Origin of the sequence: Pseudomonas sp. EA_65y_Pfl1_P113 (assembly GCF_963970525.1) — a bacterium.
In the GTDB taxonomy this organism is placed as follows: domain Bacteria; phylum Pseudomonadota; class Gammaproteobacteria; order Pseudomonadales; family Pseudomonadaceae; genus Aquipseudomonas; species Aquipseudomonas tritici.
Window position 1 is genome coordinate 1 of sequence record NZ_CAXAQM010000008.1, and the last position, 115,343, is coordinate 115,343.

Annotated in this window: 105 protein-coding genes, 1 tRNA gene and 5 pseudogenes (1 of these 111 running past the window's edge); 52 read left to right on the plus strand and 59 right to left on the minus strand. The window is 57.8% G+C overall.

What is annotated here, in order from left to right:
- Together AACY52_RS09745 and istB are read left to right on the plus strand one after the other, a co-directional pair.
- Positions 1-365, plus strand: a pseudogene (locus tag AACY52_RS09745) (IS21 family transposase); the annotation flags it as partial.
- 20 nt (positions 366-385) lie between these two features.
- Positions 386-1,141, plus strand: a complete 756-nt coding sequence (istB, locus tag AACY52_RS09750; RefSeq protein ID WP_339416325.1) for an IS21-like element ISPre4 family helper ATPase IstB — start codon at positions 386-388, stop codon at positions 1,139-1,141.
- Here the strand turns inward: istB and AACY52_RS09755 are convergent.
- Positions 1,133-1,426, minus strand: a complete 294-nt coding sequence (locus tag AACY52_RS09755; protein ID WP_339437746.1) for a cupin domain-containing protein — start codon at positions 1,424-1,426, stop codon at positions 1,133-1,135. The two genes, istB and AACY52_RS09755, sit on opposite strands and share 9 nt — an antisense overlap.
- Positions 1,427-1,500: 74 nt before the next feature.
- Entirely contained in the window at positions 1,501-2,274 is a 774-nt protein-coding gene (locus AACY52_RS09760) for an SDR family oxidoreductase (protein WP_339437747.1), read from the minus strand.
- 185 nt (positions 2,275-2,459) lie between these two features.
- Here AACY52_RS09760 and gcvA point away from each other — a divergent pair, with 185 nt between their 5' ends.
- Positions 2,460-3,377, plus strand: a complete 918-nt coding sequence (gene gcvA, locus AACY52_RS09765) for a transcriptional regulator GcvA (RefSeq protein WP_339437748.1) — start codon at positions 2,460-2,462, stop codon at positions 3,375-3,377.
- Positions 3,378-3,707: 330 nt separating this feature from the next.
- On the opposite strand, the pseudogene AACY52_RS09770 reads toward gcvA, so the two are convergent.
- From AACY52_RS09770 to AACY52_RS09825, 13 genes and pseudogenes are all read right to left on the minus strand, one after another.
- Positions 3,708-4,469: pseudogene (locus AACY52_RS09770) on the minus strand (OmpP1/FadL family transporter); the annotation flags it as partial.
- Positions 4,468-4,776, minus strand: a complete 309-nt coding sequence (locus AACY52_RS32205; protein WP_370467936.1) for an outer membrane protein transport protein — start codon at positions 4,774-4,776, stop codon at positions 4,468-4,470. The pseudogene AACY52_RS09770 and the gene AACY52_RS32205, both read right to left, overlap by 2 nt.
- A gap of 93 nt (positions 4,777-4,869) precedes the next feature.
- On the minus strand, positions 4,870-6,402 hold the full coding sequence (locus tag AACY52_RS09775; RefSeq protein WP_339560448.1) for an IS66 family transposase: 1,533 nt from the start codon (positions 6,400-6,402) through the stop codon (positions 4,870-4,872).
- A gap of 18 nt (positions 6,403-6,420) precedes the next feature.
- Positions 6,421-6,780, minus strand: a complete 360-nt coding sequence (gene tnpB, locus AACY52_RS09780) for an IS66 family insertion sequence element accessory protein TnpB (RefSeq protein WP_339560449.1) — start codon at positions 6,778-6,780, stop codon at positions 6,421-6,423.
- Positions 6,781-6,863: 83 nt separating this feature from the next.
- Positions 6,864-7,414: pseudogene (locus AACY52_RS09785) on the minus strand (IS66 family transposase zinc-finger binding domain-containing protein); the annotation flags it as partial.
- A gap of 18 nt (positions 7,415-7,432) precedes the next feature.
- Positions 7,433-7,792 carry an IS66 family insertion sequence element accessory protein TnpB gene (gene tnpB, locus AACY52_RS09790; protein WP_339437676.1) on the minus strand — a complete coding sequence of 120 codons (360 nt, stop codon included), beginning with the start codon at positions 7,790-7,792 and terminating at the stop codon, positions 7,433-7,435.
- Positions 7,793-7,877: 85 nt separating this feature from the next.
- Positions 7,878-8,123: pseudogene (locus AACY52_RS09795) on the minus strand (transposase); the annotation flags it as partial.
- A 1,113-nt stretch (positions 8,124-9,236) separates the two neighbouring features.
- Positions 9,237-9,698, minus strand: coding sequence for a toxin-activating lysine-acyltransferase (locus AACY52_RS09800; RefSeq protein WP_339437675.1), 462 nt, complete (start codon positions 9,696-9,698; stop codon positions 9,237-9,239).
- A complete protein-coding gene (locus AACY52_RS09805) occupies positions 9,695-11,416 on the minus strand; it encodes a hypothetical protein (RefSeq protein ID WP_339437674.1) in 1,722 nt (573 codons plus the stop codon). The genes AACY52_RS09800 and AACY52_RS09805 overlap by 4 nt, the downstream gene beginning before the upstream one ends.
- 23 nt (positions 11,417-11,439) lie before the next feature.
- Complete coding sequence (locus AACY52_RS09810; RefSeq protein WP_339437673.1) at positions 11,440-12,537, minus strand: SbmA/BacA-like family transporter; 1,098 nt, start codon at positions 12,535-12,537, stop codon at positions 11,440-11,442.
- A gap of 72 nt (positions 12,538-12,609) precedes the next feature.
- Positions 12,610-13,887 carry a TolC family protein gene (locus tag AACY52_RS09815; RefSeq protein WP_339437672.1) on the minus strand — a complete coding sequence of 426 codons (1,278 nt, stop codon included), beginning with the start codon at positions 13,885-13,887 and terminating at the stop codon, positions 12,610-12,612.
- Between the two features lie 143 nt (positions 13,888-14,030).
- Positions 14,031-16,181, minus strand: a complete 2,151-nt coding sequence (locus AACY52_RS09820) for a peptidase domain-containing ABC transporter (RefSeq protein ID WP_339437671.1) — start codon at positions 16,179-16,181, stop codon at positions 14,031-14,033.
- A 10-nt stretch (positions 16,182-16,191) separates the two neighbouring features.
- Complete coding sequence (locus AACY52_RS09825) at positions 16,192-17,448, minus strand: HlyD family efflux transporter periplasmic adaptor subunit (protein WP_339437677.1); 1,257 nt, start codon at positions 17,446-17,448, stop codon at positions 16,192-16,194.
- Between the two features lie 225 nt (positions 17,449-17,673).
- On the opposite strand from AACY52_RS09825, the gene AACY52_RS09830 reads away from it, so the two are divergent.
- Positions 17,674-17,868, plus strand: coding sequence for a LuxR C-terminal-related transcriptional regulator (locus AACY52_RS09830; protein WP_339437670.1), 195 nt, complete (start codon positions 17,674-17,676; stop codon positions 17,866-17,868).
- 216 nt (positions 17,869-18,084) lie between these two features.
- On the opposite strand, the pseudogene AACY52_RS09835 reads toward AACY52_RS09830, so the two are convergent.
- Positions 18,085-18,312, minus strand: a pseudogene (locus tag AACY52_RS09835) (DNA helicase); the annotation flags it as partial.
- Between the two features lie 64 nt (positions 18,313-18,376).
- On the opposite strand from AACY52_RS09835, the gene AACY52_RS09840 reads away from it, so the two are divergent.
- A protein-coding gene (locus AACY52_RS09840) for an IS3 family transposase (RefSeq protein WP_339560450.1) occupies positions 18,377-19,539 on the plus strand; the annotation gives its coding sequence in 2 pieces (ribosomal slippage) (positions 18,377-18,629 and positions 18,629-19,539; 1,164 coding nt in all).
- Positions 19,540-19,614: 75 nt separating this feature from the next.
- On the opposite strand, the gene AACY52_RS09845 is transcribed toward AACY52_RS09840, so the two are convergent.
- From AACY52_RS09845 to AACY52_RS09855, 3 genes are read right to left on the minus strand one after another with little or no spacing between them, the layout of a single operon-like run.
- A complete protein-coding gene (locus tag AACY52_RS09845; RefSeq protein ID WP_339417394.1) occupies positions 19,615-20,913 on the minus strand; it encodes an NAD(P)/FAD-dependent oxidoreductase in 1,299 nt (432 codons plus the stop codon).
- Positions 20,914-20,973: 60 nt separating this feature from the next.
- On the minus strand, positions 20,974-21,147 hold the full coding sequence (locus tag AACY52_RS09850; protein WP_339417395.1) for a DUF3094 family protein: 174 nt from the start codon (positions 21,145-21,147) through the stop codon (positions 20,974-20,976).
- Between the two features lie 54 nt (positions 21,148-21,201).
- Entirely contained in the window at positions 21,202-21,831 is a 630-nt protein-coding gene (locus tag AACY52_RS09855) for a DUF1780 domain-containing protein (RefSeq protein WP_339417397.1), read from the minus strand.
- A 103-nt stretch (positions 21,832-21,934) separates the two neighbouring features.
- Between AACY52_RS09855 and AACY52_RS09860 the strand changes: the two genes are divergently transcribed.
- The 3 genes from AACY52_RS09860 to AACY52_RS09870 all read left to right on the plus strand — a co-directional run bounded on the left by AACY52_RS09860 (position 21,935) and on the right by AACY52_RS09870 (position 23,378).
- Positions 21,935-22,402, plus strand: coding sequence for an FAD/FMN-containing dehydrogenase (locus AACY52_RS09860; protein WP_339417398.1), 468 nt, complete (start codon positions 21,935-21,937; stop codon positions 22,400-22,402).
- A complete protein-coding gene (locus AACY52_RS09865) occupies positions 22,399-23,088 on the plus strand; it encodes an energy-coupling factor ABC transporter permease (RefSeq protein ID WP_339417399.1) in 690 nt (229 codons plus the stop codon). Before AACY52_RS09860 ends, AACY52_RS09865 begins: the two co-directional genes overlap by 4 nt.
- Positions 23,089-23,162: 74 nt before the next feature.
- Positions 23,163-23,378: a hypothetical protein gene (locus AACY52_RS09870; protein ID WP_003171680.1), complete on the plus strand. Its 216-nt coding sequence runs from the start codon at positions 23,163-23,165 to the stop codon at positions 23,376-23,378.
- Here the strand turns inward: AACY52_RS09870 and yacG are convergent.
- The 4 genes from yacG to AACY52_RS09890 are packed head-to-tail and all read right to left on the minus strand — an operon-like array spanning position 23,375 to position 26,263.
- Positions 23,375-23,575 carry a DNA gyrase inhibitor YacG gene (gene yacG, locus AACY52_RS09875; RefSeq protein ID WP_003188437.1) on the minus strand — a complete coding sequence of 67 codons (201 nt, stop codon included), beginning with the start codon at positions 23,573-23,575 and terminating at the stop codon, positions 23,375-23,377. The two genes, AACY52_RS09870 and yacG, sit on opposite strands and share 4 nt — an antisense overlap.
- On the minus strand, positions 23,572-24,195 hold the full coding sequence (coaE, locus tag AACY52_RS09880) for a dephospho-CoA kinase (protein WP_339560451.1): 624 nt from the start codon (positions 24,193-24,195) through the stop codon (positions 23,572-23,574). Before coaE ends, yacG begins: the two co-directional genes overlap by 4 nt.
- On the minus strand, positions 24,192-25,058 hold the full coding sequence (locus AACY52_RS09885) for an A24 family peptidase (RefSeq protein WP_339560452.1): 867 nt from the start codon (positions 25,056-25,058) through the stop codon (positions 24,192-24,194). The genes coaE and AACY52_RS09885 overlap by 4 nt, the downstream gene beginning before the upstream one ends.
- Positions 25,055-26,263: a type II secretion system F family protein gene (locus AACY52_RS09890; protein WP_339560453.1), complete on the minus strand. Its 1,209-nt coding sequence runs from the start codon at positions 26,261-26,263 to the stop codon at positions 25,055-25,057. Before AACY52_RS09890 ends, AACY52_RS09885 begins: the two co-directional genes overlap by 4 nt.
- Positions 26,264-26,465: 202 nt before the next feature.
- Between AACY52_RS09890 and AACY52_RS09895 the strand changes: the two genes are divergently transcribed.
- The 4 genes from AACY52_RS09895 (at position 26,466) to AACY52_RS09910 (ending at position 28,888) form a co-directional block, all read left to right on the plus strand.
- On the plus strand, positions 26,466-26,879 hold the full coding sequence (locus tag AACY52_RS09895; protein ID WP_339417595.1) for a pilin: 414 nt from the start codon (positions 26,466-26,468) through the stop codon (positions 26,877-26,879).
- 35 nt (positions 26,880-26,914) lie between these two features.
- Positions 26,915-28,315 (plus strand): O-antigen ligase family protein, encoded by a 1,401-nt coding sequence (locus AACY52_RS09900; protein WP_339417405.1) that lies wholly within the window; start codon positions 26,915-26,917, stop codon positions 28,313-28,315.
- Between the two features lie 48 nt (positions 28,316-28,363).
- A tRNA-Thr gene (locus tag AACY52_RS09905) sits at positions 28,364-28,436 on the plus strand.
- Positions 28,437-28,582: 146 nt separating this feature from the next.
- The gene (locus AACY52_RS09910; RefSeq protein ID WP_339560454.1) at positions 28,583-28,888 is read left to right on the plus strand and encodes a DUF6388 family protein; all 306 of its coding nucleotides are present in this window, start codon (positions 28,583-28,585) and stop codon (positions 28,886-28,888) included.
- A gap of 67 nt (positions 28,889-28,955) precedes the next feature.
- On the opposite strand, the gene nadC is transcribed toward AACY52_RS09910, so the two are convergent.
- Positions 28,956-29,804 carry a carboxylating nicotinate-nucleotide diphosphorylase gene (gene nadC / locus AACY52_RS09915; RefSeq protein ID WP_339427177.1) on the minus strand — a complete coding sequence of 283 codons (849 nt, stop codon included), beginning with the start codon at positions 29,802-29,804 and terminating at the stop codon, positions 28,956-28,958.
- 191 nt (positions 29,805-29,995) lie between these two features.
- Here nadC and AACY52_RS09920 point away from each other — a divergent pair, with 191 nt between their 5' ends.
- The 5 genes from AACY52_RS09920 to AACY52_RS09940 all read left to right on the plus strand — a co-directional run bounded on the left by AACY52_RS09920 (position 29,996) and on the right by AACY52_RS09940 (position 36,338).
- Positions 29,996-32,146 carry a DUF1631 domain-containing protein gene (locus AACY52_RS09920; protein ID WP_339560455.1) on the plus strand — a complete coding sequence of 717 codons (2,151 nt, stop codon included), beginning with the start codon at positions 29,996-29,998 and terminating at the stop codon, positions 32,144-32,146.
- A gap of 61 nt (positions 32,147-32,207) precedes the next feature.
- Positions 32,208-32,771: a 1,6-anhydro-N-acetylmuramyl-L-alanine amidase AmpD gene (gene ampD / locus AACY52_RS09925; RefSeq protein WP_339417412.1), complete on the plus strand. Its 564-nt coding sequence runs from the start codon at positions 32,208-32,210 to the stop codon at positions 32,769-32,771.
- The gene (gene ampE, locus AACY52_RS09930; RefSeq protein ID WP_339427175.1) at positions 32,768-33,604 is read left to right on the plus strand and encodes a regulatory signaling modulator protein AmpE; all 837 of its coding nucleotides are present in this window, start codon (positions 32,768-32,770) and stop codon (positions 33,602-33,604) included. Before ampD ends, ampE begins: the two co-directional genes overlap by 4 nt.
- Before the next feature lie 1,471 nt (positions 33,605-35,075).
- Positions 35,076-35,780, plus strand: coding sequence for a methyl-accepting chemotaxis protein (locus tag AACY52_RS32210; RefSeq protein ID WP_370468016.1), 705 nt, complete (start codon positions 35,076-35,078; stop codon positions 35,778-35,780).
- Between the two features lie 126 nt (positions 35,781-35,906).
- Positions 35,907-36,338: a hypothetical protein gene (locus AACY52_RS09940; protein WP_339417415.1), complete on the plus strand. Its 432-nt coding sequence runs from the start codon at positions 35,907-35,909 to the stop codon at positions 36,336-36,338.
- On the opposite strand, the gene AACY52_RS09945 is transcribed toward AACY52_RS09940, so the two are convergent.
- Positions 36,285-37,061 carry a TatD family hydrolase gene (locus AACY52_RS09945; protein ID WP_339417417.1) on the minus strand — a complete coding sequence of 259 codons (777 nt, stop codon included), beginning with the start codon at positions 37,059-37,061 and terminating at the stop codon, positions 36,285-36,287. The genes AACY52_RS09940 and AACY52_RS09945 overlap by 54 nt on opposite strands.
- A 2-nt stretch (positions 37,062-37,063) precedes the next feature.
- Positions 37,064-38,059 (minus strand): catabolite repressor/activator, encoded by a 996-nt coding sequence (cra, locus tag AACY52_RS09950; RefSeq protein WP_339417419.1) that lies wholly within the window; start codon positions 38,057-38,059, stop codon positions 37,064-37,066.
- 292 nt (positions 38,060-38,351) lie between these two features.
- Between cra and ptsP the strand changes: the two genes are divergently transcribed.
- The 4 genes from ptsP (at position 38,352) to AACY52_RS09970 (ending at position 45,573) form a co-directional block, all read left to right on the plus strand.
- Positions 38,352-41,210 carry a phosphoenolpyruvate--protein phosphotransferase gene (ptsP, locus tag AACY52_RS09955; RefSeq protein WP_339560457.1) on the plus strand — a complete coding sequence of 953 codons (2,859 nt, stop codon included), beginning with the start codon at positions 38,352-38,354 and terminating at the stop codon, positions 41,208-41,210.
- Positions 41,211-42,131, plus strand: a complete 921-nt coding sequence (gene pfkB, locus AACY52_RS09960) for a 1-phosphofructokinase (protein ID WP_339417424.1) — start codon at positions 41,211-41,213, stop codon at positions 42,129-42,131.
- An 11-nt stretch (positions 42,132-42,142) separates the two neighbouring features.
- Complete coding sequence (locus tag AACY52_RS09965) at positions 42,143-43,846, plus strand: PTS fructose-like transporter subunit IIB (protein WP_339436122.1); 1,704 nt, start codon at positions 42,143-42,145, stop codon at positions 43,844-43,846.
- Between the two features lie 185 nt (positions 43,847-44,031).
- The gene (locus tag AACY52_RS09970; RefSeq protein WP_339437873.1) at positions 44,032-45,573 is read left to right on the plus strand and encodes an alkaline phosphatase D family protein; all 1,542 of its coding nucleotides are present in this window, start codon (positions 44,032-44,034) and stop codon (positions 45,571-45,573) included.
- A gap of 70 nt (positions 45,574-45,643) precedes the next feature.
- On the opposite strand, the gene AACY52_RS09975 is transcribed toward AACY52_RS09970, so the two are convergent.
- Positions 45,644-48,169 (minus strand): sulfite reductase flavoprotein subunit alpha, encoded by a 2,526-nt coding sequence (locus AACY52_RS09975; protein WP_339560458.1) that lies wholly within the window; start codon positions 48,167-48,169, stop codon positions 45,644-45,646.
- A gap of 136 nt (positions 48,170-48,305) precedes the next feature.
- Positions 48,306-50,591 carry a TonB-dependent siderophore receptor gene (locus AACY52_RS09980; RefSeq protein ID WP_339560459.1) on the minus strand — a complete coding sequence of 762 codons (2,286 nt, stop codon included), beginning with the start codon at positions 50,589-50,591 and terminating at the stop codon, positions 48,306-48,308.
- 204 nt (positions 50,592-50,795) lie between these two features.
- Between AACY52_RS09980 and AACY52_RS09985 the strand changes: the two genes are divergently transcribed.
- Entirely contained in the window at positions 50,796-51,476 is a 681-nt protein-coding gene (locus AACY52_RS09985; protein WP_339417430.1) for a Fe2+-dependent dioxygenase, read from the plus strand.
- A gap of 1 nt (position 51,477) precedes the next feature.
- On the plus strand, positions 51,478-52,227 hold the full coding sequence (locus tag AACY52_RS09990; protein WP_339560460.1) for a tetratricopeptide repeat protein: 750 nt from the start codon (positions 51,478-51,480) through the stop codon (positions 52,225-52,227).
- Positions 52,228-52,276: 49 nt separating this feature from the next.
- Here the strand turns inward: AACY52_RS09990 and AACY52_RS09995 are convergent, their stop codons facing one another.
- From AACY52_RS09995 to AACY52_RS10015, 5 genes are all read right to left on the minus strand, one after another.
- Positions 52,277-53,440, minus strand: coding sequence for a type III PLP-dependent enzyme (locus AACY52_RS09995; RefSeq protein ID WP_032861941.1), 1,164 nt, complete (start codon positions 53,438-53,440; stop codon positions 52,277-52,279).
- Between the two features lie 413 nt (positions 53,441-53,853).
- On the minus strand, positions 53,854-55,011 hold the full coding sequence (locus tag AACY52_RS10000) for an ABC transporter ATP-binding protein (RefSeq protein ID WP_339417432.1): 1,158 nt from the start codon (positions 55,009-55,011) through the stop codon (positions 53,854-53,856).
- Entirely contained in the window at positions 55,008-55,661 is a 654-nt protein-coding gene (locus tag AACY52_RS10005; RefSeq protein WP_339417433.1) for an ABC transporter permease, read from the minus strand. Before AACY52_RS10005 ends, AACY52_RS10000 begins: the two co-directional genes overlap by 4 nt.
- 15 nt (positions 55,662-55,676) lie before the next feature.
- The gene (locus tag AACY52_RS10010) at positions 55,677-56,570 is read right to left on the minus strand and encodes a glycine betaine ABC transporter substrate-binding protein (RefSeq protein WP_339417434.1); all 894 of its coding nucleotides are present in this window, start codon (positions 56,568-56,570) and stop codon (positions 55,677-55,679) included.
- Between the two features lie 19 nt (positions 56,571-56,589).
- Positions 56,590-57,279, minus strand: a complete 690-nt coding sequence (locus AACY52_RS10015; protein WP_339438014.1) for an ABC transporter permease — start codon at positions 57,277-57,279, stop codon at positions 56,590-56,592.
- A gap of 359 nt (positions 57,280-57,638) precedes the next feature.
- Here AACY52_RS10015 and AACY52_RS10020 point away from each other — a divergent pair, with 359 nt between their 5' ends.
- Together AACY52_RS10020 and AACY52_RS10025 are read left to right on the plus strand one after the other, a co-directional pair.
- The gene (locus tag AACY52_RS10020) at positions 57,639-59,222 is read left to right on the plus strand and encodes a peptide chain release factor 3 (protein WP_339417435.1); all 1,584 of its coding nucleotides are present in this window, start codon (positions 57,639-57,641) and stop codon (positions 59,220-59,222) included.
- A gap of 156 nt (positions 59,223-59,378) precedes the next feature.
- Positions 59,379-59,624: a hypothetical protein gene (locus AACY52_RS10025; RefSeq protein ID WP_339468430.1), complete on the plus strand. Its 246-nt coding sequence runs from the start codon at positions 59,379-59,381 to the stop codon at positions 59,622-59,624.
- 131 nt (positions 59,625-59,755) lie between these two features.
- On the opposite strand, the gene AACY52_RS10030 is transcribed toward AACY52_RS10025, so the two are convergent.
- The 5 genes from AACY52_RS10030 to AACY52_RS10050 form a co-directional block, all read right to left on the minus strand.
- Entirely contained in the window at positions 59,756-60,310 is a 555-nt protein-coding gene (locus tag AACY52_RS10030; protein ID WP_339540000.1) for a protein tyrosine phosphatase, read from the minus strand.
- A gap of 90 nt (positions 60,311-60,400) precedes the next feature.
- Positions 60,401-61,456 (minus strand): hypothetical protein, encoded by a 1,056-nt coding sequence (locus tag AACY52_RS10035; RefSeq protein ID WP_339560461.1) that lies wholly within the window; start codon positions 61,454-61,456, stop codon positions 60,401-60,403.
- A gap of 11 nt (positions 61,457-61,467) precedes the next feature.
- Positions 61,468-62,451: a hypothetical protein gene (locus tag AACY52_RS10040; RefSeq protein ID WP_339560462.1), complete on the minus strand. Its 984-nt coding sequence runs from the start codon at positions 62,449-62,451 to the stop codon at positions 61,468-61,470.
- Positions 62,452-62,527: 76 nt separating this feature from the next.
- Positions 62,528-63,532 carry an alpha-xenorhabdolysin family binary toxin subunit B gene (locus AACY52_RS10045; protein ID WP_339560463.1) on the minus strand — a complete coding sequence of 335 codons (1,005 nt, stop codon included), beginning with the start codon at positions 63,530-63,532 and terminating at the stop codon, positions 62,528-62,530.
- 17 nt (positions 63,533-63,549) lie between these two features.
- Positions 63,550-64,650 (minus strand): alpha-xenorhabdolysin family binary toxin subunit A, encoded by a 1,101-nt coding sequence (locus tag AACY52_RS10050; protein WP_339560464.1) that lies wholly within the window; start codon positions 64,648-64,650, stop codon positions 63,550-63,552.
- A 535-nt stretch (positions 64,651-65,185) separates the two neighbouring features.
- Here AACY52_RS10050 and AACY52_RS10055 point away from each other — a divergent pair.
- Positions 65,186-65,443, plus strand: coding sequence for a hypothetical protein (locus AACY52_RS10055; protein WP_339468436.1), 258 nt, complete (start codon positions 65,186-65,188; stop codon positions 65,441-65,443).
- A gap of 147 nt (positions 65,444-65,590) precedes the next feature.
- On the opposite strand, the gene AACY52_RS10060 is transcribed toward AACY52_RS10055, so the two are convergent.
- The 10 genes from AACY52_RS10060 to AACY52_RS10105 all read right to left on the minus strand — a co-directional run bounded on the left by AACY52_RS10060 (position 65,591) and on the right by AACY52_RS10105 (position 78,991).
- Complete coding sequence (locus AACY52_RS10060; protein WP_016976250.1) at positions 65,591-66,562, minus strand: peptide ABC transporter ATP-binding protein; 972 nt, start codon at positions 66,560-66,562, stop codon at positions 65,591-65,593.
- A complete protein-coding gene (locus tag AACY52_RS10065) occupies positions 66,562-67,530 on the minus strand; it encodes an ABC transporter ATP-binding protein (RefSeq protein WP_339417438.1) in 969 nt (322 codons plus the stop codon). The genes AACY52_RS10060 and AACY52_RS10065 overlap by 1 nt, the downstream gene beginning before the upstream one ends.
- A gap of 10 nt (positions 67,531-67,540) precedes the next feature.
- The gene (locus tag AACY52_RS10070; RefSeq protein ID WP_339417440.1) at positions 67,541-68,452 is read right to left on the minus strand and encodes an ABC transporter permease subunit; all 912 of its coding nucleotides are present in this window, start codon (positions 68,450-68,452) and stop codon (positions 67,541-67,543) included.
- Between the two features lie 10 nt (positions 68,453-68,462).
- Positions 68,463-69,473, minus strand: coding sequence for an ABC transporter permease subunit (locus AACY52_RS10075; RefSeq protein WP_003171721.1), 1,011 nt, complete (start codon positions 69,471-69,473; stop codon positions 68,463-68,465).
- 76 nt (positions 69,474-69,549) lie between these two features.
- Entirely contained in the window at positions 69,550-71,145 is a 1,596-nt protein-coding gene (locus AACY52_RS10080; RefSeq protein WP_339427165.1) for an ABC transporter substrate-binding protein, read from the minus strand.
- A gap of 79 nt (positions 71,146-71,224) precedes the next feature.
- On the minus strand, positions 71,225-72,619 hold the full coding sequence (locus AACY52_RS10085) for an OprD family outer membrane porin (protein WP_339427164.1): 1,395 nt from the start codon (positions 72,617-72,619) through the stop codon (positions 71,225-71,227).
- 170 nt (positions 72,620-72,789) lie between these two features.
- The gene (locus AACY52_RS10090; RefSeq protein ID WP_370467846.1) at positions 72,790-74,334 is read right to left on the minus strand and encodes an ABC transporter substrate-binding protein; all 1,545 of its coding nucleotides are present in this window, start codon (positions 74,332-74,334) and stop codon (positions 72,790-72,792) included.
- 364 nt (positions 74,335-74,698) lie between these two features.
- Positions 74,699-76,327, minus strand: a complete 1,629-nt coding sequence (locus AACY52_RS10095) for an ABC transporter substrate-binding protein (RefSeq protein ID WP_339427163.1) — start codon at positions 76,325-76,327, stop codon at positions 74,699-74,701.
- A gap of 258 nt (positions 76,328-76,585) precedes the next feature.
- Positions 76,586-78,187 carry an ABC transporter substrate-binding protein gene (locus AACY52_RS10100; protein ID WP_339560465.1) on the minus strand — a complete coding sequence of 534 codons (1,602 nt, stop codon included), beginning with the start codon at positions 78,185-78,187 and terminating at the stop codon, positions 76,586-76,588.
- A 90-nt stretch (positions 78,188-78,277) separates the two neighbouring features.
- The gene (locus AACY52_RS10105) at positions 78,278-78,991 is read right to left on the minus strand and encodes an SIMPL domain-containing protein (protein WP_339417447.1); all 714 of its coding nucleotides are present in this window, start codon (positions 78,989-78,991) and stop codon (positions 78,278-78,280) included.
- 200 nt (positions 78,992-79,191) lie between these two features.
- Between AACY52_RS10105 and AACY52_RS10110 the strand changes: the two genes are divergently transcribed.
- From AACY52_RS10110 to AACY52_RS10120, 3 genes are all read left to right on the plus strand, one after another.
- On the plus strand, positions 79,192-80,454 hold the full coding sequence (locus tag AACY52_RS10110; RefSeq protein ID WP_314569373.1) for an ATP-binding protein: 1,263 nt from the start codon (positions 79,192-79,194) through the stop codon (positions 80,452-80,454).
- Positions 80,447-81,007 (plus strand): response regulator transcription factor, encoded by a 561-nt coding sequence (locus AACY52_RS10115; protein WP_339417449.1) that lies wholly within the window; start codon positions 80,447-80,449, stop codon positions 81,005-81,007. Before AACY52_RS10110 ends, AACY52_RS10115 begins: the two co-directional genes overlap by 8 nt.
- Positions 81,008-81,107: 100 nt before the next feature.
- Entirely contained in the window at positions 81,108-82,832 is a 1,725-nt protein-coding gene (locus tag AACY52_RS10120; RefSeq protein ID WP_339437879.1) for an ABC transporter ATP-binding protein/permease, read from the plus strand.
- 183 nt (positions 82,833-83,015) lie between these two features.
- On the opposite strand, the gene AACY52_RS10125 is transcribed toward AACY52_RS10120, so the two are convergent.
- Entirely contained in the window at positions 83,016-83,453 is a 438-nt protein-coding gene (locus AACY52_RS10125) for a YhcB family protein (protein WP_004372274.1), read from the minus strand.
- A gap of 147 nt (positions 83,454-83,600) precedes the next feature.
- Here AACY52_RS10125 and AACY52_RS10130 point away from each other — a divergent pair, with 147 nt between their 5' ends.
- From AACY52_RS10130 to zapE, 3 genes are all read left to right on the plus strand, one after another.
- A complete protein-coding gene (locus tag AACY52_RS10130; protein ID WP_339560466.1) occupies positions 83,601-84,230 on the plus strand; it encodes an alpha/beta fold hydrolase in 630 nt (209 codons plus the stop codon).
- 24 nt (positions 84,231-84,254) lie between these two features.
- Positions 84,255-85,610, plus strand: coding sequence for a tryptophan--tRNA ligase (locus AACY52_RS10135; protein WP_339417452.1), 1,356 nt, complete (start codon positions 84,255-84,257; stop codon positions 85,608-85,610).
- A gap of 79 nt (positions 85,611-85,689) precedes the next feature.
- A complete protein-coding gene (gene zapE, locus AACY52_RS10140; RefSeq protein ID WP_012722199.1) occupies positions 85,690-86,784 on the plus strand; it encodes a cell division protein ZapE in 1,095 nt (364 codons plus the stop codon).
- Positions 86,785-86,851: 67 nt separating this feature from the next.
- Here zapE and AACY52_RS10145 read toward each other — a convergent pair whose 3' ends face one another.
- A complete protein-coding gene (locus AACY52_RS10145; protein WP_175405787.1) occupies positions 86,852-87,772 on the minus strand; it encodes a GlxA family transcriptional regulator in 921 nt (306 codons plus the stop codon).
- 220 nt (positions 87,773-87,992) lie between these two features.
- On the opposite strand from AACY52_RS10145, the gene AACY52_RS10150 reads away from it, so the two are divergent.
- The gene (locus AACY52_RS10150) at positions 87,993-89,129 is read left to right on the plus strand and encodes an acyl-CoA dehydrogenase family protein (RefSeq protein ID WP_339417454.1); all 1,137 of its coding nucleotides are present in this window, start codon (positions 87,993-87,995) and stop codon (positions 89,127-89,129) included.
- Positions 89,130-89,264: 135 nt separating this feature from the next.
- Here the strand turns inward: AACY52_RS10150 and AACY52_RS10155 are convergent, their stop codons facing one another.
- Entirely contained in the window at positions 89,265-90,305 is a 1,041-nt protein-coding gene (locus tag AACY52_RS10155) for an NADP(H)-dependent aldo-keto reductase (protein WP_339417456.1), read from the minus strand.
- Between the two features lie 248 nt (positions 90,306-90,553).
- Here AACY52_RS10155 and rplM point away from each other — a divergent pair, with 248 nt between their 5' ends.
- From rplM to AACY52_RS10195, 8 genes are all read left to right on the plus strand, one after another.
- A complete protein-coding gene (gene rplM / locus AACY52_RS10160; RefSeq protein WP_003171742.1) occupies positions 90,554-90,982 on the plus strand; it encodes a 50S ribosomal protein L13 in 429 nt (142 codons plus the stop codon).
- Positions 90,983-90,996: 14 nt separating this feature from the next.
- Positions 90,997-91,389: a 30S ribosomal protein S9 gene (gene rpsI, locus AACY52_RS10165; protein ID WP_003216038.1), complete on the plus strand. Its 393-nt coding sequence runs from the start codon at positions 90,997-90,999 to the stop codon at positions 91,387-91,389.
- A gap of 265 nt (positions 91,390-91,654) precedes the next feature.
- A complete protein-coding gene (gene petA, locus AACY52_RS10170; protein ID WP_339417458.1) occupies positions 91,655-92,251 on the plus strand; it encodes a ubiquinol-cytochrome c reductase iron-sulfur subunit in 597 nt (198 codons plus the stop codon).
- On the plus strand, positions 92,248-93,459 hold the full coding sequence (locus AACY52_RS10175) for a cytochrome bc complex cytochrome b subunit (protein WP_339417459.1): 1,212 nt from the start codon (positions 92,248-92,250) through the stop codon (positions 93,457-93,459). Before petA ends, AACY52_RS10175 begins: the two co-directional genes overlap by 4 nt.
- Entirely contained in the window at positions 93,459-94,238 is a 780-nt protein-coding gene (locus AACY52_RS10180; RefSeq protein WP_339417460.1) for a cytochrome c1, read from the plus strand. Before AACY52_RS10175 ends, AACY52_RS10180 begins: the two co-directional genes overlap by 1 nt.
- A 149-nt stretch (positions 94,239-94,387) precedes the next feature.
- Positions 94,388-95,005: a glutathione S-transferase N-terminal domain-containing protein gene (locus tag AACY52_RS10185; RefSeq protein ID WP_339417462.1), complete on the plus strand. Its 618-nt coding sequence runs from the start codon at positions 94,388-94,390 to the stop codon at positions 95,003-95,005.
- A gap of 17 nt (positions 95,006-95,022) precedes the next feature.
- On the plus strand, positions 95,023-95,442 hold the full coding sequence (locus AACY52_RS10190; RefSeq protein WP_339417464.1) for a ClpXP protease specificity-enhancing factor: 420 nt from the start codon (positions 95,023-95,025) through the stop codon (positions 95,440-95,442).
- A gap of 158 nt (positions 95,443-95,600) precedes the next feature.
- The gene (locus tag AACY52_RS10195; RefSeq protein ID WP_049710006.1) at positions 95,601-96,350 is read left to right on the plus strand and encodes a FadR/GntR family transcriptional regulator; all 750 of its coding nucleotides are present in this window, start codon (positions 95,601-95,603) and stop codon (positions 96,348-96,350) included.
- Positions 96,351-96,359: 9 nt separating this feature from the next.
- On the opposite strand, the gene AACY52_RS10200 is transcribed toward AACY52_RS10195, so the two are convergent.
- The gene (locus AACY52_RS10200) at positions 96,360-96,551 is read right to left on the minus strand and encodes a hypothetical protein (protein WP_339417467.1); all 192 of its coding nucleotides are present in this window, start codon (positions 96,549-96,551) and stop codon (positions 96,360-96,362) included.
- A gap of 191 nt (positions 96,552-96,742) precedes the next feature.
- A complete protein-coding gene (locus AACY52_RS10205; protein WP_339427160.1) occupies positions 96,743-97,900 on the minus strand; it encodes a phospholipase in 1,158 nt (385 codons plus the stop codon).
- Between the two features lie 233 nt (positions 97,901-98,133).
- Here AACY52_RS10205 and kdgD point away from each other — a divergent pair, with 233 nt between their 5' ends.
- From kdgD to AACY52_RS10230, 5 genes are all read left to right on the plus strand, one after another.
- A complete protein-coding gene (kdgD, locus tag AACY52_RS10210) occupies positions 98,134-99,045 on the plus strand; it encodes a 5-dehydro-4-deoxyglucarate dehydratase (RefSeq protein WP_339417470.1) in 912 nt (303 codons plus the stop codon).
- Positions 99,046-99,099: 54 nt separating this feature from the next.
- A complete protein-coding gene (locus AACY52_RS10215) occupies positions 99,100-100,545 on the plus strand; it encodes an aldehyde dehydrogenase family protein (protein ID WP_049710003.1) in 1,446 nt (481 codons plus the stop codon).
- Between the two features lie 99 nt (positions 100,546-100,644).
- A complete protein-coding gene (locus tag AACY52_RS10220; RefSeq protein WP_339417471.1) occupies positions 100,645-102,009 on the plus strand; it encodes an MFS transporter in 1,365 nt (454 codons plus the stop codon).
- Positions 102,010-102,020: 11 nt separating this feature from the next.
- Positions 102,021-103,574 carry a galactarate dehydratase gene (gene garD / locus AACY52_RS10225; protein WP_339417472.1) on the plus strand — a complete coding sequence of 518 codons (1,554 nt, stop codon included), beginning with the start codon at positions 102,021-102,023 and terminating at the stop codon, positions 103,572-103,574.
- A 176-nt stretch (positions 103,575-103,750) separates the two neighbouring features.
- Positions 103,751-104,692 (plus strand): AEC family transporter, encoded by a 942-nt coding sequence (locus tag AACY52_RS10230; protein ID WP_339417473.1) that lies wholly within the window; start codon positions 103,751-103,753, stop codon positions 104,690-104,692.
- A 51-nt stretch (positions 104,693-104,743) separates the two neighbouring features.
- On the opposite strand, the gene AACY52_RS10235 is transcribed toward AACY52_RS10230, so the two are convergent.
- The 6 genes from AACY52_RS10235 to gatC form a co-directional block, all read right to left on the minus strand.
- Positions 104,744-105,127 (minus strand): carboxymuconolactone decarboxylase family protein, encoded by a 384-nt coding sequence (locus AACY52_RS10235; RefSeq protein ID WP_339417475.1) that lies wholly within the window; start codon positions 105,125-105,127, stop codon positions 104,744-104,746.
- Complete coding sequence (locus tag AACY52_RS10240) at positions 105,124-106,170, minus strand: calcium/sodium antiporter (RefSeq protein WP_339417476.1); 1,047 nt, start codon at positions 106,168-106,170, stop codon at positions 105,124-105,126. The genes AACY52_RS10235 and AACY52_RS10240 overlap by 4 nt, the downstream gene beginning before the upstream one ends.
- 58 nt (positions 106,171-106,228) lie before the next feature.
- A complete protein-coding gene (locus AACY52_RS10245; protein ID WP_339417478.1) occupies positions 106,229-106,600 on the minus strand; it encodes a septal ring lytic transglycosylase RlpA family protein in 372 nt (123 codons plus the stop codon).
- Between the two features lie 157 nt (positions 106,601-106,757).
- Positions 106,758-108,203: an Asp-tRNA(Asn)/Glu-tRNA(Gln) amidotransferase subunit GatB gene (gatB, locus tag AACY52_RS10250; protein WP_339417480.1), complete on the minus strand. Its 1,446-nt coding sequence runs from the start codon at positions 108,201-108,203 to the stop codon at positions 106,758-106,760.
- 10 nt (positions 108,204-108,213) lie between these two features.
- On the minus strand, positions 108,214-109,665 hold the full coding sequence (gene gatA, locus AACY52_RS10255) for an Asp-tRNA(Asn)/Glu-tRNA(Gln) amidotransferase subunit GatA (protein WP_339436116.1): 1,452 nt from the start codon (positions 109,663-109,665) through the stop codon (positions 108,214-108,216).
- A gap of 16 nt (positions 109,666-109,681) precedes the next feature.
- Complete coding sequence (gene gatC / locus AACY52_RS10260; RefSeq protein ID WP_049709995.1) at positions 109,682-109,969, minus strand: Asp-tRNA(Asn)/Glu-tRNA(Gln) amidotransferase subunit GatC; 288 nt, start codon at positions 109,967-109,969, stop codon at positions 109,682-109,684.
- 210 nt (positions 109,970-110,179) lie between these two features.
- Between gatC and mreB the strand changes: the two genes are divergently transcribed.
- The 6 genes from mreB to AACY52_RS10290 form a co-directional block, all read left to right on the plus strand.
- The gene (mreB, locus tag AACY52_RS10265; RefSeq protein ID WP_002555108.1) at positions 110,180-111,217 is read left to right on the plus strand and encodes a rod shape-determining protein MreB; all 1,038 of its coding nucleotides are present in this window, start codon (positions 110,180-110,182) and stop codon (positions 111,215-111,217) included.
- Positions 111,218-111,357: 140 nt separating this feature from the next.
- A complete protein-coding gene (mreC, locus tag AACY52_RS10270) occupies positions 111,358-112,440 on the plus strand; it encodes a rod shape-determining protein MreC (protein ID WP_339417600.1) in 1,083 nt (360 codons plus the stop codon).
- Positions 112,440-112,928 (plus strand): rod shape-determining protein MreD, encoded by a 489-nt coding sequence (gene mreD / locus AACY52_RS10275; protein ID WP_339417483.1) that lies wholly within the window; start codon positions 112,440-112,442, stop codon positions 112,926-112,928. The genes mreC and mreD overlap by 1 nt, the downstream gene beginning before the upstream one ends.
- A gap of 51 nt (positions 112,929-112,979) precedes the next feature.
- Entirely contained in the window at positions 112,980-113,576 is a 597-nt protein-coding gene (locus AACY52_RS10280) for a Maf family protein (protein ID WP_339560467.1), read from the plus strand.
- Between the two features lie 71 nt (positions 113,577-113,647).
- The gene (gene rng, locus AACY52_RS10285; RefSeq protein WP_339417487.1) at positions 113,648-115,105 is read left to right on the plus strand and encodes a ribonuclease G; all 1,458 of its coding nucleotides are present in this window, start codon (positions 113,648-113,650) and stop codon (positions 115,103-115,105) included.
- A 76-nt stretch (positions 115,106-115,181) separates the two neighbouring features.
- A protein-coding gene (locus AACY52_RS10290; protein ID WP_339560468.1) for a YhdP family protein crosses the window boundary here: on the plus strand, positions 115,182-115,343 show its start. 3,654 nt of this gene lie beyond the right edge of the window; only the first 162 of its 3,816 coding nucleotides appear in the window; the start codon lies at positions 115,182-115,184; its stop codon lies beyond the right edge, outside the window.

Here is a 115,343-nt window from a genome sequence, read left to right on the forward strand (position 1 = left end):
CCCAAACCGAGCACATGCCCAAAAGTCACCGCGAACATGCCGAATGGACGCCGCAGCGACTGATCCACTGGGCTGAGCAGACCGGGCCGAACACCGCTGGTGTCATCGCTCATATCCTCGAACGCCGGATCCATCCGCAGCATGGCTTCCGCGCCTGCCTGGGGATCCTGCGCCTGAGCAAACAGCACGGCGAAGCGCGGCTGGAAGCCGCGTGCCAGCGTGCGCTGGCACTGGGTGCATGTAGCTACAAAAGCCTCGAATCGATCCTGCGCCAAGGACTAGAGCGGCTACCGCTGGCCCAGCAAAACCTGCCGTTACTGCCCGAAGAACACATCAACCTGCGCGGCCCTGGCTACTACCACTGACCTGAAAAAGGAGCACCAAAATGCTGCCCAACCCGACACTCGACAAGCTGCAAACCCTGCGCCTGAACGGCATGATCAAGGCGCTTGGCGAACAACACGCAACGCCTGACATCAACGATCTCAGCTTCGACGAACGCCTCGGCCTGATGGTTGACCGCGAACTGACCGAGCGCGAAAACATACGCCTGACCACTCGCCTCAAAGCCGCACGACTGCGCCACAACGCCTGCCTGGAAGACATCGACTACCGCAGTCCGCGCGGGCTGGACAAGGCCTTGATCCTGCAACTGGGCAGCGGCCAGTGGCTGCGCGATGGCCTGAACCTAATCATCGGCGGCCCGACTGGTGTAGGCAAAACCTGGCTCGCCTGCGCGCTGGCTCACAAAGCTTGCCGCGACGGTTACAGCGTGCGCTATCTGCGCCTGCCGCGCTTGATGGAAGAGCTGGGCCTAGCCCACGGCGATGGGCGCTTCGCGAAACTGATGGCGGGTTATGCCAAGACCGACTTGCTGATCCTGGATGACTGGGGCTTGGCGCCATTTACCGCTGCGCAACGGCGCGACATGCTTGAGCTGCTGGATGATCGTTACGGCAACCGCTCGACACTGGTGACCAGCCAGATGCCGGTGGACAAATGGCATGCGCTGATCGGCGATCCGACCTTGGGCGATGCGATCCTCGACCGGTTGGTGCACAACGCTTATCGGATCGAACTGAAGGGCGAATCGATGCGCAGGCGCGCAACGAAATTGACGGCGACAGAGACTTCAGACTAACAATGCAAACCTGCGTCGCTGCGCTCCGACTGCCTGGCCGGATGAGCGTGGAAAGGGTGGCCGGATGTTGGTGGACTGGGTGGCCGGATGGCGTGGAATGCGCAGGTGTTGATGAAAAGCGAAGCTGGCACCTGCTGAATAGCGAACGATACTCGTCGCCCGAGCTTGTTCGCCGCCGACCCGATCAAGCCTGACGCGCTCAACACCTAGTTGTGGCGATGCCACCCAATCGTAGTCCTGGGCAGCGACGGTAGCGCGCTGGTTGAAGTCAGCATTGATGAGCACTGGTGCGGTATCTCCAAGGAGTCAAAGAATTAAAAATCGAGCATGCCGGCTAAGCAGGCATGCCCGAACTCATATCAGTTACGACCGGCCATAACACCGCCGTCTACGTCCCAGATAGCACCGGTGACCCAACTGGCCTTTTCGGAGAGAAGGAAGACAACAACTTCGGCGACATCTTCAGGAGTACCTACTCGTCCGATAGGGTGGAAGCTATTGAAGCCCTGCAGCGCGGCATGAACTTCAGCTTTAGGAATGAAACCTTCGTAAATCGGGGTCTGCACCACCGCAGGTGATACGGCATTGACGCGGATATGCTTGGATGCAAGCTCCATCGCCAAGTGCTGAGTCAGCGAGTGCAGGCCAGCTTTTGCCATCGAATAGGCAGAGGAAGGAGTGGCGGCGATTGCCTGTTTGCCCCACATGGAGCCGATGTTGACGATGGCGCCGGGATTTCCCTTGGAGACGAGGTTCGCAGCGACTTTTTGCGTTATGAAGAAAGAGGCTTTGTTAAGTTGCATGTACTGATCGTAGTCAGCGTCCAAGTGCTCCAGAAAAGGCTTCGGGAAGAATACGCCCGCCGCATTCACCAGCAGGTCGACGTCCGCGTGGCGCTGATCAATTTCCTTCAGCAGCGTCGCAAGGCTTTCTGGGTTGGTCAGGTCTGCTGTGAGTGCGCTTACAGTCCCTATTACGCCGAGCTCTTGGCGAGCTTGTTCGGTTTTTTCTGCGCGGCTGCCCACAATAACGACGTTGCCGCCTTGCTGTAAGAAGAGTCGGGCAGTTTCAAACCCCATACCACTGGTGCCGCCCACGACTAACAATTTCTTTCCGGCGAATTGACTGCTCATTTGAGTGCTCCAAAAAAGGTGAGTAATGGCATGCAGGAAGCCGAGAGCCTGTTGCCAGCCCAGAGGCTGACGTTTAAGTGTCTAGCCACCGATGTACTGCTGAGGTACGAGTGAAGTATTCGCTTCTACCGGGAGCTGAACAAACGAGATAAAGTGTCAGTACGATAAAGAAAAGGTTTACCGCTATGGTCGCGCCTGTGCACCTCAACGCGCTGAGAGCTTTCGAAGCCAGCGCTCGGCACCAAAGCTTTTCTGCTGCTGCGGATGAGTTGAATGTCACCCCCGCAGCCGTAGGGCAACTGGTACGCACGCTTGAGCAATGGTTAGGTACGTCTCTGTTTCATCGTGGCACCACCGGCAAATCACGTTTGGTCGCTACGGAGTCCGCTGAGCGCGCGCTTCCCGACATTCAGGCCGGATTCGAGCGGCTTACGTTAGGGGTAGAGCGGATGAGGGAACATTCACCTAACGGGGTGTTAACTGTCACGGTTAGTCCCGCCTTCGCTGCCAAATGGTTGTTACCGCGAATAGAGCGTTTCCATACGGCTTGGCCAGATACCGACGTTCGACTCGACACGCAACTCAAAGCGTTGGATTTCCAGGCTCAACGAATAGATATCGGCGTCCGATATGGTGCCGGTAAGTGGCCTGGTCTTATCGCAGAAAAACTGATGGACGAGGACATTTTCCCTGTGTGCTCCCCTAAGCTGAAAAACACTTCGGATTGTTTGAGCACTCTGGCCGAATTGGCCAATCAAACGCTGATCCACGATCTATCGATGGACGGTAGCGCTGGGTTCACTACTTGGGAAACCTGGTTGAGCTTGGCTGGGGCGAAAAATATACAGACGCGCCGGGGCATGAAGATCAACAACAGTGCAGCTGTGCTCCAAGCAGCGATAGATGGGCAAGGTATCGCGCTCGCGCGTAGCGTTATGGCAAGAGATGATTTGGCTGCAGGCCGCCTAATTCGCTTGTTTCCAGACATCCAGGTCGTTTCTCCGTTGGCCTACTACGTTGTATATCGTCCTGAGTGTGCGAACCTGCCGAGGTTGAAAGCATTTCGAGATTGGATATTTATGGAGGTGGCGCCTAATCAATGACCCGAAATCTCGCGTTCTTGACGATTATCATCTCAAGACTGAGAAAAGGGACAGCGGTCTGCAATTGCTCGGTACGCCTTGATCAAGACTGATCCGGCTGATGCAATTCCAGATTGCAGGAGTTTTCCACTCCTGCAATACTGACATTCATTAATCAACATAGACAGCCATGTGCAGGCTCAAGTCGACAGGCATTAGCTCTGAACGACTTGACCGCCTTTTATAGCAGAAACACCTACAAAGGGAATTTTGCATTCAACCTGAACCACCTGGAAAATTGTGTTACAGCGCGATAATTTTGCTTGGGTATTCCTGAGAGGCGCAACCATCCTAAAACTTATACGTTAGCTGTGCAGCCATAATGTGTGCGCTATTATTGTATTCAGCTTTATAGCTAGGCTGCGCGCCATTTGTATCGACTTGATTAATGATTGTTGATGACTCACGCAAATAACCGTACGCAAGATCAACGGTCAGCTCACTGCTTGGTGAGAAAGCCGCGCCCAAAGTTATTGCATTTCTATTGCCAACTGGGAGTCGAACATTACGATGTGAATTCCTAGCGGGCGACGGGTCATAAGCGTACCCGGTGCGAAGCAACCATTGTGATGATAGTTGGTATGAAACCCCGACAGCCCCTGCCAGCGTATTATGTAGCTTGAAATCATCCCCTGTGTTATCAAAGCCCAATTGCTGTCCTAATACAGGCAACCCACTATTCAACGCTTCAACTCTCTGTATCCGACTCCATCGAGTCCAAGTCGTGCCGACATACCCAGTCCAACGATCATCAAAGCGATTAGTGATTGACGTATCCACCGACTCAGGCATAGTTGTATCAAGTTTATTATCGTAGCGACCATCCAAACCGAAAGCAGCGGGAGACTCGCTGATACGAGTTTTACCCTTTACATGGAAATCAATTTTTGAGCGATACGTCACCCCCCAAGTGGTGCTATCAGTCAAGTCAACTAGCAGACCAAAATTATAACCAATTGCCGTATCGCCTCCCTTAACTTTAATTTTCGTGTCTTTGCCGTTGCTCAACGGCCCGGTATTGATGAATGACTCCAATTGACTCTCAATACGATTAACCGTGACTCCGCCCCCCTACCGACAGTCGATCATTCACTCGAAATGCAAGTGCAGGATTAAAAGTCTTCACTTCGACCTTGCTATAAGAACCGTGATATCTGCCTTGGAAGGAGCTTTCGTAGTTATTGACGAGTCCGTAAGTTGCGTACAGCCCCAAGCCAAAGCTATAGCGCTCGTCGATAGGGGTTGAGTAATATCCAAACGGGATGGCGGTCAAAGGAACTGAATCGCCTTTATTAGTAAGCGATCCATCGTCTACACATTCAAAGCTGCCATTTGATGCCTGATGCTGGGCTCCCGATATCCTTCAGGAGCCCGCCGTCATGATGCGCCCCGACGCCAAAGTTGAAAAGAGTGCGATCCACAAACCCCACCTACCACAAGATGTAACCTCGGTTTACCGTGGCATCTGTGGCGAGCAGTTCCACGGCAGCAGCGCTTCGTAATCTTCTACTGACGAGGCGTGCGGCAATCGCTCCAGTACGTGGCGCAGCCACGTATAGGGCTCTTGGCCGTTGACCTTGGCTGTCTCGACCAAACTGTAGATCTGCGCACTGGCCGTGGCGCCTTTAGGCGTGTCACTGAACAGCCACGCCTTGCGCCCAATAACAAACGGCTTTATCGCACGCTCCGCCAAGTTGTTATCGATCGGCAAATGGCCGGCCTCCACATAGCGTTCCAACCGGCTCCAGTTGTTCGCCAGGTAATTCACCGCCTTGCCCAGCACACTTTGCGGCGTGACTTGGGACTGCGTTTTCTCCAGCCAACTTTTCAACTCGGCGAGTACCGGCAAGCTTCTCTCCTGCCGACCGATAAACCGCTGTTCATCGCAGGCATCCTTGAGCTCGCGTTCGATGCCATACAACTTGCTCATCATCGCCAGCACGATATCGGCGCGACCGGTCTTGCCCTTGGGCTGTACCTTCTGCGCTTCGACGAACTTGCGTCGCGCATGGACCATACACGCCAAACGCTCAACTCCGGGTTGCAACGCCAATGCGTTGTAACCCGCATAATCATCGGTCATCACGTAGCCGCGATAGTCGCCGAGCAGGCGCAACGGCACCTCCTGCGCTCGGCTGGTGGTGTAGTCAAAAAGGATCACTGGCCGCTCTGGCGGGCCGCTGGCTTGCACCCACATCCAGGATTGGCTGGTCGGGTCTCGATCCGGTTCCTTGAGTACCTGGACGCGGGTTTCGTCGCAGTGGATCACCGGACTTTCCAGTAATCGATCACGCATCAGGTTCAGCAGTGGCTGAAAGTGTTCACTGCACTGGATCACCCAACGCGCCAGGGTTTGCCGTGGAATATCGACGCCGTGTCGACTCAGTACACTTTCAAAACGATGCAGCGGCAGACCATCGACATACTTGGTGGTCAACAACATCGCCAGCACACTGGGGCTGGCCATGCTCTTTTCGATTATCTGAGCGGGTTTGTCAGCGGTGACCGGCGCGGTTTCACAACTGCGGCAACCGTACACTTTGCGGATGTGTTTGAGTACGCGGATCTGCATCGGCACGATCTCCAGCTGTTCGCTGGTTTCTTCGCCAATGACGTGTTTGCGACAGCCGCAGGCGCAGGTCAGTTCGTGCTCTGGAAGTTCGTGGATAACTTCGATGCGCGGCAAGTCAGTCGACAACGGCTTGCGCTTGCCACGGCGCTTGGTAGGCGCAACGGCTTCTTCGTCAGACTCGTCGCAGACCGGAACAGCGAGACTTTCAGGTTCATTAAAGAGCGCGAGCTGTGGCGTCTGCGTATCGACGGTTTGTTCTGATTTACGCCCGAAAAAACGTTCACGCCATAGCCGGATCTGTTCTTTCAGATCAACAATCTGGTCTTTGTCCACCTGACGCTCACTGAGCATCTGCACAAGCATTTGCTTGAGCAGAACCGGATCATCGGGGAGGTCGTCGGGCATGGAAATCATGGCCCGGATTATATCCAACTACGCGACAAATCGCGGCGTCAAAACCTGATGTGGGCGGTTGCGCCACAGATCAAAACCGTCGAGCAGCCAGTTCAGTTCCTGAACCGTCAGGACAATGGCTTCATCCGTATCGTCAGGGGACGTTTTGAATCGTTCGGATTCGAGGCGCTTGAGCCAAAGGCAGAAGCCGTTGCGCTCCCAATAAAGGATTTTCACCCGATTACGGGAGCGATTCAGAAAAACAAAAAGCACGGGATCGAACACTGCCACTTTGATATCCAATTCAACCAGGGCGGCGAGGCCGTCGATGGATTTTCGGAAGTCGACAGGCCTGGGGTAGAGGTAGACTTTTTCAACTTTGGCGTCGGGGCGCATCATAACTGCGGGCTCCTGATGGGAATCGGGAGCACAGCATCAGGCTTCAACGGGCAGTTTTGAATGTGTACATGGTGGATCGCTTACAACACGCTGGGGCTGGCCATGCTTTTTTCGATCAACTGGGCCGGTTTGTCAGCGGTCACCGGTGCAGTTTCGCAGCCTCGGCAAACGTAGATCTTGCGGATATGTTTGATGACGCGGATCTGCATCGGCACGATATCCAGCTGCTCGCTGGTTTCTTCCCCGATGGCATGTTTGCGGCAACCACAGACACAGGTCAGTTCGTGTTCGGGCAATTCATGGATAACTTCTATACGTGGCAACTCAGCCGGCAACGGCTTGCGTTGGCCACGGCGAGGTGTCGGTGCAACGACTTCTTCATTGGCATCGCCCACCAACGGCATGGGTTCGCTTTCAGGCTCGTTGAACAAGGCCAATTGTGGCGTGTTGGGCTCAACGGTTTGCTCAGACTTGCGCCAAACAGCCGGTCGCGCAATAGCTTGATCTGTTCTTTCAGGTCGACAATGTGGGTCTGATAAGCCTGGGCCGATTCCTCCTGGCGACTGAGTGCCTCAAGCAGCAATTGCTTGAGCAAAACAGGATCATCAGGAAGGTCGTCGGGTAGAGAAATCATGGCCCGGATTATACCGGGTCACGCCACGTAGCGCGGCGTCAAAACCTGATGAGGACGGTTGCGCCAGAGGTCGAAACCGTCGAGCAGCCAGTTCAGTTCCTGGACGCTGAGGATAATCGCCTCGTCAGCGGCATCGGGCGATGTTTTGAAGCGTTCGGACTCCAGTCGCTTGAGCCAAAGGCAGAAGCCGTTGCGCTCCCAGTACAAGATCTTCACACGGTTGCGGGACTTGTTGAGAAAGACGAAAAGCACCGGATCGAACACGGCCACTTTTATATCCAGTTCGACCAATGCGGCGAGGCCGTCGATGGATTTTCGAAAGTCTACCGGCTTGGGGTCGAGGTACACTTTTTCGACTTTGGCGTCGGGTCGCATCATGGCGGGGCTGGCTCCAGAAAGAGATCGGGAGCGCAGCATCGGGGATCAAATGCGGGCTTGGAATGTGGGGATCATGGATCACTTACTTTTTTAAGATGTCTCGCTCTTCGATGACCCGCTTGAGTTCGGCTCGCAGACGACGCAGTTCAGCGTGATGATCATCGCCTTGCTGCCGTTCTGCTTGAGATTTGCTGTAGAGCTTTATCTAGGCATAGAGGTTATGCGTCGACACGCCAAGACGCGCCACCACATCAGCGAAAGGCAGCTTCTTTTCGGTCACTTGATTGACCGCTTGGATTTTGAATTCTTCGGGATAACGTGGGTTGCTCATGGCACCACCTGATTGGGCTCAGTTTAAGGCATGTAGGTGTCTACGAAACCCAGGGCGATTCACCCCGAAATAATTGACGATCATGGGTAGTCAAAACAGTGACTCGAAGGAGCAATAGAGAGCAAGTATTGAGCGTGGCGCCAGAACATGAACATATCACACAATAATAATTCGCCGCTATGAGCGGCGACGTCAAACCAGAAGCATTACGATTGATTTAGACCAAAATAAACCATCAGTTTTGGAACAATGAAAATTACCACGCAAATTATTAGTGGCAACATAAACACCTGTAAGTGCTTACGCTGGATATTACCGCCAAATTTCGAATTTATTATTGACGCACCTCCCCTTACTGCAAGTGCTAAAAACAAACCGATCAACAGCGAAATAACGATTGACATATCCCCACCTAACTGCAAAAGCATTGTAAATAACTATAGTGCCTGCAAGGTACTAAATCATAAAATCGAATGATCAAATTCACTATTTAACACTATTTTGGCTAAGAGCCGTTAGTTAGCCGCCCCGCATTTCCGACGATAACACCCCCAGTGAAAGCGACACCCGCAGAAGCCAAGGTACGGCCAATACTGGCGGGCCCCATAACCGCCCCACCCAGTGCTCCCGCCCCAACGGCTGCCATGAACTCACCCGCACTGAACGAGCCTCCGCCAATAAGCCCTCCAACATAAGCCGTAGCACCGGCAGCCGCGCCCCCAATTGCCCCCGGGACACCGTAAGCGCCAAAAACGGCTTTCGCTTCCTCCATCGTAACTTCACGCATGGTTAACTCTCCCTGAATATAGATTCATTCACTTAGGCTTTAGCCTGCCCAAAGCAGTACATCGTCGAGTATTTGAGATACTTTAATCCCACCAATCCTCAGGTATGCTAGGTGGGAAAACTAAACAGCGCAACCACTACAAATGTAGGGGGATACCTGCGCACGCAGCACATGTTCAATTACCCTAAATACATAGACACAAGTTGTTACACTTATCCGGATAAACGCTAATACTTAGTAAAAATCACATCTCAGACGACCGCCACGAGGTACTCGAACCCACACTACCGCTCGCAAAAACTAATAGTCACCTGTACAGAAACGCTTTAAATAGTTGATTTTGAAATCTTTCTCACTGAGTAATCGGAGTTCCTCCGCACCCAACTTACCGACCTTACATGCTCTCCATAAAATATATCCCGCAAACATTGACGTGCGTAGATTAAGCCTCCATACGGAAAACAGCAGTCAATTATCCAAGTACGGTTTCCTTCATCCCATTCAGACTCATGCAGTAGAAAATTCGGATCCTCTAACATCCTACGCTCACTATCGGAAGCTAAATTCGCCCAGATAACATACCCAACCGGACTGTCATAATCATCAAAGAAAAATACGATTTGCTTATGATCGATGGCAGGAATAACCCACACCTTGAAATCGACTAATCTAAGCATTGAATAACGCCGACATTGCATGACTATCCAGGCAGCGAACCCAATCAACTTAGCTTTTTCCATCAAATTGTTTTTTCGACACTGTGTAAGCAACCGAAATTTTTTACTCATGGTAGAAACTCCTTCACACCCTCATAAAACGTCAGCAGGTCATCCTGTCCTTTTACAGTTTTTACTAAGTCGACAACCTTACTGAATTGTGTTTCACAGCCCCGACTATCGACTGCCGTATAGATGCCGCTCAGCCCATTAAAATTTATAACAACGCCATCAGCCTCCCACAGTATTGTGTCAAACGACTTAGGGCAGCTATAGGACAACCTTGCATCTCGTACCGTGCACTCCAGTTGAGCAGTATAAGAATAATCCCGTTTATTCGCTATTGAGTTAACCCTTAATTTGATAATTCTTTCACGAACCTCCAATAGCAGTTTACTCACCCGATTCAGTCGAGTAATGCTAATCGCCATATAAGCAACGAAATAGCAAAGACTGGCCTTGGAGACTTTCACCTTAATGAGCATCAGTTCGACTATCCGATAATAAGCGTCCATTAACTCAGCCATAAGCCTCGCATCCTTACAAAACCAGGTCATGTCCTGTAATGCTCCGGTGAATTTTTGCACCAGTAATTGACGATACAAGCGGGACACATAATGTTCACAGCCCTCCCAACTCAAGGACGCCGTGACGGGCACCAACGAAAACTCATCATAGGCTAATGCCTTTTGTAAAATCTTTGAAAACTCAATAAAAACTGGTTCACTCAGTACTTCTTGAATAACTGAAAGCGGAAACCCAAGCTGTACCGCTGTATATAAGTACAGATTTCTTTCGTATTCACGAGCAAACGTCGCAACTGACTTTTCCAATATACTATTTGAATTTTCGGCGCTAACAACTTTGTACTTGCTGAGATAAAAGCACATCTCCTGTATACTTTCCATTGCTGGAGCGTACTCAGACATAAATCGATTGATATTAAACCCGTCCCACCACATTGCATTTGAAAAGACAGTTGCACCTGCCAAATCCATCCACGCGCCGTCCAATGTCACATTAGAAGCACTGATACTTTGATGAAATATTCGTTTAACCCTTGCAGCAGCGAACTGATTAGCGTAACGGTTCGCCAATTCTATCATCCCATTTTCAAGACGTTTTTCCTCGCTAGCGATTTGCTCCAATCCTTTGCTTGGCAGAAAGTGGACTAATTTCCTTACCGCCAACATCACTCGTTTGGCATCCTCACTCAAATCAGTATGTTTTCTCTCTTTGAAATAAACAGCCCTAATAAAATGTGCGGGGCGTACGGCAGGTACTCTGACTAGTAATCCACGCGGGAGCGTCTGATCTGGCTCCTTAAAGTCAACACCCAAATCTATAACGGCCGCGGTCCTTACTGCGCCATGAGGTAACGCAAGGTTAATTATTTCACCCCAAATGGCTTCATAAACAGCTACATCCAGTGATAGGAAGCCGTTTCCATGGGAGTTTCCATAGCCATCCAGTGCCCGGGCGCCAACCAACTGATTAGCGCCTAGCCCTTTCAAATGGAAGGTACCGTCGTAGCCGCAGCGCCCTCCTCCTCCGTTGGTTAAAATGCCGTCGCCACCATAACGTTCGGCATAAAATATTTTCTTTTCTCCGGCAGCGTTTACTTCAGCATCACTATCTACAGTCACATAGTTGTAGCTAGACAATAATTCCGACTCGCTCAAATTGCTCTCAAGATTATTGTTATAAAAAACTATTTTTCCTTTTTGAGCCTTGACCGTCTCGAAAGGTACGAAGACCTCTGGCAGGTCAGACAATCGCGACTGTGCCACGCGCAACTCCTTACTTTGAGAAATCATCTAAACGACTTATACCCAGCACATTCATCAGTACGCCCCAGCAGGGCTCCATCGAACGATATAAGACGGTCAGTCGTTGCTTTCCACTCAGCAATATTATGATAGGCATTGATAAACCAACTCAAATTCTCGCAAAGATTGCCGAATGCTGAGTTGATCTGCATAACATCACCAAACTTAATGCTCCCAGAGAAAAACCTAGGAACAGCCAACAAGCTACTGAACACCAAAGAAAGCTGACTATAACTTTCTGTAAACAGTGACAACCTAACTTTAACTTTAATGGTGCGACGCATATTAGCCAGACTCACATCCAGCTTGCTACTAATCTGATTTTTTTCGGAGCGACGGGTTTTCTCGAGAAGATCAATTTTACTGCTGTCGCGGTATTGCACAAGAGAATACCGGAGATCTGCCTCTGATTTTTGCTGATTATTATTTAACGAAACCAGCTTGAATCCAATTTTTTGACTTATATACATACCTACAATCGCATAAAAAATAGCCGCCCAAAACATATAGGCAGGCACTGTCATCCCCCATAATGTGCCGCTTCCCGAGAGACCAATTAACACGATACTGAACGACACCACGCTTGCCAACGTGTAAATAAGACCACAAGTCAGGTAGACCGTGGAGAAGGTGAATTTATTTATGTCCTCAGCAATGCGCTGATCAGGATTATCTACACAATTTTCTACTTTATCAGGCTGTAAGGGCTTTGCGATCCATGCTGTTAGGTAATGATTAGTCAACCAACGACGCCATTTGAGTGCAAAAATATCCACTAAAAAAGTGGTTAGCACAGAACGGCCTACCGAGAAACATACGATGCCAAAAAAAACCAGCGTTAACCTATAAAATCTTTGTCCATCGTGGTCTTGAATAGCATTGTAAAAATATTTGTACCACTCGTTGAGCGCTAGCGCTGTGGCAACCCCTAAAAGCGAAAGCGTCACTAAGGCAATCAGTGCACACCATGCAAACACTTTGTCCTCCGACTTCCAATACAATGAAGTCAACAAGAACGTATTTTGCATAAAACTGTTTTCGTTAAACTTTACCGCATCCGTACTTGCTGCATCCGCATCCATTATGGCTTCTCGGTTTGTTTACATTTATAATTTTATTTTTAACTAACACGACTTACTTATAATCACCACTAGCTATAGCGCCCAGAACCCCAAGCGCCCCAGACTTGCCGCTAATCTCAAGCGCGCCATCTGCCAGCTGTGGAGGGCGCTAATGTGTTGTTGCTCTGCGGTCGCATACGCAGTTAGCGCATTGAGCAGTTCAATCATGCTGCCGACGCCAGAACGATAGCGGCCTTGCATCACGTCCAGCGCCTGATTGGATTGTTCTACCCATTCGGCTGTCTTTTCCAGTGACCGCGTTTCAATGATGAGCGCTTGGTAGTTACTCCACAGGTCTATGGAAATACGCTGCTCAACATTGGTCAGCTCCGCCTCCATCGCCTCCATTTGCGCCTCAGCACCACGTACTTGGTAAGTACGCTCGAAACCCTCAAATAAAGGAATATTCAGTTGCAGTCCGACACTGTTGTCACGTGTTCGACTATCACCGTTTAATGCCATTGATTGATTGAGCTGCACATCCGACGCATTGGCAATAAATGACAAGGTCGGGCGGCCCTGCGCTTTATTCTCGTCAATGGCTGCTTTTGCCGCATCCAGCCTGGCCTTTGCGGCAACGAGCGAAGGATGATCCTGCCGGGCTTGCTCAAGTAACTCATCAATACCTTTGACAAATTGGGTATCCGGACGCCGTGTCAGACTTCCGACGAGCTTCAGTGGTGTTTGCGGCGCCAGCCCCATGCGCATGGCGATCAGGCCCTTGGCATTGATTAAAGCCCCATTGCTGCGGACTTCATTGAGTGCCGCTTGGGAATACGCCGCCTCGGCTTGGAGGCGGTCCGAAAGTGCAGCAGCACCTGCGTCATGCTTGGCACTGGCAGCCTTAAGGTTTTCGGATGCCAGGGCCGCCACCCGAGCAGCAGCAATCTGACTGTTTTGTGCCGCCAGCGTGTCGTAATACAATTGCGCAGCCAGTATGAAGGTTTGCTGCAATTGCTCATCTTGATTAGCGTTCGCCGCAATCAACAATTGGCGAGCATTACGCAACGCTGCGTCGCGCCGACCAAAATCAAACAACACCCAGCTCAAGGCCAGTCGGTGATCTACTTGGCTTTTATGGCTGCGGCCGGAGTACTCCTCACGCTGGTCATAATTCGTATCGGTGCGACCCGTGGTGATACCCGAACTTGCATTAAGTCTGGGAAGATACGCCGACTGCCGCACTCCGACATACGCGGCCTGAGTCCTGGCATTTGCCAAGTTGATCCTCGCCTGGGGATCGTGGCACAGCACCCGCTCTATCATGTCCTCCAATGTTAAGCGCGCAGCTACCAGGCTGTGCTCACACATACGGGGAACTCTGTCGATGGGGTGAGTAGCTGTTCGCGCAACCTTACGCTCGGTCGCGAACACATCCAGACCGGCTGCTAGTCCCCAATGAGAGAAAGCACAAAGACAAGCCACTACTGTGAAGGAGCGTGAAATACTCATCACTAAGTGACCGTGCCAATAGCATGAATACAATGGGGTTCAGCAAACGGAACCGGTACAACCCGCCCATGCTCCAGCACCACTACACGATCTGCCGAGGCAATCGTCTCAGCGCGATGAGCAATAATGATCCTCGTCACTTTCAGCGCTCGCACAGCCTCATTGACTTGTTGCTCACACGCCATATCCAGGTGGCTGGTGGCCTCATCAAGAATCAGGATGTCGGGTTTCTTGTAGAGTGCCCTGGCTAATAACACACGCTGTTTCTGGCCACCCGACAAGACCGTCCCCATATCGCCCACGAGGGTGTTGTAACCCATAGGCATAGCAAGGATGTCGGCATGAATGGACGCCATGCGCGCGCACTCCATAGCCCAATCCAGATCTGGGTGAGACTCAAAAAACACGATGTTGTCTGAGAGTGAACCGGCGAACAGGCAGTCGTCCTGCATGACTGTCCCGATCTTGCCCCGGAATGTTTCGGTTCCCAGTTGTTGTAGATCACTCCCTGCCATGAGTATCCGGCCTTCGGTAGGCTGGAAGATACCCAGCAGCAAGCTAACGAGCGTACTCTTGCCGCTGCCCGAAGCGCCGGTGACGGCCACCGACTCGCCTTGTGCGATATACATATCAACGCCATTGAGCACGAACGGCTCTTGCTCGGAATATCGGTACTTCACGCCTTTAAGCTCAATATCCACCGGGCAGGCTGGCCACGTTGAATTTGCTGATGTGCCGCGGCTTTCTTCCGGTGGGTGCATGACAATGTCAGCCAACCGCTCACCTTGCAAACGCAACATGTAAAGCTCAAAAAGATTATCGATCAAGTTCGCGACGCGGCTAACGAACTGATTTTTGTAAGCCATAAACGCGATTAATACGCCGACAGTGAACTGGTTATTCATCACCAAGGAGGCACCCAAACCGATGGCAACCAGATTCTCCAAACCAAATATCAAACCGTTCAACTGCGTGTAGATCAGATGCAACTTCTGCGTTCTCAACCCTGCATTGATCTGTTCTACCAGCAAGCTAAGCCAGGCAAGACGCCTTTCGTTCTGACGCTGGAACAGCTTGATCGGCCGCATACCACGCACCGTTTCAAGAAAGTGACTTTCCTGGCGGGCGGCGTGAACAATCTGTTCTTCACTAGCCCTACGCAACGGGTAGTACCACGCCCAGCGAACCATGGCGTACAGGGCCATCGCTGTGGCGGCTATGGCCGCCAGTAACGGGCTGTAGATAAACATGAGAATGAAAGTAACGATGGTCATGAGACCATCGAGCACGGCAGAAAAGAACGCCGCTGTCAGGGTTCCCTGTATGACATCGACGGCACCGAAACGGGAAACGACATCCCCTAGATGCCGCTTTTCAAAATAGTGGATAGGCAGACGCAACAGATGACTGAATACATTGGCGCGCCATTGCACGCTCAATAGCGTGCTCAAATGCATCATGACCCAGGCCCGTATGGCGCTCACCATTTGCTGCATCAGCAACAGCAAGCCAAAGCCGATAATCAAAGTTGTCAACAGGTCACGATCTTGGGTGACCAGCACGTTGTCGAGCGTCCATTGCAACAGGAAAGGACTGACCAGTGAGAACACTTCCAGCGCCAGCGCCAAGGCAAGCACCTGTCCAAGAGAACGATACAGGCCGCTCACTCTCCCCAGCATGCTCATCAATTTGACCTGAGGCTTTGGCTGCTGCTTTTCAAAGCTCCCACCTGGCCAGACTTCAAGTGCCACACCGGTGAAATACTTGCTAGCTTCGGCCAAGCTCAAATGCCGGATGCCGGAGGCAGGGTCATGCACAATAATTTGTTGGTTCTCTACAGCCTTGAGAACAGTGAAGTGGTTGAAGTTCCAATGCAAAACGCAAGGCAACTTTAGTTTGCCCAGATCTTCAAGCTCCAGCCTGACAGCTCGCGTCCCAAGATTCAGTTGGTCAGCAGTCTGGATCAATTGCTTGAGCGTACTTCCCTTGAGCGACACGCTGAATTGACGGCGCAAGTCCATCAGCGTGGCATGATGACCGTGAAACCCTGCGATCATCGCTAGGCAAGCCAGGCCACACTCCGTCGCTTCGGTTTGCAGGATCAAGGGCAAGCGACGGCCCATTCGCAAAGAGATCGCATCGAGATAGTTCATGCGGTATCTCCTAGAATTTACCAGTCAGGCTGTAGAGCGGCTCAAGCACCCACTCATAGAGACGGCGAGTCTCCTGCAGGATGTCAGCTTCAACCAACATGCCGGTTTGCAGCGGTCGCGACTTGCCATATGCCATCACGGATTGCGCTTCGATATCGACGCGTATGCGGTAAATCTGCTCACCATTCAATCCAAGTCCTGGGACACTGCCGGTCATCGTTGCCAACTCAGCGGCAGACAACGTCGCCTTTGAGATAGAGGCGACGTTGCCGCTGTGTTGGCCGAACTTCTGATACGGGTACGCCTGATAACGCACCCTCACAGGGTCACCGGTATGAATGAAACCGATGGCTTTACTCGGCGCGTACAGTTCGACTTGCAGGTGAGAATTGGCGGGCACGATGCTCATCAAAACCCGTGAGCTATCAACTGTCTGGCCCGGCTCAACGAGAATCGCAGTAGCTACGCCTCCCTGGGGAGCCGTAATGGTCAAGGCACGCTTGGCTTCACTTTCGATGAGTTCTTGCTGGATGCCTGATAATGAGCGCTGAATATCTCCCAGTTGGTTTTCATGCAGCGACGAAAGACCTGCAAACTCATGATTGGTTTCCACCAACTGCTGGTTCAGCACTGTCGTTTCGCGGCCCAGTCCCTGGAGGGTCTGATGCTGGCCTAGGAGTTCGGACTGACGCTGTTGCAGCTGATCCATTGAGATGTAGCCCTTGTCCATCAATCCTTGATATCGATCAGCCGCATTGGTCGCCAGCTTTACAAGCTTCTCTTGACTGGCTGTTTGCCGCGCCAGCGTCCGCAACTGCCGTCGTAAACTTTCGAGCTTGCTTAGCAAGCTTTGTCGTTCCTCTGACTGCAGTAGCTTCTTTTTGACTAACTCGTCATTCAGGGAGTGCTGTCGAATGGTAAGTTGATGGGTTACATCTGCTTGAACTGGCCGCGAATCACCGGCATAGCGCTCACTGGAAATTCGGAACAGTGGCGCTCCTTGCTTGACCGGCTGGCCCTCATCGATAAAGCGCTCCAGGACTAAGCCGTACTGAGGTGCGTGTATTTTCAGTTGCCCCGAGAACGGCACCAACTGACCCGTGACGGTAATGCGCTTTGTGTAATTGCCCCATAGAAAAAAACTCACCACCATGACTGCAAAGAGCCCAGCAATCAGCGTCAGCACGGCGAAGGAAACGGGCCTAACGAGCACGATCTCCCCTAGCCAATTAGCTTGCCTAGCGCTCAGAGCTTCTAGCCGGAACAACGGTGTTTCCGATGGCACAATTCATCCTTTTTCAATCTTTTTCCAGGGCTCACCCGAAGCAGTACGCATCCCCACGGCGTCACAGAACAGTCATCAGCTCCACACCTGATAAAAATCAATTTCCCAAGGTAAATTTCTGACCGCCTCATTCGTTAGCCTTACAGCTATAGACGGGAGTCATTCTTTCTTCAACACCCTATATGAGCGAGCGCAGGGAGCAGCGTATTGAACATTACTGATCGAGAGTCCGCGGTACTGAGTTTTTTAGTTCAAGGCTTAACCAACAAGGAAATTGGCCGAGAGTTAGGAATCAGCGACCACACTGTAAGAGACCATATTTCATCAATGCTAAAAAAAACCAACACATCAAGCCGTGTTGAGTTAGCTGTTAAAACCAGCACAATGAAAGGAACTAGATAGGTCTGCCCACACCTACTTGATTATTTACTATCCCAGGTTCCAAACATTTAGTCACCCCCTACAGCCGTAGGGGAGCGTGACTGATTTAAAATATTCTTGACATCCTTCACCCATATACCTGAGGGCCTCAATACCCACCAGAATGGCTGCCAACCAGAATTATCAGTTCCACTGACACTAGTTTAAACACAACTTCCAAAATGCGTACGACCCAGAAATCTTGGGGTTGCTTGCGACCAGCTGCAGGGCGTTCTCGATGACGCCGGTCACGATACGATGGATAAACGTGCGATGCGGTAGCTCTTCAGGCAGAGCCCGTTTAACCAGGGTATTACAACCTAACCCCTGCAGCTTTCATGTCTCACCCTTGTAAAATAGAATGATGTTGGCCACATGCGCGACGGCAGGGCCGAAGCGAAAGCTCTGGGTCAGGTAGTGACGTTCTGTAGTGGTCTAATGAAACCGGACACCCATTTAGGCGAGAATGCTCGCCACAGAGAGGTGTCTGATGACCAAACAACGCCGTACCTTTTCCCCTGAATTCAAACGCGAGGCTGCCGACCTCGTTCTTAAGCAGGATTACAGCTTCATTGAGGCCAGCCGCTCGCTTGGTGTCGGGGAGTCGGCTTTGCGCCGATGGGTCGACCAGGTGCAACAAGAACGCACGGGCGTCACCCTGCAGAGCAAAGCGCTGACCCCGGAGCAGCAGAAAATCCAAGAGCTGGAAGCCCGAATTGCTCGCCTTGAGCGGGAAAAATCGATCTTAAAAAAGGCTACCGCGCTCTTGATGTCGGAAGATCTCGAGCGTTCGCGCTGATTGACCAGTTGAGCATCCACGAGCCGGTTGATTGGCTGTGCAAGGTGTTTGAAGTGACCCGCTCGTGCTACTACGCTCGGCATCTCAGGCGCCGCACACCGGATGTAGAACGCCTTCGATTGCGCAGTCGGGTGAACGAGTTGTTCACCCAAGGCCGCAGTGCTCCAGGTAGCCGTAGCATCATGGCTATGATGCAGGACGACGGCGAGCAGATCGGGCGATTCAAGGTGCGCAGCCTGATGCGCGAGCTGGAGTTGGTCAGCAAACAACCGGGATCGCATGCTTACAAAAAGGCGACGGTCGAGCGGCCCGACATCCCTAATATTTTGAACCGGGAGTTTGATGTGCCTGCTCCTGACCACGTCTGGTGTGGCGATATCACTTACATCTGGGCTCAAGGGAAATGGCAGTATCTGGCGGTTGTGCTAGATCTTTTTGCCCGCCGTGTTGTGGGCTGGGCGTTGTCGGGAAAGCCGGATGCCGACTTGGTCATCAAGGCCTTGGACATGGCTTACGAGCAGCGAGGGAAGCCTCAAGGATTGCTATTCCACTCCGATCAAGGCTCGCAATATGGAAGCCGGAGTTTTCGCCAGCGCCTTTGGCGATATCGCATACGTCAGAGCATGAGCCGGCGAGGAAATTGTTGGGATAACGCGCCGATGGAGCGGGTGTTCAGGAGCCTGAAAACCGAGTGGATACCGATCATGGGCTACACGACGGTTCAACAAGCTCAGCGGGATATCAGTCATTTTTTGATGCACCGGTACAACTGGATTCGACCGCACCAATTTAATGGTGGGCTGCCACCGGCTCAGGCCGAGAAAAAACTTAACGTCGTGTCCGGGATCAGTTGACCACTACAGACTCCGCGCAAAGTAAATGTGGGAGCGGGCTCCCACGTTTACCAGATCCCATCCGGGGTCGTGTTGTTAGTGCAATTTCAGGCGTGGCTCGGTGCCTCGGCCGATTTTGCTGCCCAGCATCAGCATCGCCGTACGGAAGAAACCGTACAGCGCCATCTGGTGCATCCGGTACAGCGACACGTAAAACATCCGCGCCAACCAGCCTTCCAGCATCACGCTGCCAGTGAGGTTACCCATCAAGTTGCCCACCGCCGAGAACCGCGATAGCGAAATCAGCGATCCATAGTCGGTGTACTTGTACGACGGCAGGTCCTTGCCTTCAATGCGCAGCTTCAGCGATTTTGCCAGCAGCGACGCCTGTTGGTGAGCCGCCTGGGCCCTTGGCGGTACGTTGCGGTCGGTGCCCGCTTGTGGGCAAGCAGCGCAGTCACCAAAGGCGAAGATGTTTTCGTCGCGTGTGGTTTGCAGCGTCGGCAACACTTGCAGCTGATTGATACGGTTGGTTTCCAGGCCGTCGATATCCTTGAGGAAACCTGGTGCGCGAATGCCAGCGGCCCACACCTTGAGGCTGGCTGGAATCACTTGGCCGCTGCTGGTGATCAGGGCGTCGGCCGTCACTTCACTGACCGCCGAGTTAGTCAGCACCGTCACTCCGAGCTTTTCCAGGGTTTTATGCACAGGCCCGCCGATACGCTCCGGCAGGGCAGGCAACACCCGTGGCCCGGCTTCGATCAGGGTGATGTGCATGTTTTCCGGCTTGATGCGGTCCAGGCCATAGGCGGCCAACTCATGGGCGGCGTTATGCAGCTCTGCGGCCAGTTCGACGCCGGTCGCACCGGCGCCGACGATGGCGACGCTGATTTTTTCCACCACATCGGTCTGCCCGGCATGGGCGCGCAGGTAATGGTTGAGCAATTGCTGGTGGAAGCGCTCGGCCTGCTTGCGGGTGTCGAGGAACAGGCAGTGTCGCGCTGCGCCTTCGGTGCCGAAGTCATTGGTGGTGCTGCCGACCGCGATCACCAGGCTGTCATAGCCGAGCACGCGTGCGGGCACCAGCTCACGGCCTTCTTCATCAAGCGTGGCGGCGAGCTGGATCTTCTTTTGTTCACGGTCAAGCCCGCTCATGCGCCCTAGTTGGAACTCGAAGTGGTTCCATTTGGCCTGGGCGACATAATTGAGTTCGTCCTCCGAAGAGTTCAGCGAACCTGCGGCCACTTCGTGCAGCAAGGGCTTCCAGATATGGGTCAGGTTGGCGTCCACCAGCGTGATGCTGGCGGTTCCACGCTTGCCCAGAGTCTTACCCAGGCGGGTAGCCAACTCCAGGCCGCCGGCGCCGCCGCCGACGATAATAATACGATGGGTCATGGGGATATCTCGCAAGGCTAAAAGAAATCTGAGCGGTTACCCCCGCGAGCGCCAGGCAGCTCATAGCGTCAGGTAACTCAAAAGGCGACTCAACAGGCCGAGGCCGATCACCACTACAAGCACCACACAGAGGAGCAGCCATGGCCGGAAAGGCTTGCGCTCGACTCGGTGTTGGGAGAGTTGCAGATACTCTTCGACATGCTGTTGGTCATCGGGGTTCAGGCGGCTGGTCATAAAGGCCTCGTCAGGTAGACGTTGCAAAAGGGCGCCACGTTACAGTCCGGGGGCTCAGAGGCTGATGCCCACGTCGAACACTATGCTGCGGCCCAGGTTGTTGCGCAAGAAATCCGGCGCGTCCGGGTGTGCGAACAGCACCCGTGCAAAGGTCGGCCCCACCAGTGACAGCGAGCGCCAGCCCTGGCGTAGGTATTCCGTCGGTGGCGGGAAGTGGCTGTTAAGGTCGAGCACTTCGCGCTTGAGACTGGAGAAAGCGACGATATCCAGCTCCCCCAGGTCCATGCCGCGCTCTTTATAGTTGTGGGCCTTTTTGCGCAGCGTGGGCGCCAGGCGCATTAAAAACTCATGGGCCGGAATGCGTCGCGGCTTGGCTTCACGTCGTACCAGTTGGCTCAGGGAGAAAGCGCTGCGGCGGCGCAGCAACTCGTCACGCCATTCGTCGTTCAGGCGACGGCCTTCATCCAGTACAAAAAACACTTCGAAACTGGCGTCGCGAAACAGCACGTCCGGCGGTTCTTGCCCCGCGGCGTGAAACTCTTCAGTCCGGTAGGGCACGTTCAAGCCTTGCAGCAGGCGCTGGCACACCCAACGCTCACGCTCCCACTTGCGGGCATTGGACAGGAAAGCGTTGGCTTGTTCGGCCGCCACGGTGAGCAGACGCAAGTAATCTGAGTCATCCATAGCTAGCAGCTTAGCGCTCAAATCATGACCGCAGGAAGTCCCGCTGTAAAAGCTCGGTGTAGACTGACCACTCGATCGTCAAATCGAACTTTAGGAGTGCGTAGTGAAGTTTTTAGTGTTGCTGATGCTCAGCCTTTTTCCCGTGTGGTCCCAGGCCGTTGAAGTGGGTGAGCGCCTGGCGCCCTGGACGTTGCTGGATCAATTCGACCAGCCCTACACCCTGAATGACCAGGCGCAGATCTTGCTGGTGGCGCGCAGCATGGACGCCGCCAAATGGGTGGATGCGGCATTGCAAGGGCAGCCCAAGGGGTATCTGGAGGCAAGGCGCGGGGTGTTTGTCGCCGATATCCAGCGCATGCCCCGACTGATCGCCAAACTGTTCGCAGTGCCGGCCATGCAGTCCTATAACTACCGGGTCATGCTGGACCGTGACGCGCGCATCGCGCCGCGTTATCCGGGCCCTGTGGATAAGGTGCTGTGGCTGCAACTGGATAACGGCAAGCTGGTCGCGCAACGCGAATACAGCTCTGGCGCTGAGCTGCGCCAAGCCCTGGAGCAGGTGAAGCCGTGATCAGTGCGGCCGTGTTGGCGCCGCAAACCCTTGGCATCGGCTGGCTGTTGTACGCGCCGGTGGTGCTGTGGGCAATCTTGCGTTCGCCATGGGTCGAGTTGTTTGCCGACCGCAGACGTCAGCATTTGCTGTTTGGCACGGTGTTCGCGTTGTTCATGCTGTGGCTGGTACGGCGGGATTTCGATACCGGTGTGTCTTACCACTTTATCGGCATGACTGCCGTCACCCTGCTGCTGGATTGGCCACTGGCGATCGTCGGCGGCTTTGCTGCCCAGGTGAGCCTGATGTTGTTGGGGCGCCAGGACCTGGCCGCCCTTGGTGTCAACGGCTTGCTGCTTATCGGGCTGCCAGTGCTGGTTACCGAGGGCTGCGCATTGCTGGTCGAGCGTGCGCAGCCGCGCAATCCCTTTGTGTATATTTTCTGCTCCGGCTTTTTTGCCGCCGCACTGTCGGCGTTGCTCTGCCTGTTGTTCGGGCTTGGGCTGTTGTGGTTCGACGGTCTTTTTGCCATGCCGGAATGGCTGGAGGATTTCGTCGGTTATCTGTGGTTGATCATCTTTCCAGAGGCCTTTATCAACGGCATGGTCATCAGCGCGTTGGTGGTGTTTTGCCCGGAATGGCTGGAGACCTTCAACCGTACTCGCTACCTCTCGGCGCCCTGGAAGGACGACGACTCACAGCGTTGACCCAGATCAAATCCCGCCTAGCCGAGCAGGCCCATGCTCTGCGAAATTGTCCTAGGCAAGGCGGGAGCACGATCATGAGTGTGTACGAGTGGGCACGGCAGGAGTTGCGCAGAAGCCAGGATGCGGCACAGGAAATCGGTTTTGACCCAGGCTTGACCCTGCGTGCCATGCTCAGTGCGGTGGTGCAGCAGAGCAAGGGGGTGCGCAGCTTTGAAGATCTGGCCGACGAGCTGCAATACCTTGCAGAGAACCTCGACGACCAGCAGGAATATGCCTTTATGCGCCCTTAATGGCGCGGCGGCAGGTCTTCGGAAAACAGCTCGTCTTCTGCATCCGGAGCCACCGGGATTTTGTGTTCCTCGGCCGCCCAGGCGCCGAGGTCGATGAGCTTGCAACGGTCCGAGCAGAACGGCCGGTTGAGGTTGGTCGCTTTCCATTCCACGGGTGCGCCGCAGGTTGGGCAATCGACGGTCAAGGGTTGGCTCATGTTCGGCCTCCACGCAAAGTAAGGTAAAAGTAGTGCAGTCGCTCGACCTCGCTGTGCAGCCAGGCGAGGTCCTTGTCGTTGACCAGTATGTCATCGGCATGGTTCAGGCGGGCTTCACGGCTTGACTGCGCCTTGAGGATTGCCTGTACCTGTTGTTCGGTGATGCCGTCGCGCTGCAGGGTACGCTGAATCTGCAGCGATTGCGGCACGTCGATCACCAGGATGCGTTGGGTCATGCTGTTCTGGCCTGACTCAACCAGCAGCGGCGATACCAGGATTGCGTAAGGCGACTGCGCGTGCGCCAGGTGGTTGCGAATCTCCTCGCCAATCAACGGGTGTAGCAAGGCTTCGAGCCAGCGGCGCTCTTCGGGTACTTCAAAGATCAGCTTGCGCAATGCAGCGCGGTCCAACTGGCCGTCAGGCTGCAGCACGCCGGCACCAAAGTGCTCGGCGATGCGCGCCAGTGCCGGCCGGCCAGGCTCGACCACCCAGCGGGCGGCGTGGTCGGCGTCCACCAGGTCAATACCCAGGTTAATAAAGTGTTGGGCGGCGGCGCTTTTGCCGCTGCCGATGCCGCCGGTGAGGCCGAGAATCCAGGGTGCTGCAACAGAAGTGGTCATCTGAAACCGACAGACTGCAAATAGAAGTCGGTTATTTGACCACCCCAGAGCAATGCAATCCAGCCGGCAATTGCCAGATACGGACCAAACGGCATGGGCGCCGATGCCTGGGTCTTGCGCAGACGCATCAGGATCAAGCCTACGCACACCCCAAGCAGGGACGACATCAACAGCGTCATCGGCAGGATCTGCCAGCCACCCCAGGCGCCGAGCAGCGCCAGTAACTTGAAGTCGCCGTGCCCCATGCCGTCCTTGCCAGTGACCAACTTGAACAGCCAGAACACGCTCCATAGGCTCATATACCCGATCACCGCGCCCAACAGGGCGTCCGGCAATGTCGTCAACAGGCCCAACCCGTTGACGATCAGACCCAGCCATAACAACGGCATGACCAGTACATCGGGCAACAGTTGATGGTCTGCATCGATCAGGCTCATCGCCAACAATCCCCAACTCAGCACCATCACCGCTCCCGCCTGCCAGCCAAAGCCGAAATGCCAGGCCACCCAGGCCGAGATCAGCCCGCACGCCAGTTCTGTAAGTGGATAGCGGGCGCTGATCGCGCCCTGGCACTGGGCGCAACGGCCTCTGAGAAGCAGATAACTGAGTAGCGGGATGTTTTCCCAGGGACGTATCGGATGATTGCAGTGCGGACAGCAGGAGTTGGGATGCATCAAATTGTAAGTCGGCCCGGCAGGCTTAGCGGGCAAACCGAGCACTTCATGGGCCTGGGCGCGCCATTCACGCTCGAGCATTTTCGGCAGGCGCCACACCACCACATTGAGAAAACTGCCAATCACCAGCCCCAATACCAATGCCATCACGACAAAAGCCAATGGGTGTTCACCCAGCAGCAGGCTCAAAAGGCGCTCCCCAACTGGAAGACCGGCAGGTACATGGCGATCACCAGCGCGCCAACGATACCCCCCAATACCACCATGATCAGCGGTTCCATAAGGTTGGTGAGGTTGTCGACCAAGTTGTCCACATCGGCCTCGTAATGGCTGGCGACCTTTTCCAGCATGCAGTCCAGTGTGCCCGACTCTTCGCCGATGGCCGTCATCTGGATCGCCATTGCGGGAAACAGTCCGCTGGCGACCATGGATTGATTCAGTTGCATGCCAGTGGATACATCGTGTCGCATATGTTCGATTGCCTGTTTGAACGGTCCTGAACCGGCAGCGCCAGCCACCGATTCCAGTGCCTGCACCAACGGAACGCCGGCGGCAAAGGTGGTGGAAAGCGTGCGGGCATAGCGAGCCACGGCTGATTTGCTCAGCAGTTTGCCTGCCAGAGGCATTTTCAACAAACCGGTGTCCAGCCATAGACGAAAAGCAGGCAAGGCACGATAGGCGTGGCGCAATCCCAGAGCTCCCGCAAGAGCGCCCAGCGCCATGATCCACCAGGCTTTCTGGATGAACTCGGACAGAGCGATAACCTGCAAGGTAAAACCGGGCAGCTTGCCGTCGACCCCGGCAAACAGGTTCTGGAACTGCGGTACGACGTGGATCAATAGAACGCCGGTGACAACGCTGGCCACCACCAGCACGGCGATCGGGTAGGTCATGGCCTTTTTGATCCTGGCCTTTAATTGCTCGTTCTTTTCCCGATGTATTGCCACGCGCTCCAGCAGTGTTTCCAGTGGCCCGGCCTGTTCACCGGCCGCCACCAGGTTGCAATACAGCTCATCGAAATAGCGCGGTTGTTTGCGCAACGCTTCGGCCAGGCTGGAGCCGGCGGCGATCGCCTGTTTCAACCCTTGCACCTGCTCACGCACAGCTCGGTTGTCGAAGCCTTCGCCGATGATGTCGAAGGCTTGCAGAAGAGGAATGCCGGCCTTCAGCAGTGTGGCCAGCTGGCGAGTGAGTAGGGTGATGTCCGTCGATTTGACCGACGGTGCCAAGCTGGGCAACACGGCAGATTGCTTGCGCACCAAGCCTGGGCTGATGCCTTGCCGGCGCAACTGAGCCTTGACCAAGGCGGGGTTGTGCCCTGCGGTTTGCCCGGACACCTTACGTCCTTTACGGTTGATGCCTTCCCAGGCGTACAGCGTTGAAGCGTTATCCATGACAGGGTTCCGCAGAGAGGTCGTCGAAGATTTATAGCTTAGTCAGGTGACGGATTCGGGCAGGCTGGCAGCGCAGTATAAAATGTCAGAATGTGCGTCCAGTGCGCGATTGAGCGCTTGCGGATGAGTACACTGGCGCCGCTGCACAACACGGGGCGCAGGAAGCGCCTTGTCATGAGTTCTATTCTGGAGAATGAAAGTGATGCGTCAGAAAGGTTTTACTTTGATCGAGTTGTTGATCGTCGTGGCAATCATCGGCATCTTGGCCACCATCGGCCTGCCCATGTACACCACCCACCAGGCCAAGGCCAAGTTCACCGCCGGGTTGGCTGAAATCACCGCGTTGAAGCCTGGGTATGAAGACACCCTCAACCAAGGCACCGTACCCACGCTGGCGTTGATCGGTGGCGTCAGCCCAACCGCCAATTGCAAGATCGATGTGGCAGGGGATGTGGCGACGGGCGCGGGTTCCATCAGTTGCGAAATACTCGACGCTCCCGCGCCAGTACTGGGCAAAACCATCAGCCTGACGCGCAACGCCACCACTGGTTGGAAATGCACCACCACCGCTGACGCGAAATATATCGCCAAGGGCTGCGGCGCCGACGGTGCATAACTGCTAAACCCTCCACAGGGAAGTTGAGGTGGCCGATGTATTTATCCGTACAGCAGCGTGGCAGTATTTTTCTGGTAGCAGTGGTGTGTCTGCTGGTTGTCGGAATTTGTGCACCGTTCAGTGGGCATGACTTACAGCGGGCGATGCAGATTGCCATCGGGGCTTGTGCGGTGCTGTATGGGCTGTTGGTCGCCCCCGTTGAACGGTTGGTAGACCGGCCTACCGCCCTGGGCCTGGCGCTGATTATTGGGCTGGGCCTGGTGTCATCGACGCTGGCCCACCAGACGCTCTGGGCACTGGCCGAAGTGGCTTTATTTGTCAGCTGCGGTGCGATTGCCGTGGCATTTGCCTTGCTGCGTCGCCAGGGCGGTGAGCCTTTGGATCGCGCCTTGATCCTGGTGGTGGTGCTGCTGTGCCTGATCAAGTCGATTCAATATGTGTATGCGGGCGCACTCGCGTTCGCCAGCGCCGAGCGGACGCTGGACCCTGACTTGCTGCTCTCTGGCTTTTCCAACAAGCGATTCTACGGCCAGTTCCAGACGTTCACCCTGCCATTGCTGGCGCTTCCCTTGTTGATCCCGACTCTCTCGCGCTCGCTCAAAGTTGCGGTGTTTGCGTTGCTGTGCGTGTGGTGGCTGATCGCAATGGGTGGCGGCACACGCGGCACCTGGCTTGGCATGGGCGCGGCGGGTGTGGTATTGGCGGTGTTGGGGCCATGGGGTCGGCGCTGGCTGGGGTGGCAGCTGGCCGCAGTGCTTGGCGGGCTGTTGCTGTACTGGCTGGTGTTTACGGTGTTAGCGGATTACCTGGGGATCGAACTCGCCAGTAGCGCCAGCGATCGCCTCACCCTCTCGTTGTCGGGGCGCGGGCCGATCTGGTGGCAGGGATGGCACATGCTCACCGAGCGGCCAGGGCTGGGTTTCGGGCCTATGCATTTTGCCGATATCACCAACAGGATTGCCGCTCACCCCCACCAGGCCATCCTGCAATGGGCCAGTGAATGGGGTGTGCCATCGGCTCTGTGCGTCGCGGTGTTGGCGTGGCGAGGCGGCTGGGCCACATTCGGTATATTGCGTGAGCGCGCGCTGAGCGCCGAGCGTGCGGACCTGCTGCGGCTATGCCTGTTTGCATCGGTGGTTGGCGCGTTGGTGCAGTCCATGGTCGATGGCGTGATTGTGATGCCCAACTCCCAGGTTTGGCTGGCGCTGGTGGTGGGCTGGTTGATGGCGCTGCATGTGTGGCGAACGCCGCCGACCGCTGAGCTGCCATTGGCCCGGAGTGCTTGGAAAACGCTCAGTGTGCTGGCCGTTGGTCTGTTGATTTTTATTGTCGCGCGCGATGTACCTCACATCAAGCAAGCGCAGCAGCAGTACCTGGACGGCCATGACACCTTCCTGCAACCGCGCTTCTGGGCCCAAGGTGTGATTGCCCGTTGACGCCGGTAAGTTGCCGGACTTCCGATGCAGTGCTAGCTTTAGCCCACCGCCCGTGTAGCTCAGCCGGTAGAGCAGCGCACTCGTAACGCGAAGGTCGCAGGTTCGATTCCTGTCTCGGGCAAAAAGGCAACAAAGGCAGCACGTTTTCAGTTGATCCCAGAATGGTTCTGAAGGCCAGACGAGCCGGCATTCGCGCCCGCTCATTTGTATCTGCGCAAACCTTGATGACCCAGATGCATCCCCATTCCTCGATCTAAGAGAACACACATGACCACGACTGAAATGACCCAGGAAGCTCCGCACGAAGAAGCACTCAAGAAATACCTTGAGGACACGCCGCAGCTTAAAGAAGAAATCAAGGACCTGAGCGCCGATGATCAGCGCGATCAGATTCAGTGGGCATTCGAGGACGAGGCCGAGAGCCAAGGCCTTCAGCCTTGGGAGCTGACCCTCAAGTACACCTCGACACCGGAAGAATTCGAAGCGGCACGGCTGGTCTTGCACAAAGAGGCGGCCGAGGTGCTGGGTGTCGATTGGGAAGAGTACTGCGAGATGAATAACTTGGTGGTCTGAGCGTGTAGTGAGCGGGCTTGCCCCGCGCGGGGCAAGCCCGCTCACTACACAAGCATTTCTGAGTGTTTTAGATGCTCAGCCGCATCGACAAATCCACCGCCTTCACATCCTTAGTCATGGCGCCGATTGAGATGTAGTCCACCCCGGTCTCTGCGATAGGCAGCAGGGTGCTTTCGTTGATCCCGCCGCTGGCCTCCAGCTTCGCCTTTCCGCCGTTCAGGCGCACGGCTTCACGCATATCGTCCAGGCTCAACTCATCGAGCATGATGATATCCGCGCCCGCTGCCAGGGCTTCGCGCAGTTCATGCAGGCTTTCCACTTCGACTTCCACCGGCTTGCCGGGTGCGATCTTGTGGGCGGCCGTGATCGCCTGGGCAATGCCCCCGCAGGCGGCGATATGATTTTCCTTGATCAGGAACGCGTCATATAAACCGATACGGTGGTTGTGGCAGCCGCCGCAGGTTACCGCGTACTTCTGCGCCAGGCGTAGGCCCGGCAGCGTTTTGCGGGTATCGAGCAGCTTGACCTGGGTACTGGCGACAAAATCTGCCAGGAATTGGGCGCGGGTCGCGACCCCGGACAGCAACTGCAGAAAATTCAACGCGCTACGTTCGCCGCTGAGCAGCGAGCGTGCCGGACCTTCCAGGTGGAACAGCGCTTGGTTGGGGCTGACGCGTTCACCGTCGGCGACCTGCCAGTGCACGGCGACCCGCGGGTCCAACTGACGGAATACCGAGTCGACCCAAGCCGTACCCGCGATAACAGCGGCGTCGCGCGTGATGATGGTGGCGGTGGCCAGTCGTTCGGCCGGGATCAACTGCGCAGTGATGTCGCCGCTGCCGATGTCTTCCAGCAGTGCGCGGCGCACGTTGGCTTCGATTTCGGCGGTGAGGTCGGCAAGACGGAGATTCGGCATAACAGGCTCCACAAACAAAGTGCCCCGATTATAGGGGCAGTGCGCGTTTGAACCCAGGCTCACCCCTCATTTACCGTGCGATGGCAGAGTTTACTGGCGCAACCCACCTCATTTGCAAGATAATCTTGCGCCTTGTAATTGGCGTCATAGCTTTGACGTTTAGACAAATACCGCCGTTTCAGGAGGCCAGGATGCACAATGACGGAAAGGTGGTGCCAATCAAAAAGGCACACGCCACGCCATCGCCGCTCGCCCGACTTCCGGTGGTGTTGCTGCAGGTCCGCGACAAGGCGGTGCAACAGTTGCAGCAAGGGCTGCAGGAGCTGTTCGATAACGCCGATGACACGTTGTTCGAAATGGCCGACAGGTCGCGCAACATGCTTGACCACCATATTTTCTTTGAAGCCATGCGCGACCTGCGTCTTAAGCGCAAGAATTTTGAGCGCGTGTTCCTGGAGCAGCTATTTGAAGCCTTCGCCAGCCTGGGCCAGGCGGGGCAGGCAGAGCTGCAACGGTTGCCGGTGGTTTCCTATGACGCGCCGTCTGGTTCATCCAAGGATGCCCTGGAAAAAGTCGTGGCGCTTGAAGCCATGCTCGGCCGGGTGCGACACCGTGACGGCCTGGCCCTTGGCCAACTCACTGCGCGATTGAGCGCATTACTGGGCAATCGCCTGGATGAGCGTGAGAACCCGCTGGGGCCCGCGCTGCTGTGTGAGTTTTTCCTGCAGGCGGGACGCAGCCTCGGTGTGGAGATTCGCGTCAAACTGATCATGCTCAAGCTCTTTGAAAAATACGTGCTCAGTGACGCCGGCCAGTTGTATGGCGAAGCCAATCAATTGCTGGTCGCGACCGGCGTATTGCCGGAACTCAAGGCCGTACCGTCCCCTCGGCTTGAGGCGCGTGCGGCCCGCGAACACGCGCGCGAAGAGGCTTCGCCGGCCGCCGATCAGCCCGTCGACGAAAATGGCCAGGAAGCTTTCGCCGCGCTCCAGAAATTACTCGCAGTGGTACGTGGCAGCGTGGCGCCAACGCTTGAGGCCAGTGCCGAACCGTTGCCTATTTCCACCCGTGACCTGTTACGCCTGCTGTCCCACTTGCAGCAGTACGTGCCGGAGCCTGAGGCCGAGGACGATTTCGACCTGTGTAACCAGCTTGAACAGTTGCTCACCCGTGTCAGCGTCAAGAGTGGTAAGTCGCGGGTCGTAGAGGATGCGGACGAAGACGTAATCAACCTGGTCGCGCTGTTATTCGAATTTATCCTCAACGACCTCACCGTGCCCGGTGCCTTCAAGGCTGTGATCGGTCGCCTGCAGATCCCGATGCTGAAAGTCGCGTTGCTCGACAAGAGCTTTTTCAGCCGCGCCGGTCACCCGGCACGACGCTTGCTCAATGAAATCGCGGCCGCCGTCATGGGCAGCACTCCGTGTGAAGACGACCAGCGCGACCACCTTTATCTGCGCATCGAGCAGGTCGTGCAGCGTTTGCTCAATGAGTTCGTCGAAGACCCGGCGATTTTTCCCCAATTGCTCGCAGAGTTCAGCGCGTTTACCGCCGATGAACGGCGACGCAGCGACCTGCTTGAACAGCACACCCGCGATGCCGAAGCTGAACACGTGCGCACCGAAGCCGTACGCCAGCGCGTGGCCGATGTGCTTAATCGACGGTTGTTGGGCAAGGTCCTGCCGCGTCCGGTGGTGCAGTTCCTGCAGCAGGCATGGAGCCAGGTGTTGTTGCTGGCCAGTCTCAAGCATGGTGAGCAGTCGGTGCAATGGCAAGCGGCGTTGCGCACCATGGATGAGCTGATCTGGAGTGTCAGCCTGCAGCAAGACACCGAAGCCGGGCGCCATTTGCTGGAGCAACTGCCTGGCTTGCTCAAGGCCTTGCGCGATGGGTTGACCAGTGCCGCGTTCGACCCGTTCAGCACCCGTGAATTCTTTCTGCGCTTGCAGGCCTTGCACGTCCAGGCGCCCGAAGGCTTGGAAGATCTGATCGAAGTGCGCGAGCCGTTTGTCCTCAGCGCGACGTCGCCCGCCCCGGTCATCGACCTGCCGGGCAACGACCCGGACTTGCTCAGGGCTCAAGAACTAAAGGTGGGTAGCTGGGTGGTGTTCCACACGGACGCGACCGCCGCACTGCGGTGCAAGCTGACGGCGATCATGGCACCGGCCAACACGTATATTTTCACCAGCCGCACGGGGCTCAAGGTGCTGGAGAAGAGTACCGGCCAGTTGGCGCTGGCGTTCAAGCGTGGCACGCTGCATTCCTTGGACGACGGCCCCCTGTTCGAGCGCGCGCTGGCCGCGGTGTTGAATAAACTGCGTCAACTCAATCGCGGCAAGTGATCGCAACCAGAGGGTCGAACGCGGCATACTGGTCATACGTTGTCTCGTTCAAGGAACCTGTATGCAGTTGGACCCCACCAGCGGTTGGTGCCAGGGCATTCGTCATTGCCCTTCGCCCAACTTCAACGAGCGCCCCGCAGGCGAAATCTCACTGTTGGTGGTGCATAACATCAGCTTGCCACCGGCGCAGTTCGCCACCGGTAAAGTGCAGGAGTTTTTCCAGAACCGCCTGGATGTCACGGAACATCCCTACTTTGAAGGGATTGCCGACCTACGGGTGTCTGCGCATTTTCTGATTGAGCGCGATGGCACGGTGACGCAGTTTGTCTCCTGCCTCGACCGCGCCTGGCATGCCGGGGTTTCGTATTTCGAGGGCCGGGAAACCTGTAATGACTTTTCCCTGGGGGTAGAGCTGGAAGGCACGGATAATCAGCCCTTCACCGACGCACAATATGGGTCGCTGATCGACCTGACCCGCCAATTGCTGGCGGCCTACCCAGGCATCACCCCCCAGCGCATTTGTGGTCACAGCGATATCGCGCCGGGACGCAAGACCGATCCCGGCCCCGCTTTTGATTGGACGCGCTTTCGCAGCGCCCTGCAGGATGGAGGACACGCACGATGAGTTTTCTGGTGTTGGTACTGGCCGTATGGATCGAGAAGTTCTCGGCCCTGCGCCAGCGGTTGCAGCGCGATGGTGGTTGGCTGCGCGAACTGGCCAAGCTGGAATCGAGCCCGAGCATGGGCAAGCGTCCCTGGCTGATTCTGGTAGTGCTGGTGTTGTTGCCGGTGGCATTGCTGGCGTTGTTGCTGCTGGTGCTCGAGCCGGTGGCATACGGCCTGTTGGCGCTGCCGGTGCACTTGGTAGTGGTGATCTACAGCCTGGGCCGTGGTGATCTGCTCGCTGGGCTCGGTCCGTTTCGCGATGCCTGGCGCCGTGGCGACCTGCAAGCTGCCGAGCACGTGGCCGAACGTGACCTGAACCTCAGCGCCGACAGTGGCGAACAACTGCTCGAATGCGTTCAGGGCCATCTATTGTGGCAGGCGTACCAGAGCTTTTTTGCGGTGATTTTCTGGTACTTCCTGCTGGGCCCGGTGGCTGCCTTGGCCTATCGCCTGCTTGCCCTGGCCAGTGAGCACAGCAAGAACCCGCTGGTCGCTGAGCGCGCCGGGCAACTGCGCCACGCGTTTGACTGGCTGCCGGTGCGCCTGTTGGCGGCCAGCTTTGCCTTGGTGGGCAATTTCGTCGCGGTTGGCCGCGTGATGCTGCACGAACTGCTGAGCTGGGATATCAGCGCTGCCCAATTGGTGGAAAAAGTCGGCCTGGTCGCCGCCGAAATCCCGCCACCGGCGGTGGGCGCCGATGGCATCATCAGCCTGGATCGCATATGGGAACTGCTGCTGCGCGCCGCAGTGCTGTGGTACGCCGGGTTTGCCATCTGGGCAGTGTTGCCCTAGTCGAGTGAGTGCGGGCACATTATTTTTCGGCAGCCCCGCTGCCGTTAACCTTAAGTTACAAAACTCCCTTTCAAATTGAGCTATACAGATGCTGGCTAACTGCCGCCCTGCGCCTCAATAAAAATAAAAGAAAGGGAGTTCACCTGTGAAGAGCTTGCTCTATCCCGCCGTCGCGCTAATGAACCGCCTGAGCTTCGGCATGAAGTTCAGCTTGATCAGCGTGCTGTTCCTGCTGCCCATGCTGGCGACCAACTATTACCTGGTGCGCGATTCGTGGCGTGAATTCCAGGGCACACGTGTGGAATTGCAAAGCCTCGACTTACTCGGCAGCAGCCTGGCCTTGCGCCGCGACCTGGAAACCCTCAACAACCAAGTCCAAATCAACGCCACCCTCGGCCAGTCCGGCAAGGCCGGCGACCTTGAGGGCAAGATCAGCGCATTGGAAGACAGTGTCCTGAGCCGCCTGCAAAGCCTCAGCGCCATGGCGACCGACCCCGAGCAAGTCGCCGCTTTTGACGGCAAGCGCGACGAGTTGATCGCGGCCTTCAAGGCCCAGCAGCAGGAAACGTCGCTGCTGAGCAAAAGTGCACTGATCGGTAAGTTGCTCAACAAGGCACAGATGCTCAGCCAGATCATCGCCAGCCAATCCGGTTTGAGCCGCGACCCCCAGAGCGATCTGCGCCAGCTCAGCGAATTGATCACCAGCGTGACCCCGCAAGTCACGCAGACCCTGGGTGAAGGTCGGGCAATCGGTGCGTATTCCCTGGGCCAAGGCTTTCTTAATTCATCGTCCAGTACGCGCTTTGACGAACTGTTGCAGCAATTGGAAAAACTCCAGGCCGAATATGGCTTGAAGTTGCAGGATGCCTTGGGCGCCAGCAAGGCGGCGCACACCGCACTCGATGGCCTGGCCAAGGCCAGCAACGCCAGCTTGAAGCAAGGCAGCGAGTTGTTTGAAGAGCAGGTGGTGATGGCGCAAACCCTTGACGCGCCCTGGCAGGGTTTCTACGACGGTGTCAGCCAGTTGATGGCCCAGACCTACCAGTTGGACGACGCCACGCTGGCATTTCTCGGACAGCAGTTGGAGCAACGCCTGGCGCAGAACCGCACGCACATGGTGGTGCTGGTCCTGGCCCTGACGGTGGTGTTCCTGCTGATCTTCTATTTGTACGCAGGGTTTTACGCCTCCACGCGCACAACCCTGCGGCGCCTGGGGGCGATGATGGACAAGGTGGCGGCCGGCGACATGACGGTCGCCTTTGTCGCGGATAGCCGCGATGAGTTGGGCGACCTGGGCCAGGTGTTCAATGGCACCGTCGCGAAGATCCATGACTTGATCGAACGTGTCGGACACACCGTCAGCCAGGTCGAGCTCCAAGCCGGCCAGGTGGAAACGGTCTCAGCCCAGAGCAATCAGGCGGTGTCCGGGCAGCGCACGCAGATTGAGCAAGTCGCGACGGCCATGAACCAGATGTCGTCCACTGCCCAGGAAGTCGCACGCAGTGCGGCGGCGGCGGTCAGCAGTGCCCACAGCGTCAACGATGAAACTGTCAGTGGCCGTAGCCTGGTGCAATCCCAGCAGGGCAGCATCGCGCGGCTGGCCTCGGAGATCGATCAGTCGGTGCGGGTGATTAACCAATTGGCCACCGACAGCCAATCCATCAGCAGCGTGTTGGAAGTGATCAAGAGCATTGCCGAGCAAACCAACCTGCTGGCACTCAACGCCACCATTGAGGCCGCGCGGGCCGGTGAGCAGGGGCGTGGTTTTGCGGTGGTGGCCGACGAGGTGCGCACCCTGGCCCGGCGTACGCAGCACTCCACAGAGGAAATCGAACAGATGATCAGCCGCTTGCACAGCGGTGTGTCGGCCGCCGTGACGGCCATGGGCAGCAGCCATGAAATGGCCAATGGCACCGTTGAGCAGTCAGAAAGGGTCCAGCAGGCCTTGGAAAATATCCTCGGTGCCGTGGGCATGATCGTCGATCAAAACCAGCAGATCGCTGCGGCCGTGGAGCAACAGACGGCTGTCGCCCACGATATCGACCAGAACATCGTCGCAATCAATCGGGCCGGCGAACATGCCGCCGAGGGCGCGCATCAGACCGAAGCGGCGAGCCGGCAGTTATCGATGCAGGTGATCGAGTTGAAGCAATTGATCGGTGCGTTTCGCGTGTAAGACCTGGGCGTAGGATTTGTCGTCGTATGGCGTGGTGCTTGTCCTGATTTTCCGGCGTCCCTTTTCTGTTCTCCTGAATGGGTGAAAATTGTTTCACTCGATTTCAAGTTCAGGGGAGGCACAGCGATGACCGCTGCAATCGGCATCAAAGGGCACTGCGCCCATTGCGACATCACCTTTGAGCTCAAGCCTTGGCAGTTGAATGCCATTGCTATCGAAGAGCCATTCGATTGCCCGTACTGCCAGTGGGTATTGCGATTGAACTGCCCCCGGCAACTGCGTCAGTTCAAGTCCCTGGACCATTGGGCCTTGGTGCGCCCGAGCATGGTGGTCTTGACCTGTATTGTGCTGATTGTGGTGCTGGTCGCGGAGTGGCTGGGGCTGATCAGTGTGATCGGCCAGTTCAACGTCTCGCTGGTGGTGCTGCTGGTACATTTCCTGGCGTTGCGTTATGCCCGTTACCGCCAACAGCTAACGCTGGACCTGCAAGGGGTCACGCCGAACCTACCAATTGAACAGCTCGCAGGCATTGCGTGTGCTCGCCTCAGCCAGCAATAGCGGGCTGATACCCATGCGCTCGGCCAGGGCGGTGCAGATAGCTGGCAGGTGCTCGGGGCTGTTGCGTTGGCCGGGGAACATGGCCGGTGCCATATCGGGCGAGTCGGTTTCCAGCACCACCGCGTCGAGCGGCAGTTGCGCCAATACCTTGTGCATACGCAGGGCCTGTGGCCAGGTAGGGGCGCCGCCCAAGCCCAGCTTGAAGCCGAGCTTGATGTACTCGCGGGCTTCTTCTTGGCTACCGGCAAACGCATGGATGATGCCGCCACGGGGTAGGCGGATGCGCTTGAGGGTGGCGATCACAGCGGCGTGGCTGCGACGTACATGCAGTAACGCTGGCAATTGGAAGTCCACCGCCAGCTTCAGTTGAGCTTCAAACAGGCTCTGCTGGCGTTCGCGGTCCAGTTGCTCGAGAAAGTAATCCAGGCCGATCTCACCGACCGCACACAGTTGCCGGTGGCCGTGCAGGCGAGTCAGCCAGTCGCCCAATTCCGACAGGTCGGCGGGACCATGCTCATCAAGGTACACCGGGTGCAGGCCAAAGGCGGCGAACAAACCTTCGTCCGCTTGCACCAGATCCCACACGCGCTGCCAATTTTGCTGATACACCCCCAGCAGCACCATGCGTCGCACACCCAATGCCCGGCTATGACTGAGGACGTCCCGGCGATCGCTGTCGAAATCCGCAAAGTCCAGGTGGGTGTGGGTGTCGATCAACTCCACGTTCAGGCCTCGTGAATACGCTGCTTGAACGTCCGGCCAATGGCGTGCACACCAGGTTGGTACTGCTCTTCTTCGATAGCGGCCAGGGCCAGGCGCAGGGCGGTTTCGGCGATCTGCTGATGTTGTTGGGCCATGGCGTTGACCGGCAGCGGCAGGAAGTCCAGCAACTGGGTGTCACCAAACGTGCCCAGGCGCAGCGGGCGTGATTTGAGCGGAAAGTCATGCAACGCATCGAACACGCCTTGCAGCAGCACGTAGGACGTGGTCACCAGCGCGTCAGGCAAATGCCCCAGTTGACCCAGAAGTTGCTCCATCAACTGCCGGCCGCAGTCGCGGCTGAACGCATCGCCGTGTTCGACGATCACCTCGCCGGTAAAGCCTTCGAGCGCTTCACGGAAACCAGCGGCACGTTCCTGGCTGATGCTCAGCTCGGGCCGTGCGCCGATCAGCACGATCTGCTTGGGCAGTGGTTGCAGCAGGCTGCTGGTTAATTGCTGGCACGCCTGGCGGTCGTCGCTGACCACTGAGCAGAATTGATCCGCGCGCATTACCCGGTCGATGGCAATCACCGGCAAACCCTTGGCTTGCAGCGCGTGATAACTGTCATCGCTGGCCGGCAGGCAACTGGCCACAAACAACGCATCACAACGGCGGGCGCGGAACAGTTGCAGTAATTGGCGCTCGCTGTCGGCGTCATCGTCGGAACTGGCGATCAGCAACTGATAGCCACGCGCCCGTGCGCCTTGCTCCAGGAGCTTGGCGATGCGTGCGTAACTTGGGTTTTCCAGGTCGGGCAGGATAAAACCCAAGGTGCGCGTGTGCCGACTGCGCAGCCCGGCGGCCTGGGGGTTGGGGGTAAAGCCATGGGCTTCGACGACAGCGCGCACCCGTTCGACGGTGGCGTTGCTGATGCGTTGCTGTTCGGCCTTGCCATTGATGACGTAGCTGGCGGTGGTCACGGACACACCGGCGAGACGTGCGATATCACTGAGTTTCAAACCGGGATTTCCTTGTTTTTTGGAGCTTGCCCCGACATTTTGTCCAATCGTAACCGATTCCTGTGGACGGCCAATGTCCTGGCTCAAGCGCCGAGCGGTTCTTCAAGGATGAGTAATTAACGCGTAGTCTTCCATAAAGTCTAGATTAAACGTTTCAGCCAGCGTATTTTTACGAAGATCGCGTCTGAGTAGCTACTGCCAATTGACTGCTCGGTCAGTATTCATAAACACCCCTTACACTGTTTGTTTAAAACAATACCTAGTGCGCCACCGCACTAACTAGGAGAACGGCATGCTTGAGCTCACTGTAGAGCAGATTTCCATGGGCCAGGTGGCTGTGGATAAATCTGCTGCCTTGCACCTGCTCGCTGAAAAACTGGTGGCCGACGGCCTGGTCGCCGAGGGTTACCTCAGCGGTTTGCAAGCCCGTGAAGCCCAGGGCTCGACCTTCCTCGGCCAAGGTATTGCCATCCCCCATGGCACCCCCGAAACCCGTGACCACGTATTTTCTACCGGTGTGCGCCTGCTCCAGTTCCCCGAAGGGGTGGACTGGGGTGACGGCCAGATCGTGTACTTGGCGATCGGCATTGCCGCTAAATCCGACGAACACCTGCGCCTGTTGCAACTGCTCACCCGTGCCCTCGGCGAAACCGACCTGGGCCAGGCCCTGCGCCGTGCCGGCACTGCCGAAGCCTTGCTGAAGCTGCTGCAAGGTGCGCCGCAGGAGTTGGCACTGGATGCGCAGATGATCGGCCTGGGTGTGTCCGCCGATGATTTCGAAGAGTTGGTGTGGCGCGGCGCACGCCTGTTGCGCCAGGCCGACTGTGTCAGCAACGGTTTCGCCGCCGTCCTGCAGCAGGTCGACGCACTGCCCCTGGGCGATGGCCTGTGGTGGTTGCACAGCGAGCAAACGGTCAAGCGCCCGGGCCTGGCGTTTGTCACGCCGGATAAACCCATGCGTTACCTCGGCCAGCCGCTCAATGGCTTGTTCTGCCTGGCCAGCCTAGGTGAAGCCCACCAGACGTTGCTTGAGCGCTTGTGTGCCTTGCTGATTGAAGGTCGCGGCCAGGAACTCGGCCGCGCCACCAGCAGCCGCGCGGTGCTTGAAGTGCTGGGCGGCGAATTGCCGCCAGACTGGCCGAGCGCGCGCATCACCTTGGCCAACGCCCACGGCCTGCACGCGCGCCCGGCGAAGATCCTCGCGCAACTGGCGAAAAGTTTTGAAGGCGATATTCGCGTGCGCATCGTCGATGGCCCGGTGGGCGCCGTGTCGGTGAAAAGCCTGAGCAAACTGCTCAGCCTCGGCGCGCGTCGCGGCCAGGTGCTGGAGTTTGTCGCCGAGCCGACGATTGCCGGCGATGCGCTGCCCGCGCTGTTGGCGGCGGTGCAAGAAGGCCTCGGCGAAGACGTCGAGCCGCTGCCGACCCTGAGTGCCCAGCCCGAAATCCTCGACATCGAGCCGGTGCTCAGCGCGCCGCTGGCCGGCAGCCAGATCCAGGCCATCGCCGCCGCGCCAGGCATTGCCATCGGCCCTGCGCATATCCAGGTTCAGCAGACGTTCGATTACCCGCTGCGCGGCGAATCCTCGGCCATTGAGCGCCAGCGCCTGCAAAGCGCACTGGCCGAGGTGCGCGGTGATATCAACGGCCTGATCGAACGCAGCCAATCCAAGGCTATCCGCGAGATTTTCATCACTCACCAGGAAATGCTCGACGACCCGGAACTGACCGACGAAGTCGACACCCGCCTCAAGCAAGGCGAGAGCGCCGAAGCGGCGTGGATGAGCGTGATCGAAGCCGCCGCCAAGCAGCAGGAGTCTTTGCAGGACGCTTTGCTCGCCGAACGTGCGGCTGACCTGCGTGATGTCGGCCGACGCGTGCTGGCTCAACTGTGCGGGGTTGAAACGGTTCAGGCGCCAAGCGAACCTTACATTCTGGTGATGGACGAAGTCGGCCCGTCCGACGTTGCACGGCTTGATCCCTCGCGCGTCGCCGGCATCCTCACCGCCCGTGGTGGCGCGACCGCCCACAGCGCCATCGTCGCCCGTGCCCTCGGTATTCCAGCGCTGGTCGGTGCAGGGCCCGCCGTATTGCTGCTGGCCTCCGGTACGCCGTTGCTGCTGGATGGCCAGCGCGGTCGCCTGCATGTCGACGCTGACGCTGCCACCCTGCAGCGCGCTACGGTTGAGCGCGACACCCGTGAACAACGCCTGCGAGCCGCTTCCGCGCAGCGTCATGAACCAGCGCTGACCCGTGACGGCCACGCCGTGGAAGTATTCGCCAACATCGGCGAAAGCGCCGGTGTCGCCAGCGCGGTGGAGCAGGGTGCCGAAGGCATCGGTTTGCTGCGTACCGAACTGATTTTCATGGCCCACCCGCAAGCGCCGGACGAAGCCACCCAGGAAGCTGAATACCGTCGCGTGCTCGACGGCCTCGGCGGTCGCCCACTGGTAGTGCGCACCCTGGATGTAGGGGGTGACAAGCCGCTGCCGTATTGGCCAATCGCGCAGGAGGAAAACCCCTTCCTCGGCGTGCGCGGCATCCGTCTCACCTTGCAACGCCCGCAGATCATGGAAGCGCAATTGCGCGCATTGCTGCGCTCGGCGGACAACCGCCCGTTGCGCATCATGTTCCCCATGGTTGGCAGCGTTGACGAATGGCGCGCGGCCCGCGACATGACCGAGCGCCTGCGCCTGGAAATCCCGGTGGCCGACCTGCAATTGGGCATCATGATCGAAGTGCCATCGGCTGCTTTGCTTGCGCCGGTATTGGCCAAGGAAGTCGACTTCTTCAGCGTCGGCACCAACGACCTGACCCAGTACACCCTGGCCATCGACCGCGGCCATCCGACCTTGTCGGCCCAGGCTGATGGCCTGCACCCGGCGGTGTTGCAACTGATCGACATCACCGTGCGCGCCGCCCATGCCCATGGCAAATGGGTAGGGGTGTGCGGCGAATTGGCGGCGGACCCGCTGGCAGTGCCGGTGCTGATCGGCCTGGGGGTGGATGAGTTGAGTGTGTCGGCCCGCAGCATTCCTGAAGTGAAGGCGCGGGTGCGCGAATTCAGTCTGAGCGAGGCCCAGGGCCTGGCGCAAAAAGCACTCGCGGTGGGCTCGCCCGCTGAAGTGCGTGCCCTAGTGGAGGCCGTGTAAATGGCAAGGATTCTGACCCTGACGCTGAACCCGGCGTTGGACCTCACGGTACGCCTGGCGCGCCTGGAACCCGGTGAAGTGAACCGCAGTGACGCCGTGCTCACCCACGCCGCCGGCAAGGGCGTGAATGTGGCGCAGGTGCTGGCGGATTTGGGCCATCACGTGAGCGTGGGTGGTTTTCTCGGTGCGGCAAACCCCGAGGCGTTTGATGCACTGATTGCCAGTCGTGGATTTGGCGACGCGTTCATTCGCGTGCCGGGCGAAACCCGGAGCAACATCAAGATTGCCGAACAAGACGGCCGGGTTACCGACATCAATGCGCCGGGGCCTGTGGTGAGTGAGCAGGCGCAACGAGAACTGCTCAAGAGGGTGGCGATGATCGGCCCTGAATTCGATGCGGTGGTGGTGGCCGGCAGCTTACCGCGCGGCGTCAGCCCGCAGTGGTTTCAGGGCTTGCTCGAGGAACTCAAGGCACTCGGTTTGAAAGTCGCCCTGGACACCAGTGGCGAAGCGCTGCGCGCCGGCTTGAAGGCTGGCCCGTGGATGGTCAAACCCAACACCGAAGAGCTGGCCGAAGCCTTGGGAAATGCCACGGACGCTATCAGTCAGTTGCATCAGCAGGGCGTGGAGCATGTGGTGGTTTCCGACGGTGCCGCCGGCGTGAGCTGGTACAGCCCGGCCGGGGCACTGCATGCTAAGCCGCCACAGGTGACGGTCGCCAGTACCGTCGGCGCCGGCGACTCGCTGCTGGCCGGGATGCTGCACGGTGTGCTCAGTGGCGATGCGCCGGAGCACACCCTGCGCCGGGCCACGGCGATTGCCGCCATGGCCGTCACGCAGATTGGTTTCGGCATCAGCGATGACGCGCAGTTGGCGCGTCTCGAAAGCGGCGTACACGTACGCCCGCTGACAGAACAATAAGAGGGTTTGTGATGAAATTAGCCATTGTTACTGCCTGCCCGAACGGCATGGTCACCAGTGTGCTGTGCGCTCGCTTGTTGGACGCTGCCGCGCAGCGCCAGGGCTGGAGCACCAGCGTTGAGGTGGTGGACGTACAGCGCCCGGAACGCCAGTTGTCCCAGGCCACGATTGATGACGCTGAGTGGGTGTTGCTGGTCAGCAGCACCCCTGTCGACATGCAACGGTTTGTCGGCAAGCGCGTGTTCCAGAGCACCCCGGCCCAGGCGCTGGCGGATGTCGACGCCGTGTTGCGTCGCGGCGCCGAAGAGGCGCAGGTCTACGTTGCGGCTGCACCTGTAGCCAAAAATACACCGCGCATCGTCGCGATTACGGCCTGCCCAACGGGCGTCGCCCACACCTTCATGGCCGCCGAAGCCTTGCAGCAGACGGCCAAGCGTTTGGGCTATGACTTGCAAGTCGAAACCCAGGGTTCGGTCGGCGCACGCACGCCATTGAGTCCGCAAGCGATTGCGAATGCCGACGTGGTGCTGCTGGCGGCCGATATTGAAGTGGCCACCGAGCGCTTCGCCGGCAAGAAAATCTACCGCTGCGGCACCGGTATTGCCCTCAAGCAGTCCGAAGCCACCCTCAACAAGGCCCTCGCCGAAGGTGCTGTGGAAAGCGCCGCCAGCGGCGCGGTGGCCAAGAAAGAAAAAACCGGTGTGTACAAACACCTGCTGACCGGCGTGTCGTTCATGTTGCCGATGGTGGTGGCGGGCGGGTTGTTGATTGCGTTGTCGTTCGTCTTCGGTATTCACGCGTTTGAACAAGAGGGCACGCTCGCCGCTGCGCTGAAAACCGTCGGCGATCGCGCTTTCATGCTGATGGTGCCGCTGCTGGCGGGCTACATCGCCTACTCGATTGCCGACCGTCCTGGCATTGCGCCGGGGATGATCGGCGGCCTGTTGGCGGGCACCTTGGGCGCGGGTTTTATTGGCGGCATCCTCGCCGGTTTCCTCGCAGGCTACTGCGTCAAGTTCATTTCGCGTGCGGTGCAATTGCCGCAGAGTCTGGAAGCGCTCAAGCCGATCCTGATCATCCCGTTGCTGGCAAGCCTGTTCACCGGCCTGGCGATGATCTACCTGGTGGGCCCGCCGGTGGCGCGTCTGCTCACGGGCCTTACTGACTTCCTCAGCACCATGGGCACCACCAATGCGGTGCTGCTGGGCATCCTGCTGGGCGGCATGATGTGCGTCGACCTCGGCGGGCCGATCAACAAGGCGGCGTATGCGTTCTCGGTCGGCTTGCTGGCGGCGTCCAGCGGTGCACCGATGGCCGCGACCATGGCCGCCGGCATGGTGCCGCCCATCGGCATGGGCATCGCTACGTTCCTGGCGCGACGCAAGTTCGCCCAGGCCGAACGCGAAGCCGGCAAGGCGGCGATGATCCTCGGCATGTGCTTTATCTCTGAAGGCGCGATCCCGTTTGCCGCCAAGGACCCGCTGCGCGTTATCCCGGCCAGCATCGCCGGCGGCGCCTTGACCGGTGCGCTGTCGATGTACTTCGGCTGCAAACTGGCGGCGCCCCATGGTGGGTTGTTTGTGCTGATCATCCCGAATGCGATGAACCATGCGCTGTTGTATCTGCTGGCGATTGTCGCGGGTAGTTTGTTGACCGGTTTGGTCTACGCGTTGATCAAGCGGCCTGAAGCGGTCGAACTGTCGGTCACGGCCTGAGAAATGTGGGCGCGGGCTTGCTCGCGAATGCAGTGGATCAGCCAGCACATGTGGCGACTGATACACCGTATTCGCGAGCAAGCCCGCTCCCACATTTTGATCTCAACTGATCGCGGGATCAGTGTCATCTCTGATTCATACGCACATGCTTAAGTTTCCCTTTTGATCCTCAAGAGGGCACCTGCATGAGCCACTTCGATCTCGGTCGCCGCCGCGTGATGCAAGCCGTCGGCGCCGGCCTGTTACTGCCGGGCCTGGCCCCGGCAGTGATCGCCTCCGTGAAGGACCGCCCGCAACTCACTGACGGTGTGCAGTCCGGCGACCTGCTCGGCGACCGCGCGATGATCTGGAGCCGCAGCGACCGCCCCGCGCGCATGGTGGTGGAGTGGGACACCCGCAGCGTGTTCAGCAACCCGCGCACATTCATCTCGCCGCTCGCCGACAATCGCACCGACTTTACCGCCCGTGTCGAACTCACCGGGCTGCCCGCCGACCAGGCGATTTTCTACCGCGTGCATTTCGAAGACGCCCAGACCGGTGTCGCCAGCGAACCCTGGTTCGGCCACCTGCGCAGCGTGCCGCAACAGCGCCGTGATATTCGTTTTGTGTGGAGCGGCGACACCGTCGGCCAAGGCTTCGGCATCAACCCGGACATCGGCGGCATGCGCATCTACGAAGCCATGCGCTTGCGCCTGCCGGACTTCTTTATCCACAGCGGCGACACCATCTACGCCGACGGCCCGGTGCCGGCGCAGCTTAAGGTTGAAGATGGGCGCATCTGGCGCAATATCACCACCGAAGCCAAGAGCAAAGTTGCCGAAACCCTGGATGAATATCGCGGCAATTACCGCTACAACCTGATGGACGAAAACGTGCGTCGCTTCAACGCCGAGGTGCCGCAGATCTGGCAATGGGACGACCACGAAGTGGTGAACAACTGGTCGCCGAGCAAGCAGCTCGATGAGCGTTACCAGACCAAGGACATCAACACCTTGGTCGGCCGCGCGCGCCAGGCCTGGTTGGAATATTCCCCGATGCGCCGGCAAAGCGCCGATGGCGGCGGGCGGATTTATCGCAAGCTCAGTTATGGTCCATTGTTGGATGTGTTCGTGCTGGATATGCGCAGTTATCGTGGCCCCAACGATGACAACCTGGGCGGCGAAAAATCCTTCCTCGGTCGTGAGCAATTGGACTGGCTCAAGGGCGAACTCAAGGCGTCCCAGGCGCAGTGGAAAGTGATCGCCGCCGACATGCCCATTGGTCTTGGCGTGCCTGATGGTGAGGTGAGCCCCGGTGTAGCGCGCTGGGAAGCCATCGCTAACAATGACCCGGGTGCGCCGCAAGGTCGCGAGTTGGAAATTGCCGAATTGCTGGGCTTTTTAAGGGCTCAGAAGGTGCGCAACCATGTGTGGTTGACGGCGGATGTGCACTACTGCGCGGCGCATCACTACCACCCGGATCGCGCCGCGTTCCAGGATTTTGAACCGTTCTGGGAGTTTGTCGCCGGGCCGCTGAACGCGGGGAGTTTCGGGCCTAATCCGCTGGATAAAACCTTTGGGCCCGAGGTGGTGTTCGAGAAGGCACCACCGGCACAGAACACCTCACCGTTTGCCGGATTCCAGTTTTTTGGCGAGGTGCAAATTGATGGGCAGACGGCGGAGTTGACGGTCATCCTTCGTGATCTGGATGGCGTCTGCGTATTCGAGCAAAAGCTGCAACCTGTCTGACTTGGAGTGCAATCAAAACTGTGGGAGCGAGCAAGTCCGCTCCCACAGTTAGATCTTCATTGTGATTAAGTCAGTAGACATCCCGGCGGTAGCGACCTTGCTCGATCAACCGCGCTACGGCTTCACTGCCGAGAATATCCACCAGCGCCTGATCCACCCCAGCCGCCATCCCCTGCAAACTCCCGCACACATAAATCGCCGCGCCTTCGCTCAGCCACTTACGCAGCACATCGGCTGATTCCCGCAGACGATCCTGCACGTAGACCTTATCGGTCTGATCGCGGGAAAACGCCAGGTCCAGCAACGCCAGATCACCACTGGCCAACCAGCCCTGCAGCTCGTCCTGGCACAGGAAGTCATGGGCGATATTGCGTTCGCCGAACAGCAGCCAGTTGCGTTGCTGCCCGTCGGCAATCCGCGCCTTGAGCAAGCTGCGCAGGCCTGCCAGGCCGGTGCCGTTGCCCAGCAGGATCAGCGGCACCGGTGCCTCCGGCAGGTGGAAGCCACTGTTGCGACGCAGGCGCAGGCTGATGCTTGACCCGATGCTGGCGTGTTCGGTGAGCCAGCCGCTGGCCAACCCCAGGCTGCCGTCGGGGTGGCGTTCCTGGCGCACGATCAGCTCCAGCACGCCCTCGCTGGCAATCGAGGCGATGGAGTATTCGCGCATGCCCAGGGGCACCAACGCGTTCACCAAGGCCTGGGCGTGCAGGCCGACCAAGTGGGTGCGGTTGTCCGGCAGTTGGCGCGTGGCGAGCGCCTGGTTGAGGGACTGCGCCATGCCGTCGATCAATACGCCATCGCTGCCGACCAGGCCGAGGCCGCCGAGGAAGTGTTCGATGGCCCAGGGGCAATTGCGTGGCAGCACTTCCACCAGATCACCGGCTTGCCAGCTTTGAGGCGACGGCGAGGTGAGGCCCAGCAAATATACGTTCGAGCCGCTGCTGTCGTGGTTGAGCAGGGTGCGTTGGCTGAGCGTCCAGTTTTCGTACTGGGCGGTCGGCCAGGCTGCCACGGCGGTGTGGCCTGTGAGTTGTCCAAGCTGTTGTTGCCAGTGCAGCAGCGCGCTGGTGTCACCGCTGTCTACTTCCACTGGCGCGAACAGGGGGTTGCCGCCCTGGTGGGTCAGCCAGAAATTCAGGCGCCGTGCAAAACCGCAGAAGTGTTCGTATTGGCGGTCGCCCAATGCCAGTACCGAGTAGTTCAGACCTTTGAGAGACAGGTCCTGACCGAGCACGCTGCGCTCGAAACCACGGGCGCTGTCGGGGGCTTCGCCGTCACCGAAGGTGCTGACCACGAACAACGCATTTTCCGACTGGCGCAAGTCATCCTGGCTGACGCTGCCCAGGGGCTGCACCTTCACCGGCAAGCCTGCCGCTTGTAGTTGCCCAGCCGTTTGCCATGCAAGCTGTTCGGCAAAACCGCTCTGGCTGGCAAAGCCGATCAGCCAGGCCGGGGCATCGCTGGTATTGGCAGTGAGGCCTTGACGTGCATCGCGCACCTGGCGTTTTTTGCGACGACGGTCCAGGTACAGCAGCCAGCCGGTGATGAAGAACAACGGCATCAGCAATGAGCTGACCGTGAGGATAATCCGCCCTGTCAGGCCAAAATAGCTGCCGGTGTGCAGCGCATAAACGCTGGTCAGCAATTGGGCGCCGAGCGTCTTGCTGGCGTATTGGTCGTGGGATTTAACCTCGCCGGTGGCCGGGTCCAGGTTGATCTGGTTCAGCGCGCGGTCATGGGGCGAGTTGCTCAGCAGGTAATAGACCGTGGCCGGTTGCCCCGCGATCGCTGGCATGCGGATGTTATAGGCGCTCAAACCTGGGCCGGCGTTGCTGTAGATGCTGCTCCAGATGGCGTCGTAGTTGGCCACTGGTGCCGCGCCGTCGGGCGCCGGGCCGCGCTTGCGAACCCTTTCATTGTGAGGTGCGTCGGACACCAGTTTGGTCAGGCCCTGGCTGTACCAATCGTAGGACCAGGTCAGCCCGGTCAGTGCCGACAGAAGATAGGCCAGCAGGCACCAGGTGCCGAATACCGAGTGCAGGTCCCAGTTGAAGCTGCGGCCCTTTTTGCGCCAGTCCAACGTCAGCCAGGCCCGCCAGCTCGCCACTTGGCGCGGCCAGCGCAGGTACAAGCCGGAGAGGCAGAAGAACACCAGAATCAGCGTGCAGGCGCCGGTGATCTGCCGGCCGGTTTCGCCCATGACCAGGAAACGGTGCAGTTGCAGGATAAAACCGAACGCGTCCTGGCCGACGGCGTCGCCCATGTAGTCGCCGGTGTAGGGGTCGAAGTAGCGCATCTGGCCACGGCGCTCGCCGGGCGGCGGGGTGAAGAACACGCGCGCAGCGTTACCGCTTTCGCTTTCCACCCAGAGCATGGACACGGTCTTGCCTTCAGTGGCCTCCAGTTTGCGCACCAGCTCGGCGGGCGGCAGCACACCCGCTTCGCGTTTCTCGACGTTCAGTACCGTGGGGTTGAGCGCGCGCAGAATCTCATCCTGAAACGAAACCGCAGCTCCGGTGATCCCCATCAAGGCCAGCACCAGCCCGGCAGTAATGCCAAAGAACCAGTGCAACTGGAACAGGGTTTTCTTCAACACGTCTGACCGCCTCGTCTATCTGAATATGTAGGGCACGGCGCGCATTATGCCGTGGCTTGTCGAGAAACATTCTGTGTAACACGCAAAAGCCCCACGCATCCGATGCGTGGGGCTTTTTGATGCGTGGCGCTGCTGTTTAAAAGTGGAAGCTGGTGGTCAACAGTGCCGTGCGACCGGCTGCCTGGTTGGCGAAGTGGGTCGAGAATGCCTTGTCGTAGTAAACCTTGTCGGTCAGGTTTTGCACGTTCAATTGAAGGTCGACGTTCTTGGTCAGCTTGTAGCTGGCCATGGCGTCGTAGCGGGTGTAGGACGGTACGTAAACGGTGTTGCCGGCGTCGCCGTAAACGTCGTCAACGTAGAACGCGCCACCACCGATGGTGAGTTTGGAGGTGACGTCGTAGGTGGTCCATAGGCTGAAGGTGTTCTTCGGCGTGTTTGGCATTTGGTTGCCTTCATTGGAGCCGGCACTGATCACACCGTTACGACCATTACGTCCGGATTTGACCAGCTCGCTGTCGAGGTAGCTGTACCCGGCGAACACCTGCCATTGGTCGGTCAGCTTGCCGCTGGCCGACAGCTCCAGGCCGTCGACCTGGGATTCGCCAGCGTTCTCGTAGGTCAAGGCATCCACGAGGATGCGCGTGTTTTTCTTCTCGGTACGGAATACGGCGGCAGTCAGCGAGAGGCGATCGTGGAACAGGTCCCACTTGGTGCCCAGCTCGTAGTTGACGGTTTCTTCCGGTTGCAGATCGCTGGTGGCGGCACCGGCTGACAGAGGGTTGCCGTCGGAACCTTCACCTACCAGGCCGCCAGCCGGCGTTGCCGAAGTTGCGTAGGACGCATAGATGCTGGCGTTTTCCACAGGCTTCCAGACCAGGCCGGCCTGCCAGTTGAAGAACTGGCTGTCTTCCTTGGTTTTGGTACGGCCGGTGGTCGCGTTGGTGTGGGCTACCGTGTCAAAGGTGTCGTAGCGCAGGCCGACGTTCAGCAGCCATTTCGGATCGAGTTCGATGGTGTCGAACACATAGGCGCCACGGCTGGTGGCCTTGGTGTGGGTGCCGTTGTAGTTGCGCGCGACGCTACCGGTCCAGGCGTCATCCGGGTTCGGATTGCTCAGCGAGGTGCACTGGCCACCCCGTCCTCCGCCGGCCACGGTGCAGGTCGGGTTGGTGTTCGGGCTTACGGTATAGCCGCTGACACGCGTTTCTTCACCGGTGAATTCCAGGCCTGTGGAGTAACTGTGCTTGAAGCCCAAGGCCTGGAAGCTGCCGAACAGGTCGGTCTGGTTGGTGGTCGTGGTGGTGGTCGATACGCGGGTGTTGGCACGACGCCACACGGTGCCGTATTTGTTGACGTTGAGCTTGCTGTCGTCCGGCTGTGTCAGCACGTAATCCTGGCCGGTGCTGCCATGACGCAGGGTGTTTTTCAGGGTCATGTTGTCGTTCAAATCGTGCTCGATGGAGAACGTACTGATATCGGCGCGGGTCTTGCGGAAGTCGCGGCTCTTGAGGCCGTAGAAGTTGTTGCTGTCGCCGCCGTCGGTGGGTTTGTCATGCACGTGAGCGGTCGCGGTCGACGAGCTGTAGCCGTAGGGAATCCCCGAGTCCGGCAGATCGTTGCTTTCCATGTGGTAGTAGCTGAGGTTGACGCGGGTCGGTGTGCCCAGACCAAACGTCAGCGACGGCGCTACGCCCCAACGGTCGTAATTCAACGCGTCGCGGCCCGCCACGTTCTGCTCGTGGCTCATCAGGTTCAGGCGGAACGCGGCGCTGTCGTCGAGGAACTGGCGGTTCACGTCGAGCACGTAGCGGCGGGTCTGGTCGGAACCGTAGGTAAAGCCACCGTTGGTGAAGTCCCGCGCTTGCGGGGTCTTGCTCACCAGGTTGAGGCTGCCACCGGCCGAGCCACGGCCGCCGAAGGAAGAGTTCGGGCCTTTGCTGACTTCAATCGACTCGATGTCGAAGATCTCCCGGCTCTGGCCACCGGTGTCGCGCACGCCGTCCAGGTAGGTGTCGCCCTGGGCGTCAAAACCACGGATGAACGGACGGTCGCCCTGGGGGTTCCCGCCTTCTCCGGCGCCGAAGGTAATGCCCGGTACGGTGCGCAAGGCGTCCTGCAACGAGGTGGCCGCGGTGTCCTTGAGCACTTGTTGTGGCACCACGGTGACCGAGCGCGGGGTGTCGACCAGCGGCGCGGTGTATTTCTGCGACGAGGCTTTTTCGACCTGGTAGGAGGTGTTGTCCTGTTCTTCCCCGGTGATGCTGGTGGCGCCCAGGGAGATGCTGTTGCGCTGGCCTTTTTGTTCAGTGTCTTCAGCCGCCTGCGCCAGGTGGGCAACAGAGCTGGCGCTGAGCGCAACGCCGATGGCCGAAGCCAGCATGCGTGGTGAACTGGCAGGTATTTTTGTAGTAGTGCGCGACATGACGTGTCCTTTCCCCAAGGATGTGAGGCCGCGGAATATAGTGGTAACAAGTATTTCTATCAATTGAGATATATTGCTAATTGCACTGAATTTACATTCTTTACACTTTTTGCTTACGGTATTTACGAACTCATTCGTCGACCTGTTTTACAGGGCGGATAAGAATCAATACCATTGGCGCTTCTCTGATCCCAGGTATTGCCCATGCTGCTGCACATCCCCGGCCTGTTCTCTCGCGAGGAAGTACAGCGCATCCGCCATGCCCTGGAAAATGCCGATTGGGCCGACGGTAAAATCACCGCCGGGCATCAATCCGCCAAGGCCAAGCACAACCTGCAGTTACCTGAGGGCCACCCGCTTGCCAAGGAAATCGGCGCGGCGATGCTTGAGCGTTTGTGGCAAACCCCGTTGTTTATGTCAGCGGCGTTACCGCACAAGGTCTTTCCGCCGTTGCTCAACTGCTATACCGCGGGGGGCAGTTTCGACTTTCATATCGACAACGCCGTGCGCCAGCCCAAAGGCAGCCACGAGCGCGTGCGCACCGATCTGTCGTCCACGCTGTTTTTCAGCGACCCGGACGAATACGACGGTGGCGAACTGGTGATCCAGGACACTTTCGGCCTGCAGCGCGTGAAGTTACCGGCCGGTGACCTGGTGCTGTACCCCGGCTCCAGCCTGCACAAAGTCAACGCCGTGACCCGTGGCGCGCGTTACGCCTCGTTCTTCTGGACCCAAAGCCTGGTGCGCGAAGACAGCCAGCGCACCTTGCTGTTCGAAATGGACGGCGCGATCCAGCAACTGACCGCCGATGTCCCCGACCATCCGGCGCTGATCCAGCTTACGGGCACTTACCACAACCTGCTGCGCCGCTGGGTCGAGGTCTGACATGGGCTTTTTATTGCGACGCGAAGAAGTGCTCAACATTGAGCAGCTGCAAAGCATGCTCGACGACTCGCCGGTACGCGCTGCCCAGGCGATCTTGATCGCGGCGAAGGAGGGTGTGGTCGATGCCCAGGCGCTGCTCGGGCAAATCTTGCTGCAAGGGCGCGGCATTGCGCGCGATGAGGCGCTGGCGTTGCGCTGGTTTCAGATCGCGGCACAGGGCGGGCATTTGATGGCGCGCAATATGGCCGGGCGTTGCCTGGAACATGGCTGGGGATGCGCTGCGGACGAGGCGGCCGCTGCACGCGAATACCGTATGGCCGCCGAGGCCGGGTTGGATTGGGGCCAGTACAACTACGCCAATCTGCTGGCCACAGGGCGCGGGGTTGCCGAGGACCCACTACACGCACTGGCCTTGTATCTGCAGGCAGCCGAACAAGGACACGCCAAGTCGATGAATCTGCTGGGCCGTTATCTGGAAGAGGGCCAATTCTGCCCACGGGACCTGGATGCTGCAGTGCACTGGTACCGACGCTCGGCCGAAGGCGGTGATTTTCGCGGGCAGTTCAGTTACGCGGCGGTGCTGGCGGACAGAGGCCAGATTGAGACGGCGCTGGCGTGGTTGCGCAAGGCGTTGAGTAGCGGGAATTTGAAGTTTCTGCGAACGGCACACAAGGCTCTGGCGGCGGCAAGTGATCCGCAGGTCAGGGCAATGGCAGACGCCTACCTGCAACGTGCCGACAGCCTTTGCTGACGCATAAAAAAACCCATGACATGTCATGGGTTTTTTATTGGCAGCCGTCTTACACGTAGAACGACTTCAACGGCGGAAACCCATTGAACTCAACCGCGCTGTAGCTGGTGGTGTACGCGCCGGTCGACAGCCAGTACAAACGATCACCAATCGCCAGGTTCAGCGGCAGGCCGTACTTGTAGTTTTCGTACATGATGTCGGCGCTGTCGCAGGTCGGGCCGGCGATGACCACTTCTTCCATCTCGCCTTTCTTCTCGGTCCAGATCGGGAACTTGATGGCTTCGTCCATGGTTTCGATCAGGCCGGAGAATTTGCCCACGTCCGTGTAAACCCAGCGCTCGACGGCGGTGCGCGATTTACGCGCGACCAGCACGACTTCGCTGACCAGGATACCGGCGTTGGCAATCAACGAACGGCCCGGCTCAAGGATGATTTCCGGCAGTTCATCGCCAAAGTCTTCCTTGAGGAAACGGATGATTTCCTCGGCGTAGGTTTCCAGGCTGTTGGTGCGGGTGATGTAGTTGGCCGGGAAGCCACCGCCCATGTTGATCAGCTTGAGGTGAATGCCGTCTTCTTCTTTCAGGCGTTCGAAGATCACTTTGACCTTTGCGATCGCCGCGTCCCACACGCTGATGTCGCGCTGTTGCGAGCCTACGTGGAACGAAATGCCGTAAGGCACCAGGCCCAGGTCGCGGGCGAGGATCAGCAGGTCCATGGCCATGTCGGTCTGGCAGCCGAATTTGCGCGACAAAGGCCAGTCAGCCGTGGTCGAGCCTTCGGTGAGGATACGCACATACACTTTCGAACCCGGCGCGGCCTTGGCGATGTTGCGCAGGTCGGCTTCGGAGTCGGTAGAGAACAGGCGCACGCCCTTCTCGTAGAAGTAGCGGATGTCCTTGGATTTCTTGATGGTGTTGCCGTAGCTGATACGGTCGGCGCTGACGCCGCGGTCCATCACTTTGTCCAGCTCGTAGATCGAGGCGATGTCGAAGCTCGAACCTTTGTCCTTGAGCAGGTCGATGATCTCGACGGCTGGGTTGGCCTTGACTGCGTAGTAGACCTTGGCGAATTCGAAACCGGCGCGCAGGTCATCGTAGGCCTGGCTGATCATCGCGGTGTCGATCACCACGAACGGGGTTTCTTGCTTGTCGGCGAACGCCTTCATTTTATCAAAAGTGGCGCGCGCGAAATAATCTTCGACGTTGATCGACATGCTGGGAGACTCCTAAGGGCAAACTGTATTAATCAATGGGTGCAAATGAACGTCCTCCGTATCCCCACTTTGGTTCGCCTACTTCCCAAGGCATGTCGCCGAAAGCAAAAAGGCCATGGGCGTAACCGCTTCCCTTGGCCTTGCTGTCTCGTCGTCAGTACTTGAGCCGGATGGATCGTTTCCAGCATGGACGTTCGGCGCGAACTTTAGGGCTTGATGGGCGTGGGATCAACTAAAAATGTCGCGTTTTTGCACGCGTTCGTCGCGAGGACCGGTACAGCTACTTATGTAACCGACCGGTGTGACGGAATGATGTTCCCCGAAGGGGGCGAATTCGCGGGAATTGCTGACACCCGGCAGATCCAAATGTGGGAGCGGGCTTGCTCCCACAGTTTTAACCGAGTTGTGTCAGGTCAGGCTAAAGCAGTCTCAGCAGGCGAAACGATACTGGTCTTGCCCCCACGCGATTTACCCGAGCTCAGGTACTCAGCAATCGACTCCTGTGTCACCTCGCCCAGGAACACCCGCTCCGCATCCATCACCGGCAACCACGAGCGGTTGAACTCGTACATGCGCGACAACAGGATGCGCAAATGCTCGTCATACGCCGCCGTGGCGTTGAATTCGCGCAGGTACTGCCCGCAAGTACCGGTCTGACGGTGCAGGTCGCGACGTCGTACATACCCCAGCGCCTTGTTCTCGGCACAAGTGACCACCACATAGCGGCGGTCAGTTTCATCCATCAATTCCAATGCTTCGGCCACCGCTGTTTCCGGGCTCACAGACGGCGCGTTGTCCGCTGCGTCTTCGGCTTTCACCAGCAATAGGCGCTTGAGGGTGCTGTCCTGGCCCACGAAGTTGCTGACGAACTCGTCGGCCGGGTGCGCCAGCAAGGTGTCCGGGTGATCGATCTGCAGCAGCTTGCCGGCGCGGAAGATCGCGATCTTGTCGCCCAGCTTGATGGCTTCGTCGATGTCGTGGCTGACCATGATCACGGTCTTGTTCAGCGCGCGTTGCATCTCGAAGAATTCGTTCTGGATCATCTCGCGGTTGATCGGGTCGACCGCGCCGAACGGCTCATCCATCAGCAGCAGCGGCGCATCGGCCGCCAGTGCGCGGATCACGCCGATACGCTGTTGCTGGCCGCCCGACAATTCGCGCGGGTAGCGATGCAGGTATTGCTTGGGTTCCAGCTTGATCATGCTCATCAACTCGCGGGCGCGGTCGTGGCATTTCTGCTTGTCCCAGCCCAGTAGTTTGGGCACGACCACGATGTTTTCCTCGATGGTCATGTTCGGGAACAGGCCGATCTGCTGGATCACATAACCGATGTTGCGGCGCAGTGTCACTTCGTCGAGGTCGGTGGTGTCTTCGCCGTTGATCAGAATCTTGCCCGAGGTGGGCTTGATCAGGCGGTTGATCATTTTCAGCGTGGTGCTCTTGCCGCAGCCCGAAGGGCCGAGGAATACGCAAATCTCGCCTTCGTTGACGGTCAGGCTTACGTCGTTGACGGCAGAAACAGTCTTGCCGTTGCTTTGAAAAGTCTTGGTCAGGTGTTGAAGTTCGATCATTTGAGCAGTCCTTTTGGAGTCAGCGAGCGTTGCAGCCATTGCAAAAGCAGGTCGGCGAAGATGGCCAGGAGACTGACCAGCACGGCGCCAACGATCAGCATCGACATGTCGCTGCGGCTGATGGAAGCCAGAATAAGTACACCCAGGCCACCGGCGCCGATGGTGGCGGCGATGGTCATTACGCCAATATTCATCACCACGGCGGTGCGTACACCGGCGAGGATCACCGGCACGGCGATAGGCAGCTCGACCATGCGCAGGCGCTGGCCGAAGGTCATGCCGATGCCTTTGGCGGCTTCACGGATGCCCGGTTCCACACCAGTGAGGGCGAGGTAGGTGTTACGCATGATCGGCAACAGGGAGTAGAGGAACACGGCGGTGATCGCCGGCATGGGCCCCAGGCCCTGGCCGAATTTGGAGTAAAACGGCAGCAACAGGCCGAACAGGGCAATGGAGGGCACGGTCAGTAGCACTGTGGCGCTTGCCTGCAGTGGGCCGGCCAGGGTTGGGAAACGCGTCATGAGTACGCCCAGGGGCACGCCGACGACAATCGCCAGGATCACGGCGAGGCCGACCAAGGTGATGTGCTGCCAGGTCAGATGCAGGACGAGTACCCAATCAAGATGGGAAAAGGCGTTCAGAAATTCCATGTCTTCTCCTCTTAATTAGTTGATCGGATGTTGGCGCAGGAAATCTGCGGCCACGCTGGACGGGCTTTCATGGTCGACGTCGACGCGTGCGTTCAACTGGCGCATGGTTTCATCGTCGAACAGCGCGGCCAACGGCTTGAGGTCAGCCGCCAGTTGCGGGTGAGCATCGAGGTACGCCTGGCGCACCACCGGCGCGGCGGTGTAGTCGGGGAAGTAATGTTTGTCGTCTTCCAGCAGCTTCAATTTGAAGGCACTTAGGCGACCGTCGGTGGTGTAGACCAAACCGGCAAACACCTGGCCATTACGTAGCGCGGTATAGACCAGGCCGGCGTCCATCTGGCGTGTGTTTTCGCGGGTCAGGTTCATGTCGTACAGCTTGACCATGCCGTCCATACCGTCGGAGCGGTTAGCGAACTCTGTGTCAAGGGCCACCAGGCGTGTACCTTTGGTGGTTTGCGCCAGGGCTTGGGTCAAGTCGCTGATGGTGTTGATCTGCGGAAATTCCTTGGCCACGTTTTCTGGCAGCGCCAACGCGTAGGTGTTACTGAATTTCGACGGCGACAGCCAGGCGAGGCCTTTTTTCGCGTCGAGTTCCTTCACTCGTGCGTAGGACTGTTCGCTGTTGAGTTTCTCGTCCACATGGTTGTAATTCACCAGTGACACCCCGGTGTATTCCCAGAGCATATCCAGTTGCCCGCTTTCCTGGGCACTGCGTGCCAGATTGCTACCCAGGCCGCCGGTTACGCGCGTGTCGTAGCCCTTGGTGCGCAGGTACTGGGCAGTGATTTCGGCGAGCAAGGTCTGCTCGGTGAAGACGCGGGCGCCGATGCGGATCACCGGCTTTTCAGCGGCTTGCGCAAAACCTGCGAACAGCAGGACGCAGCTCAATATCAAGGTCAGTTTTTTCATGTTGGTTCCTGTTTCAGGCCTAAGACGGACGCAACCCGCGTTCCAGCCAGAGGCGGCTGGTCATAGTCACCAAAGCGTCGAGCAGCAATGCCAACAACGCGGTGCATGCGGCACCGAGCAGCAACTGCGAGTGGTTGTTCAGGGCTATGCCAGGGAAGATCAGGCTGCCGAGGCTGTTGGCGCCAATCAGGAACGCCAGCGGTGCCGTCCCCACATTGATCGCCAGGGCCACGCGTACACCGCCGATGATGATTGGGACAGCGTTGGGCAGTTCCACGCGAAACAGCACCTGGCGCGGCGTCATGCCAATGCCGGTGGCGGCTTCTTTCAGGGAGCCCTGGACGTTTTTCAGGCCTTCGTAGGTGTTGCGCACGATGGGCAGTAGGGAAGCGAGGAACAGCGCGAAGATCGCCGGCCCGCTGCCGATGCCGAGGACGCCCAGGGCGATGGCCAGTACGGCCAGGGGCGGGACGGTGTTGCCGATGTTGAAGATCTGCATGAAGCGTTCTGCGCGCCCAGCCATGTTCGGTCGGCTTAGCAGGATACCGGCGGGGATGCCCACAATCAGGGCGGCCAGCATGGAGACAAGCACCAGGATCAAATGAGCTTGCAGGTAAAACAACAAATCGTCGCGGTACTGTTCGATCGTGTCTATGCCGATCCAGTGGACCAGCAGGGCCAGGAGAGCGACGACAACCGCTCCTCCCATAAGCCCTTTGCCATAGCGAATAGCCACAGGCGGACTCCTTTTTTTCTTCTGTCGGCGTCCACATTTCCGAGCGGCAATGCCATTGCTGGCTGCCTCTGAATGTGGTCGCGAAATGCAGCTCGCCGATACCGGCAACGCGGTATGCGATCGAGCCATGAGCGCAGCCTCGTCAGGCTAACTTGCTGATTTATCAGCCCCTGTTCCGAGTACGGCATGAGGGGAGTGGACGTCTCTACCTTTTAAAAGGTTCCACACTTGGCAGCATTTAGCCACCCCCAATGGGCTGAACGGTGGTCTGGCCGCCTGGGTTTGCGCTATACTCGCCGCCCTTTTTTGACTCACCTGCCAGGCGATTTCCCATGACCCACCAGGCCGCCGAAGTCGCGAAACGCCGCACTTTCGCCATTATTTCCCACCCCGATGCCGGTAAAACCACCATCACCGAGAAGCTGTTGCTGATGGGCAAGGCAATCGCGGTGGCAGGCACGGTGAAATCCCGCAAATCCGACCGCCATGCCACCTCTGACTGGATGGAAATGGAAAAACAACGGGGTATCTCCATTACCACGTCGGTCATGCAGTTCCCGTATCGCGACCACATGGTCAACCTGCTCGACACCCCGGGCCACGAAGACTTCTCCGAAGACACCTATCGCACCCTGACCGCGGTCGACTCCGCGTTGATGGTTCTCGACGGCGGTAAAGGTGTCGAGCCACGGACCATCGCGCTGATGGACGTGTGCCGTCTGCGTGATACGCCGATCGTCAGCTTCATCAACAAACTCGACCGCGACATCCGCGACCCGATCGAGCTGTTGGATGAAATCGAAGCCGTCTTGAAGATCAAGGCCGCGCCGATCACCTGGCCGATTGGTTGCTACCGCGACTTCAAGGGCGTGTACCACCTGGCCGATGATTACATCATTGTCTACACCGCCGGCCACGGTCACGAGCGCACCGACGTCAAGATCATCGAGAAACTCGATTCGGACGAAGCCCGCGCCCACCTGGGTGACGAGTACGACCGCTTCGTCGACCAGTTGGAACTGGTGCAGGGCGCCTGCCATGAATTCAACCAGCAAGAATTCCTCGACGGTCAGCTGACCCCGGTGTTTTTTGGGACGGCCTTGGGTAACTTCGGTGTCGACCACGTGCTCGACGCCGTGGTGGACTGGGCACCCAAACCCCTGGCCCGCGTTGCCAACGAGCGCACCGTTGAGCCTGTTGAAGAGAAATTCACCGGCTTCGTGTTCAAGATCCAGGCGAACATGGACCCGAAACACCGCGACCGTATTGCCTTCATGCGCATCTGCTCCGGTAGATACGAAAAAGGCATGAAGATGCGCCACGTGCGCACCGGCAAGGACTTGCGTATCGGCGACGCCCTGACGTTCTTCTCCTCCGAGCGTGAACAGCTCGAAGAAGCCTACGCCGGCGACATTATCGGTCTGCACAACCACGGCACCATCCAGATCGGCGACACCTTCACCGAAGGCGAAGCGCTGGGCTTCACCGGTATCCCGCACTTCGCCCCGGAACTGTTCCGCCGCGTGCGCCTGCGCGACCCGCTGAAATCCAAGCAACTGCGCCAAGGCTTGCAGCAACTCGCGGAAGAGGGCGCCACCCAGGTGTTCTTCCCCGAGCGCAGCAACGACATCATCCTCGGCGCCGTCGGTGTGCTGCAGTTCGATGTGGTCGCCAGCCGCCTGAAAGAGGAATACAAGGTCGAGTGCTCCTACGAGCCGATCACCGTGTACTCCGCGCGCTGGATCGATTGCAGCGATAAGAAGAAGTTGGAAGAGTTCTCCAACAAGGCCGTGGAAAACCTGGCGATCGACGGCGGTGGTCACCTGACCTACCTGGCGCCGACGCGGGTCAACCTGGCGCTGATGGAAGAGCGCTGGCCGGATGTGAAATTCCGTGCGACGCGTGAGCACCACTAAGGTCTGAGCGGTATCGAAGGGTGAAGCTGTGATGGCTTCACCCTTTTTTATGAACAATGCAAAACTCACATTTCGATTTTCATTCGGCATGGGATTGGCGAGAAACTCGCATCCGGTCTAGCGTTGCTCTATCCAGGAACTGAAAAGGAGATCGCTTTGCGTAGTGTTCAACGCATCATCCACTTGGTATTGCTCGCAGGCTTGGGATTGTCCGCCGTCGCTGTACTAGCAGACGCGGGTACACCGCAGTGGAAAGACACCGGCCCCGTCTCCAAGAAAAAGCAACAAGAAGTCAACTCCGGCAGCTGGCAGCCGCAAGTCCAGCCCGCCCCGAAGGAAGACGCAGAAAACCCCTATAACGAAGGCGAAGACAGCGAAACCTACGACGACGGCGACACTTGATCCCTGGCGTAAATCCGGTATCTCGTACTTCGCCTCGAGACTGCTATGCCGCGCCAGCGCTGCAAGGTTTGATTGAGAAGATAGAGAGTGGCCACGATGGCCACTCTTATGCTCAACGCAACGCAGGCTTTCTAGGGGTTTAGCAGCTTGTAGAGTGATCGCAGACTTGCTTCCTGGTCATTGGTCTCTGCGGTAGAGGTGGCGATGATGGCGTCCAGTTTGGAGGTCGCACTGCCTTTGGGTAGTTTATATATCTCATAAGCCGTGATCATCGTTCCTGTTCTTCCTTGGCCAAAACCACAGAAAACCAAAACATTGCCTTTGCTCAGCGCACTATCGATTGACTTGCAACCCTGCAAAAGCTCTGGAGCTGTGGGTGCATCAAAGTCTTTGACCGCAAGGTGGTGGTAGGTGATGTTAGCCGCACTTATTACCGCTGCACTGGTGCTGTCTAGCAGTTTTTTATTTAGGCTGATAAGGCCTTTGATTCCGTAGTTATTTAAGAGCGCAACTGCGGCAGCATCAAATTTTTGAGGCGTGTCATCTGTGCCGTTATAGTAGGGTTGCGAGCTTCGGAATACTCGGGTCGTACCTTGAACGAAGGTGATCCAATTTTGGAACACGATCACTTTGTTGTGAGAGAGGTTTGCAACATAACCTGGGAGGGTGCTAACGCTCTTTTTCATTTTGGTGTTCTCAAGTTAACGGGTTGGCTTAAGTGCTATTTGGGGTGCTGAAATTGCTTGCGCAGGCGGTTGTATCAAGAAGGTTTTGTCTCACTGGAGGGGGATGGGCTGTGCGCCTAGAAGGGTTTTCACATTACTCCAATCATTCATTATTTTTTGCATTCTGGTTCTGAAAACTTTAAGCATTTTTACGGTTTGAATTGTGTCGGCGTTTTGTTTGGAGTTTAGAATGAAACTGTGCGTTTCTATCCAAAGCAGTTCAAATTGGGATAGCGCTGGCTGCACGAGGGATAAAGATTCGGAAAGTTCGATAAATGCTTCTAATACATTATTATAAGACAATGGGGATGGGTCTGGATAATAATAATCTGAGTCCACAGCGTCTTGTAGGTCCGAGTACATCTTTTCCAAAGTCAACGCTACGCTTGAAGAGGTTCCGTTTTTGTTCGCGTCGTGTATTACAGTACGAGCATTATTTAGAACGTTGTTTACGGTTTTGCCACATAGGGCTAACGCGCCGTCAACAGTAGGGCGCACGTTGTTGGCTAAAAGTAATTTCAGATCGGAAATCTTTTTTTGATATGCGGAAACCTGGTCGACCGCGTTAGAGGTTGCGTTGCTTAATGCATCCATGTAACTCGAAAAACTCAGAACACCGGCGCAGTCATTGACGCTCAATAACGAAGCGTCAAGCGCATCTATTTGTGCTTGTGTGAAATTTTGAGTGTTGGTGCCAGCTGACGTGTTATCGATGACTTTAATAACTGAGTCGCCAAATAAATTTATTTTCTCGGCGATAATTAAAAGGTCGTTCCGAACAGCTAAGGTTTCTACGTCAAGATCGTCGTAGGACTCTGCATAGGTATTCAGGTCTTTAGCGAATTGTTCAAGTTTTTTTTGGTCGCCTGACCAATAGTGAGATTTGCCAGGCCAGCGTTCTTCGAACCATTTGACAGCGTCTAAAAGTGTAGCTTCCCATCCGTCATTCATTGCTTCAATTACACTCCAGTAATTCCATTTTGGTTTTAAGCAGTTGGAGGAGTTTTCCACTAGAAAAAGATCAATGGTCAATTTGTCCACGGTGAGTTCCTCATTGAGCGTGTTGGGTTTTACCGGCCAGCGAAGTTCAAGATTGAAAAAAGGCAACTTCTTTCCACTCACTGTAAAGGGATGGGCTGTGCCCCTAGGAGGGCTTTTACATTGTTCCAATCATTCATTATTTTTTGCATTCTGGTTCTGAAAACTTTAAGCATTTTTACGGTTTGAATGTTTTCGGCGTTTTCTTTCGAGTTTTTAATGAAGCTGAGCGTTTCTATCCAAAGCACTTCAAACTTTGATAATGCCGGTAGCACGCGGCATATGTTTTCGGAGAACTTCATGAAAGTTTCAAGTAGTCCATTAAAATGTAGCGGTGAAGGAGGGAGCATATGCTGGTACTCTAAAGCGGTTTGTAGGTCTAAGTACATGCCCTCCAGAGTCAGTGCTAGATATTCCGATGTTCCATTTAGGTTGGCGTTATCTATAGCTGTACGAGTGTTTTTATAAAAGTCTTCTGCAGTTGGGCAATTAAAGGCTAGTACGGCCTCAATGGTGGGGCGCACGTTGTTAGCTAAAAGAAGTTTACATTCAGATACTTTGTTTTGAAAGATCGCGACGTCTTCCAGCGCGCTGGACGTTGTCGTGTAAAGTGCGTCCATATGGCTTGAAAAACTCTGGACGCAAGAGCAGTCTTCAACGCTCAATAACGAAGAGTCCAGGGAGTCTATCTGTGCCTGAGTGAAATTTTGAGTATTGGTGCCAGCAGATGAACTATCGATTAATTCGATTGCGGAACTTCCAAATAGTTGGAGGTTTTCAGCAATATGTAAAAGTTTGCCTCGTACAGAAAAAGTCTCTTCGCTTAAATGCTCGCGTAGCGCTGAATAGGTCTCGGCGTTCTCCGCAAACTGTTCACGTTTGTTTTGATGGCCTGTCCAATAATGCGGCTGGTTAGACCAGGTTTTATTATGCCAGTCGACAGCGTCGAGAAGTACGTATTTCCATCCTCCACTGTTGCTAATCTCATCCAAAAAAAAGTTTTCTGAGCTTATGCACTTAGATGAGCTCTCATCTAGAAAAAGAGTGATTACTGACGCGTCCATAGTAAATTCCTCGTTGCAGATTTTTAGTTGGAAAAGCCAACAGTTTTTATCGAGGTTAAGTGTTTTAGAGGTTTTTTCATTGCGCCTCGCGTAGCCAGTAGTACCCGAGTGAGTCAATATGATTTGGGAACGCAGGACAATTCTCCAGGAGCTTATCCGTCGCGGCGATAAGCCCTTCTCTGCTAATTAAATCGCTATTGACGAACACATTATTTATAAGGGCTACAAGCATATCAATAATTTTTCGCGCCTCCACTACATATAACGTGCGAGGCTCAGCAATGTCGGAAAGCGCCATCAGTTGTGATTTTTTATCATCTATAATATCGACCTGTTTTTGCTCATAGCTCATTTGTGCCTGCCAAATAGCGATTTCACCCGCTAATTTGTCGCGCGCTTCAACCAGGTTATTGTATTTAAGCTGTTCGTTCGCAATGTTCAGCAGGTCTTTGGCAATGTTCATCCCCGCCCTGACCGCCGTTTTCGATTTTTCGGAAGGTTGGTCAATAACCTCTGTGACCGCTTTTTGAATTTCGTCAAAAATGGGCATTCCTTTATCAATGAACGTCTTTGATTTGAACTCAATGATTGCCTTCTCAAGCACATCACATTGCTCCCGAAGGTTGCTTAATTTTTTTTGGTCTTCGGGAAGGTTGCTAAGCAATCTAGTGCGTTCAGCCTCTAACGTGGAAATCTCCCCGGAATAGTCGCTGATGGTGGCTGTTTCAAAGTTACCCAAGGAAGACTTCATGTCGCGTGAAAGCGTTTCAAGTTCCGACTTGAGTACTTCAAGAGCCTTTTTCAGCTCTTTATTATAGGGAGCGATACTGGATTCATCCGTCGAGCCATTGAGAATGTCCAAATAGTTTCTGATCTCGGTGACATCTAAAGTGCTCGAAACTTTGCTTAGAGAATCGTTAAAGACGCGATCGGTATTGTCAAGAGAGGTCTTAAGGCTTTGTAGTTCCTGGCTTAGTGCCGGGATATAGGCGTTGCTCAGTTTGATGTTCGCGTATTCGTGGATGAGGATTCTGGCCTTAAAAATACTAGGCTTATACGGCGTGATTAATGCAACGGTCATTTTTGTGTACTCCAGGCTTAGTTTCTTTGGCCAAAGGCGCGTGTCATGTCATTCATGTAGTCTTTGATTTTCTTCCACCGGGCGAGCACGGCGGTCATTTTTATAATAAAAATTGCCAGTTCGCTGAAGTCTTTGGTCTTGCTCAGTAGGTTCTTGGAGGCGATGATTTCCGCGAGCGTTGCAGTCCACAATGCTTCGATTTGCATCATGCCGTCGATGGCACCTTTTGTAAAAATGCCAAGGCTGCGCATCGCGGAATGAATGTTATTCAGTACTGCTGCGACTTTTTGGAGATCGGCCTGCCGGGTCAGTAACATACTTTCTTCGTTATGCAGGGCGTCAATTTTGGCGCTAAAGGCACTGTCCCGACTAGCAAAGTACCCGGCAGTCACGGGCACACCGATCACTGGGACTACAAGAGTGGCAAATAAAAACCACTCGCCAACACTGTATTTTGATTCTTTTCTTAGATCGCTGACTTCATTATTAATGGCAACCAGCCTTGCAGTAATATCTCTAAGCTCCGTCAATGTGTGGGAGGCCAATGCTCTCGCTGCCTTTTGACCTACATCGACTTCAATTGCGTTCAGGTCCATGTCGAAGGCCACTAATTGGCTTTTTATCGCGGTGGCTTCAGCTTGTTTGTTTTGAATGGATTGAATTATGGCAACGACGTATTCGTCGATGGTCTTATAGGTGTTTTGTGTCGTGGTATCCCCTTCATCTAAAGGGGATTTAAACGTACTGATCTGATCTTCGGTCAGGCTACTCGTTTGGAGCGCGTAATTGCTGTATCCCGGCAACGCTTTAATCTCTTCAATGGCAGGTTCCGTATAGTCCTTGAGGTCTTCTGCAAACCTTTTGAGGGAAACAGCTACTTTTATAATTTCAGTCTCCAGAGGTGACCATTTGGCGGCATGCCCATGGATAGTTGAAAACGTGGCAAGAAGTTCGGTGTCACTGATTCCATTGTCTACAACAGTTCCGTTATAGGCGTAAGCAATAGCCGGTAACGTTGTCGGAAGTGCTAATCCTTGAGTTACGTACTTTTTCACTTTTTCCACATCGTTGGCGGTGACTTTTGCATTCGGTGGGGTGTACTCGATAGCGGTACTCATGGATTGTTCCTTATGTTAAGCGGGTTTGTTAAGTTCTGAATCTAGCAGGCGTTTTTAAATCGATATACTGTTGGTTTTAACAGTTGACATTTTGTTTTTTTTTGGGCCGGCTATAAAATATTGATGAGTGGGGTTTAAAAACAATAGGTTGTGAATGCTGGGGATTTTAAATGTGGGTGCTTTGCACTCGATAAACAAAGGTTTCTTTGTTTGCTCAGTGGTTGGGGGCAATGCATTAGGAATAATGACGTTTGGATTAATAATCTATTGGAATAGCTCAACGCCGCTTATGCGGACTTCAGTGTTTAGCTATTACGGTGCGGTACGTCGATATTAGGGACGTGGCATCAAGCTCTGCGGCACTGTCCAAACCACAGTGGTGAAACCCATCGATTCAAAAGGCGAAGACAGCGAAACTTACGACAACGGCGACACCTGAGGCCTGGCGTAAACCCGGCATTGGGACTAGCGTCAACGCTGGCGACGGTGAACGGCTGTCGCGTGGGATTTACCTACTGACTGGGCGGAATCAACCATGAGTATTTTTCAACGAGTCGTGCTGTTGATAAAGGTGCTGGTGCTGTTGTCGTTGGGGACGTCGTCGGCCTGGGCGCATAATCCGGTGCAGGGCGGTGCTGCATTGACTGCGGTGCACAGCCAGGATCTGCAATTGGCCAAGTCCGAGGCTGAACCCGGCGACAAGGACCAGGGCGGCAGCCAGGACGACGATGACTCCACCACCGATGAGCCGGACAGCGACGATTCGGACGACGAAGGCGATAGCCAGACGTAGGCCTCGCCCAAAAGAAAAACCCCTCCCGCCAGGCTGATGCGCAACCTGATGGGAAGGGTTGTAGAACGCTGTATCACTCCAATCCTGGAGTCGGACTACTGTGGCGAGGGAGCATCCCTCGCCACAAAAGCAGACCCGCGCAGGGGCTTACGCGACAAACTGCTCCGCGTAGTGGCAAGCCACCTGGCGGTTATCCAAGGCGCGCAGTTGCGGCTCCTCGGTGCTGCACCGCGCAGTTGCGTACGGGCAGCGCTTGTGGAAGGCGCAGCCGGGCGGCGGGTTCAGCGGGTTGGGCAGTTCGCCAACGATCTTGATTTTCGGCTTGTTCGGGTCCGGGTGAATGGTCGGGGTCGCCGACAGCAACGCCTGGGTGTACGGGTGCAGCGGGCGGGCGTAGATGTCTTCCTTGGGGCCGACTTCCACCGGGCGACCGAGGTACATCACCATCACATCATCGGCAACGTGTTGCACCACGGCCAGGTTGTGGGAAATGAACACGTAGGCCGTGTTGAATTCCTGCTGCAGGTCCATGAACAGGTTAAGCACCTGGGCCTGGATCGACACGTCGAGTGCCGAGGTCGGTTCATCCGCCACCAGCACTTTCGGTTGCAACATCATCGCGCGCGCGAGGGCGATACGCTGGCGCTGACCACCGGAGAACATGTGCGGGTAACGCTGATAATGCTCAGGGCGCAGGCCCACTTGCTTCATCATCGCCTGCACTTTTTCGCGGCGTTCGGCGGCGGACAGGTTGGTGTTGATCAGCAGCGGCTCGCCGAGTTGATCGCCGACTTTCTGCCGTGGGTTCAATGAGGCGTAGGGGCTTTGGAACACCATCTGCACGTCTTTGCGCAATTGCTTGCGCTGGGCCTTGTCGGCGCCGGCGACTTCCTGGCCGGCGATTTTCAAGGACCCGGAAGATGGCTCCTCAATCAGCGTGAGCGCACGGGCCAGGGTGGATTTGCCGCAACCCGACTCGCCAACAACGGCGAGGGTCTTGCCGGCTTCCAGCTCAAAGGACACGCCATTGAGCGCACGTACCAGAGCATGGCCCTTGAACAGGCCACGGGACACTTCGTAGTGACGGGTAAGGTCGCGGGCGGTAAGAACGACGGCCATTACGCCACCTCCTGATTCAAGGGGTAGAAGCAGCGCGCGAGGCTGTTGGTTTTCGGGTCAAGGTCAGGACGCTGGGCACGGCAGGATTCCTGCACGTACGGGCAACGTGGTGACAGTAGGCAACCCTGCGGGCGGTCGTAACGACCAGGAACGATACCCGGCAGCGTGGCCAGGCGCGTGGCGCCGAGGCTGTGCTCGGGGATCGCCTTGAGCAGCGCTTCGCTGTAGGGGTGCGCCGGAATGTCGAACAACTGCGGCACCTGGCCGACTTCCACGGCTTGGCCGGCGTACATCACGCACACGCGCTGGGCGGTTTCCGCCACGACCGCGAGGTCGTGGGTGATCAGCACCAGGCCCATGTTCTGTTCTTTCTGCAGGGCCAGCAGCAGTTCCATGATCTGCGCCTGGATGGTCACGTCCAGCGCGGTGGTCGGTTCGTCGGCGATCAGCAGCTTCGGCTCGCCGGCAATCGCCATCGCGATAGCCACACGCTGGCTCATGCCGCCGGACAGTTGGTGCGGGTAGGCGTCCATACGGCTGGCGGCGCCTGGGATTTCAACCTTTTCCAACAGTTCGATGGCACGCTTGCGCGCTTGCTTGCCGGACATCTTCAAATGCAGGCGCAAGACTTCTTCAATCTGGAAACCCACGGTGTAGCTGGGGTTCAGCGCGGTCATCGGGTCCTGGAACACCATCGACAGGTCTTTGCCGACGATCTGGCGACGCTGGCGGTTGCTCAGCTTGAGCATGTCCTTGCCGTCAAAGTTCAGCGCGTCGGCGGTGACGATGCCGGGATGCTCGATCAGGCCCATCAGCGCCATCATGGTCACGGATTTACCCGAACCCGACTCGCCAACGATCGCCAGTACTTCGCCTTTGTCGACCGAAACGTCGAGGCCATCGACCACCGGCACGGCGGTCTTGTCGCCGAAGCGGACGTTGAGATTCTTGATTTCTAACAGTGACATGGGAATCTCCTCAGGCGGCGTTCTTGAGTTTCGGGTCCAGCGCATCGCGCAGGCCGTCACCCATCAAGTTGATTGCCAGCACGCTGAGCAAAATGGTCAGACCCGGCAGGCTCACCACCCACCAGGCGCGTTCGATGTAGTCACGGGCCGAAGCCAGCATGGTGCCCCACTCCGGGGTTGGCGGTTGAACGCCAAGGCCGAGGAAGCCCAGGGCCGCGGCATCGAGGATCGCCGAGGAGAAACTCAAGGTGGCCTGTACGATCAGCGGCGCCATGCAGTTGGGCAGCACGGTGATGAACATCAAGCGTGGCAGGCCGGCGCCGGCGAGGCGGGCGGCGGTCACGTAGTCGCGGTTCAGTTCGCCCATTACCGCAGCGCGGGTCAGACGCACGTAGGACGGCAACGAGACGATAGCGATGGCGATCACAGTGTTGATCAGGCCAGGGCCGAGGATCGCGACAATGGCAACGGCCAGCAGCAGCGAGGGCAAGGCCAGCATGATGTCCATCAAACGCATGATGGTCGGGCCGAGCAAGCGCGGGAAGAACCCGGCGAACAGACCCAGCAGGATCCCCGGGATCAGCGACATCACCACCGACGACAAACCGATCAGCAACGACAGACGCGAGCCCTGAATCAGGCGCGAGAGCAAATCACGGCCCAATTCGTCGGTGCCCAACAGAAATTGCATCTGCCCGCCTTCCAGCCAGATCGGCGGTGTCAGCAGGAAGTCGCGGTACTGCTCGCTTGGGTTATGCGGCGCAACCCAGGGCGCGAAGATCGCGCAGAACACGATCAGCAACATGAACAACAGGCCGGCAACCGCGCCCTTGTTCTTGGAGAAGGCTTGCCAGAATTCTTTGTACGGAGACGGGTACAGCAGGCTTTGATCGACTGCTGACACTGGAGTAGGTGTGGTCATGGTCATGATCTCAGCGCTGGTGACGGATGCGTGGGTTGGCGAAGCCGTAGAGGATATCCACCACGAAGTTCACCAGGATCACCAGGCAGGCGATCAGCAGAATGCCGTTTTGCACCACCGGGTAGTCTCGTGCGCCAATGGCTTCGATCAGCCATTTGCCGATGCCGGGCCACGAGAAGATGGTTTCGGTCAAGACCGCACCGGCCAGCAGCGTGCCGACTTGCAGGCCGACCACGGTCAATACCGGGATCAGCGCGTTACGCAGGCCGTGCACGAACACCACGCGCGCCGGCGACAGGCCCTTGGCCTTGGCGGTGCGGATGTAGTCTTCGCGCAGTACTTCGAGCATCGACGACCGGGTCATCCGCGCGATCACTGCCAGCGGGATGGTGCCAAGCACGATGGCCGGCAGGATCAGGTGGTGCAGTGCATCCCAGAATGCGTCCGGCTCGTCAGCCAGCAGGGTGTCGATCAGCATGAAGCCGGTGCGCGGCTCGATGTCGTAGAGCAGGTCGATACGCCCGGAAACCGGAGTCCAGCCCAGGCTCACCGAGAAGAACATGATCAGGATCAGGCCCCACCAGAAGATCGGCATCGAATATCCCGCCAGGGAGATGCCCATCACCCCGTGGTCGAACAGGGATCCTCGTTTAAGTGCCGCGATCACCCCGGCCAGCAGGCCCAGGATACCGGCGAACAACAGGGCGGCCATGGACAGTTCCAGGGTCGCCGGGAAGAGGGCGGTGAATTCGGTCCACACGCTGGTACGGGTGCGCAGCGATTCGCCAAGGTCGCCTTGGGCGAGCTTGCCGACATAGTCCAGATATTGGGCATACAGCGGCTTGTTAAGGCCAAGGCGTTCCATTGCCTGTGCGTGCATCTCGGGGTCGACTCGTCGTTCGCCCATCATGACTTCGACGGGGTCGCCAGGGATCATGCGAATCAACGCAAACGTCAGCAACGTGATGCCGAAGAACGTGGGGATCAGTAACCCCAGTCGGCGGGCAATAAAACTAAACATCTTGTTGTGTACCTCAATCAGCCGGTTAGGCAGGTCCGGCGCCGTCAATAGCGACGGCGCCGAGCGTTTTTCTTATTTACTTCACCTGGGTGGTGGCGAAGTTATTGTTCGTCAGAGGGCTTTGGGTATAACCCTCGACGTTCTTGCGCATGGCGGTGAACATTTTCGGGTAAGCCATGGGAATCCATGGTTGGTCCTTGTCGAAAACGTCCATTGCTTGTTCATAGAGTGCCGCGCGTTGTGCGGGTTCAGCGACAGCGCGCGCCTTGTCGATCAAGCCTTGAAACTCTTTGTTACACCAGCGCGCGTAGTTTTCGCCGTTTTTCGCTGCATCGCAACTCAGGTTCGGCGTGAGGAAGTTATCCGGGTCCCCGTTATCCCCCGCCCAACCGGCAGAAACCATGTCGTGCTCGCCGCCTTTGGCGCGCTTGAGCATCTCGCCCCATTCCATGACTTTGATATTCACCTTCAGACCAATCTGCGCCAGATCTGCCTGCATGCGCTGTGCGCCGAGCATCGGGTTAGGGTTGGTCGGGCCGCCACCATTCCGAGTGAACAGGGTGAACTCGGTGCCTTCCGGCACCCCGGCTTCCTTGAGCAGGGCGCGGGCCTTGTCCAGGTCGCGCGGTGGGTTTTTCAGCTTGTCGTTGAAACCCAGCAGCGTAGGTGGAAACGGGCCAGTGGCATCGACAGCGTTACCTTTGCCGTACAGCGATTCGTTGTAGCCCTTTTTGTCGAACGCGATGTTGATCGCGTGACGCACCCGCGCGTCGCTCATGTATTTGTGGGTGGTGTTCAGGGCGGTGTAGGCGGTGGTCATCGCCGCCAGTTCATCGACCTTCAGGTTCGGGTCTTTCTTGATGCTGGGCAGGTCATCGGGCTTGGGATACAGCGCGACCTGGCACTCGTTGGCCTTGAGCTTCTGCAGGCGCACGTTGTTGTCGACCGCAATGGCCAGGATCAACGGATCGGCCGGCGGCTTGCCACGGAAGTACTCCGGGTTGGCCTTGAAGCGTACCTGGGCATCTTTCTGGTAGCGGATGAAGATGAACGGGCCTGTGCCGATCGGCTTGCTGTTGAGCTCATCGGTCTTGCCTGCGGCGAGCAGCTTGTCAGCGTATTCAGCGGAGTGGATGGCGGTAAACGGCATCGCGACATCGGCCAGGAACGGTGCTTCAGGGCGAGTCAGGGTGAAGACCACTGTGTGGTCATCAGTCTTCTCGACACTTTTGAGCAGTTCCTTAAAGCCCATGCTTTCGAAATAGGGGAAACCCGTAGCGGATTTGTTATGCCAAGGGTGTTTCGGGTCCAACTGGCGCTGGAAGCTCCAGAGCACGTCATCGGCATTCAAGTTGCGCGTGGGTTTGAAGTAGTCGGTAGTGTGGAACTTGACGTCATCGCGCAAGTGGAACGTATAGGTCAGGCCGTCGTCGCTGATTTCCCAGGACGTGGCGAGCGCGGGAACGATTTCAGTGGTACCAGGCTTGAAGTCCACCAAACGGTTGAACATGGTTTCAGCGGCAGCGTCAGCGGTCACAGCTGTGGTGTACAGGACCGGGTCGAAACCTTCCGGGCTGGCCTCGGTGCAGACCACCAGTGGTTTGGCCGAAACGCCGATCGCCACGCTCAACAGCGCGGCAGCCATGGCGGCTTGTAGTGGGAGCAATTTCATTCGGAGCCCTCTGCAATCGATGGGACCAGACAAACGTAGCGGCGGGCTCGTCCTGAGCCCGCCGTCTACCTGGCGCTAATTAAAGGATGTTGAATGGGATGGTGGTGACCAGACGGAACTCTTTGACGCTGCCGTCTGCCTGGAACTCGCTGCCACGGTGCTCAACATAGGTTGCGCGCACGGTGGTGGCCTTGAGTGGGCCGCTTTGGATGGCGTAAGAGCTGCCGACACCGTATTCCTGGTGTTTTTCGCCGTCCTGGTTCTGTATGCCGGCGTAGGCGAAATTGGCCCGACCGTTGTTGCCGGTGTAGTGAGTGCCGTCGATGCCCCAGCCACGCGCCGAGTAGATGTTGAACTTCAAGCCTGGCACGCCGTATTCGGCCATGTTGATGCCATAGGCAACCTGGAACGATTTCTCGTTCGGGCCGTTGAAGTCAGAGGTCAGGGAGTTGGCCAGGTAGATGCCGTTGGTTTCGTGCAGGTAGTCGAAGTACTCGTTACCGTTCACTTGCTGGTAGGAGAACGTCAGGCTGTGTGCCTGGTGGGCCAGGCCCAGGGACAGGGAGTAGGTATCGTTGTCGATTTCCCCCATCTCTTTTTTGCCTTCATCGACAGTCTTGTAGTAGTTGAAACCGGTGGTCAGCGCCAGTTGCTGGGCATCACCCAACTCGTGGGTTGCGCCGAAGTAGTACTGGTTCCAGAAGTCCTTCACGTTGGCGCCGAAGACGCTGATTTTCAGGCTTTTCAGCGGCTGGTAGTTCAGGCCCAGGGTGGACACCTTGTCGGTTTCCGCGCCATTGCCGTATTCGCTGCGGAATTTCGACAAGCTCTGTTCGGTACGTGGCGAAACGCGGTCAAACACGCCACCTTGGAACGACAGGTTGCTGAACTCTTCGCTGTTGAAGCTCACACCTTCAAAGCTCGATGGCAGTGCACGGTTGCCGATGGTGTCGACGATGCCGCTGCTGAAGTTCTGACGACCGGCAGTCAACGTGGTGTTCGACACACGGAACTGCACGTTGGCCAGGCCCAGTTTGCTCCATTGGCCTACTGCATCACCGTCGGAGTCAGCCAGGGTGCGGTTGGAGCCGCCCTTGATATCACGCTTGCTGCGGTCCAGGACCACGGCGTTGTACACCGCCAACTCAGTCTTGACGCCTACGGTGCCCTGGGTGAAACCCGAGCTGGCGTTGATGATCGTGCCCTGTACCCAGTTGGTACGGTTACGGTCAGTCAGGGTCTGGCCATGCTTTTTGTATTCGAAGTTGCCACCACGGTATTTGCTTTCGTGGGAGTACCAGTTACGTGTGGTGCCGCCCAGGCTGAAGTCTTCGATAAAGCCTTTGGCCTCGCTTTGCGCGCTGGTGCCGGCCAGGGTAGTCGGAACGAAGTCCTGGCTCACGGGTTCAGCGTAGGCGGTGGCCGTGATGCTGCTGATGGCCAGGGCCAGAAGCGCTTTGCTGCTCAGTTTCATGAATGAAGCTCCTTTGGTTCTCTTTTTAATGCCGGTCTTTTTTGGTGATCCGGCTATTGGGTGTGTAACTCGTTCAAGCCTATGCAAACGTTTGCCGTAGGAAAAATCCTAATAGAAGGCCGCACGTTTGCAGCAAGGCGATGTTCGCCCTGCGCAATCCGGTTATTTTCTTATGGGGTGATACTGACGCCCGAGAACACGTTGCGGCCGAAGGGGCTCACTTTGAAACCTTCGACTTTGGTGCTTAACGGCTGGTTGACCGTCGAGTGGGCGACTGGCGTGATGGGCACCTGCTGCTTGAGCAGTTGCTGCGCCTGTTTGTACAGAACAGTTCTTTGTTCGCGGTCGGTCACGACCTTGGCTTGCTTGATCAACTTGTCGTACGCCGGGTCACACCACATGGAGTAGTTGTTCCCGCCGATGGCGTCGCAGCTATAAAGAGTGCCCAGCCAGTTGTCCGGGTCACCATTGTCGCCGGTCCAGCCGATCAGGCTGATGTCGTGCTCACCGTTCTTGGTGCGCTTGATGTATTCGCCCCACTCGTAGCTGACGATCTTGACCTTGAGGCCGATTTTGGCCCAGTCGCTTTGCAGCATCTCGGCCATCAGCTTGGCGTTGGGGTTGTACGGCCGTTGTACCGGCATTGCCCACAAGGTGATCTCGGTACCTTCCTTCACGCCGGCGGCCTTGAGCAGTTCCTTGGCTTTTTCCGGGTTGTAGGCGGCGTCCTTGATGCTGTCGTCGTAGGACCATTGCGTCGGCGGCATGGCGTTGACCGCCAGTTGCCCCGCGCCCTGGTACACGGCATTCAGAATGCTCTGCTTGTTCACCGCCATGTCCAGCGCCTGGCGCACTTCGAGCTGGTCGAATGGCTTGTGGCGCACGTTGTAGGCGATGTAGCCGAGGTTGAAGCCTGGCTTGGTCAGCAGTTGCAGGTTCGGGTCCGCCTTGAGGGCGTCCACGTCAGCCGGGCGCGGATGCAGGGTTACCTGGCATTCGCCGGCCTTGAGTTTTTGCACCCGCACCGAAGCGTCGGTGTTGATGGCGAAGATCAACTGGTCGAGCTTGACCCGGCTCGGATCCCAGTACTGTTTGTTGGCCAAATAACGGATCTGCGAATCTTTCTGATAGCGCTGGAAAACGAAGGGGCCAGTGCCGATCGGCTTCTGGTTGATATCGCTCGGCTTACCGCTCTTGAGCAACTGCTCGGCGTATTCGGCCGACAGGATCGCAGCGAAACTCATGGCAATGTTCTGCACGAACGCAGCGTCGACCGTGTTCAAGGTCATCACCACGGTGTGCGGGTCGGTTTTCTCGACCTTGGCAATGTTCTTGTTCAGGCTCATCCCGTTGAAGTACGGAAACTCGGTTGGGTAGGCCTTGCGAAACGGATGCTCAGGGTCAAGCATGCGGTTGAACGTGAACAGCACGTCGTCAGCATTGAAGTCCCGCGTTGGCTTGAACTCCTTGTTGCTGTGGAACTTCACCCCTTCGCGCAGGTGGAAGGTGTACGTCAGGCCGTCTTCGGAAATATCCCACTTGGTAGCCAGCCCGGGCACCACATTGGTCGCGCCTTTTTCAAACTCAACCAAGCGGTTGTACAGCGGCTCGGCCGCATCGTTATCGGTGGCGGTGGTGTATTGCGCGGTGTCAAAACCTGCTGGGCTGCCTTCCGAGCAGAACACCAGGCTCTTCTTGTCGGCGGCTTGGCCCATCGTGGCCACAGCCAGCAGGCTGGTGCCAAAAATTGCGGATAGAGCGGTGGTATGGCGCATGACGATCCCGATCCTTGTTTGTAGTTGTCATCAGCGAGCAATCACCTTGGCGTTCGGCCAGGGGGACATCACTGATCCCACACGCAGCAAGTACCCTTCCGAGGTTGGTGCCTCTGCTGTCCTACGACGTTATGGGTCGCGGACCTGGCAGTAAATGCACCAAATCGGATTGACCTTGTAGGTAACGGAGTCGCGCATCGCAGTTCGCTGCTGTAGGACGCAACGATTGCAAGCGTGGTCTGTTTCCTACGGGTCAGGCGGATGCAATAACGGCGACGTTATGCAACGTCGCCGTTATTGGTCCTTACTTGCCGCTGACGCTCACGCCGTAGAAGGAGTTCAAGCCAAACGGGCTGATCTTGAAGTCCTGCACGGTGTTGCGCATGGGTTGATACACCGTCGAGTGCGCGATAGGTGTCATCGGGACAGCATCTTTGAGGATATGTTGCGCCTGCTTGTACAGCTCGGTGCGTTTGGCGACATCCGACGTAGCCTTGGCTTCTTTCACGATGCCGTCGAATTTCTTGTCGCACCATTTGGAGAAGTTGTTACCCGACAGCGAGTCGCAGCCGAACAGCACGTTCAGCCAGTTGTCCGGATCACCATTGTCACCGCTCCAGCCAATGATCATGGCCTGGTTCTCGCCACCTTTGGAGCGCTTGATGTACTCGCCCCACTCGTAGCTGGTAATTTTTACGTTGAGACCGATCTTCTTCCAGTCGTTTTGCAGCATTTCAGCCATCAGCTTGGCGTTCGGGTTGTACGGACGCTGAACTGGCATGGCCCACAGAACGATTTCGGTACCTTCCTTGACGCCGGCTTCCTTGAGCAGCGCCTTGGCTTTCTCAGGGTCGAACTTGGCGTCCTTAATGGTGGTGTCATACGACCATTGGGTCGGTGGCATGGCGTTCACGGCCAGTTGGCCAGCGCCCTGGTACACGGAGTCGATGATCTGCTGCTTGTTCACCGACATGTCCAGCGCCTGGCGCACGCGCAGGTCGGCCAGCGGGTTTGGCTGGTCGCTGCCCTTGACCTTGTCCATAACGTTGTAGGCGATGTAACCCAGGTTGAAACCGGCCTGGTGCGGCAGTTTCAAGTCCTTGTCTTCACCCAGCGCCTTGAGGTCGGCCGGGCGTGGGAACAAGGTGATCTGGCATTCGTTTTTCTTGAGTTTCTGGATACGCACCGACGGGTCGGTGGTGATGGCGAAGATCAGGTTGTCGATCTTCACGTCTTCAGGTTTCCAGTAGTCCTTGTTGCCGGTGTAACGAATGTTCGAGTCTTTCTGGTAGCTCTTGAACACGAACGGGCCAGTGCCAATTGGCTTCTGGTTGATGTCCGCAGGCTTGCCTTCCTTGAGCAGTTGAGCGGCGTATTCAGCCGACTGGATCGAGGCGAAGCTCATTGCCAGGTTCTGGATGAACGCGGCGTCCACAGTGCCAAGGGTGAACTTGACGGTGTGCTCATCGACTTTCTCGATGTTCTTGATGTTGGTGTCCATCCCCATGTCCGTGAAGTACGGGAACTCAGTGGGGTAGGCTTTGCGGAACGGATCGTCCTTGTTGATCATGCGGTTGAACGTGAACAGCACGTCATCGGCGTTGAAGGTACGGGTCGGCTTGAAGTACGAGGTGGTGTGGAACTTGACGCCATCACGCAGGTGAAAGGTGTAGGTCAAGCCATCCGAGGACACGTCCCAGCTGGTGGCCAGCCCAGGAATCACAGCGGTGCCGCCGCGTTCGAACTGGGTCAGGCGGTTGAACATGGTTTCGGCCGAGGCATCGAAGTCTGTTCCGGTGGTGTACTGGCCTGGATCAAAACCGGCCGGGCTCCCTTCGGAGCAGAACACCAGGTTAGTCGCCGCTTGGGCGAAAGGTGCCGCGGCCATTAGGCCAGCGCTAACAATTAACGGAATGACTGCGTTTCTAAGCATGTTGGCCTCATGATTTGTTGTCATTTTTGATGGTGAGGGCGACCTCGTGAGTCGGCCTGCGGATACTTATGCAGGCGCCATACCCATTGCAAGATGCTGAACCGTTCCGAGGGTGAAAGAGTGGTACGAACGTACAGGAATGTCGCAATTATGAAAGTTTGTACATATTTGCGCATATTTCGAGGGTTTTTTCGGTGCAAGCAGCGCACTAAAAAAGACCAACCGAGGCGTCTGGCGCACTCGGTTGGGGCGTTGCTGTTACTTATCTAGACTCACGCCATAGAACGGCGTCAACCCGAAGGGGCTGATCTTGAAGTCTTTGACTTCCTTGCGCATGGGTTGGAAAACCGTCGAATTCGCGATAGGTGTTATAGGTACTTGTTCCTTAAGGATTTTCTGTGCCTGTTGATACCACTTGATGCGCTGCTCGCGGTCATTGCTGATCTTGGCTTGTTGAACGAGTTTGTCGTACGCCGGGTTACACCATTTAGCGTAGTTGCTGCCCTTGACCGCGGCACAACTGTAGAGCACGCCAAGCCAGTTATCCGGGTCGCCATTGTCGCCCGTCCAGCCATAAATCATCGCGTCGTGCTCGCCGTTTTTGGCGCGCTTGATGTATTCGCCCCATTCATAGCTGACGATGTTGGCCTTGATGCCAATTTTTGCCCAATCCTGTTGAATCATTTGGGCCGACATGCGCGCATTCGGATTGGACGCGCGCTGGACGGTCATTGCCCACAGGTTGATGGTGGTACCTGGTGCAACCCCTGCTTCTTTTAGTAGCGCTTTAGCCTGGGTCGGGTCGTAGGGCGCGTCCTTGATCGCGGGGTCATAAGACCACTGCGCAGGTGGGAGTGCATTCTGCGCCAATTGCCCGGCGCTCTGGTACACGGCTTTGATAATCGCGGGCTTGTCGATCGCCATGTCCAGGGCCTGGCGCACCTTGAGCTGGTCAAGCGGCGGATGGGTCACGTTGTAGGCCAAAAAGCCCAAGTTGAAACCGGCTTGCTGCAGCACGCGCAAGTTCGGGTCCTGCTTCATCACTTCGATGTCGGCGGGGCGTGGATAGCCGCTGACCTGACATTCGCCGGCCTTGAGCTTTTGCAGGCGTGACGCGGCATCCGGGGTAATGGCGAACACGAGGTTGTCGAGTTTCACATCTTCGGGCTTCCAGTACTGTTTGTTGGCCACGTAGCGGATCTGCGAATCCTTCTGGTAGCGCTTGAACACAAACGGCCCAGTGCCCACCGGCCTCTGGTTGATGTCGGAGGCTGTGCCTTGTTTGAGCAGTTGCGCGGCGTACTCGGCGGATTGCACTGAAGCGAAGCTCATGGCCAGGTTCTGCACGAACGACGCATCGACGTTGTTCAGGTTGAAGCGCAAGGTGTGTTCGTCGAGTTTGTCGACGCTCTTGATCGTGGTGTTCAAGCCCATGTCGGTGAAGTAAGGCGACTCGGAAGGGTAGGCCTTGCGGAACGGGCTTTCGGCATCCAGCAGGCGATTGAAGGTGAACAGCACGTCATCCGCGTTGAAGTCGCGGGTAGGCGTGAAGAAATCCGTGGTGTGGAACTTGACGCCATCGCGCAGGTGGAAGGTATACGTCAGGCCGTCCTTGGAAACATCCCAACTTGTCGCCAGGCCAGGTTCGACTTCGGTGCCACCGCGCTTGAACTGGGTCAGGCGGTTGAACACGGTTTCGGCAGATGCATCAAAATCGGTGCCGCTGGTGTACTGGCTGGGATCAAAACCGGCGGGGCTGGCTTCGGAGCAGTAGACCAGGGTGCTGGCCGCCTCGGCCAACGGCATAAAGGCCAGCAGGCCTGCGGCGAGGAGGAGCGGTGTTAAGGCGATTCTTTCCATGGAGACCCCTGAAGTGACAGGCATACATAAGCTGCCCAAACGAAAACGGCGTCACCGAGGGTAACGCCGTTCAGGTTTGTCAGGTAGGGGTCACTGCATCTGCACTTCGATCACGCCATCGGCACTCATGGTCACTTGGCTGGTGCCGGCTTCGACCTCCGGTGTCGGTGCCGAATCGGCCATCGCTGCCTTCATCATCATGCCGCCACGGGCATAAGGCGTTGGGTAGCCGTTGGTGTTGAAGTTCAAGTTGACGATCTTGTAGCCCTTGCCGCCCAATGCATCGGTGGCCAGTTGCGCGCGAGCCTTGAAGGCGGCAACCGCATCCTTGAGCAGTGCATCTTCACTGGACTTGCGCGTGGCGTCGGCGATGGCGAAGTCCATGCTGTCCATTTTCAGGGTGGTCAGCAGTTCGCCGGTGAGCTTGGACAGCGCCGGGAAGTCCGCGCTTTCCAGGCGCAGTTCGGCACGCTCACGCCAGCCGGTGATCTTCTGGTTCTTGTTGTCGTAGATCGGGTAGCTGTTACGGCTGCCTTGGCGCAGGGTCACGGCTTTGACTTCGCGGGCCTGGCCGAGGGCCTTGTTCATCGTTTCAGTGATTTCGGCGGCGAGTTTGGCCGGGTCGCTGTTCTGGGATTCTGTGTACAGCGTGACGATCATCTTGTCGCGGGCCACTTCCTGGCTGGCCTCGGCGCGCAGGGAGATCTGGTTGTAATGCAGCTCATCGGCAGCCAGGGCCGGAAGGCTGGCCAGGGCGCTGACGCTGAGCGTGATAACGGCTGCACTGCGAGTGAAACGAGACATGAAAGCTCCTTGGGATGTTCGTGTTCGGTAAGACTGTAGACGATGGCGTTGGGTTCTTCGGGTTTAGGAATTAGAAAAAAAACAGCTGCAAGTTTCAAGCGGCGGCGCCCACTGCGTCAAAGAGCCACACACCCAATGCCCAAGGCGCCGCTTCGTTTATACTCCTGCCGATCCGCCTGCAGCGCTCACCGGGAGAGCTCATGCTCGCCGCCGTAAAACTGACTTCCGCCACCCGCCAGAACCTCTGGCGCCTGACGTTCATACGTACCCTGGTACTGGCCGCACAAGCCGGCTCCGTGGGGCTTGCCTATTGGTTTGACCTGCTGCCACTGCCCTGGCTGCAACTGGGCGTAACCCTCGGGTTTTCCATCGTCCTTTGTGTGTTTACCGCGATCCGCTTGCGTACCACCTGGCCGGTCACCGAGCTGGAATACGCGCTGCAACTGGCCTGCGATCTGTTTATCCACAGTGTGTTGCTGTATTTCTCCGGTGGTTCCACCAACCCGTTTGTGTCTTATTACCTGGTGCCACTGACCATTGCCGCCGTGACCTTGCCGTGGCGCTACTCGGTGGTGCTGTCGGGCATCGCGCTGACCCTGTATACGTTGCTGCTGGCGCAGTTCTACCCGCTGCAAACTTTTCCTATCGCCCGCGAAAACCTGCAAATCTACGGGATGTGGCTGAGTTTTGCCCTGTCTGCTGCGGTCATCACCTTCTTCGCCGCACGCATGGCCGAAGAACTGCGGCGCCAGGAAGAACTGCGCGCCATTCGCCGTGAAGAGGGCCTGCGCGACCAACAACTGCTGGCCGTCGCCACCCAAGCCGCCGGCGCCGCCCATGAATTGGGTACGCCGTTGGCCACCATGAGCGTGCTGCTCAAGGAAATGACCCAAGACCATCACGACCCGGCCCTGCAAGATGACTTGAGCGTGTTGCAGGAGCAGGTCAAGCAGTGCAAGCAGACCTTGCAGCAACTGGTGAGGGCCGCCGAAGCCAATCGCCGCCTGGCGGTGGAGATGCAGGATGTGACCCAGTGGCTCGACGAAGCGCTGAACCGCTGGCACCTGATGCGCCCCGAAGCCAGTTACCGTTTTCATCTGCTGGGGCAGGGCAGCGTGCCGCGCATGGCGCCGCCGCCGGATTTGACCCAGGCCTTGCTCAACCTGCTGAACAACGCCGCCGACGCCTGCCCCGAAGGCCTGGGCGTACAGTTGGATTGGGATGCCGAAAACGTGACCATCAGTATTCGTGACCACGGTGCAGGTGTGCCGCTGGCGATTGCCGAGCAGATCGGTAAACCGTTCTTTACCACCAAGGGCAAAGGCTTCGGCCTCGGCCTGTTTTTGAGCAAGGCCAGCGTGACCCGCGCGGGCGGCTCAGTGAAACTCTATAGTCATGAGGAAGGCGGTACGCTCACCGAGCTGCGCCTGCCCCGTGTCGCACGAGGAGATATCGATGAGTGACGAGATCCAAGTCGAAGGCGAAGAACTGCCGCACCTGTTGCTGGTAGATGACGACGCCACCTTTACCCGCGTGATGGCGCGCGCCATGAGCCGTCGTGGTTTCCGCGTCAGCACCGCAGGTTCCGCCGAAGAGGGCCTGATCATCGCCCAGGCCGACTTGCCGGACTACGCTGCGCTTGACCTGAAAATGGACGGTGACTCCGGCCTGGTGCTGTTGCCCAAGCTGCTGGAGCTCGACCCGGAAATGCGTGTGGTGATCCTCACCGGCTACTCCAGCATTGCCACTGCCGTCGAAGCCATCAAGCGCGGCGCGTGCAACTACCTGTGCAAGCCGGCAGACGCTGACGACGTACTGGCCGCCTTGCTGTCCGAGCACGCTGACCTCGACACCCTGGTGCCGGAAAATCCGATGTCGGTGGACCGCTTGCAGTGGGAGCACATCCAGCGCGTGCTGACCGAGCACGAAGGCAATATATCCGCCACTGCCCGTGCCCTGGGCATGCATCGCCGCACCTTGCAGCGTAAGTTGCAGAAGCGCCCGGTACGTCGCTGAACCTAAGCTGAACAGTCTGCTTCAGGCCGCACAGAGCCCTGAACCGATCACTTATGATCGGTTCATACGCCTGTGACCTTATCCCTACCGAGCCTGAACGATGAATCAGAACGCTGAGTACTCCGCGGTCAACGACGCGGTGCGTGGGCAATTTTTACGGCGGGTGTGGGGGCTGATCACGCCTTATTGGCGCAGTGAAGAGAAGGGCAAAGCCTGGCTGCTGCTGTTGGTGGTGCTGGGGCTTTCGCTGTTCAGCGTCGCCGTGTCGGTATGGTTCAACAGCTGGAACCGCGATTTCTATAACGCCCTGGAGCACAAGGACTACGACGCCTTCACCCATCTGCTGATGTACTTCAGCGTGATTGCGGTAGTAGCAATCGTGACCGGTGTGTTCACCTCCTATTTGCAACAGATGCTCACCATCCGCTGGCGCCGCTGGCTGACGGAAACCTACTTTGCCCAATGGCTGAGCCACAAGAATTACTACCATCTGGAATACGGCGGCTACACCGATAACCCCGACCAGCGTATCTCCGAAGACCTCAACGCCTTTACCAGCAGCACCCTCAACCTGGGGCTGGGTTTTATCAGCAACCTGGTGAGCCTGGTGTCGTTCTCGGTGATTCTGTGGGGCGTGTCCGGCAGTATCGAAGTGTGGGGCATCACTATTCCCGGCTACATGTTCTGGGCGGCGCTGGTTTACGCGGTGGTCGGCAGTTGGTTGACCCACTTGATTGGTCGAAAACTGATCGGCCTGAGCAACCGTCAACAACGGTTTGAGGCCGACTTGCGTTTCAGCCTGGTGCGGGTGCGCGAAAACGCGGAAAGCATCGCGCTGATCAATGGCGAGCGCAACGAACACCAGCAATTGAGTGCGCGTTTCGGGCGGGTGTGGAGCAATTTCTGGAGCATCATGCAGCTCAAGAAGCGCCTGAATTTCTTTACCAGTGGTTACTCCCAGATCGCGATCATCTTTCCCTTTGTGGTCGCGGCGCCGCGTTATTTTTCCGGCAAAATCGAACTGGGCGTACTGATGCAGGTGGCCCAGGCGTTTGGCAGTGTTCAGGGCAGCCTCAGTTGGTTTGTCGACGCCTATACGATGCTGGCCAGTTGGCGCGCCACCTGTGATCGTCTGCTGAGTTTCGGCCAGGCCATGCAAGACAACGAAAACCGCACCATGGGCATTGGCTTGCAATATCAAGGCGGTGATTTGCAGGTCGAGGACCTGAGCCTGGACCTCGCCGACGGCCGTCATTTGCTGCAGGGCGCCGACCTGACCGTCGCCGAGGGTGAGCGCTTGATGCTCAGCGGTCGTTCCGGCAGCGGCAAGTCGACCTTGCTGCGGGCCATGGGCAACCTGTGGCCCAACGGCCACGGTAATATTCGCCTGCCGGCCGAGCGCTATCTGTTCCTACCGCAAAAACCGTACTTGCCGATTGGCACGCTGAAGGCGGTGTTGAGTTATCCACAGGACGACAGCGTCTACCCGGCAGAACGTTATGCACAGGCCCTCGAGACGTGCCGTCTACCCCATCTGGTTGCTCGTCTGGACGACGCCAACCACTGGCAGCGCATGCTCTCACCGGGCGAGCAGCAGCGCCTGGCCTTCGCCCGTGCGTTGTTGTATGCGCCGCAATGGCTGTACATGGATGAGGCGACCTCGGCTATGGATGAAGAGGATGAGGCAACGCTGTATCAAGCGTTGATTGATGAGCTGCCGGGGCTGAGCATTGTCAGTGTGGGGCATCGCAGCAGCCTCAAGCGTTTCCATGGGCGGCATGTGCGGATCGAGGGTGGGCGGTTGCAAGAACAACCATTGGCGTAAGGTCAAACTCGGTCAATGTGGGAGTCGGCTTGCTCGCCAATACGGTCTATCCGTTACCGATGTGCTGACTGACCCACCGCTGTCGCGAGCAAGCCCGCACATTTGATTGATGTTGTTTGTGAGACTCACAAAAAAGCCCGGCTGATCATCGATCAGCCGGGCTTTTTGTTGCTTGAAGACGAGTTACTTCTTCAAGCCGTAATGCTCATCCAGCATGCCAGGGGCGTTCGGCGTTTTTGGCGCGTAGTCCCGTGGAGGCTCCTGGTTTTCCCGTGGCGGGGTCAGGCGCTCCCGCGGCGCTTGAGGTGCATCGGAATGCAACGCGGCCAGCAGACGCTGACGGGTAATGTCGTCAAGGGCCAGGCGGTTGGCACCATCGGCGAGGTGGTCCTGTACATCCTGGTAGCTCTGGGTGAGCTTCTTGACCAGGGTCGCGGTGCTGTTGAAGTGGGTAACCACCTCATTCTGATAACTGTCAAAACGTTCCTGAATGTCATCCAACTGACGCTGCGTGCGGTTAGGCGCGGCATTCGGCAGCAGGCGAGCAACCAGGAATCCAATGGCGACACCGGCAACCAGGGCAAGAGTCGGCAACAACCAAACTAAGAGCGAGTGTTCCACGAGTCCTTCCTCTATAAACGGCTTTGCTTTACGTTAACGGCTCAAACCTGCGCTGTATACCGCGATTAAGCTCGCAATGATGCCAAGCACAGACTTTTAGCTAGACGAGTCGACCCATTGAGAGGTCACGGAGTTCATCTCTTGCTCATGCGTGAAACCCCCGTTTTGATCGATGGCCCGGTAGGCCAATTGGAAGCCCTGTACCTGGATCACCCCGAGCCGCGTGGCCTGGCGTTGATCTGCCACCCTAACCCGGTGCAGGGTGGGACCATGCTTAATAAAGTTGTGTCGACCCTGCAGCGCACTGCCCGCGATGCTGGATTGATTACTTTGCGTTTCAATTACCGTGGTGTCGGCGCAAGTGCCGGCATCCACGACATGAGCACCGGTGAAGTGGACGATGCCGAAGCGGCCGCCGCTTGGCTGCGGGAAAAACACCCCGAGCTGCCGATCACCTTGCTCGGTTTTTCCTTCGGTGGCTACGTCGCTGCCAGCCTCGGCGGCCGCCTTGAAGCCAAGGGCGAAAAACTGTCACATCTGTTCATGGTGGCCGCTGCGGTGATGCGCTTGAGCGATAACGACCTGCTGCCCCTGGGGTGCCCATTGACCCTGATCCAGCCTGAAACCGATGAAGTGGTCGACCCACAACTCGTCTACGACTGGTCCGCCGCCTTGAAACGCCCCCATGAGCTGCTGAAAGTGGCAGAATGCGGACACTTTTTTCATGGCAAGCTCACCGATCTCAAGGATCTGGTCCTGCCGCGCCTCTCGAATTGATAGCAGTCTGATAAGCGATTACCCATGACGACTCGTACCCGTATCCTCACCGGCATCACCACCACCGGCACGCCGCACCTGGGCAACTACGCCGGTGCGATCCGCCCGGCGATCCTTGCCAGCCAGGACGCCAATGCCGACTCCTTCTACTTCCTGGCCGACTACCACGCCCTGATCAAATGCGATGACCCACAGCGCATCCAGCGTTCGCGTATGGAAATCGCCGCGACCTGGCTGGCGGGTGGCCTGGATGTAAACCGGGTGACGTTCTATCGCCAGTCGGACATCCCGCAAATCCCCGAGCTGACGTGGCTGCTGACCTGCGTGGCCGCCAAGGGCCTGCTCAACCGCGCCCACGCCTACAAGGCCTCGGTGGACAAAAACGTAGAAACCGGTGAAGACCCGGACGCGGGCATCACCATGGGCCTGTACAGCTACCCGGTGCTGATGGCGGCGGACATCCTGATGTTCAATGCGCACAAAGTGCCCGTCGGCCGTGACCAGATCCAGCACGTGGAAATGGCCCGCGACATCGGCCAGCGCTTCAACCACCTGTTTGGCAACGGCAAAGAATTCTTCACCATGCCTGAGGCGTTGATCGAAGAAAGCGTCGCCACCTTGCCGGGCCTGGACGGCCGCAAGATGTCGAAAAGCTACGACAACACCATTCCGTTGTTCACCAGCGCCAAGGACATGAAGGACGCCATCTCGCGGATCGTCACCGACTCCCGCGCGCCAGGCGAAGCCAAGGACCCGGACAACTCGCACCTGTTCACCTTGTACCAGGCCTTTGCCAGTAAGGCCCAGGAAGAAGAATTCCGCGCCGAGCTGCAACAAGGCCTGGGCTGGGGTGAGGCGAAAAGCCGTCTGTTCCAGCTGCTGGATGGGCAGTTGGGCGAAGCGCGCGAGCGCTACCACGCGCTGATGTCGCGCCCATCGGATATGGAAGACCTGCTGCTGGTTGGCGCCAAAAAGGCCCGTGCCGTGGCGGCGCCGTTCCTCGCCGAGCTGCGTGAAGCAGTTGGCCTGCGTTCGTTTGTCGAGCAAGCTGCGGCGCCGGTCGCTGCGAAGAAGAAAGCCGCAAAAGCCGCGCGCTTTGTGAGCTTTCGCGAAGACGACGGCAGCTTCCGCTTCCGCCTGTTGGCCGCCGATGGCGAGCAATTATTGCTGTCGCGTCATTTCGCCGACGGTAAGGCCGCCGGTGCCGTGACCAAGCAACTGCAAAACGGTGACGCGCTGGATGTGCGCCCTGAGGCCCTGAGCTTCAGCGTATGGCTGGACGGTAGCGCGGTAGCGGACAGCGCCGAGTTCGCCGACGAAGCGTCCCGCGATGCCGCCATCGCCGCGCTGCGCGTCGCGTTGACCCCCCTCGAGGATTAACCCGACCAAGGGTTGATTGCCATTATCCAGGGCCGTCGTTACAGTGACCGCCCGTTTTTGTTGCCTTGCTAACGAAATTATGACGCCCCTAGAACGATATCAAGCTGATTTGAAACGCCCTGAGTTCTTCCATGACGCGGCCCAGGAAACGGCAGTGCGTCATTTGCAGCGCCTGTACGACGACCTGGTCGCGGCCTCGCAAAGCAAGCCAGGTATGTTCAGCAAGCTGTTTGGCAAAAAAGACCACACGCCGGTCAAGGGCCTGTATTTCTGGGGCGGCGTGGGCCGTGGCAAGACCTACCTGGTAGATACGTTCTTCGAAGCACTGCCGTTCAAGGAAAAGGTGCGGACGCACTTCCACCGCTTCATGAAGCGTGTGCACGAAGAGATGAAGACCCTGCCGGGCGAGAAAAACCCGCTGACCATCATCGCCAAGCGCTTTTCTGATGAGGCGCGGGTGATTTGCTTCGATGAATTTTTCGTCTCCGACATCACCGACGCCATGATCCTTGGCACGCTGATGGAAGAACTGTTCAAGAACGGCGTGACGCTGGTCGCCACCTCGAACATCGTGCCTGACGGTTTGTACAAGGACGGTCTGCAGCGCGCACGCTTCCTGCCGGCCATCGCGCTGATCAAGCAGAACACCGAGATCGTCAACGTCGACAGTGGCGTCGACTACCGCCTGCGCCACCTGGAGCAAGCGGAGCTGTTTCACTTCCCGCTGAACGAAGCGGCCCATGAAAGCTTGAAAAAAAGCTTCCGTGCGCTGACGCCGGAATGCACCCAGGCGGTGGAAAACGACAAGCTGATGATCGAGAACCGCGAAATCATCGCATTGCGTACCTGCGATGATGTGGCCTGGTTCGAGTTCCGCCAACTGTGCGACGGCCCGCGTAGCCAGAACGACTACATCGAACTGGGTAAGATCTTCCACGCGGTGATTTTGAGCGGCGTGGAGCAGATGAGCGTGACCACCGACGACATCGCGCGACGCTTTATCAACATGGTCGACGAGTTCTACGACCGTAACGTCAAGCTGATCATTTCGGCGGAAGTCGAGCTGAAGGACCTGTATACCGGCGGTCGTTTGAACTTTGAGTTCCAGCGCACGCTGAGCCGCTTGTTGGAAATGCAGTCCCACGAGTTCCTGTCGCGCGGTCACAAACCTTAAGAGCGATGTAAATCAAATGTGGCCGCGAGCAAGCCCGCGCCCACATTTTTACCGCGTTCAACCTAACTTAGGCCGCCTGCTGGAACTGCTGGCGATACTGGTTCGGCGACAGTTCGGTGTGCTGCCTGAACAGCCGCGCAAAGAAACTCGCATCGTCATAACCCACCTCATAACTGATGGTCTTGATGCTCTTGCGGCTGCCCGAGAGCAGTCCCTTCGCCGTCTCAATCCGCAGCCGCTGCAGGTAATGCAGCGGCTTGTCACCCGTGGCGGTCTGGAAGCGGCGCATGAAATTGCGGATGCTCATGCCGTGTTCCCGTGCCACATCTTCGAAGCGAAATTTGTCTGCGAAATGCTCTTCGAGCCAATGCTGGATCTGCAGGATGATCACGTCCTGGTGCAGCTTCTGCCCGCCAAACCCAATGCGTCCAGGTGCATAGCTGCGCTGCACTTCGTAGAGGATGTCGCGGGCCACGGCCTGGGCGATGTTGGCGCCGCAGAAACGCTCGATCAAGTAGATGTAGAGGTCGCACGCCGAGGTGGTGCCGCCAGCGCAATACAGGTTGTCGGCGTCGGTGAGGTGCTTGTCCTGGTTGAGCTGGACCTTGGGGAAGCGCTCGCTGAAGGCGTTGAAGAAACGCCAGTAGGTGGTCGCCTCCTTGCCGTCGAGCAGGCCGGCTTCCGCCAGCCAGAACACCCCGGTGGCTTCGCCGCACAACACCGCACCGCGGGCATGTTGCTCGCGCAGCCACGGCAGCACTTGAGGGTAGCGCGCACATAAGGCGTCGAAGTCATCCCAGAAGGCCGGTAATACGATGATGTCGGCGTCTTCCAGGCCGCCGTCCACCGGCATGATCACATCACTGAAGCTGCGCACCGATTGCCCGTCGGGGCTGACCAGCCTTGTCTCGAACGCAGGGGTCAGGCCCTGGCCCAGTTGCTTGCCGTAACGCAGGCTGGCGAGGTGGAAGAAATCCTTGGCTTGCATGAGGGTTGAAGCGAATACCCGATCAATGGCCAAAATGCTGATGCGCCGCAACGGCGTGGAGATTTGGTTAGACATAATTTCATTTATTCTTATAGGGGAAAGTGGTCACCAGACGGCTGGATCGTCTTATTTTTTGTCGCATGTGTCCAGTGTCCCGTGATGCCTTCGGGGCATAGTCTCTGTGGGTTCGTCTTTGTCCGACAATCCACGCAGGTGACCCATGATTCCCAGAACCTTGTTCAGCCCGGAACACGAACTCTTCCGCGAAAGCGTGCGTACCTTCCTTGAAAAAGACGCCGCGCCGTTCCATGGGCAATGGGAGAAACAGGGCTACATCGACCGAAATTTGTGGAGCAAAGCGGGGGAGGCGGGGATGCTGTGTTCTCATCTGCCGGAGGAATACGGCGGGCTGGGCGCGGACTTTTTGTACAGCGCGGTGGTGATCGAGGAGATCAGCCGGCTGGGCCTCACTGGCATCGGTTTTTCCCTGCACTCGGATATTGTGGCGCCTTACATCCTGCATTACGGCAGTGAGGCGCTGAAGCACAAGTACCTGCCCAAGTTGATCTCCGGCGAGAGGGTCACGGCTATTGCCATGACTGAACCGGGGGCGGGTTCCGACCTGCAAGGGGTCAAGACCACGGCGGTGCTGGAGGGCGATGAGTATGTGATCAATGGTTCCAAGACCTTCATCACCAACGGCTATCTGGCCGAGTTGGTAATAGTCGTCGCCAAGACCGACCCCAAGGCCGGCGCCAAAGGCATCAGTTTGTTTCTGGTGGAAGCCGACACGCCGGGGTTCGCCAAGGGCAAGCGCCTGGAGAAGGTTGGCATGAAGGCCCAGGACACATCGGAGCTGTTCTTCCAGGACGTGCGTGTGCCCAAGGAAAACCTGTTGGGCCAGGCGGGCATGGGCTTCGCGTACTTGATGCAGGAGTTGCCTCAGGAGCGATTGACGGTGGCGATCGGCGCGCTGTCGTCGGCCGAGGCGGCGTTGGCGTGGACCCTGGAATACACCCGCGAGCGCAAGGCGTTCGGCAAGGCGATTGCGGACTTCCAGAACACCCGCTTCAAGCTGGCGGAGATGGCCACCGAGATTCAGATCGGCCGCGTGTTTGTGGACAAGTGCATGGCGTTGCACCTGGAAGGCAAGCTGGATGTGCCTACGGCAGCGATGGCCAAGTACTGGGCCACGGACTTGCAGTGCAAGGTGCTCGACGAGTGCGTGCAGCTGCACGGCGGCTACGGCTTCATGTGGGAATACCCGATCGCCCGGGCCTGGGCGGATGCGCGGGTGCAGCGGATTTATGCGGGGACCAATGAGATCATGAAGGAAATTATTGCGCGGGCGCTTTGATGATTTTGTAGCGATGCTTAGGGCCTCTTCGCGAGCAAGCCCGCTCCCACATTCAACCGCATTCCAAATGGATGTACTCGGTCAAATGTGGGGGCTGGCTTGCCTGCGATAGCGGTCTACCGGTCTACCGGTCAATCAGGGAGCAGGATTTGGGTGATCCTTTTGAATCGCCTCAATCCCTTCCAGCACCTCCTTCGTGAGCTTCAGATCAGCACTGGCAATGTTGCTGTCCAGCTGCTCCAGGCTTGTCGCCCCGATGATGTTGCTGGTCACAAACGGCTGCTGCGTGACAAACGCCAAGGCCATCTGTGCCGGGTCCAGACCATGCTCCCGAGCCAGCGCCACATAACGACTGCACGCCGCTTCCGACTGCGGGTTGAAGTAGCGGCTGAAGCGGCTGTATTCCGTCAGCCGTGCTTTTGCAGGGCGCGCGCCGTTCTCGTACTTGCCGCTGAGCATACCGAACGCCAGTGGCGAATACGCCAGCAAACCGCACTGCTCACGAATCGCGACTTCCGCCAAACCCACCTCAAAACTGCGGTTGAGCAGGTTGTACGGGTTCTGGATCGACACCGCGCGGCTCCAGCCACGGGCTTCGGCCAGGGCGAGGAATTTCATGGTGCCCCACGGCGTTTCATTGGACAGGCCGATGTGGCGGATCTTGCCGGCTTTCACTTGCTCGTCCAGCGCTTCGAGGGTTTCCTCCAGCGGGGTGAGGTCGTCTTCGTCCTTGTGCTTGTAGCTCAGTTGGCCGAAGAAGTTGGTGCTGCGCTCCGGCCAGTGCAGTTGGTAAAGGTCGATCCAGTCGGTTTGCAGGCGCTTGAGGCTGGCATCCAGGGCTTCAACGATGTGCTTGCGGTTGTGCCGCAGGTGGCCGTCGCGGATGTAATCAATGGTGTTGCCGGGGCCGGCGATCTTGCTGGCAAGGATCCAGTCGGCGCGGTCGCCACGGCTTTTGAAGTAATTACCGATATAACGCTCGGTGGTGGCATAGGTGTCGGCCTTGGGCGGCACCGGGTACATTTCGGCCGTGTCGAGGAAGTTTATCCCCGCGGCCTTGGCTCGCTCGATCTGTGCGAAGGCCTCTGCTTCGCTGTTCTGCTCGCCCCAGGTCATGGTGCCCAAGGCTATCGCGCTCACGTTCAGATCCGTACGGCCCAGCTGTCGATAATCCATCGGGTACTCCTTCAGGGAAAACAATCATAAAAGCAGGTTGAATTTTTTTTCGCAATCTGCATAATTGCCCACCTCTTTCTGCAGTGGAAGTGATGCGCCGTCTGCCGAAGAATCTTGCCGTTGAACGGACGCGCCGACCCGAGCCCCCGATAGCGTCTGTATCCGGCTGCCTTTGACTTGTCAAAGTACGCACTATTCAGTAAGATCCGCCGTCTAATTTACAGGGCGGCCCCTGAGGCTATTAAAGAATGACAACTTTTACTGCAAAACCGGAAACAGTTCAGCGCGACTGGTTTGTCGTCGACGCCGCTGGTCAGACCCTGGGTCGTCTGGCCACTGAAGTCGCCAGCCGTCTGCGTGGCAAGCACAAGCCTGAGTACACCCCTCACGTTGACACCGGTGACTACATCGTGATCATCAACGCTGAGCAGGTACGTGTTACCGGCAACAAAGCGCAAGACAAAATGTACTACCGTCACTCCGGTTTCCCAGGCGGTATCAAGTCTTCGAACTTCGAAGGTCTGATCTCCAAGAAGCCTGAAGCCCCGATCGAAATCGCGGTCAAAGGCATGCTGCCGAAGGGCCCACTGGGTCGCGATATGTTTCGCAAGCTGAAAGTCTATGCGGGCGCTGTACACCCTCATGCTGCTCAGCAGCCCCAAGAACTGAAGTTTTAACGGAATAGTTCATTATGTCGGCGACTCAAAATTACGGCACTGGCCGTCGCAAAACCGCAACCGCACGCGTTTTCCTGCGTCCGGGCACTGGTAACATCTCGATCAACAACCGCACTCTGGAAAACTTCTTCGGTCGCGAAACTGCCCGCATGGTAGTTCGTCAGCCGCTGGAACTGACCGAGACCGTTGAAAAGTTCGACATCTACGTCACCGTTATCGGTGGCGGTGTAAGTGGTCAAGCTGGCGCAATCCGCCACGGTATCACTCGCGCTCTGATGCAGTACGACGAAACCCTGCGTGGCGCTCTGCGCAAAGCAGGCTTCGTGACTCGCGATGCCCGTGAAGTTGAACGTAAGAAAGTCGGTCTGCGTAAAGCGCGTAAGCGTCCGCAGTACTCGAAGCGTTAATTCGCTTTACGTTCCACAAAGCGCCCAGCCTCCTCACGGAGCTGGGCGTTTTTTATTGCCTGCGATTTATGCATAAAAATCGCCGTGACAACTTGCCACATCCGTAGACCCCCTATACTACAAGGCCTGGAGGCGGAGCCCCGGGCAATTCCCTTGTCATACGTGGGGCTTTTCATTACCATTCGGCAAAATTTTTATAAGTTCAGATTTAATACTTAGTAGACGCCTGATTTAACAGGCCAAAAAGCTGATGGGAGAGGACTGAATGAGCAATGACGGCGTGAATGCAGGCCGGCGTCGCTTCTTGGTAGCAGCCACATCCGTGGTGGGTGCTGCAGGAGCGGTGGGGGCTGCGGTCCCGTTCGTGGGGTCATGGTTTCCCAGTGCCAAGGCGAAAGCCGCAGGTGCACCGGTGAAGGTGAATATCAGCAAGATCGAGCCAGGCCAGCAGATGATTGCTGAATGGCGCGGCCAGCCGGTTTTCATTGTTCGTCGTACAGAGGAAATCCTGGGGAATCTCAAGAAGATCGAGGGCCAGTTGTCTGACCCGAAGTCCGAGAAGTCCGACCAACCCGCCTACGCCAAGAACGAAGCACGTTCGATCAAGCCAGAGATCCTGCTGGTGGTTGGTCTGTGCACCCACCTGGGGTGCTCGCCGACCTTCCGCCCGGAAGTCGCTCCTGTGGACCTGGGCAAGGATTGGGTCGGAGGTTATTTCTGCCCCTGCCACGGTTCCCACTACGACCTCGCCGGCCGCGTCTATAAGTCCCAGCCTGCGCCTTTGAACTTGCCGGTTCCTCCGCACGAGTACGAATCTGACGACATCATTGTCATTGGCCTCGATAAGGAGAACGCGTCATGAGTAAGTTCATGGATTGGGTGGATGCGCGCTTCCCCGCCACTAAAATGTGGGAAGACCATCTCAGCAAATATTACGCGCCGAAAAACTTTAACTTCTTCTACTTCTTCGGCTCCCTGGCCCTGCTGGTGCTGGTCAACCAGATCGTCACCGGCGTATGGCTGACCATGAGCTATACGCCGTCGGCGGAGGAAGCGTTTGCTTCCGTCGAATACATCATGCGTGACGTCGAGTACGGCTCGATCCTGCGCCTGCTGCACTCCACGGGCGCGTCGGCGTTCTTTATCGTCGTGTATATGCACATGTTCCGTGGCCTGCTCTACGGCTCGTACCAGAAACCTCGCGAGCTGGTGTGGGTCTTCGGCATGCTGATCTACCTGGCGCTGATGGCCGAAGCCTTCATGGGCTACCTGCTGCCCTGGGGCCAGATGTCGTACTGGGGCGCCCAGGTGATCATCTCGTTGTTCGGCGCGATCCCGGTAATCGGCAACGACCTGACCCAGTGGATTCGCGGTGACTACCTGATCTCTGGTATTACCTTGAACCGCTTCTTTGCGCTGCACGTTGTTGCCCTGCCGATCGTGATTCTCGGCCTGGTAGTGCTGCACATCCTGGCGCTGCACGAAGTGGGTTCCAACAACCCTGATGGCGTGGACATCAAGAAGCACAAGGACGAAAACGGCATCCCGCTGGACGGCATTCCGTTCCACCCTTACTACACCGTCAAAGACATTGTCGGTGTAGTGGTGTTCCTGTTCGTGTTCTGCTCGATCGTGTTCTTTTTCCCGGAGATGGGCGGTTATTTCCTGGAGAAACCTAACTTCGAACAGGCTAACGCCTTCAAGACACCTGAGCACATTGCCCCGGTCTGGTACTTCACGCCGTTCTACGCGATCTTGCGCGCAATCCCCGACAAACTCATGGGCGTGATCGCCATGGGCGCGGCCATTGCGGTGCTGTTCGTGTTGCCTTGGCTCGACCGCAGCCCGGTCAAGTCCATGCGCTACAAGGGCTGGCTGAGCAGGATCTGGCTGTGGGTGTTCTGCATTTCGTTCGTGATCCTGGGTGTGCTGGGCGTATTGGCGCCGACGCCTGAGCGTACGTTGCTGTCGCAGGTCTGCACCTTCCTGTACTTCGCCTACTTCATTCTGATGCCGTTCTATACCCGGCTCGAGAAGACCAAACCGGTTCCGGAAAGGGTGACTGGCTGATGAAAAAGTTATTTGTTGCATTGATGCTTGCGGCCTTGCCGCTACTGTCCTTCGCTGCCGAACACGGCGGCCCGGAGCTGGAAAAAGTCGATATCGACGTCTCGGATAAAGCCGCCCTGCAAGACGGCGCGCGGACGTTCGCCAACTACTGCATGGGCTGTCACAGCGCCAAGTTCCAGCGTTATGAGCGTGTCGCCGATGACCTCGGCATTCCTCATGAAACGATGCTGGAGAAGCTGGTGTTCACCGGTGCCAAGATCGGCGACCACATGAACATCGGCATGAAGCCTGCGGATGCCAAGGCCTGGTTCGGTGCTGCACCGCCTGACCTGACCCTGGTGGCGCGCGTGCGCGGTACCGATTGGCTGTATGGCTACCTGAAATCCTTTTATGAAGACCCGTCGCGCCCTTACCAGGTCAACAACCGCGTGTTCCCGAACGTCGGCATGCCTAACGTTCTGGTCGGCCTGCAAGGCAAGCAAGTGGTAGGATGCAAGCAGATTCAGGTCGTTGAAGACGGCAAGAAGCAATACGATCCGTTGACCGGCACGCCGTTGACTCATGAAGCGTGCGATCAACTGACGATAGAGACTCCAGGTTCCCAGACTGAGGAGCAGTTCGACGGGACGGTCAAGAACCTCGTGACCTTCCTGGCCTACTCTGCCAACCCGGTCAAATTGCAGCATCAGCGCATCGGTACGTATGTGTTGCTGTACCTGGCTTTCTTCTTCGTATTCGCCTATCTGCTCAAACGCGAATACTGGAAGGATGTGCATTGATCCAACCGTAAGCAATTGCTGTTAATCTTGCGCGCCCAGCGGCATCTCTGAACACGTAGCGATCTGGTTGTGCCAGGCGTTATAGAGATGCTCTCTGGGCGCGCTCGTTTTTGAGCTTTCGATAATTTCAACAAGCGAGGAGGACCGCCATGGGCGTGACCAACCGGTTGGCCTGTTACTCCGACCCCGCCGACCACTATTCCCACCGAGTACGCATCGTGCTCGCAGAGAAGGGTGTCAGCGCCGAGATCATCACTGTGGAGGCAGGTCGCCACCCGCCGAAACTGATCGAAGTGAACCCTTACGGCAGCTTGCCCACCCTGGTCGATCGTGACCTGGCGTTGTGGGAGTCAACCGTGGTGATGGAATACCTGGATGAGCGTTACCCGCATCCACCTTTGCTGCCGGTGTACCCGGTGGCGCGTGCCAACAGCCGCCTGCTGATCCATCGGATCCAGCGTGACTGGTGTGGGCTGGTGGATCTGATTCTGGACACACGCAGTAAAGAGCCGGCACGAGTGCAGGCGCGTAAGGAATTGCGCGAGAGCCTGACCGGTGTTTCGCCGTTGTTCGCCGACAAACCTTTTTTCCTCAGCGAGGAACAAAGCTTGGTGGATTGCTGCCTATTACCGATACTCTGGCGCTTGCCGATTCTCGGTATTGAACTGCCGCGGCCGGCCAAGCCGCTGCTTGATTACATGGAGCGCCAGTTTGCGCGTGAGGCTTTCCAGGCGAGTCTGTCTGGTGTCGAACGCGATATGCGCTAAGGCTTAAGGAGCCGCTGATGAACTCCAGTCGACCCTACTTGGTCCGCGCGCTCTATGAGTGGATTGTGGACAACGATTGCACCCCGCACATGCTGGTCAATTCCGAATTTCCTGCGGTTCAGGTACCGGAGGGTTTTGCCAGTGATGGACAAATTGTGCTGAACGTATCGCCGAGTGCCGTGCGCCACCTGCACATGGACAACGAAGCCGTGAGCTTTGAAGGGCGTTTCGGCGGCGTACCGCATACGCTTTACGTGCCGACTGGCGCCATCCTCGGCATTTATGCCCGGGAGAACGGCCAAGGCATGGTGTTCGATCTGGAGTCGCCTTTCGAGGATGACGAAACGATCGAAGCAGAAGATGGCGACGATCTGCCGCCACCGGATTCCGAGCCACCGCGCCCTAGCGGCCGGCCGAGCCTGAAAGTCGTGAAGTAACCGGTTTTCACCCTCGGGTGAGCCTCAAAAATGCCTCGATCTGTGTCGGGGCATTTTTTTGCGCGCAGGATATCAATGAAAGTCGTGCCCGGGCAGTGATCGTACAACCGCCATGGGCTATGATGCGTGTTCAAGTTCGCCGAGAAAAATGGATCATCATGGATAACGCTGCCACCGCCCCTCGTCTTCCCCGCAAGCGTCGCAGCCTTGCCCAGGAATTGGTCACGGTGTTGTCCGAGCAGATCCGCGACGGTCAGCTCAAGCGTGGCGATAAACTGCCCACCGAGTCGGCGATCATGGATGCCCATGGGGTCAGCCGCACCGTGGTGCGTGAGGCCATCTCACGCTTGCAAGCGGCGGGGCAGGTCGAGACCCGTCACGGTATCGGCACGTTTGTGCTGGATACGCCGAGCCCAAGCGGCTTCCGTATCGACCCGGCCACCGTGGTAACGCTGCGTGATGTGTTGGCGATTCTGGAATTGCGGATCAGCCTGGAAGTGGAGTCCGCAGGGTTGGCCGCATTGCGTCGCAGCGACGAGCAACTGGCCGCCATGCGTGCGGCGCTCGATGCCCTGAATGAAAGCGCGGCCCATGCCGGCGATGCTGTAGCCTCCGATTTTGCGTTTCACCTCGAAATTGCGCTGTCGACCGGTAACCGCTACTTCACCGATATCATGACCCACCTGGGCACCAGCATCATTCCGCGTACCCGTTTGAATTCTGCGCGCTTGGCGCATGATGACCAGCAGCATTACATGGGGCGTTTGAGCCGCGAGCACGAAGAAATTTATGAGGCGATTGCGCGCCGGGATTCAGATGCGGCGCGGGCGGCGATGCGGTTGCATTTGACGAATAGTCGTGAGCGGCTGCGCCATGCCCATGAAGAGGCGGAGGCGCAGCGGGGGTAAGGACCGAGGTTAAGGATATGGATTTGATGACGGATCTAAGAAGATTACAACTTCGCTTGCATCCTCATCAAAAACCTTGCGTACGACTTGTTGTAAGCCAGTCACAGTACTGAAAATCTCATCACCAATTTCTGGCTCGTAATCCAGTGGGCGTGGTGGTTTGCCTTTTTGCGCGATTTTAACTGTCAGATTCTTGGACATGGGTCACCTCTAAAATTATAAGAAGAAACGTGCCCCCCGAATTTTCTGTGCCCTAAACTTTTACTGTAACGATCTTTCGGGAAGTCGAATGTACGTTATGGATGTAATGAATAAGGCTCTACTGTCAGAACTGACAGTAGCGACGAACGGCTTTTAGAGATTGATCCGTTTGAGCAAGATTTAGGTTTGTCTCAAGGCTGCGGCTTATTCGGCTTGTAGTCCTTCAACAACAAATACGTACTCCACCCCCACCAATCATTCGTCCAGTGCTTGTCGTTCAAGTCATTCACATCCTTGCGCCTCAGCACCTTTTTACCCTCTACCTTAAACAGCGGTGAGAAGTTATTCGCCGCGTTCTGCGCGGCATTCAGGTCCGGCACATGCAGCGGTGCCTTGAAGTTGGCCGGGGAGGGCGGAACACCACTGATGAAGGTGTCGAAGACCTCATCCGCCGAGGCCTGCACCGCACGTTTTACCTGCGTCCGGTTGTCCGCGTCGATGGCGTCGAAGTAGCGTTTATCCCCATAAGCGTGCCACTGATCTCCTAGGGCATTGCGCACCTTGAGCCCGAACGTGCTGTCTTCATCGTGCATGAAACGGCTGATCAGCGAGCCCAATTCACCGGGCGTTACCACGGCCGCCAACTGCTTGCGCGGAACCCGCAAGTGGCCTGCGGAAAACAGATCGGTCAAAAAGTGATCAGCAAAGCTGTTCATGGCATACGCCAGTTCCAGGGCCTGGTCGGTGCCGGTTTGGTGAGCCACCACGGCTTGTTGCAGCGCCGCCGTATGCCCCGCCAAATAGGCCGACAGCGCCCATTCGCCGAAGTGGTCGGCATTGTCCGCCGCCAGTTTCAGGTAGCGGCCCAACGGGACAAGCGCCGAAACAGCGCTGCCACCGCCAGTGATGCGGTTCCATTCCTCAGACAGCGTATCGCCCAGGGCGTCATAGGCTTGATGAGCCTGCTTGCCGTCCTTTATTGCCTGTTTGACCGCAGTGACCTCCTTTTGCATCACCGCCAGGATCTTGTGTGCTTCTTCTCGCGAAGCGGGCAGCACGGCCAGCGAGTTGAAAGCGCCAGTGAAGCGCTGCACGCGCTCTGCGGGGGACGCACCATCGCTGATGGGCTGGCCGGGGATGCCATAGAAGTCGCCGCCCAGGGCGATCACTTGGCCATAGGTGAGCGCCAAGCCGTTGGGCAGGTGCAGTTCGACTTGGCGCGCGGGGATCGCCGGTGCGTCCTTGACGAAGCGCAACAGGGTGTCATCGCCAATGGCAGTGTGTTCACCGCCTTCGAAACGTAGGGTAGGCGTGTTTTTTTCGGGTGCCGCGAGTTCAAACCCTGACATGTTAGCTCCTTGCTATGTCGTAGGAATCTTCCTTTGATACTGTATGCACATACAGTATTGGCGAGCTTAGAGGAAATTTTTCCTACGTCAAGAAGGCGGCTCTAAACACCTTGCGGATGAAGTTTGATGAATTGCAGTTGACGAATATTTTTATAGTTGTACGATGACGTACGACATCACCAAAACCAACAATAACCTTTCGACAGAAAGTCTTTACCCAGGGTGTTCGAATAATGAATCCACAAGAACTGAAGTCCATCCTCTCCCACGGTCTGCTCTCTTTCCCGGTGACCGATTTCAATGCCCAGGGTGACTTTCACCAGGCGGGCTACATCAAGCGTTTAGAGTGGCTGGCCCCGTATGGCGCGACCGCCTTGTTCGCGGCCGGCGGCACTGGTGAGTTTTTCTCCCTCGCTGCCAGCGAATATTCCCAGGTGGTGAAAACCGCCGTTGATACCTGCGCGACCAGCGTGCCGATCCTCGCCGGCGTGGGCGGTTCGACCCGCCAAGCTATCGAGTACGCTCAAGAAGCCGAGCGTCTGGGGGCCAAAGGCCTGCTGTTGCTGCCGCACTACCTCACCGAAGCCAGCCAGGACGGCGTTGCCGCTCACGTTGAAGCCGTGTGCAAATCGGTCAAGATCGGCGTGGTGGTCTACAACCGCAATGTCTGCCGCCTGACCGCACCGCTGCTGGAACGTCTGGCCGAGCGCTGTCCGAACCTGATCGGCTACAAAGACGGCCTGGGTGACATTGAGTTGATGGTGTCGATCCGCCGTCGCCTGGGTGACCGTTTCAGCTACCTTGGCGGCCTGCCGACGGCAGAGGTTTACGCCGCTGCCTACAAGGCCTTGGGCGTGCCGGTGTACTCCTCGGCGGTGTTCAACTTCATCCCGAAAACCGCGATGGATTTCTATCACGCGATTGCCCGCGAAGATCACGCTACCGTTGGCAAAATCATCGACGACTTCTTCCTGCCATACCTGGACATCCGTAATCGCAAAGCCGGTTATGCCGTGAGTATCGTCAAGGCCGGTGCAAAAATCGCAGGCTATGACGCCGGCCCGGTGCGTACGCCGCTGACCGACCTGTTGCCGGAAGAGTACGAAGCCCTGGCCGCGCTGATCGACAAGCAAGGCCCGCAATAACCTATCTATAAGGCCGCTGAGCAATCAGCGGCCTTTTGCGTCAGGAGAAGATTCGTGTCCCAAGCCCAACGTTTTGACAACTACATCAACGGCCAATGGGTGGCCGGCGCTGACTATTGCGTCAACCTCAACCCGTCGGAGTTGTCCGATGTCATTGGTGAATACGCCAAGGCTGATGTCGCCCAAGTCAACGCCGCCATCGATGCTGCTCGCGCGGCGTTCCCGGCCTGGTCCACTTCCGGCATTCAAGCGCGCCACGATGCCTTGGATAAAGTCGGCAGCGAAATCCTCGCGCGCCGCGAAGAGCTCGGCACCTTGCTGGCTCGGGAAGAAGGCAAGACACTCCCCGAGGCCATCGGCGAAGTGACCCGTGCCGGTAACATTTTCAAGTTCTTCGCCGGCGAATGCCTGCGCTTGTCCGGTGACTACGTGCCGTCGGTACGTCCAGGCGTCAACGTTGAGGTCACTCGCGAAGCCTTGGGTGTGGTCGGCCTGATCACTCCGTGGAACTTCCCGATTGCCATCCCCGCGTGGAAGATCGCCCCAGCCCTGGCCTACGGCAACTGCGTAGTGATCAAACCTGCTGAACTGGTACCGGGTTGCGCCTGGGCCCTGGCCGAAATCATCTCGCGCGCCGGTTTCCCTGCCGGTGTATTCAACCTGGTGATGGGCAGCGGTCGTGTGGTGGGCGATGTGCTGGTCAACAGCCCGAAAGTCGATGGCATCAGCTTCACCGGTTCTGTCGGTGTAGGTCGCCAGATCGCTGTCAGCTGTGTCTCGCGCCAGGCCAAAGTGCAACTGGAAATGGGCGGCAAGAACCCGCAGATCATCCTCGACGACGCCGACCTCAAGCAGGCCGTCGAGCTCTCAGTACAGAGCGCGTTCTACTCCACCGGCCAGCGTTGCACCGCCTCCAGCCGCTTGATCGTCACCGCCGGTATTCACGACCAGTTCGTCGCGGCCATGGCTGAGCGCATGAAGTCGATCAAAGTCGGCCACGCCTTGAAAAGCGGCACCGATATCGGCCCGGTCGTTTCCCAGGCCCAGTTGGACCAGGACCTCAAGTACATCGACATCGGCCAAAGCGAAGGTGCGCGGCTGGTCAGCGGTGGCGGCCTGGTGACCTGTGATACCGAAGGCTACTACCTGGCGCCGACGCTGTTTGCCGACAGCGAAGCCGCCATGCGCATCAGCCGTGAAGAAATCTTTGGCCCAGTCGCCAACGTTGTGCGCGTGGCGGACTACGAAGCGGCGCTGGCCATGGCCAACGACACCGAGTTCGGTTTGTCGGCGGGCATTGCCACTACTTCGCTGAAGTACGCCAACCACTTCAAACGCCACTCCCAGGCCGGGATGGTGATGGTCAACCTGCCAACTGCGGGTGTGGATTATCACGTTCCATTCGGTGGCCGTAAGGGCTCATCCTATGGTTCGCGTGAGCAAGGTCGCTATGCACAAGAGTTCTACACCGTGGTGAAGACCAGCTACATCGGTTCGTAACCGCGACACCAGGTGGGGGCCAGATGCCTGCTGGCTCCCCCAACAAAAAAACAGAAAACCATTACCCGCAAAAAAAATAATTAGTGGGAGTACTTCTACATGCAAGCGACCAAGCCGACCCACGTCCGCTATTTGATCCTGCTCATGCTGTTCCTGGTGACCACGATCAACTACGCCGACCGGGCCACCATCGCCATCGCAGGCTCCAGCCTGCAAAAAGACCTCGGTATCGACGCGGTCACCCTCGGTTACATCTTCTCCGCATTCGGTTGGGCCTACGTGGCCGGGCAAATCCCCGGCGGCTGGCTGCTGGACCGTTTCGGCTCGAAAAAAGTCTATGCCCTGAGCATCTTCACCTGGTCACTGTTCACCGTGCTGCAAGGCTATGTCGGTGAGTTCGGCGTCTCCACCGCCGTTGTTGCGCTGTTTATGCTGCGCTTCATGGTGGGCCTGGCCGAAGCGCCATCCTTCCCCGGTAACGCACGTATCGTGGCAGCGTGGTTCCCTACCGCTGAGCGCGGTACCGCCTCGGCGATCTTCAACTCGGCGCAGTACTTTGCCACTGTGTTGTTCGCGCCACTGATGGGCTGGATCGTCTACCGCTTTGGCTGGCAGCACGTGTTTATCGTGATGGGCGTGATCGGCATTACCTTCTCGCTGATCTGGCTGAAAGTTATCCACAGCCCGCGCCAGCACCCGCTGATCAACGAAGCAGAGCTCAATCACATCGCCGCCAACGGCGCGATGGTCGATATGGATCAGGACAAAGGCAAGGGCAAGAAAACTGACGGTCCGAAGTGGGATTACATCCGCCAGCTGCTGACCAACCGCATGATGCTCGGCGTCTACTTGGGCCAGTACTGCATCAACGGCATCACTTATTTCTTCCTGACGTGGTTCCCGGTGTACCTGGTGCAGGACCGTGGCATGACCATCCTCAAGGCGGGTTTCATCGCCTCGTTGCCAGCGATCTGCGGGTTTATCGGTGGCGTGCTCGGTGGGGTGATTTCCGACTACCTGCTGCGCAAGGGCCATTCCCTGACGTTCGCGCGCAAAGCGCCGATCATTGCCGGCCTGTTGGTCTCCAGCAGTATCATCGCGTGTAACTACGTTGACGTTGAGTGGATGGTCGTGGGCTTCATGGCGTTGGCCTTCTTCGGCAAAGGCGTTGGCGCACTGGGTTGGGCGGTAGTGTCCGACACTTCGCCGAAACAAATCGCCGGCCTCAGTGGCGGCTTGTTCAACACCTTCGGTAACCTGGCGTCGATCACCACCCCGATTGTCATCGGTTACATCATCGCCACCACCGGTTCGTTCAAGTGGGCCCTGGTGTTCGTCGGCGCCAACGCGCTGGTGGCGGTATTCAGCTACCTGGTCATCGTCGGTCCGATCAAGCGTGTGGTACTCAAAGAGCCACCAGCCAAAGGCCCAGAGCTGACCAACCTTACCGAAGCGCATTCCTGAGGGGCGATGTAATGCAGTTGATTGAACATGCCGACTCGCCGCGCTCGATTCGTTTGCACGAGCGCGACAACGTGGTGATCGTGGTCAATGACCAGGGTGTACCGGCCGGGACGGAGTTTCCGGATGGCCTGGTGACCGTGGATTTCATCCCCCAGAGCCACAAGGTGACCTTGGAAGATATCCCTGAAGGCGGTCAGATAATTCGCTACGGCCAGACCATCGGTTACGCCTTGGCGCCGATTCCGCGCGGCAGTTGGGTGCAGGAAGATCAACTGCGCATGCCGACCGCGCCGCCGCTGGACAGCTTGCCGCTGTCCACCGAGGTGCCTGAGACCCAGGCGCCGCTGGAAGGGTTTACGTTCGAGGGATACCGCAATGCCGACGGCACCGTGGGCACGCGCAATATCCTCGGCATCACCACTACGGTGCAGTGTGTCACCGGGGTGCTGGACCATGCGGTCAAGCGCATCAAGGATGAGTTGCTGCCCAGGTACCCACATGTCGACGACGTAGTGGCGCTGACCCACAGCTACGGCTGCGGGGTGGCGATCACGGCGACGGATGCCTACATCCCGATCCGTACCGTGCGCAACCTGGCGCGCAACCCGAACCTGGGGGGCGAAGCACTCGTGATCAGTCTGGGCTGTGAGAAATTGCAGGCCGGGCAGGTGATGCACGATAACGACAGCTCCGTTGACCTCAGCGAGCCGTGGCTGTATCGGCTGCAGGACTCCAGCCACGGTTTCACCGAGATGATCGAGCAGATCATGGCGCTGGCCGAGACGCGCTTGAAGAAACTCGACCAGCGTCGCCGGGAAACCGTGCCGGCGTCCGAGCTGATCCTGGGCATGCAGTGTGGTGGCAGCGATGCATTTTCCGGCATCACCGCCAACCCGGCACTGGGCTACGCCTCGGATTTGCTGTTGCGGGCGGGGGCGACGGTGATGTTTTCCGAAGTCACTGAAGTCCGTGATGCCATCTACCTGCTGACTTCGCGTGCAGAGAGCAAGGAAGTTGCCCAGGAACTGGTCAGGGAAATGGACTGGTACGACCGTTACCTGGCCAAGGGCGAAGCGGATCGCAGTGCCAACACCACGCCGGGCAACAAGAAGGGCGGCTTGTCGAACATCGTCGAGAAGTCCTTGGGCTCTATCGTCAAATCCGGCAGCAGCGCAATTAATGGTGTGCTGGGCCCGGGCGAGCGTTTCAAGGGCAAGGGCCTGATCTTTTGCGCCACGCCGGCCAGTGACTTTGTGTGCGGTACCTTGCAACTGGCGGCGGGGATGAACCTGCATGTGTTCACCACCGGGCGTGGCACGCCTTATGGGCTGGCGATGGCGCCAGTGGTGAAGGTGTCGACCCGTACGGAGCTGGCGCAGCGCTGGCCCGACCTCATCGATATCGACGCCGGGCGTATTGCTACTGGGCGCGCGAGCATCGAGGAGTTGGGTTGGGAGTTGTTTCACTTCTACCTGGATGTGGCCAGCGGCAAAAAGCAGACGTGGGCCGAGCATCACAAGCTGCATAACGACATCACCTTGTTTAACCCTGCGCCTATTACTTGAGACCGAGTCGCCAGCTTCGCGAGCAAGCCCGCTCCCACATTCGACCGCGCTCATGCTGGAGGAATGCGGTCAAAATGTGGGAGCGGGCTTGCTCGCGAAAGCGGTAGACCAGACGAAGCGGCCCACACTGGCTTATCATTAGCCACCTAACGACGCTCACCAAGGTTCTCCCCGGCATGCTGGCAATTTTCCTCACCACCCTCACCATCACCGCGCCGGTGTTTACCATGCTATTCCTCGGTGTGCTGCTCAAGCGCATCAACTGGATCAACGACAACTTTATCCACACGGCTTCATCCCTGGTGTTCAACGTCACCATGCCGGCGTTGCTGTTCCTCGGCATCCTGCATGCCGACCTGCATTCGGCGCTCAAGCCGGGCTTGCTGATTTACTTTTCCGTCGCCACCTTGCTCAGCTTTGCCCTGGCTTGGGGCTGGGCGATCTTTAGATGCAAGCGTGAAGACCGAGGCATCTACACCCAAGGCGCGTTTCGCGGCAACAACGGGGTGATCGGCCTGGCGCTGGCGGCCAGTATGTACGGCGACTACGGCATCTCCCTCGGTGCGATCCTCGCGGCGCTGGTGATCCTGTTCTACAACACGCTGTCGACCATTGTGCTGGCGGTGTACAGCCCGGTGATCAAGTCCGACCCATGGAGCATCTTCAAAAGTGTGGCGGCCAACCCGCTGATCATCAGTGTGATCGTGGCTGCGCCGTTCGCCTATTTTCAGATCGGCCTGCCGGGCTGGCTGGAAAAATCCCTGCAGTACCTGGCAGACACTACGTTGCCACTGGCGTTGATCTGCATTGGCGGCACGTTGTCCCTGGCGGCGCTGCGCAAGAGCGGCAACATGGCGTTGAGCGCGAGCTTGATGAAAATGGTCTGGCTCCCGGTCGTCGCCACGCTGGGGGCATGGTGGCTTGGCTTCCGAGGGCCAGAGTTGGGGATTCTGTTCCTGTACTTCGGCGCACCGACTGCCGCTGCAAGCTTCGTGATGGCGAGGGCAGCTGACGGTAACCATGAATTGGCGGCGGCGATTATCGTAATCACCACGCTGATAGCGGCGGTGACTACGAATATCGGGATCTTTGTGTTGCAGGCCGGTGGTTGGATCTGAGATCGGTGGTGTGGTTCAGGGCCAATCGCAGGCAAGCCCGCTATCTGACAGTCACTGCTTATCGGCCTGATACGCCTCAATCACTTCCTGCGCCGCCCGAAACGCATCAATCGCCGCCGGCACACCGGCATACACCGCGCAATGCAGCAGCGCCTCGCGGATCTCTTCCACCGTGCAACCATTATTCAGTGCGCCCCGCACGTGGCCCTTGAGTTCCTGCGGGCACTTCAGCGCGGTCAGGGCGGCGAGGGTGATCAGGCTGCGGGTTTTCAGCGATAACCCTTCGCGGTTCCACACACTGCCCCAGGCATGTTCGTTGACGAAGTCCTGCAGCGGCTGGGTGAACTCAGTGGCATTGCCCAGGGCGCGGTCGACGAACACATCGCCCATGACCTGGCGACGCATTTCAACCCCGGGCTTTTTCTGATCGGTCATTGCGATTCCCTCTTGTGTTGGCGGCGCCAGGCTCGCAGCGTGCTGAACAACAGAAAAGCCACCAGCACTGGCAGGACATAAAACACCATCAGGTGTTCAAGCTTGTTGGCCAGGGGCATACCGGTGGTGAACGCCATCACGTGCAGCCCGTAGGCCAGGTATAGGCCCAGCAGCACCAGGCCTTCGGCGCGAGTCAGGCGGTAGCCGGTATAGAACATCGGCAGGCACAGGACCACGACAGCCAGCATCACCGGCAGGTCGAAGTTCAGAGCGTTGGGCGATACTGACAGCGGCGAAGGGGCGAGCACGGCGGTCAAGCCCAAGACGCCAAGCAGGTTGAACAGGTTGCTGCCGATCACGTTGCCCACGGCAATTTCCCGCTGCCCGCGCAGGGCGGCAATCAGCGACGTCGCCAGGCACGGCAGCGAGGTGCCGACGCCGATCAGCGTCAGGCCAATCACGCGCTCCGACAGGCCCAGATCGCCCGCCACATCCACCGCTGCGCCCAGCAGCAAATGCCCGGCCAGCACCAGGATCAACAACCCGCTGAGCATCTGCAGCACGCTGCTCAGCCAGGGGGCGCGGGCCACTGTATCCAGCGTGCGTGGGCGGCGAGAGTGACGGGTCTGGTAGTGCAAAACGCCGAGGTAAGCGGCCAGGGCCACGAGCAGCAACAGGCCGTCGGTTGGGGTAAGTTCTTCATTGCCCGCCAGGGTAAACACCAGCAGCCCGGCCAGGATCATCACCGGGATGTCCAGGCGCACCAGCTGCCGCGAGACTCGCAGCGGAATGATCAGCGCCGACAGGCCCAGGGTCACTAGGATGTTGAAGATGCTGCTGCCGATTACGCTGCCCACGGCGATGTCCGTATTGCCCGCCAGGGTGGCCTGCAGGCTGACGGTCATCTGTGGCGCGCTGCTGCCGAAGGCGACAATCGTCAGGCCGATGATCAGCGGCCGTACCTTGAGGCTTGCGGCCAGGCGCACGGCGGCGCGCACCAGGATTTCGGCGCCGATGATCAGCAGCAAGAGGCCGCTGACCAATTCCAGCAGGCTCCAAGGCGAGAGGGCGATTAGTCTGAAAATGGCCAGGCCTCCATCGTCAGTTGCTCAAGGCTTGTACGCGCACTCGCGCTGTACCGCTGCTGATCATGCCCAACTGCTCGGCAGCCTTGCGTGAAAGATCGATCAAGCGCCCACGGATGTGCGGGCCGCGATCATTGATGCGGACAACCACGGATTTGTCGTTGTCGAGATTGGTGACCTTGACCTGGGTGCCGAACGGTAATCGCCGGTGGGCGGCGGTCAGGCCGTATTGGTTGAAGGGTTCACCGCTGGCAGTCTTATTGCCGTGGTGTTTGGCGCCGTAATAGGAGGCGGTGCCGGTTTCGTCATAGCCGTTGGGGTTGATGACGCCGCTGGCGCAACCGGCCAGTAGAGAGAACAAGGCCAGTAGGCCAAGTAGACGCTTCATTTTCAAGATGCCCCATAACAAATGTGGGAGCTGGCTTGCCTGCGATGCAAACGACTCGGTGTCTCAAGAACACCGAGGTGATGCAATCGCAGGCAAGCCAGCTCCCACAGGGTATCCGGGCTGGAAGTGAAATCTGCGCCCGGACCATTCATCGCTATCAGCCTTCAAGCTTGCTTTTCAGCAACTCGTTCACCTGTTGCGGGTTGGCCTTGCCTTTGGAGGCTTTCATCGCCTGGCCCACAAAGAAGCCGAACATCTTGCCGCGCTTGGCTTCGTCTGCCGCACGGTATTGCTCGACCTGCTCGGCATTGGCCGCAAGCATTTCATCGAGTACGGCCGAGATCGCGCCGCTGTCGGTGACTTGCTTGAGGCCACGCTTCTCGATGATCTCGTCCGCGCTGCCTTCACCGCTGGCCATGGCTTCAAACACGGTCTTGGCGATTTTGCCGGAGATGGTGTTGTCCTTGATGCGCAGCAGCATGCCGCCCAGCTGCTCGGCGGAGACCGGCGCTTCGTCGATTTCCAGGCCCTGCTTGTTCAGCAGGCTGCCCAGCTCAACCATCACCCAGTTGGCCGCCAGCTTGGCGTCACCGGCAATGCTCACGACTTTTTCAAAGTAGTTGGCTTGTTCGCGGCTGGAGGCCAAAACGCTGGCATCGTAGACCGACAGGCCGAACTGCTCCTGGAAGCGCTCGCGCTTTTGCTGCGGCAGCTCCGGCAGGGTGGCGCGCACGTCATTGAGGAACGAATCCTCGATGACCACCGGCAACAGGTCCGGGTCGGGGAAGTAACGGTAGTCGTTGGCTTCCTCTTTGCTGCGCATGGCGCGGGTTTCGTCTTTGTTCGGGTCGTACAGGCGGGTTTGCTGGATGACCTTGCCGCCGTCTTCGATCAGTTCGATCTGGCGACGCACTTCGCTGTTGATCGCCTTCTCGATGAAGCGGAACGAGTTGACGTTCTTGATCTCGCAGCGGGTGCCGTACTCGGATTGGCCCTTAGGACGGATCGACACGTTGCAGTCGCAGCGCAGCGAGCCTTCGGCCATGTTGCCGTCGCAGATGCCCAGGTAGCGCACCAGCGCGTGGATCGTCTTGACGTAGGCCACGGCTTCCTTGGCGCTGCGCATGTCCGGTTCGGAGACGATTTCCAGCAATGGCGTACCGGCACGGTTCAGGTCGATACCGGTCGCGCCCGGGAATTCTTCGTGCAGGCTCTTGCCGGCATCTTCTTCCAGGTGGGCGCGGGTGACGCCGACGCGCTTGATGGTGCCGTCTTCCAGAGGTATGTCCAGGTGGCCCTTGCCGACGATCGGCAACTCCATCTGGCTGATCTGGTAGCCCTTGGGCAGGTCGGGGTAAAAGTAGTTCTTGCGCGCGAACACGTTGTGCTGGCCGATCTCGGCGTCAATCGCCAGGCCGAACATCACCGCCATGCGCACCGCTTCCTGGTTCAGCACCGGCAGTACGCCGGGCATGCCCAGGTCTACCAGGCTGGCCTGGGTGTTGGGCTCGGAGCCGAACGTGGTGGCGCTACCGGAGAAAATCTTCGATTGGGTGGCGAGCTGGGTATGAATCTCCAGCCCGATCACAACTTCCCATTGCATAGTGTTCTCCTCAGAAGCCGGTAGGGGTGCGGGTGTGCCAGTCGGTGTTCAACTGGTACTGGTGCGCCACATTGAGCAGGCGGCCTTCCTGGAAATACGGGGCGAGCAATTGTACGCCCACCGGCAGGCCATCGACGAAACCGGCAGGCATGGACAAGCCCGGCAAGCCCGCGAGGTTGGCGGTGATGGTGTACAGGTCTTCCAGGTACTCGGCGATCGGGTCGCCGGTCTTGGCGCCGATCTTCCAGGCCGGGTTCGGCGTGGTTGGGCCGAGGATCACGTCGACGTCTTCAAAGGCTGCCATGAAGTCGTTCTTGACCAGGCGACGGATTTTCTGCGCCTTGAGGTAGTACGCGTCGTAGTAGCCAGCCGACAGGGCGTAGGCGCCGACCATGATGCGGCGTTGCACTTCGGCACCGAAGCCTTCGCCACGCGAGCGCTTATAAAGGTCGGTGAGGTCTTTCGGGTTTTCGCAGCGGTAGCCGAAGCGCACGCCATCGAAGCGCGACAGGTTGGATGACGCTTCTGCCGGGGCGATCACGTAGTACGCTGGAATCGCGTGCTGGTTGTTCGGCAGGCTGATTTCCTTGATGACTGCACCGAGGCCTTCCAGCGTCTTGACGCTGTTGTGCACCAGCTCCGCGATACGCGGGTCGAGGCCGGCGCTGAAGTATTCCTTTGGCACGCCGATGCGCAGGCCTTTGAGCGAGGTGTTCAGGCTGGCGCTGTAGTCCGGCACGGGCTCATCGATGCTGGTGGAGTCCTGCTTATCGAACCCCGCCATGCCTTGTAACAAAATCGCGCAGTCTTCAGCCGTGCGTGCCAGCGGGCCACCCTGATCGAGGCTGGACGCGTAGGCGATCATGCCCCAGCGGGAAACGCGACCGTACGTCGGCTTCAAACCGGTGAGGTTGGTGAACGCGGCCGGCTGGCGAATCGAGCCGCCAGTATCGGTGGCGGTGGCGGCGGGCAGGAAGCGCGCAGCCACTGCGGCAGCCGAACCACCGGAGGAACCGCCGGGCACGTGGTCCAGGTTCCAGGGGTTTTTCACTGCGCCGTAGTAGCTCGACTCGTTGGCCGACCCCATGGCGAATTCGTCCATGTTGGTCTTGCCCAGGGTCACGGCGCCGGCGGCGGCCAGCTTGGACACCACGGTGGCGTCGTAGGGCGCCTTGAAGTTGTCGAGCATCTTCGAGCCGCAGCTGGTGCGAATGCCCTGGGTGCAGAACAAGTCCTTGTGGGCAATAGGTGCGCCCAGCAGCGCGCCATTTTCACCGTTGGCGCGACGTGCGTCGGCAGCCTTGGCCTGGCTCAGGGCCAGCTCTTCGGTGAGGCTGATGAAGCTGTTAACCTTTGGATCGAGCTCGGCGATACGCGCAAGCAGGGTCTTGGTCAGCTCTTCGGAAGAAAACTTTTTGTCGGCGAGACCGCGGGCGATCTCGGCCAGAGTCATGTGATGCATTGCAGGCTCTTTCCCTTTAGTCGATGACTTTCGGAACCAGGTACAGGCCGTTTTCGACCGCTGGCGCGATGGACTGGTAAGCCTCGCGATTATTATGCTCGGTCACGACGTCTGCGCGCAGGCGCTGGCTGGCTTCCAGTGGATGAGCCAGGGGCTCGATGCCGTCGGTATTCACGGCCTGCATTTGGTCGACCAGCCCGAGAATACTGTTCAGGGCTGCGGTGGTCTGTGGAAGATCGGCATCATTAAGGCCAAGCGAGGCCAGATGCGCGATTTTTTCCACGTCGGAGCGTTCAAGTGTCATGGGAATCTCCAGTGGAAAACAGAACGGAGGCTGTCCGTGTGTTAGATTGTCGGAACACTACCGCATTTCTACGGTCTTACGGCCGCGATTGTGGGGGTTGGTGCACAGAAAGTCGGCCAATTTAGCACATTGGCGCCTTGCCCAAAATCCCTGTCGTTGTTAGAGTTTGCCGCACTTTTTTACCCACGCGTTGCCTAGGGTCCCTTTCCCATGTTCAAGAAACTGCGTGGCATGTTTTCCAGCGATCTTTCCATTGACCTGGGCACTGCCAACACCCTTATTTACGTGCGCGAGCGCGGTATCGTCCTGAATGAGCCATCAGTTGTGGCCATTCGGACCCATGGTAATCAGAAAAGTGTCGTTGCCGTCGGCACCGAGGCCAAGCGCATGCTCGGCCGCACACCCGGCAATATTGCCGCCATTCGTCCGATGAAGGACGGCGTGATCGCTGACTTCAGTGTCTGCGAGAAGATGCTGCAGTACTTCATCAACAAGGTTCATGAAAACAGTTTCCTGCAGCCCAGCCCTCGTGTGCTGATCTGCGTTCCGTGCAAGTCCACCCAGGTTGAGCGTCGTGCCATCCGTGAATCGGCCCTCGGCGCCGGTGCCCGCGAAGTGTTCCTGATCGAAGAGCCAATGGCTGCTGCGATCGGTGCCGGCCTGCCGGTTGAAGAAGCCCGCGGTTCGATGGTGGTGGATATCGGTGGTGGTACCACTGAAATCGCCCTGATTTCCCTGAACGGTGTGGTGTATGCCGAATCCGTACGTGTAGGCGGCGACCGTTTCGACGAAGCGATCATCACCTATGTGCGTCGTAACTACGGCAGCCTGATTGGTGAGTCCACTGCTGAGCGCATCAAGCAGGAAATCGGTACCGCTTACCCGGGCGGCGAAGTGCGCGAAGTTGATGTTCGCGGTCGCAACCTGGCCGAAGGCGTTCCACGTGCTTTCACTCTGAACTCCAATGAAGTGCTGGAAGCTCTGCAAGAGTCCCTGGCCACCATTGTTCAGGCTGTGAAGAGCGCCCTGGAGCAATCGCCGCCGGAATTGGCTTCCGACATCGCCGAGCGTGGCTTGGTGTTGACCGGTGGTGGCGCGTTGCTGCGCGATCTCGACAAACTGCTGGCCCAGGAAACCGGCCTGCCGGTGATCGTCGCCGAAGACCCGCTGACCTGCGTCGCCCGTGGCGGTGGCCGTGCACTGGAAATGATGGATAAACACACCATGGACCTGCTCTCCAGCGAATGAGTCATTGCTGGTAAGCCCATGTTTCGCCCGCAGGCAGCACTTTGCAGTGCTGCCTGTTGGCGTTTATCTTCTTCAATCTGCATCCAGGCCGGTTAGATGCCGTATGAATAAAGAGAACATTTGTCTGGGAGGAGCGGCCTATTAAACCGCTTTTCGCCAAAGGCCCCTCATTGGGCGTGCGCCTGTTGGTGCTGGTCGTGCTTTCGGTCGCGCTGATGGTGGTCGATGCCCGCTTCGCATTGCTTAAGCCCGTGCGCAGCCAGATGTCGCTGGTGTTGATGCAGGCTTACTGGATCACCGACCTGCCGCAACGTCTGTACCAGGGCGTGGCCAGCCAATTTGGCAGCCGCACTGAGCTGGTTGCCGAGAACGAAAAACTCAAGACCGAAAACCTGCTGTTGCAGGGGCGCATGCAAAAGCTCGCGGCCCTCACCGAACAGAACGTTCGGCTGCGCGAGTTGCTCAATTCCTCCGCGCTGGTCAACGAAAAGGTCGAAGTGGCCGAGTTGATCGGCATGGACCCCAACCCCTTTACCCACCGCATCATCATCAACAAAGGTGAGCGCGACGGTGTGGTCCTCGGCCAGCCGGTGCTTGATGCACGTGGCCTGATGGGCCAGGTGGTTGAGCTGATGCCCTACACTTCGCGGGTATTGCTGCTGACGGACACCACCCACAGCATTCCAGTGCAGGTCAACCGCAACGGCCTGCGTGCGATTGCTAGCGGCACCGGCAACCCCGAGCGCCTGGAACTGCGCCATGTGGCCGATACCGCCGACATCAAGGAAGGCGACCTGTTGGTCAGCTCCGGCCTGGGTCAGCGTTTCCCGGCGGGTTATCCGGTGGCGACGGTGAAGGAAGTGATCCACGATTCCGGTCAGCCGTTCGCCATTGTGCGTGCCGTGCCAACTGCCGCCTTGAACCGCAGTCGCTACCTGCTGCTGGTGTTCAGCGACAATCGCACCCCGGAAGAGCGTGCCAACGACGCCGCCCAGGCTCAGGAAGCGGAAGACCAGAAGAACGGCACGGCGCCAATCATTCCGGCCACCGCGCCTAAGCCTGCCGCTGTCGCACCGGCTACGCCGGCGGTGACTCCGGCCGTGGCCACGCCCGTCAAGCCAGTGGCGCACCCGGTTAAACCGGCCGCGACCAAACCATCTGCTGCTCCGGCTACGCGCCCAGCGGCTACCGCCCCGGCAACCACGCGGCAGAGGGAGGAATAATGGCCGGTACTCATTCGCAAAATGGCTGGATTGTCTGGCTGACTTTTGCCATCGGTTTGCTGCTCAGCGTTTCGCCGCTGCCACAGTTCATGGAAATCCTGCGCCCGCTCTGGTTGGCGCTGCTGCTGGCTTTCTGGTCGCTGAACCTGCCGTATAAAGTCGGTATGGTCACCGCCATGTTCCTGGGCCTGGCGGAAGATGTGCTCTATGGCACCTTGCTGGGCCAGAACGCGTTGATCCTGACCCTGATCACTTTCCTGGTGCTGTCGTTGCAGCAGCGTCTGCGCATGTTCCCGATGTGGCAGCAGTGCCTGGTGATCCTGGTTATCTTCGGCCTGGCGCAGCTTATTCAACTGTGGCTCAGCGCCTTGACCGGTAACCGGCAGCCGACCCTGGCGCTGGTATTGCCGGCTCTGGTCAGCGCCTTGCTGTGGCCATGGATCAGTTTCGGCCTGCGTGGGTTGCGTCGTCGCTATAAGATCAATTGAATGGATTGCGAGGCTCTGCCTGGTTATCGAACCCTAAAGGGAGAGTCTGCAATGAATTCGCTTTACCTGGCCTCGGGCTCACCGAGGCGGCGTGAACTGCTGACCCAGATCGGTGTGCCCTTCACCGTGGTCAGCGCCGCGATTGATGAAACCCCTCTTATAAACGAGTCTGCTGTTTCCTACGTCGAGCGTTTAGCGCGGGGCAAGGCAGCGGCGGGTTTTGCTACGCTTGAACGCCCTGCTGGCGGCTGTGTGCTGGGGGCCGATACTGCCGTGATCGTCGATGGCCTAATCCTCGGCAAACCCACGGACCAGGCCGATGCCTTGGCGATGTTGATGGCCCTGTCGGGGCGTGAACACGAAGTGCTCACCGCCATATCCCTTACCGACGGCCAGCGCTGCGAAACCCGATGTGTCAGCAGTCGTGTACTTTTTCGTGGGATTTCTGTCGAGGAGGCTACAACCTACTGGCACAGTGGTGAATCTCAGGACAAAGCAGGCAGCTATGCTATCCAAGGATTGGGTTCGGTGTTTGTCGCCGGCCTCAATGGCAGTTATTCCGCCGTGGTAGGGCTGCCGGTGTGCGAAACCGCGCAACTGCTCGACCAATTCGGCATACCCTGTTGGCAAAACCTTACCGCGCGCTGAACGCCCTTATTTGCGCACCCAGCCTTAAGTGACCGGTCACTATTGTGAAAACGCCTGAACGAGACCCAGCCATGAGTGAAGAGATTCTGATCAATATCACGCCGATGGAATCGCGCGTGGCGGTGGTAGAGAACGGTGTTCTGCAAGAAGTGCACGTGGAGCGCACCCAGAAGCGCGGGATCGTCGGCAATATCTACAAAGGCAAGGTAGTGCGGGTATTGCCGGGTATGCAGGCGGCATTTGTCGATATCGGCCTGGACCGAGCTGCGTTTATCCATGCCTCCGAGATTTCCCTGCGCGAAGGCCCGGCGGTCGAAAGTATCAGCGCCCTGGTGCATGAAGGGCAGAGCCTGGTGGTGCAAGTCACCAAGGACCCCATCGGCTCGAAGGGCGCACGCCTGACCACTCAGCTGTCGATTCCGTCGCGTTACCTTGTGTACATGCCGCGTACCGCGCATGTCGGCATTTCCCTGAAGATCGAGGACGAAGCCGAGCGCGAGCGCCTGAAAAAGGTGGTCAGCGACTGCGTGGCAGCCGAGGGCATCAAGGAAGCCGGTGGGTTTATCCTGCGCACCGCCGCTGAAGGCGCTGGTGCCGATGAGATCCTCATGGACATCCGCTACCTGCGACGCCTGTGGGACCAGATCGATGCCCAGATCAAGACCATCAGTGCGCCCAGCGTTATTTATGAAGACTTGGGCCTGGCCCTGCGCACGTTGCGCGACTTGGTCAGCCCCAAGATTGAGAAAATTCGCATCGACTCGCGGGAAACTTTCCAGCGCACCACGCAATTCGTTGCCGAATTGATGCCGGAAATTGCCGACCGCCTGGAACACTACCCCGGCGAGCGGCCGATCTTCGACCTGTATGGCGTCGAAGACGAAATCCAGAAAGCCCTGGAACGCAAGGTACCGCTCAAATCCGGCGGCTACCTGGTGGTGGACCCGGCAGAAGCCATGACCACCATCGACGTCAACACCGGCGCATTTGTTGGTCATCGCAACCTTGAAGAAACCATTTTCAAGACCAACCTCGAAGCGGCCACCGCGATTGCCCGCCAGATGCGCCTGCGCAACCTGGGCGGGATCATCATCATCGATTTCATCGACATGGAAGATGAAGAGCACCGGCGCCAGGTGCTGCGTACCCTCGAGAAGCAGTTGGAGCGCGATCACGCCAAGACCAACATCATCGGCATTACCGAGTTGGGCCTGGTGCAAATGACCCGCAAGCGCACCCGCGAAAGCCTTGAACAGGTGCTGTGCGAGCCGTGCAGCAGCTGCCAGGGACGCGGTAAATTGAAGACCCCGGAAACGGTTTGCTACGAGATTTTCCGCGAAATCCTACGAGAGGCACGTGCCTACCAGGCCGAAGGTTATAGAGTGCTAGCCAACCAAAAAGTGGTGGACCGGCTGCTGGACGAAGAGTCCGGCAACGTTGCCGAACTGGAAGGGTTTATCGGGCGCACGATACGCTTCCAGGTTGAAACCATGTATTCCCAGGAACAATACGACGTGGTGCTGCTCTGATCCCCAATCGTTTTCTTTTTATGAGACTGGCAGACCTTGATCTGCTGTCCGACTACCGCCTCGAGGGTCGCCTGACATGGAGCGTCTGATACGCTTTTTTGCCGCTTTGACCCGTTGGGGCCTTGGGCTTTGTGCCTTACTGCTGGTATTGGCAGCGGTGTATGTGAGTCTGGGGCGTGAATTGACGCCGCTGGTGGCCGAGTACCGTGCGGATGTCGAGGCCAAGGCCCAGGCCGCG

Coding starts and splice junctions, on each gene's coding strand:
- AACY52_RS10070 (WP_339417440.1), bottom strand. CDS start 68,452: ATGACCACACCTACTCCAGTGTCAGCAGTCGATCAAAGCCTGCTGTAC.
- AACY52_RS10105 (WP_339417447.1), bottom strand. CDS start 78,991: ATGTCTCGTTTCACTCGCAGTGCAGCCGTTATCACGCTCAGCGTCAGC.
- AACY52_RS10245 (WP_339417478.1), bottom strand. CDS start 106,600: ATGAAGCGTCTACTTGGCCTACTGGCCTTGTTCTCTCTACTGGCCGGT.
- AACY52_RS09920 (WP_339560455.1), top strand. CDS start 29,996: ATGCACAATGACGGAAAGGTGGTGCCAATCAAAAAGGCACACGCCACG.
- yacG (WP_003188437.1), bottom strand. CDS start 23,575: ATGAGCCAACCCTTGACCGTCGATTGCCCAACCTGCGGCGCACCCGTG.
- kdgD (WP_339417470.1), top strand. CDS start 98,134: ATGAATCCACAAGAACTGAAGTCCATCCTCTCCCACGGTCTGCTCTCT.
- AACY52_RS10045 (WP_339560463.1), bottom strand. CDS start 63,532: ATGACCGTTGCATTAATCACGCCGTATAAGCCTAGTATTTTTAAGGCC.
- AACY52_RS10280 (WP_339560467.1), top strand. CDS start 112,980: ATGAATTCGCTTTACCTGGCCTCGGGCTCACCGAGGCGGCGTGAACTG.
- AACY52_RS10060 (WP_016976250.1), bottom strand. CDS start 66,562: ATGGCCGTCGTTCTTACCGCCCGCGACCTTACCCGTCACTACGAAGTG.
- AACY52_RS10205 (WP_339427160.1), bottom strand. CDS start 97,900: ATGTCAGGGTTTGAACTCGCGGCACCCGAAAAAAACACGCCTACCCTA.
- AACY52_RS10080 (WP_339427165.1), bottom strand. CDS start 71,145: ATGAAATTGCTCCCACTACAAGCCGCCATGGCTGCCGCGCTGTTGAGC.
- AACY52_RS09965 (WP_339436122.1), top strand. CDS start 42,143: ATGAAATTAGCCATTGTTACTGCCTGCCCGAACGGCATGGTCACCAGT.
- garD (WP_339417472.1), top strand. CDS start 102,021: ATGCAGTTGATTGAACATGCCGACTCGCCGCGCTCGATTCGTTTGCAC.
- AACY52_RS09990 (WP_339560460.1), top strand. CDS start 51,478: ATGGGCTTTTTATTGCGACGCGAAGAAGTGCTCAACATTGAGCAGCTG.
- AACY52_RS10230 (WP_339417473.1), top strand. CDS start 103,751: ATGCTGGCAATTTTCCTCACCACCCTCACCATCACCGCGCCGGTGTTT.
- ampD (WP_339417412.1), top strand. CDS start 32,208: ATGCAGTTGGACCCCACCAGCGGTTGGTGCCAGGGCATTCGTCATTGC.
- coaE (WP_339560451.1), bottom strand. CDS start 24,195: ATGACCACTTCTGTTGCAGCACCCTGGATTCTCGGCCTCACCGGCGGC.
- AACY52_RS09970 (WP_339437873.1), top strand. CDS start 44,032: ATGAGCCACTTCGATCTCGGTCGCCGCCGCGTGATGCAAGCCGTCGGC.
- AACY52_RS10075 (WP_003171721.1), bottom strand. CDS start 69,473: ATGTTTAGTTTTATTGCCCGCCGACTGGGGTTACTGATCCCCACGTTC.
- AACY52_RS10030 (WP_339540000.1), bottom strand. CDS start 60,310: ATGAAAAAGAGCGTTAGCACCCTCCCAGGTTATGTTGCAAACCTCTCT.
- petA (WP_339417458.1), top strand. CDS start 91,655: ATGAGCAATGACGGCGTGAATGCAGGCCGGCGTCGCTTCTTGGTAGCA.
- AACY52_RS10200 (WP_339417467.1), bottom strand. CDS start 96,551: ATGTCCAAGAATCTGACAGTTAAAATCGCGCAAAAAGGCAAACCACCA.
- istB (WP_339416325.1), top strand. CDS start 386: ATGCTGCCCAACCCGACACTCGACAAGCTGCAAACCCTGCGCCTGAAC.
- AACY52_RS09760 (WP_339437747.1), bottom strand. CDS start 2,274: ATGAGCAGTCAATTCGCCGGAAAGAAATTGTTAGTCGTGGGCGGCACC.
- gatB (WP_339417480.1), bottom strand. CDS start 108,203: ATGCAATGGGAAGTTGTGATCGGGCTGGAGATTCATACCCAGCTCGCC.
- AACY52_RS09940 (WP_339417415.1), top strand. CDS start 35,907: ATGACCGCTGCAATCGGCATCAAAGGGCACTGCGCCCATTGCGACATC.
- AACY52_RS09980 (WP_339560459.1), bottom strand. CDS start 50,591: ATGTCGCGCACTACTACAAAAATACCTGCCAGTTCACCACGCATGCTG.
- AACY52_RS09820 (WP_339437671.1), bottom strand. CDS start 16,181: ATGAACTATCTCGATGCGATCTCTTTGCGAATGGGCCGTCGCTTGCCC.
- AACY52_RS10130 (WP_339560466.1), top strand. CDS start 83,601: ATGCGTGAAACCCCCGTTTTGATCGATGGCCCGGTAGGCCAATTGGAA.
- AACY52_RS09895 (WP_339417595.1), top strand. CDS start 26,466: ATGCGTCAGAAAGGTTTTACTTTGATCGAGTTGTTGATCGTCGTGGCA.
- AACY52_RS10000 (WP_339417432.1), bottom strand. CDS start 55,011: ATGATCGAACTTCAACACCTGACCAAGACTTTTCAAAGCAACGGCAAG.
- AACY52_RS09815 (WP_339437672.1), bottom strand. CDS start 13,887: ATGTGTGAGCACAGCCTGGTAGCTGCGCGCTTAACATTGGAGGACATG.
- AACY52_RS09910 (WP_339560454.1), top strand. CDS start 28,583: ATGACCACGACTGAAATGACCCAGGAAGCTCCGCACGAAGAAGCACTC.
- nadC (WP_339427177.1), bottom strand. CDS start 29,804: ATGCCGAATCTCCGTCTTGCCGACCTCACCGCCGAAATCGAAGCCAAC.
- AACY52_RS09775 (WP_339560448.1), bottom strand. CDS start 6,402: ATGATTTCCATGCCCGACGACCTCCCCGATGATCCGGTTCTGCTCAAG.
- AACY52_RS10120 (WP_339437879.1), top strand. CDS start 81,108: ATGAATCAGAACGCTGAGTACTCCGCGGTCAACGACGCGGTGCGTGGG.
- AACY52_RS09900 (WP_339417405.1), top strand. CDS start 26,915: ATGTATTTATCCGTACAGCAGCGTGGCAGTATTTTTCTGGTAGCAGTG.
- AACY52_RS09995 (WP_032861941.1), bottom strand. CDS start 53,440: ATGTCGATCAACGTCGAAGATTATTTCGCGCGCGCCACTTTTGATAAA.
- AACY52_RS10150 (WP_339417454.1), top strand. CDS start 87,993: ATGATTCCCAGAACCTTGTTCAGCCCGGAACACGAACTCTTCCGCGAA.
- AACY52_RS09855 (WP_339417397.1), bottom strand. CDS start 21,831: ATGGATGACTCAGATTACTTGCGTCTGCTCACCGTGGCGGCCGAACAA.
- AACY52_RS10145 (WP_175405787.1), bottom strand. CDS start 87,772: ATGCAAGCCAAGGATTTCTTCCACCTCGCCAGCCTGCGTTACGGCAAG.
- ptsP (WP_339560457.1), top strand. CDS start 38,352: ATGCTTGAGCTCACTGTAGAGCAGATTTCCATGGGCCAGGTGGCTGTG.
- AACY52_RS10135 (WP_339417452.1), top strand. CDS start 84,255: ATGACGACTCGTACCCGTATCCTCACCGGCATCACCACCACCGGCACG.
- AACY52_RS10115 (WP_339417449.1), top strand. CDS start 80,447: ATGAGTGACGAGATCCAAGTCGAAGGCGAAGAACTGCCGCACCTGTTG.
- AACY52_RS10175 (WP_339417459.1), top strand. CDS start 92,248: ATGAGTAAGTTCATGGATTGGGTGGATGCGCGCTTCCCCGCCACTAAA.
- rpsI (WP_003216038.1), top strand. CDS start 90,997: ATGTCGGCGACTCAAAATTACGGCACTGGCCGTCGCAAAACCGCAACC.
- AACY52_RS10095 (WP_339427163.1), bottom strand. CDS start 76,327: ATGCTTAGAAACGCAGTCATTCCGTTAATTGTTAGCGCTGGCCTAATG.
- rplM (WP_003171742.1), top strand. CDS start 90,554: ATGACAACTTTTACTGCAAAACCGGAAACAGTTCAGCGCGACTGGTTT.
- gatC (WP_049709995.1), bottom strand. CDS start 109,969: ATGACACTTGAACGCTCCGACGTGGAAAAAATCGCGCATCTGGCCTCG.
- AACY52_RS32210 (WP_370468016.1), top strand. CDS start 35,076: ATGTCGTCCACTGCCCAGGAAGTCGCACGCAGTGCGGCGGCGGCGGTC.
- zapE (WP_012722199.1), top strand. CDS start 85,690: ATGACGCCCCTAGAACGATATCAAGCTGATTTGAAACGCCCTGAGTTC.
- AACY52_RS09870 (WP_003171680.1), top strand. CDS start 23,163: ATGAGTGTGTACGAGTGGGCACGGCAGGAGTTGCGCAGAAGCCAGGAT.
- AACY52_RS10010 (WP_339417434.1), bottom strand. CDS start 56,570: ATGAAAAAACTGACCTTGATATTGAGCTGCGTCCTGCTGTTCGCAGGT.
- rng (WP_339417487.1), top strand. CDS start 113,648: ATGAGTGAAGAGATTCTGATCAATATCACGCCGATGGAATCGCGCGTG.
- AACY52_RS09850 (WP_339417395.1), bottom strand. CDS start 21,147: ATGACCAGCCGCCTGAACCCCGATGACCAACAGCATGTCGAAGAGTAT.
- AACY52_RS10110 (WP_314569373.1), top strand. CDS start 79,192: ATGCTCGCCGCCGTAAAACTGACTTCCGCCACCCGCCAGAACCTCTGG.
- AACY52_RS10155 (WP_339417456.1), bottom strand. CDS start 90,305: ATGGATTATCGACAGCTGGGCCGTACGGATCTGAACGTGAGCGCGATA.
- AACY52_RS10090 (WP_370467846.1), bottom strand. CDS start 74,334: ATGGGCCAAGCCGCCGACAAGAAGAGCCTGGTGTTCTGCTCGGAAGGC.
- AACY52_RS09800 (WP_339437675.1), bottom strand. CDS start 9,698: ATGAGTAAAAAATTTCGGTTGCTTACACAGTGTCGAAAAAACAATTTG.
- gatA (WP_339436116.1), bottom strand. CDS start 109,665: ATGCATCACATGACTCTGGCCGAGATCGCCCGCGGTCTCGCCGACAAA.
- AACY52_RS10190 (WP_339417464.1), top strand. CDS start 95,023: ATGAACTCCAGTCGACCCTACTTGGTCCGCGCGCTCTATGAGTGGATT.
- AACY52_RS10055 (WP_339468436.1), top strand. CDS start 65,186: ATGAGTATTTTTCAACGAGTCGTGCTGTTGATAAAGGTGCTGGTGCTG.
- AACY52_RS10050 (WP_339560464.1), bottom strand. CDS start 64,650: ATGAGTACCGCTATCGAGTACACCCCACCGAATGCAAAAGTCACCGCC.
- AACY52_RS10235 (WP_339417475.1), bottom strand. CDS start 105,127: ATGACCGATCAGAAAAAGCCCGGGGTTGAAATGCGTCGCCAGGTCATG.
- AACY52_RS09985 (WP_339417430.1), top strand. CDS start 50,796: ATGCTGCTGCACATCCCCGGCCTGTTCTCTCGCGAGGAAGTACAGCGC.
- AACY52_RS10100 (WP_339560465.1), bottom strand. CDS start 78,187: ATGGAAAGAATCGCCTTAACACCGCTCCTCCTCGCCGCAGGCCTGCTG.
- AACY52_RS10220 (WP_339417471.1), top strand. CDS start 100,645: ATGCAAGCGACCAAGCCGACCCACGTCCGCTATTTGATCCTGCTCATG.
- AACY52_RS10085 (WP_339427164.1), bottom strand. CDS start 72,619: ATGAAACTGAGCAGCAAAGCGCTTCTGGCCCTGGCCATCAGCAGCATC.
- ampE (WP_339427175.1), top strand. CDS start 32,768: ATGAGTTTTCTGGTGTTGGTACTGGCCGTATGGATCGAGAAGTTCTCG.
- AACY52_RS10005 (WP_339417433.1), bottom strand. CDS start 55,661: ATGGAATTTCTGAACGCCTTTTCCCATCTTGATTGGGTACTCGTCCTG.
- AACY52_RS09890 (WP_339560453.1), bottom strand. CDS start 26,263: ATGGATAACGCTTCAACGCTGTACGCCTGGGAAGGCATCAACCGTAAA.
- AACY52_RS10180 (WP_339417460.1), top strand. CDS start 93,459: ATGAAAAAGTTATTTGTTGCATTGATGCTTGCGGCCTTGCCGCTACTG.
- gcvA (WP_339437748.1), top strand. CDS start 2,460: ATGGTCGCGCCTGTGCACCTCAACGCGCTGAGAGCTTTCGAAGCCAGC.
- AACY52_RS10195 (WP_049710006.1), top strand. CDS start 95,601: ATGGATAACGCTGCCACCGCCCCTCGTCTTCCCCGCAAGCGTCGCAGC.
- tnpB (WP_339560449.1), bottom strand. CDS start 6,780: ATGATGCGCCCCGACGCCAAAGTTGAAAAAGTCTACCTCTACCCCAGG.
- pfkB (WP_339417424.1), top strand. CDS start 41,211: ATGGCAAGGATTCTGACCCTGACGCTGAACCCGGCGTTGGACCTCACG.
- AACY52_RS10185 (WP_339417462.1), top strand. CDS start 94,388: ATGGGCGTGACCAACCGGTTGGCCTGTTACTCCGACCCCGCCGACCAC.
- AACY52_RS10020 (WP_339417435.1), top strand. CDS start 57,639: ATGACCCACCAGGCCGCCGAAGTCGCGAAACGCCGCACTTTCGCCATT.
- tnpB (WP_339437676.1), bottom strand. CDS start 7,792: ATGATGCGACCCGACGCCAAAGTCGAAAAAGTGTACCTCGACCCCAAG.
- AACY52_RS10015 (WP_339438014.1), bottom strand. CDS start 57,279: ATGGGAGGAGCGGTTGTCGTCGCTCTCCTGGCCCTGCTGGTCCACTGG.
- mreB (WP_002555108.1), top strand. CDS start 110,180: ATGTTCAAGAAACTGCGTGGCATGTTTTCCAGCGATCTTTCCATTGAC.
- mreD (WP_339417483.1), top strand. CDS start 112,440: ATGGCCGGTACTCATTCGCAAAATGGCTGGATTGTCTGGCTGACTTTT.
- AACY52_RS10065 (WP_339417438.1), bottom strand. CDS start 67,530: ATGTCACTGTTAGAAATCAAGAATCTCAACGTCCGCTTCGGCGACAAG.
- AACY52_RS10040 (WP_339560462.1), bottom strand. CDS start 62,451: ATGGACGCGTCAGTAATCACTCTTTTTCTAGATGAGAGCTCATCTAAG.
- AACY52_RS09845 (WP_339417394.1), bottom strand. CDS start 20,913: ATGACCCATCGTATTATTATCGTCGGCGGCGGCGCCGGCGGCCTGGAG.
- AACY52_RS09810 (WP_339437673.1), bottom strand. CDS start 12,537: ATGGATGCGGATGCAGCAAGTACGGATGCGGTAAAGTTTAACGAAAAC.